Origin of the sequence: Streptomyces sp. CG 926 (assembly GCF_003148825.1) — a bacterium.
In the GTDB taxonomy this organism is placed as follows: domain Bacteria; phylum Actinomycetota; class Actinomycetes; order Streptomycetales; family Streptomycetaceae; genus Streptomyces.
This window is the reverse complement of record NZ_QGGZ01000019.1, coordinates 1-114,744: the sequence shown is the minus strand read 5'-3', so window position 1 is coordinate 114,744 and position 114,744 is coordinate 1. Positions and strand designations below refer to the sequence as shown.

Below are 114,744 nucleotides of genomic sequence, written 5' to 3'. Positions count from 1 at the left end.
CGCCACCATGCACAACCTCGCCATGACACGGTGAAACAGCAGGCCAGACGCCACTTCGACCCGCCCAGGCCCGACCTTCTGCAACACCCTTTAGGAGCGTGCGATGGACCGGTCGACGACGTCCTGGTGCGTCAGGCGATCTGCAGGCGCAGGGCGATGCGTTCGGTGTCGACGAGTACCCCGTCGAAGTCGAACGTCACGAGTTCGACGGGCTCGATCATCCCAGCAGCATAGGAAACGGGGAAGGACGGGACGCCCCTCGGCGGCCGCGGCGCCCACCGAGGTGCGACGCGATCCTGGCAGCGGCGGCGAACCCGACGGCCGCGATCCCGACGGTGGTGAGTCCGACGGTGGTGAGTCCGGCGAGGGCGGTCGTGGTGGCGGCGGTCGAGGTGGTCGCGGGGGCGTCGTCACCGCCGGCCGTCATGAAACCGTCGCGTGAGCGCCAGGACAGCACCGAGCGGTGCGACCGCGCGGACAGCAGCGAGCCCGTGCTGAGCCAGGAGGCGGCGCTGAACACGGACAGGGAGGATCCGACGGAGGCGGCGCAGAGCGCGCAACCCACGGAGCCGATCGACAGGACCGATCCCACCGAACCGATCGACAGGACCGAGCCCACCGAGCCGATGGAGAGCACCGAGTCCTTCGACCACAGGGACAGGCGGGACCCGTCACCGGGGCCCCACGGGTTGCGCCACGCACGAGATCCGGTCATGGGCTCATCCTGACAGGGCGGACGCCCCGGGGGAGCGGCCCACGCGCCGGGAGGGCGGGGCCGACCGGAATCGAACCGGCGTCCTCACGATTTTGGAGACCGTGCGCGACGACCTCTGCGCTACGGCCCCGCCCCTGCCCGGATCGTATCGGTGCCGCCCCGCGGACGGGCCACCCGGGCCGCCCACCGCCCGCCCGCCGCCGCCCACGCCCGCCCGCGGCGGCCGACCCCGCCCGGCCACGGCGGCCCATGCCCGCCGCCGCTCACCGCCCACGCCCGCCCCGCCCGCCGCGGCCGACCCCCGCTCGGCCGGCCGGCCGCGTACCAGAACGTCCGATTATCGATCCCTTCGGGGGGAACGCGGCGTGCACGTCCGTCGGTTGACCGGAGAGAAGGGGAGGGCGGGGGCCGGCCCGCACCACCGGCCGGCCGGCTGCCCGTCCTCCCCGACCGGCAGATCGACGGCTAGGAGACACCCGTGCGCATACTCTTCACCGGACCGGCAGCGGCCGGCCACCTCTTCCCGATGATCCCGACCGCCCAGGCCTTACGTGCCGCCGGTCACGAGGTGCTGTTCGCGGGCTCGCAGCCGCTCGGCCCGCTGCGCGAGGCCGGCTTCCCGATCGTGGAGATCGGCGACGGCCGCAGCGTCATGGAGGTCTTCGAGCAGTCCTCGGACCAGGAAATGCGTTATGTCGCACCCGACATGACCACGGACCAGATCCTCGACCGGGCGGCCCACGGCTTCGCGCTCGTCTCGCGTTCCACCGTGGACGGTCTGCTGGAGACCGCCGACAGCTGGCGCCCCGACCTGCTGGTCCACGACTCCTTCCAGGCCTCGGCCCCGCTGGTCGCGGCCAAACTGGGGATCCCCTCGGTGGTCCACAACTTCGGCGTCACCTCCGGCCTCGACATGGTCGCCCGGCTCGCCGCCAACTTCACCGAGGCGTACGAGACGTACGCGGTGGCCGGCCCCGCCGAGCCCACCGCCCTGAACATCGTGCCCGCCTCCCTCGGCGGCGACGCCGACGGCCTGCGCGTGCGCTACCTCCCCTACAACGGGGGCGGCACCGTCCCCGCCGAACTGCTACGGCCCGCCGACCGCCCGCGCGTCGCGGTCACCCTGGGCACCGTACTCACCGCACTGGACGGCGTCCGCGCCATCGTCCGCCTGATCGAGGCCGCCGCGTCGGTGGACGCCGAGTTCCTGCTCGCCGTCGGCGACGCCGACCTCGGCCCGCTCGGCACCCTCCCCGACAACGTCCGCCCGCTGCCCTGGGTCCCGCTCGCCGAGCTGCTGACCACCTGCGACGCGCTGATCCACCACGGCGGCTCCGGCACCCTGCTCACCGCCCTGCAGGCAGGCCTGCCCCAACTCCTGCTTCCCCAGGGCGCCGACCACTTCACCAACGCCGACGCGCTCACCGCCACCGGCGCCGCCCTGCGCTCCGCCTCCGACGACGTCGACACCCCGCTCCTGACCCGCCTCACCACCGAGCCGGCCCTCGCGCAGGCCGCCGCCCGCCTGCGCGCGGAGAACGCGGCCCTGCCGACCCCGGCCGAGACGGTCCCCGCGCTGGAGGCCCTGGCCGCCCCCTGAGCACCCCCCCGCACCCACCCCCGCACCCACCCCTGCGCCCACCGCACGGTGGGCGCGCCGGGGTTCGCCCCCGGCCGGCCGGCGGGCGGGCGGCGGGCGGGCGGGGACGGCCTCGGGCGAGGCCTGCTTCGTCCGCCGGTCTCGTCCGATCGGGTCCCGTCTCCGCCGGCCGGTCCCGGTCGCTGTTCAGGCGTCGGCGGGGCCGCCCGCGGTGGGCATCGCCCCCGGTCGTGACAGGCACAGGCAGGCCCTCCCGTCGTGGTCGACGACGCGGCGAACGTGCGTGATCGACACGACCGCGGCGGCCCCCGCGCGGCGCAGACGCCCACGACCCCTGGTACGGACCGGTGGCGCGCACCGGCCCGTACGGCGCTCGGCGGAGCCGGGTCGCCGTCGCGCGCGTGTGGGGCGCGATGCCGTCCCGGGAGTCATGAGGCCCCGTCCCGGGCGGTGTCCGCCCCGACCGGCACGCCCGCTCCCCGTCCGACGGCCGGTCCGAACCCGGGACGGCCGGGGTGGCCGGAACTCGTCCGAGGTGGACGAACACAAGGCTACGTGCTGGTAACTTACGGGAGTTGATCACGGTCGGGGTGTGGCCGCCGTGTGGCCGACCACGCTCCCGGCCGGAGCCACCCCCCAGTTCAAGGAACCACATTGGCACGCACCGTCGCTGCGGCGGCCCTCGTCCCCGCCACGGCCCTCGCCCTCGGCCTCTCCCTCGGTCTCTCCCTCCTCGGCGCCGCCCCCGCGTCCGCCGCCGACACCCCCACCCCGCACCTGGACGCGATCGAGCGGACCCTGCGCCAGGTCTCGCCGGGCCTGGAGGGCTCGGTGTGGGAGCGCACCGCCGGCAACCGGCTCGGCTCCTCGACCCCCGGCGGCGCCGACTGGCTGCTCCAGACCCCCGGCTGCTGGGGCGACGCCACCTGCGCCGACCGCCCCGGATCCCGCCGCCTCCTGGACAAGATGCGCCAGGACATCGCCGCCGCCCGGGACACGGTCGACATATCCACGCTGGCCCCGTTCCCCGACGGCGGCTACCAGGACGCGATCGTCGCGGGCCTGAAGGAATCCGCGGAGAAGGGCAACCGGCTCAAGGTCCGCGTCATGGTCGGCGCCGCGCCGATCTACCACTCCACGGTGATCCCCTCCTCCTACCGCGACGAGCTGCTCGCCCGGCTGGGCCCGGCCGCCGCCGCGAACATCACCCTCAACGTGGCCTCGATGACCACCTCCAAGACCGCGTTCTCCTGGAACCACTCCAAGCTGGTCGTCGTGGACGGCACCTCGGTGATCACCGGCGGAATCAACAGCTGGAAGGGCGACTACCTGGACACCACGCACCCGGTCAGCGACGTCGACCTCGCCCTGACCGGACCGGCCGCGGGCTCCGCCGGCCGCTACCTGGACACCCTGTGGGACTGGACCTGCCGCAACAGGAGCAACTGGGCCTCGGTCTGGTTCGCCGCCTCCTCCGGCGCCGACTGCATGCCCTCCCTGCCCCGACCGGCCGCCCCGGCGGGCGGCGGGGACGTGCCCGCCCTCGCCGTCGGCGGCCTCGGCGTGGGCATCCGTACGAGCGACCCCACCTCCCCCTTCCGCCCGGTCCTGCCCACCGCCGCCGACACCAAATGCGGCATCGGGGTGGCGGACCGCACCAACGCCGACCGGGACTACGACACCGTCAACCCGGAGGAGAGCGCCCTGCGCGCCCTGATCTCCGGCGCGACCTCGCACATCGAGATCTCCCAGCAGGACGTCCACGCCACCTGCCCGCCGCTGCCCCGCTACGACGTGCGCCTCTACGACGCCCTCGCCGCCAAGCTCGTCTCCGGCGTGAAGGTCCGCATCGTGGTGAGCGACCCGGCCAACCGCGGCACGATCGGCAGCGGCGGCTACTCGCAGATCAAGTCCCTCTCCGAGGTGAGCGACGCCCTGCGCGGCCGCCTGACCGCCCTGACCGGTGACACCGGCCGGGCACGCACCGCCCTGTGCGAGAACCTCCAACTGGCCACGTTCCGCGCCTCGGACCGCCCCACCTGGGCGGACGGCAAGCCCTACGCCCAGCACCACAAGCTGGTCTCCGTCGACGGGTCCGCCTTCTACATCGGCTCCAAGAACCTCTACCCGTCCTGGCTCCAGGACTTCGGATACGTCCTCGAGAGCCCGGCCGCCGCCGGACAGCTGAAGAACGACCTGCTCGACCCGCAGTGGCGCTACTCCCAGGCCACCGCGACGTACGACTACGCCCGCGGCGTCTGCCAGGGCTGACCCCCCCCCCCCCCCCCCCCCCCCCCCCCCCCCCCCCCCCCCCGCCGGCGCACCCCCGCCGGTGCCCGCCCACCCCCGGCGCGCCCCGGCCCTCCGGCACCTCCCGCCCCCGTCCCCGTCCCGGCCGTGCGCCGGGCGGGCCGGGGGCGGTCCGCGTCCCCGGCGTCCGGGCGGGAACACCCCCGGGGCGCGACCCCCGTTCCCCGACCGGGGCGATCACCTCGACGGATCCACGAACGGCCCCGGGGCGACGCCCCCTTCGCACGACGGCCGGCCGCCCCGCGGCCGGACGGCCCCCACCACGCGCCGCCGCCTACGCTGGGCCGTATGCCCCGCTCCGAGAAGAAGCCCCGCAGGCTCGTCGCCGACGGACACACCTACCTGTGGACGGTCCGCCACGGCCACCGCGTCCTGGAGGACGGCGGCTGCCGCAAGACCCTCACCCTGCACACCCGACCGTCGGGCAACGACCGCCTGCTGCGCCTCGTCTTCGACGAGGGCCCCGGCCGGTACGTCGCGGGATTCACCACAGGATCCGGCGAGGTGGGGGAGAACGGCATCGGCGCGCTGAACCTCCACGAACCGGGCACCGTACGGGTGCTGCTCGACGCGGCGCTCGCCCGCGGGTGGCGACCGGCCGAGCAACAGGAGAAGCGGGAGAGGCGGGTCGACGGCTGGACCTACCTCGAAGCGGCGGTCGCCGCACGCGCCCGGCCCGCGACCACGGTCACCGACCGGCCCTCCACACCCTCCACACCGGCCACACCGTCCGCTGCGGATCCGGCCCCGACCCGCGCGCCGTCCGGCACCGCAGACCCGGGCCGGGCGACCCGACCGGTTGCGGACGGGACGGCCTAGGCTCCGGCCATGACTACCGACCAGTGGTACGTCCTCGTCGAGGAGGACACCCGGACGACCCGACACGCCGACGGCGCCGAACTCAGGCTCCATCGCTGGACACTGGCCGCCCACCACCCCGTCGACGGCCCGCGGGAACACGCCCTGGCCACGGCCGAGGACGCGGCCCTGCACTACGTGCCGGCCCTCCTGGCCCGCCACGCGAGACCGGGGGAGTCCCCCGCCCGCCAGGCCTTCCTCACCCCGGACGGCACCTGGCTGGTCCGGCTGCGCCAACGGCACCGCGAATGCCACATACGCGTCACCGCCGCCCGGCTCGTCCACACCCGCGAGGAGACCCAGGCCCCGCCCAAGACCCTCAAGGAAAAGCTCCGCCAGGCTCTGGACGGCCCCGAGCCCACCGCCACCCCCTGGACACCCAAGGCCTAGAAGGACGGCCCGGCCCGCCGGCGCGCCGACACCACGAAGGCCCCGACATCGACACCGGGGCCTTCGTGCACTTCGCCGACCTACCGTTCCAACGACCCCGACGGCCCGACGTCACGCCCCTCCCGTCGCACGGGGGAGGGGAAACCGCCACCGGCCACCGGCCACCGGCCACCGGCCACCGGGCACCGGGCCCTACCCGAACAGGCGGTCACCGGGAGCGGCCATGCGATGGGTGCCGGCGTGACGGTCCACCCGGTCCCGGATCAGGTTCACGTTCACGGAGTCGGCGCACTGCCGACCGCCGTCGTACTCACGCATCCCGGTGAACGCCCCGTAGCCCGCGATGATGCCGTCCACCCGCTCGTCGCCCAGCACCTTGTCGACGTACCAGGGATCGTTGTAGGTGGTCGTCCACGACAGCGTCCCCGCGAGCCGTCCGCCGTCACGGTCCGCGGCGCCCTTCTTCAGCTCCGCGCACGTGGAGTACGTGGCCTCCGTGCAGTTGCCGAACCCCTGGGTGATGTCGCTGTCGCCGTGGTCCATCACCCGGCGACCGGCCGGGAGCCCTGAACCGGACCGGTCGAACGCACCCTGGGCCCGGTCACGGGTTCCCGTCGTCGTGATCCCCTCCGACACACCGAGCCGGCCCTCCGAACTCTTCCGACCCCGACCGCCGACGTCCGGGGTGTCACCACCGTGGTACTCGTAGAACCCGTACAACACCTGGATCCCCGCGGCCGTCAGCCGCTGCGCCTTGTCACGGAGCCCGGCGACGCTGCACCCGCGGTTCTCCCGCTCCCCGCAGTGGTTCGGGTCCTCGACGTCCAGCCGGACCGACGACAGTCGCCGTCCCGCGCCGGCGTGGGCGAGAATACGGTCGATCATGCTGTCGAAGCCGGGACCCGGCCGGTTGTCACCGGCCGAGGAACAGTCGTGCCAGGCCCGCCACTCGTCGGGGTTCCACCAGGCACGGACGTCCATCTCGATGCCGTCGGCACCGTGCGCGAGCGCGGCGTCCACACCGTCCAGGGTGTCGACGCGGTGCGCGACGGCGTGGATCGGGTGACGTCGGTCGGCGGCCGCCGCCGGGTCCGTACCGGGCGCGGTGGTGCCGATGACCGCGCACAGGGCCGCGATCGGCGCCAGGAGCATCCGCGGGCCGGCGCCGTGTCCGATGCAAGAGGTTGCGAGGTCAAGAAACACTCCGTCATGTCGGTGTCCGAATCGGACGGTTCATCTCACCCGACACATGCCGGCACACGATAAATGTATGAAGAATGAATTCGGTCGGGGGTGTTCCCGGGAATGGCGAGAATCATCCGCCGCCCCCGGTGTCGTGTGACGGGAAAACATCCGCGGTCGAAAGAGGTGGTGCGGATTCCGGTGCCGTACGAACCGTCTTCGCGCGGCGAGCCGTCCACCGGGACGGTCCGGACCGCGGGCCACCGCTTCCCGCCCCGCCGGAAGTTCCCGGGCCACGACCGTGCACGGCACCCTGCGCGGACGGCCCGCACGCCGTGCGGTCCGCACCCCCGCCGACCAATGCGGAACCCTGCGCTCCCGCAGAACCCGGCCGGCCCCGCGAAATACCGGGGGAGCGGACGCGATGCCGGGGAATCGGCCGGAAACGCCCTGCGGCCGGTTTCGGCCGGCGACGGCATCACCGATCAGAACCGGACTCGGACGGGCGGGGCACATAACCCCCGGGCACTTGCTGCCCTCCGGACGGCACCGCAATATTCTCCCGACGGTCCGGCCGACCGGCATCCGGTGCACCTTCGGCTTTCCGCTTCCACATCCCGGGAGACAGCTATGTCCGACACCGCGCACACCCCCGCAACAGAACTCCACGACCTGGAGCTCGACCTCGGCGACCTCACCGTCACCTCGATGCGGGACACCGCCGCGCTGCCCGAAGGCGGGGCCTCCTGGGGCTCCTGCTCCTGCCAGGGGTCGTCGTCCTGCGCCCAGCCGCAGGACCTCACCGCCCTCGAGGTCTGACCCCCTACACGAGAGGCAACCCATGAACGACGCCACGCAGTCCGCCGGTTTCGACCTCGACGACCTCGACCTCGGTGAACTCACCGTGACCTCCATGCGGGACACCGTCGCGCTGCCCGAGGGGGGCGCGTCCAACGGCGGCAGCTCCTGTTCCTGCGGCTCGTCCTCCTGCGCCCACCCGCAGCTGCCCGAACTCCCCCTGTAACCGGGGAAACACCACCGCACACCGCACACCGCACACCGCGCACCGCGCACCGCGCACCGCGCACCGCGTCACAGCGCCGCCGCACACCGCGCCGCAGCACCACCGTTCGCCAGACGCTTCCCGCAGGGCCCCCGCGCCCCGCGGGAAGCCGCGCGCCGCCCCCACCCACAGGACGGGAACCCATGCCGCAGCCGCGCCCGCACTCCGCCCCCGGCACCGACGGCTACCGGGTACGGTCCGCGCCCTACGCGCTGGCCCGCGCCACCGTGCTCGCCCACCCGGCCCAGCCTCCCGCCGCGGCCGCCTTCCGGGACCTGCTGGCCCGCCTCCACCGGCTCGACACCGAACTGGCCCTGACCGCCGCACCGCTGTGCGACGACCTCTACGCCGCCCGCGATTCCCACCCCGCCGACTTCCACCGCGACACCGTCCTGCCCCTGCGCCGGGCCCTGCACAACCGCCGCGAACCCCGCCCCGCCCTCCTCGCCCGCCTCGGCGACCTGCCGGCCCGCCTGCCCCGGCTCGCGGCCTGGCTCGCCCTGCGTGCCGACCGCACCACCCTCCTCACCGCCCTCGACACCGCCTGCGGCCCCGCCCTCGACGCCGAACGCGCCGCGCTCGCCGCCCTCTGCCGCGAACCCGCCCTCGCCAAGGCCACCGCCCTGACCAGCGCCGACCTGCTGCGCGCCATGAACCGTGCCGCCACCGGCACGGCCGACCGCCGCGCCCGCAAGGAGGAACCCACCGTGCTGCGCTACGCCCTGCGGGCCAGCACCAAGACCAGCCCGCTGTCATGGTTCACGGCGGTCGGATGGGGCCCACTGGCCGGCGACCGGGCCGACGGACCCGCCCGCCCGGTGACCTCCTGGGGCGCCGCACCCGTTCTCGACGGCCCCCTGCACCCCGTCGTACGGGCCAACCGCACCCTGACCACCGCGCTGACCCTCGCCCTCCTCGACGCGCCGCACCGGCGCACCACCCTTCCCCACCGCATCACCAGCACCGCACGGACCGCCGGCCCACGCACCACCTACATCCGCGACCGGCCCTCCTTCGCCGGCGGCCGCTACCTCGTACCCGGCGAGGACCAGGCCGAGGTGGCCTCCGGCGGGCCGCTGCGCCTGCTCACCCGCCTCGCCGAGAACCCCGTCCCCCTCCCGGACCTGACACGGCACCTGGCCGCGGCGCTCTGCCCGGACAGCCCGGACAACCAGGACGGCCAGGACGACGGGGACGGCGAGGGCGCGGACGGCGGGGACGGCAGCGGCCGGGCCGCGGTCGCAGCCTTCCTCGACCGGCTCACCCGCGCGGACCTGCTGGTCCCGCAGCACCCCGTCGCCCCGCAGGACCCCGCCCCCCTGCAACGCCTCGGCGCCTGGGTACGCTCCTTCGCACCCGGCCACCCCGAAGACGCCCGCCGCGCCGACCGGATCGCCGAACTCGCCACGCTGACCGCCCGGTTCGCCGCCGCCCCGGCCGCCGACCGCCCCGGCCTGCTCACCGCCCTCACCCAGCGCTGGACCACCGAGCTGGCCGCCGCCGGCCGGCCCGTCCCCACCGGCTCCGCCCCGCTGACCGTCCTGTCCGAGGACGTGATCGCCCCGCGCCCGCTGGCACTCGACGGCTTCCTCGGCGCAGCCGACCACGAGGCCCTCGCCGAGGTCACCGCCCTCGCCGAACTCTTCGACCTCGGCCACCTCGTCCGCCGCGCCCTGCGGGACCGCTTCGTCGAACGCTACGGCCGAGGCGGACGCTGCGCACACCCCTGGGAGTTCGCCGCCGACGTCACCGCCGCCTGGGAGTCCGCCGGACGCATCGCCCTGCTCGACCCCGCCGACCGCGACGCGTTCCCCACCGCGACCGAACCCCTGGCCCGGCTGCGCGCCGAGATCACCGCCGCCCTGCGCGAGCCCGACAGCCACCGAGGCCGCACCACCCCCGCTGCCCCCGACGAGGCGGTCCTGCCCGCGGACACCCTCAAGACCCTCGGGGAACGGCTCCCCGCCACGGCCCTCGAACGCCCCCTCAGCTACACCTACTTCCTCCAGCGCGACCCCACCGCCGGACTGCTGGCCGTCAACCACGTCTACGGCGGCTGGGGCCGCTTCACCAGCCGCTTCCTGGACTTCCTCGACCCCCGCGCCACCGCCGAGGTGTCCCGGCAGATCCGGCGCGGCCTGGGACCCGGCGCCCGCCCCGCCCAGATCCGCCCCGTCGGCGGATTCAACGCCAACCTCCACCCCCTCCTGGTCCCCGACGAGATCGGCACCGACCGCGACCGCACCCCCATCGCCGAGGCCGACCTCGAACTCGTCCACGACGAAGCCACCGACCAGGTCCGCATCCACCTACGGACCACCGGCGAACCGCTCGACGTGCTCTACCCCGGCTTCCTCGCCCCCGTACTCCTGCCCGCCCGCATCGCACCCCACCTCGCCGACCACCCCGCCGGCGCCGTCGACCTGCGGCCCCTCGCCCCCCGCCGGACCCTCGACACACCCGGCGGCCCGGTCACCGTCAGCTCCCGCCTCCGCCACCGCCACGTGGTCCTCCAGCGCCGCCGCTGGCTCCTGCCGCCCGCCGTCCTGGTCGCCCTGCGCGCCGACCTCGCCGCCGACACCCACCCCCACCGGGTCCCGGCCGCCGCCACCGCCGACTGGCGCGCCCACCTCGGCCTGCCCGAACAGGTCTTCCTCCACCCGGTCGCCGCCGCCCCCACCGGCCGCGCCACCGAAGACTTCCTCAGCCGCCTGACCCGCCCCAAACCGCACCTCGCGGACCTCGGCAACGCCCTGCACCTGCGCTGCCTGGCCAAATGGCTGTCCCGGCACCCCGACGGCGTCGTCCTCGAAGAGGCACTGCCCGCCCCCGGCGGCCTGCCCGCACCCACCCGGGCCGTCGAACTCGCCCTGGAGGTCTACCGGGACGGACACCCACGATGACCCGCCCGACCGGCCCGCAGCACCACGACAGGAGCGCACCGGACATGCCGTCCCCCGACCCCGAAGCCACCCCGGGACCCGACCCCCGCGACCAGGACGCGCTGGACGTCGCCGCCTACTACCACCACCCGGTCAAAGCCCCACTGCTGCGCGAGGTCATGCTGCCCCTGGCCACCGCCGCCACCGCCGACGGCACCACCGCCCACGTCGAGCGGCACTGGCTCCACGGCCCGCACCTGCGGCTGCGCCTGCAGGGCACCGACCCCGCCGCCCTCGCCGACACCGCCCGCGCCGCCGCCGCCCGCATCCGCACCTGGATGCGCGCACACCCCTCCCACAGCGACCTCGACCGGGCCCAACTCCTGGAACAGGCCGCCGAGGCCGGGCGCGCCGAACTCCTCCCCCCGCCCCACGGGCCCGTCCACCCCGACAACACCACCCGCATCGAACCCGTCGACCGGACCCCGGTACGGGGCCTGCTCGGAGCGGACGGGACCCGCCTGCGCGAGGACCTCCTGCACTCGGGCCTGGGCGCCCTGCGAGCCGGCGCGGACCACCTCGGCCGGCACGGGGACACCCCCCGGGCCCGGCTCCGCCTCGCGGTCACCGCCCTGGCCGCCCACGCCTGCGCCCACCCCGGCGGCCTGACCGGCGGACACTGGTCCTACGTCTCCCACCTGGAGGACTTCCTCCTCCACGACGACCCCGACGGAAGACTCCGCGCCACCTTCGAACAACACGCGCACACCGCCGGGGACACCGTCACCGCCCTCGTCGCACGCATCGCCGACGGACACACGCACGACTGGGAACAGGCCTGGGCCGACTTCTCCCGCGACGCCTGGCACCTCACGGCCCGCCGCCACGCCGCAGGCGCCGACCTCCACGGAAACCCCCTCGCCTACCGGACCCGGGCGGCCGCCACCGGCGACGCCGCCGCCCACGAACGCTGGAACCAGGACATCCGCACCCGCTACAGCGAGTTCCACCGGCTGCTGCGCCGCGCCGACCCGCAGGGCACGATGTGGAGCCGCCCCGACTACCTCATCCACCGGGCCTGCACCAACGCCCTGTACCGGCTGCTGACCGTCTGCGACGTCCGTCCCCTGGAGCGCTACCTCGCCGCACACCTCGTCGTCCGCGCCGTGCCCGCCCTGACCGGCTGCGACTGGCGCACCGAGATCGACGCCGTCATCGACGCGGTCCAGGCCCGGACATGACCGGCGAACCCACCGCCCACGACACCCACGACACCCACGACGCCGAGAACACCCGCGGCACCGGCAGGGACCCGGCGAGCGGCGGCAGCCCGCCGCAACCCGGTGACCGGCTGCGTCCCGGCACCGCCGTCACACCGCTGCGCGCCGGCCTGCACCTACGGGGACGGCGCGGCAGCCTCACGCTGGAAGGCAGCACCGCCGTTCCCGTGGTGTGGGGCCTGCTGGAGGAACCCCTGCGCACCGGGGGCCTCGCCGGGTTCCGGGAGGGCCTGGAACCCGGATCGGCCGTCCGCGCCGCCGCCGACACCCTCCTCGGCCGGCTCGCCGACCACGACCTCCTCCTCCCCGCACCACCCGCCGCCCCTCACCCCGACCCCGCCGTCGCCCGGTGGATCGACGCCACGGCCGCGCACCCCGACGCCGCGGCCGCCCTCCTGGCCACCGCCCGGGCCGAGGTCCTGGCCCACGACCCGAACTCCCCGACCGCCACCGCCGCCCTACGGGCGCTGACGGCCGGCGGTGTGCCCGTCACCCTCACCCCCGACCCGGACCTGCCCCCGGACCGCATCCTGCTGACCGTCCACGGCGCGGGCCCGGACCGGACGGTCGCGGCCGGACGGGGCGGCGCCACCGGATACGTGACCGCCCCCGGCAGCACCGCCCAGGCACGCGCCGACGCAGCAGCCCTCGAAGCCCGCCTCACCCACGCCACCACCACCGTCCTCGACTCCGCCGCCGAGCCGCAACCCCGAAGGATCCCGGGCACGTTCGCCGCACTGCTGGCCGGCGCCGCCGCGCACCGGCTGCTGTGCGCGGCCGCCCGCCTGCCCGACCCGGCCACCGAGGCCGACGACCCGCGGCTGCTCCCCGGCATCCCCACCGTCCTCCTCGCCGACCCCCACCCCCCACGCGCCGACCACCACAGCTGGCTCGGCCCCGAACGCATCGACGCGGACCGCCACGTCCACCTCGCGCCCCCGACCGAGCTCGCCGAGGCACTACGGCGGATCGCCGCCCTCGGCGAGCACCGCTCGGGACCCCTGCCCGCACCCCTGCCCGGGGACCTGCCCCAACTCCCGGTCCCCCTCGCCGCCTGCACACCGCCCGCCGCCGGGCACGCCACCACCCCCCGCACCCTGACCGGCGGCGGGCCCCGCCTCGACCTGGCCCGCCTCGAACTGTTCTGCCGCGCCGCCGAACTCCTCCTCGGGGAAACCACGTTCACCGTCGGCGCCGACCCCGGGCACGCCCGCGGCCGCACCCTGCGCCACACCGCCGCACGCCGCCTCGCCGCCGCCCCGCACGACCGCCCCCCGCTGGACCCGGCCCACTGGTCCGGCCACCCGCAGCTGCGCCACTGGTGGACGACCCTGACCGGCCGGCTCGCCGTCCCCGCACGACTGGAGGTGCACCGGGCGGCCCCCCACGCACACGCCTACCGGGCCGTGGTCCGCCGCACCCCGCAAGAGCCGGAGCACGGGCCGGGGCCGGGGCACGGGCCGGGCCCATTGCTCGGCGAGGCCGTCGAGGCCACCCCCGGCGACGCCGCCGCCTTCGCCGCGCTGGCCGCCGTCACCGCCGTCACCGCCGCCGCGGCCGCGGCCGCGGCGCCCGGCGCCCCGCCACCGCCCTCCGGGGGCGCGGCCGCCCCGCTGGCGGCGGCCGGCGTGCCCACCGCCACCTGGGAGGACCCCGGCTGGACCGGCGGCTGGCTCGCCGACCTGGCCGGACGCGAGGAAGCCCTCCAGGACACCCTGCACCGGCTGTACGGAGCCCGACCCACGACCACACCACCCGCACCCGCACCCGCACCCGCACCGGATCCGGGCCTCGCCGGCCTGCTGCGCTCCTTCGGCTTCACCGTGCTGCACACCCCCGAGGAGCACCGATGACCCGCCCCGCCACGGCCCCCACCCCTGCGGCCGAGCCCGGTCCGGGCCCCGTCCCCGTACTGGACGCCACCGCAGCACTGGCGGCCACCACCGGCCGGGCCGCCGTCGTGCTGACCCGCTGGACGCTCGGCCTCGCCGAGGAACTGAGCCGCCACGCCCTGCACCGACCCGTGACCCTGGTCCCGGTGCGCTACGACGGCCCGCTGGCGGTGATCGGACCGGTGCTCCGGCCGGGCGCCGCCGCCTGCCTCGTCTGCACCGAGCACCAGCGCCTGGCGACCGCGGGCGGCCGGGTCCCGTGGCAGACCCCGAAGCTGACCCTGGCCGGAGTCCCCTCACCGGCCCTGACCCCGGCCGTGGAGGCCCTCGTACAGGACCTCCTCGACCCCGACCCCGACCCCGACCCCGGCCCGGGCGCGGACCCGGCCGCGGCCGTCGTCCACGTCGTCCACCAGGGCCGCGGCACCTGGTCCACCCACCACGTCCGCCCCGTCGGCGGCTGCGACGTGTGCCACCCGCTGCCCTCCGACACACGCACACCGCTCCACCCCCTGCCCCGCGGACCCCGCCCGCTGCCCGACCCGACCGTCCTACGCGGCCCCAACCCCCGCACGAGCGGCACCGCACTGCGAACCGCCCTCCACGACGAACGCTTCGGCCCCGTGCGGCAGCTACGCCGCTTCGAGGACTCGGCGTTCAGCCTCACCAGCGCGGTCGTCACCGACGGCAGGTCCCTCGACGACGGCGGCCACGGCCGGGCCCGCACCTTCCCCGACAGCGAACGCATCGCCCTCTTCGAGGCCGTCGAACGGTACGCGGGCATGCGCCCCACCGGCCGCCGCACCGACCTGCTGGCCTCCTACGCCGAACTGGGCCCGGGCCGCGCCCTGGACCCCGCACGGCTCGGCCTGCCCGACCCCGCACACCACGGCCACCCCGCCTCACCCACCGTCCCCTACACCCCGCACCTGCCGCTCCACTGGGTACACGGCTGGTCCCTCACCCACCACAGGCCGACCGCCGTCCCCGAACACGTCGCCTACTGGGACGTGCCGCAACCGGACCGGCCACGCGTCGTGTACGAGTCCTCCAACGGCTGCGGCCTCGGCAACAGCCCCGAAGAGGCCGCCCTGTACGGGCTGTTCGAGGTCGCGGAACGCGACGCCTTCCTCATGGCCTGGTACGCCGCCACCCCGCTGCGCCGCATCCACCCGCCGGCCGACGACACCGACACCCTGATGCTCGCGGACCGGGCGGCGGCCGCCGGCTACCGGCTCCTGCTCCTGGACGCGACCAACGACTTCGCCGTCCCGGCCGTCCTGGCGGTCTGCCGCTACGAGGGCGACCACCCCGACGCACCACGGATGTTCCTCGCGGCCGGCGCCCACCACGATCCCCGTAGCGCCATCCGCTCCGCCGTCGCCGAGGTCGTCACCAACGTGCTTCAGGCACCGCACCGCTCCTTCGCCGAAGGAGGGCCACGCGACCGCGAACGCCTGCGGCCCATGCTGGAGCACCCCGAACTCGTCCTCACCCTGGACGACCACGTCGGGCTGAACACCCTGCCCGAGGCCGCCGGGCGCCTGGAGTTCCTCTTCGCCGACACCCGGGCCGCGACGGTCGAGGCGGCCTGGCCCGGCGCCCCCGCCCCGGTGCCCGACCTCTCCGGCCTCCTGACACGGACCGTCGCCCGGCTGGCCCGGGCCGGACTGGAGGTCGTCACCGTCGACCAGAGCGAGCCGGGGCTGCGCGAGCGGTTCGGCCTGCACTGCGTGAAGGTCGTCGTCCCCGGCGCGCTCCCCATGACCTTCGGACACGTCAACCGGCGCACCCTCGGCCTGCCCCGACTGCTGGAAGTGCCCCACCGCCTGGGCCGCACCGGCCGGCCCGTCCACCACGGCGAACTGCCCCTGCACCCGCACCCCTTCCCCTGACCCGACACGCGAGGCGAGGACCGGACGACGTGACGACGACCGACAACCACACCGCCGCCGGCACGACCGCCGCCGGCATCTGGCAGAGCCACCACCTCTTCCTGCACTCCACCACCGAGGACACCGACCGCTTCCTGACCCGTGACGCGGCCCCCCTCCTCGACCGGCTCGTGACCGCCGGCGAAGCCGCCGACTGGTTCTTCATCCGCTACGGACAGGACGGCCCCCACCTACGCATCCGCGTCCGCACCACCGCGACCGCCGCGGACCTCACCCGGCTCCCGGACCTCCCGGACCTGCTGGCCCGGCGGGCCCGCCAGGTGCCCGCCGTCCCCGGCCCCTGGCCCTCCCGGCACGCCGAGATCCGCGCCGTGCCCTACGTACCCGAGACCCGGCGCTACGGCGGACCGCGAGCCCTGCCCGTCGCCGAGGCGCTCTTCGCCGACTCCACCCGCACCGCCCTCGACGTACTGCGGGCCCTGCCCGCCACGAACACGGCCGCATCCCGCCTCACAGCGGCCGCGGACCTGGCGCACACCACGGCGTACGCGCTCGGCATGGACCCGCTCGCCGCCGCACGCTGGCTCCGCGCACACGCGGCCGGCTGGCGCTGGGTCACCGAGGTGCCGCTGCTGCCCGCCGCCGCCGTCCACACCCGGGTCAACACCGTCCACGCCGCGCAACGCACGACCCTCGCCGGGCGCGCCGCGGACCTGCGCGAGCGCCTGCAGGCCGGCACCGCGGCGCCCTGGCTCGCGTACTGGGCCGAACGGGTCCGCGAGGCCGACGCGGCGCCGGACGGCCCCGGCGAGCGGACCCGGGCCGGGATCTGGGGCTCCCAACTGCACATGCTGTTCAACCGGCTGGGAGTGAGCCCCGACGAGGAACGGGCCGTGTGCCGGCTGGCCGCACGCACCCTGCTGGAGACGGACGGACCGGCGGGCTTCTTCCCGCCCGGCCCCGCCGCCCCCGACCTGCAGTACCTGGAGCGCAGCAAGTTCCAGATCGGCCGCGGCGAGGACTCGGCACCACACCCCCTGCCGAACCCGCACCCGCACCCGGCCCTGGCCCCGGCCCCGGCGTCCGACCCGGCCCTGGCCCCGGCCCCGGCGTCCGACCCGGCCCTGGCCCCGGCCCCGGCGTCCGACCCGGCCCTGGCCCCGGCCCCGGCGTCCGACCCGGCCCTGGCCCCGGCCCCGGCGTCCGACCCGGCCCTGGCCCCGGCCCCGGCGTCCGACCCGGCCCTGGCCCCGGCCCCGGCGTCCGACCCGGACCCGGCGCCCGACCCGGCCGGCCCCGCCGAAATCCCGCTCCCCGCCGACCCGTTGCCCGACGTGCCCCTGGCCGCCGTCCTCGCCGCACGCTCCTCGCTGCGCGGCGCCCTCACCGGCCCCCTCGACACCGGCACGCTCGGCGCCCTGCTGTGGCACTCCCTCGCCGAAAGCGGCCGCAGCGAACAACACCTCGCCGACGGCACGACCCGTACCCTGGCCCACCGCCCCTACCCCAGCGCGGGCGCCCTCCACACGGCACGCGTGCGCCTCCTCGTCCTCGACGTGGCCGGGCTCCCCGCCGGCACCTACGACTGCGTCCCCGAACGCCGCACCCTGCGCCGCATCGGCCCGGTGGCGCCCCCGGCGGACATCACCGCCCTGTCGACCTACCTCTCGCGCCCCTCCACCGACCCCGACTGGATCGGCATCGCACAGGCACCGGTACTCCTGGCCCTCTACGCCGACCTCGGCCTGCTGCGCCGCCGCTACGGACTGCGCGCCCTGCGCCTGGCCCTGCTGGAGACCGGCCACCTGGCCCAGACCCTGCTGCTCACGGCGTCGGCCCTGGGCCTGGGCGGGACCACGCTGGGCGGCTTCCACGACGACCTGGCCCACGAACTGCTCGGACTCCACGACCCGGACCAGTCGCTCCAGTACCTCCTTCCCCTCGGCCGCAGCCCGCACCGCCACGGCAGCTGACCACGGCACGCGACGGGACCGCACCGCGGCCGCACCCGGCGCCAGGGCGGGGGAGGGTACCGTCCGCGGCGCGCTGTCCGCCGTACGGCCATCAGGACCGCCTCGCCGTACGCGGCCGCCTCGGCGAGGGCGGCCCGATGCGCCGGCCGGAGCACAACGACCCGGTGACGCACCGCCGTCACGCCCGGGCGCCACCGGGCGCCACCACGCGACGCCCCCGCCGGGGCCCGTCGGCAGAGCCCGGTGGCCGGTTCGCAGGCGAGCGGCACCGACATCACGGGCATGCCGGCGACGTCGAAGGCGGCGGTGAACGGCGAGCGGTGGGGTGCTCCAGCCGGCCCGGCCCGTCCGCCTGCTCCGCGCCCCGGCCGTAGGTGCCCAGGGACACCGGCAGCTCGGCGACGGTGGGCGTCGGCACCAGCTCCGGGCTGCGCGGGGGAGCGACTCGTGGCCGCGGTCCCGGCCGTCCCGGACGGCACCGTCCTGGCCACCGGCGGCGACGACTTCACGATCCGGCTGCGGGACACCGACCCGCACCGGGTCGCCACCCGCGTCTGCGCCGGCGCGTACCCCCGGATCACCGGAGCCCGGTGGACCCGACACTTCACGGCGGTCGACCTCCACCCACCCTGCCCCGCCGGATGACGGCCGCTCCCGGTCCCCGCCCTCCTGGACGATCCCTCGCCCGGACCGGACGACCCCACCCTTGTGGGCGCGACGCCCGCCCCACCTGCGTGGGTCGGCGTCGCCGCCGACCCCGGACCCCGGACCTCGGCGGACGGTCCGCGCGGAATCCGTACCCGGGTCGAGGGTCGAGGGTCGAGGGCCGGGCGCCGGGGCCGAGGGCCTGCGCCGGACCGCTCGCGGCGTCGAGGAACCCGGGCCGACGACGACCGGCAGACGGACACCCCCGGTCCGAGCAGGGGGTTTGTCAAGTCCCGAAAGGTCGCGGCATGACGTGGGGCGGGGGAGCGGGGCCTACTCGGGAGACGGACGCACGCGTCGTGGACGCATCCCGCCGGGTGTTCCCCGGACGTCCGGGTCCCACCCGCGGGACGCGAAGGCGTCGACGGTTCGGAAGGAGTGAGCGCATGCGAGTCACCACGGTCCACACACCGCCCCGCGCCGGGGGGCGAGCGTCGTGAATTCCCTGCCTCCCTCCTCCGAGCATCCCAGCGGCCCCCCGCCCGGCCCCCTGTCCGGGCGGGGCGCCCATCCGGAGCCACCGCCCCCACCCCCGCCGCCCCCACCAGGCCCCCCGCCCCCCTCAGGACCCCCCTCGGGGCCCCTTCCGGCCTCTTCCGGCGGGTCCCCGACGCCCCCGGAAGGCGGCTCCGGCCGGCCCCGCGGACGGCGCTCGCGCAAGGTCCTGCTGAGCGTGAGCACGGCGGTGGCCGTGGTCTCGGCGGTGGTACTCAGCTTCACCGCGCTGGGCGGGAACACCGCGGCGGGCGGCGAGGTCTTCCTCCAGTCCGCCCCGGAGGCCGGACCCGACCCGTTCACCCCCTCGACGGCCACCCAGGCCGCGAGCGTCGCCAACGCCATGCCCATGGACGCGGACGGGAACACGAAGGACGGAACACGCACACTCGAGGTCGACGGCGGCTATCCGGGGCTGTACGGCGGAACACGGAACGTCGCGAGCTGTGACGTCGAGAAGCAGATCCGGTTCCTCACGCAGCACCCGGACAAGGGCAGCGCGTTCGCCGCCTCGCTGGATGTCCGGCAGTCCGAGATCGCCTCGTACCTGCGGTCGCTGACACCCGTCCGGCTGGGTTGGGACACCAGGGTCACCAACCACGGATACCGCGACGGCGCACCCACCAGCTATCAGGCGGTCCTGCAGGCCGGCACCTCCGTGCTGGTCGACGCCCAGGGCGTGCCCCGGGTCCGCTGCGCCTGCGGCAACCCGTTGGACCCGCCCGTCGCGGTGCGGGGCAGGCAGGCGTACAGCGGCGCGAAGTGGTCCTCGTTCCGGTCCTCCGGCCTCGTCGCGGTCAAGCCCGCCATGAAGCCGGTGAAGACCGTCACGGTCTTCGACCAGGACGGCAAGGGCTGGTACGAGCGGCCCGGCGGAGCGGCGCAGGGCAGGCCCGACCGTGCGGTCCCGGCCCCGAAGGGCCAGACCCCCGGCTCCGCCTACCCGGTCCTGCCGGCGGCCCACCAGGGCTCGGTCCGGCCCCCGGACGACGCCCCGGAACCGGCCCCGCCCTCGGGCCGGAAGCCGGGCCAGGACCCGGACGAGGGCTCGAAGCGGACACCGGGCCGGGACGCCGACACGGACCCGGGCCGGAAGCCCGACAAGCAGCACGCCCAGGACCCGGACAAGCCCCCCGAGGAAACCCCGGCCAAGGACCCGGCCAAGGACCCGGCCAAGGACCCGGGGAAGGACCCGGGGAAGGACCCGGGGAAGGAGCCCGGTAAGCAGCCGGGCAAGGACCCGGAGAAGGAGTCCGGCAAGGAGCCCGGTAAGCAGCCGGAGAAGGAGCCCGGCCAAGACGCGGGCAAGGAACCGGGCCAGGAGCCCGGCAAGGACCCGGGCAAGGAACCGGGCCAGGACCCCGGCCAGGAGCCCGGCAAGGACCCGGGGAAGGACCCCGGCAAGGACCCGGGGAAGGACCCCGGCAAGGAGCCGGGTAAGCAGCCGGAGAAGGAGCCCGGCCAAGACGCGGGCCAGGACCCCGGCAAGGAGCCGGGCAAGGACCCGGCCAAGGAGCCCGGTAAGCAGCCGGAGAAGGAGCCCGGCCAAGACGCGGGCAAGGAACCGGGCCAGGACCCAGGCAAGGAGCCGGGCCAGGAGCCGGGCCAGGACCCAGGCAAGGAGCCCGGCAAGGACTCGGGGAAGGAGTCCGGCAAGGACTCGGGGAAGGAGTCCGGCAAGGACCCGGGGAAGGAGCCGGGTAAGCAGCCGGAGAAGGAGCCCGGCCAAGACCCGGCCAAGGACCCGGGTAAGGAGTCCGGCAAGGACCCCGGCAAGGACCCGGGGAAGGAGTCCGGGAAGGAGCCGGGCCAGGACACCGGCCAGGAGCCGGGCCAGGACCCCGGCAAGGAGCCGGGGAAGGAGTCGGGTGAGAAGTCAGGGCATGTTCCCGGCAAGGAGCCCGGCAAGGAGCCCGGCAAGGAGTCGGGTCAGGAGTCGGGTCAGGAGCCCGGTCAGGAGTCGGGCAAGGCGCCCGGGACGGGTACGGGCAAGGAGCGTGGCCAGGCCCCGGACACGGCTCCCGGGAGGGTGCCGGAGTCCGGCCAGGACCCCGGGAAGGCTCCCGGTCACGACACGGGCAAGGACACCGGCCGGGCTCCGGACACGGCTCCCGGGAGGGTGCCGGAGTCCGGCCAGGAGTCGGGCAAGGCCCCGGACAAGGGCGCCGGCAACATCCCCGGAACGACATCCGGGAACGGGTCGGACACGGGCCGGGGCCAGGGTCAGGGTCAGGGGCAAGGCCAGGGCCAGGGTCCCGGGAAGGCGCCGGATCAGGACTCGGGATCCGGCCCCGGCGACCGCCCTGGGAAGGCGCCGGGCCAGGAGCAGGGCGGGGGCACGGGACCGAACCCCGGTGACGGTTCGGGAGGCCGGCAGGGTGGGGATTCCGGCGGCGAGCCGGGGGAGCAGTCCCGATGATCCGGGGTCCGGGGCCGTGTGCCCGGGCGACGGCGCTCCGACCGAGACGGCCACCGCCGGCCGATGCCCGCGGTGGCCGCGGCGTGCACGGCGTGCGCGGCGTGCGCGGGCGACGACAGCCGTACCGTCCTCGACGGCCTGATCCCGTGCGGGGACCGGCACACCGCGCACCGCGCACCGGAGCACCGCGAGGGCACCCTCCGTCGGCGCGGCCGCCCGGCCGTCCTCACCCGCCGGCTACGGCCCCGGCCACGCTCACCCGCAGGCCCCCGGCCCTAGCCCCAGCCCCAGCCCCGGCCGCAGCCACGGCCCCCGGCCCTAGCCCCGACCCGGCTACGGCCCCAGCCACGGCCCCGCCCCCAGCCCCGGCCCCGCTCACCCGCCCGGACGCCCCGCCGTCGCGGACCCGGCGTCCAGCCATCCCGCCTCCCGGGCCGCGTCCAGCGCGGCGTTCGTGAAGTGCGTGACGATCGGCGACGGCGAGGTCCGCGGGAGCACCAGGTGGGTGGTGAGCGGCCGGGTCCCGGGAGCGAGCGGGACCCAACGCAGCCACCCCGGCAGCTGGTCGCCGGACGAGGCGGCGACCAGACCCACCGTGCGGGCGTCCCGCAACACGCTCTGCGTGGGATCGAAGGCCATCGGACGCTCCGTCAGCCGCGGTACCAGACCCGCCCCCCGGAAGACCGCCAGCACCTCGTCGTAGTGGCCGGGGTTGGCCTGCCGCTCGTGCAGCACCAGCGGGAACGCCGCGACCTCCGCCAGGGCGAGCTCGCGCCGCCCGGCCAGCGGATGGGCGGCCGCCAACAGCACCCCGCGCGGTTCGGTCCGCACCAGCAGCAGCCGGACCCCCGCCACCACCTCCGGCGAACGCGCGATCCCGGCGTCCGCCCGCCCGTCGAGCACCGCGTGCGCGATGTCGGGGGTCCGCAGCACCTCGGCGGCGACCTGGACGTCCGGCAGCCGCACCCGCAACGCCTCCACCAGGCTCGGGACGGTCCCGTACCCCGTACTGGTGCTGTACACCAGGCGCAGTCGGCCCAGTTCGCCCCGCCCCGCCCGACGGGCCGCCTCCCACACGTCCTCCAGCGCGGCGAGCGCACCCGCCCCGCGCTGGTACACCGCCTGCCCGGCCTCGGTGAGGCGCACGACACGCGTGGTGCGGTGCAGCAGCAGCACGCCCAGCCGGCTCTCCAGCCGGCGGATCTGTGTGCTCAACGCCGGTTGCGCGATGTGCAGTCGGGCCGCCGCCCGGGTGAAGCTGCCCTCCTCGGCCACGGCCAGGAAGTAGCGCAGCAGTCTCGCCTCGGGCATCGTCACCCCGTCATCGTAGGGGCGCCACCCCATTCATACCCGGGAGTTATGAACCGAGACAGAGCTGGTCTTTCCCTCCCGACCGACGCCCTGCCTACGGTCGACGCATGACCTCTTCCCGTACCTCTCCCGCCTCCGCGCACCCCGGCGCGCCGATCCTCCCGCAGCGGATGCGCGCCTGGATCGGCACCCCCGACGGACCCGACCTGCGCAGCGTCGCCCTGCCCGAACCGGCCCCGCACGAGGCGCTGGTGAGCGTCGCGGCGTTCTCCGTCAACCGCGGCGAACTGAACCTGTTCCGGCGCCGCGCCGAGGGCTGGCGGCCCGGGCAGGACCTGGCCGGGACCGTCGTACGGGCCGCGGCCGACGGCAGCGGACCCGCCGCCGGTACCCGGATCGCGGCGATGAACGACTTCGGCGGCTGGGCCCGGTACGCGGCCGTCCCCGTCGACCGGCTCGCCGTCCTCCCCGACGCGGTGGCCTTCACCGAGGCGGCCACCCTCGGCGTCGCCGGACTGACCGCCCTGCGCGCCCTGCGCCGCGGCGGCCCGCTGCTGGGCCGCCGCGTCCTGATCACCGGCGCGAGCGGCGGCGTCGGCTCCTTCGCCGTGCAACTGGCCGCCATCGAGGGCGCCGAGGTGACCGCGTTGACCGGCACCCACCGCGACCTCGACCTGAAGGCACTGGGCGCGCACCACGTCGTCACCTCCCTCGCCGATGCCGAGGGCGATTTCGACGTGATCCTGGAATCCGTGGGCGGGGAGGTACTGGTCTCGGCCCTCGGGCGGCTGTCGACCTTCGGTCACATCGTGGTGCTCGGTACCTCCTCGGGCCGCACCGCCAGCCTCAGCATCTCCTCCTTCGTCCCCCACGCACGCCAGACCCTGCACCCCTTCTGGGTGTTCGGGTCCGGCGAGCCCGTCGGCGAGGACCTGGAACTGCTCGTCCGCCTGATCGACCTCGGCCGGCTGCGACCGGTCCTGGGCCACCAGGACGCCTGGGAGCGGCTCCCCGAGGTGATGACGGCGCTGCGCGAACGCCGGATCGCCGGCAAGGCCACCCTCCTCGTCCACGACGGGGCGTGAGGGCATGGCACAAATCGTCGTCGTCGGCTCCCCCTACCGGGCCGGCAGCGGAAGGATCATCGCCCGGACGGCCACCGACCGCGGCCACACGGTCCGCTACGTCGGCGACCTCGGCGACCCGACCCGACCCGGCGACCTCGGCGAACTGACCGACGCCGCAACCGTGTTGCAGGGCGCCGACGCCGTCGTCCTCGTGCCCCGGCGGGGCGAGCCCCGGGTCCACACCGAACGGGCCACCCGGGTGGTGCTGGAACAGGTCCGACGCCACCGACCCGGCGCGCACTTCGTCCTGTTCAGCTCCTTCGCCGTGGGCCACGGACCGGCCCACCCCCTCAACCGGATCGACGACACGCTGCTGCCCGCACGGGTCGCCGCCGAACGGATGGTGCGCACCAGCGGCCTGCCGTACACCGTCGTGCGCCCCACCTGGATGACCGACGACCCGCCCGGCAGCCACGCCCTGACTCTCAGTCAACACCCGTACGGCGACGGCATGGTGGCACGTTCCGACATGGCCACCGCGATCGTCGCGGCCATCGAGGAACCCGCCGGCCGGTGCACGACCTTCAGCCTGTTCAACGAACCCGGCGCACCCGTGGCCGACTGGGCCGCGGCGTTCGCGGCCCTGCGCCGCGACGACCCGCAGGAGGAGCTGTGATGCCCTTACGCCCCGCCGCCCAGCACGCCTGGGAGGACACCTTCCGGTCCGACGAGGCCGGCCGTGCCCTGCCGCCCCGCCACCACCGGCTGCTGATGCTCGACGTGGTGGGCTCCCCGGTACGGGAGGACGCCGAACACCTGGAGGCCGCGCTCGCCGCCCTGGAGGCACGGTACGGGCACGGGCCCGACGGCATCCTGATGTGCGTGGGCTGGGGCCCGGGCTGGTTCGAGCGGCACACGCCGCTGCGTTCCCCGGTGGGGCGGCCCGTCCCGATGGCCCGCTGGGAGAACCCGGTGCTGGAGGAGTACGACGCCTGCCTGCACCTGGCCTCCGACCGGCAGGAGACGGTGACGGGCGCGGCCGCCTCGCTCTTCGGGCCCGGACCGCTGGACCAGCGTCGGCGCCTGGCGCTGCGCGAGACGCGCAGCGGCTTCGTGGGGGAGGGCCTGCCGGCCGAGCGGCGGCCGCAGGCCGGCGTCCCCGCGGACGCCCCGCTGCTGCTGGGCTTCCACTCGGGACTGCGCCGCAACCAGGCCACCGAGGAGGAGGTGTCGATCACCGAGGGGCCGCTGGCCGGCGGCACGACCATGCACGTCAGCTACATCGTCCTGGACACCGACAGCTGGTACGAGCAGCACGAGGACGAGCGGGCCGCCCTGATGTACTCGCCCCGCACGACCGCGAAGGAGGCGCACGCGCTGGTCGAGGACGCGGAGAGCGACCGTACGGAGCTGGCGGCGGTGGCCGCCGCCCACGGGCGGGTCGGCCACGCCCAGGCGACCGGGCGGGCCCGCCTCGCCGGCCGGCCGCGGATCAACCGCCGGGACTTCGCGACGATGGACCACGGGGTGCCAGGGACCCACTTCGTGTCCCTGCAGCGCACCATGGAGGACTTCCACGCCACCCGGGCCATGATGAACGCGGCCGACGCCTCCACCCACCACGGTGGGATCGGTGTGCGACGCAACAACGGCATCAACGCGTTCATGGACGTCCGCAGCCGGGCCACCTTCGCCGTGCCCCCGCGCGCGGACCGCGCCTACCCGGGACTGCCGGGGCCGCCCACCTGAGCGGGCCGGACCCCCGCGCCCGCCCGCCCGCGCCCGCCCGCGCCCGCCCGCGCGCGTGCGCGACGAGGGCCGCCGAGCGACAACCCCCGGCGGCAGTCCCGAGCGACGGCCGTCGGGTACCGGTGGCGGCGCGGCGCAGGCCCTTCCGCCACCGCTACCCGGCGGTCGTCGCGGCGGGTCAGCCGGACCTGCCGGAGACACGGGCCAGGAGGCCGTCCAGCGCGGCGGCGGACGCGGAACCGGGTTCCGGGCTGAACACCACGGCCCACTCCCCGTTCTGCGCCCCCTCCTCCAGCACCACCCGGGACAGCTCCATGGGGCCCACCGCGGGATGCTCGAAGCGGACCAGGACGCCGCAGTCCTCCTCGTCCCTGCGCTCCTCGGCCGGCCGGAACCAGAGCTGCGCGAACTCCCGGCTGGTTGCGGCCAGTTCGACCACCATGGCGGTCAGCTCCTCGTCCGGATGCTGCTCGGTGGCCCGCCGCAGCGCCCCCACGAGCCCGGCGACCTGGCGCTGCCCGTGCCCGTACAGGGCCCGTGTCGCCCGGTCGAGGAAGAGCATCCGGGCGAGGTTGGGCCGTACGTGGTCCACGGGCCAGTCCAGCTCCCAGGCGAGCAGTGCCTGCCCCGGCAGGTTCCATCCGGTGATGTCGTAGCGGTGGTTGAAGGCGATGACCGGCAGCATGGGGACCGCGCGGGTGAGGTGGCCGAGCCCCCGCAGCCGGGAGGTTCCGGGGGAGGCCCCGAGCCGGAACAGTTCGGCCCGGTCGTCGGTGTCCAATCGCAGCGCCGATGCCAGCGCGTCGAGGACGGACAGGGGCACACGGCCGGACCGGCCGTCCTCGATGTCGGTGTAACGGTCGGCGTCGAGCCCCGCCGCCCGGGCCAGTTCGGCGGGCAGCAGGCAGGGCGCGGTCCGCGCCCCCGCGCCCGTGGAGACCCCCCTCTGCTCAGGGGTCGTGCGGAGGCGGTGGGAGCGCAGGAACTGGCTGAGGTCGGCGAAGGAGTCCATGGGTCCAGTCTCGGCGAGGCGTTGATCCCCTCGCCTGCCCCTGCTGGTCATCCTCAGCGGGTATTGACGGATTCTCGACTGTCTCCGCACCGGCGCCGGCGCCTGCGCGGCGCGGACGGTCAGCCGCCGCCGCGGCCTTCCAACAGGACGCGCAGCGCCTCTTCCTCAAGGGAGGCGGGCTCCGCGTGGTACAGCACGATGCACTGGTCGGGGGAATCGGGCAGGCGCAGACTCTCGAAGGAGAGGGTCAGCTCCCCGACGGCCGGATGGTGGAGATGGCGCGTACCGAACGTCTTGTCCCACACCACGTGCCCCGACCAGATCTCGGTGAACTCCGGGCTCGCCAGCAGGAGACGCTCGATCAGCTCGACCAGTTCCGGGTCGCCCGGGAATCGGCCGGCCATCATCCTCAGGTAGCCCGCCATCTCGACCGCCTCGTCGTTCCAGCGCGGGTAGAGGGCGCGGGCGCCGGGGTGGAGGAAGACCAACTCGGCCAGGTTCGGCGGCGCGTCCCGGGCCAGGAGCTCCTCGATGTCGATGTGACCGGAGAACATGGTCCGGGCGAGGGCGTTCCAGGCGAGGATGTCCATCTGCCGGCCCAGCACGACCGCCGGCCCCTGCAGGTAGGCGGAGATCATCCGGGCCACCGCGGGCCGTACCTCCTCGGCGGCCTTGGCCGGGCGCGCGAGCTCGGCGGCGCGGGACAGGTTGTGCAGGTGCGCCCGCTCGCCCGCGTTCAGGCGTAACGCGTTGGCGATGGCGTCCAGGACCTCGGGAGAGGCGCTGCGGTTCTGCCCCTGCTCCAGGCGCGTGTAGTAGTTGACGCTGACCTGGGCGATATGGGCGACCTCCTCCCTGCGCAGCCCCCGCACCCGGCGTCTCTTGCCGTCGCCGGACAGGCCGATGTCGTCCGGCGTCAGCAGGCTGCGCCGTACCTGAAGGAACTTTCCAAGATCAGAATCTCGAACTCCCGCCGCCCGCTGCATTCTCTTTTCGCCTTTCGCTGCCCGCGCACTGCGCTGAAACATCCGCCGAATACTAGCCGATGGGAACGTGGGGAAGTGCCCGTCCGCGGCCGGTCGGATTCACGCCACGGGCCTCCTTACAAAGGAAACCCGGAACAGCGAATTCCGGACCGTGACATCCGTCACTCCGCGAGACCGGGGGCCAAGATCCCATGCCACAAGGCGATTTGGCGAGCAGGGCAGGACCGGCGAGTCCCCCTGGGGGAGAACACCGACGACAATTCAGCCAAGTGCCGCCGTATTCCCCGACGGGCCGCCGACGTCGTCGTTACTGGTCGCTTACCGTGTAAATCCACCTCGATTGTTGAGGTGTGTACGATTTTTGGTTCGGGTGTGTACCACCTGCCTTCCGTCGTGTTCTCCGGCGGGATCGGTAAATAAAATAAGTCCTGAGTGTTTACTCAAGGGTCTTCGGAACGGGTCGGCCGACGCCGGTCCAGCGCCCGTACCGGCGTCACCTTGACCAGAGCCGCGATCCGACCGAGCTCCTCCAGAACCGGAACCGGCAGCGTCAACCGCGGCCGCACCGCCCCCTCACCGACCCGCGCAACCGATGGCGCACGCCGTGCGGCGTTCACGCCGGTCCGGTCCACACACATCAAGAACTGGCTTGTTACCGCCCCCTCCCACCACGCCCCCGCACCCCCCGCGGACCCCGCCGCACGCGTGGTGATGACACCGAAGGCACCCCCGCGCGCCGCCCGACCCGCGTACCAGGCCGTGATGCCGACATGGCGTGAATGCTGCACCGACACCGCGCACGCACCCCGTACCCGAGCCTGCTCCACCGCCCGGTCCACGGCGAACGCCAACGCGGGCTGCCCCAACCCGTGATGCGCGTCGATCACCGTCACGTCCCCGTACCGGCGCACGATCTCGGGCCGGGCGGCGCCGTTGATCGTCCCGCCCAACAGCCCCTGCACGTAAGGGAGCAGCCGCACCACACCGTGCCGGGCCACCCCCGCCAGATCGGCGGCCACCAACACCTCGGCCGTCAGGTCCGCGTCGACCGGGCGGGCACCCGCCGACTCCAGGGCCGCACCGACGAACGCGGTCAGCTCGTGCCCCGCCACCACCGCCACCAGCCCCGACCCGGACCCGCGCACGGGCACCGGCGCCGCCGTCACCTTCGGCATCCGTCCTCCCACCTCCAGCCACCTCCGGCCGGTCACCGGCCGGCACGCGCCGGCCGGCGACCGGCCCCGGACAAAGACGGAAGGCGGACGCCCGGGCAACCGACAGGAGAGTCACCGGACATCCGCCTTCGCCTCCTCGGCGCCCCACCCGCGGGGGACGGGGCCGGGGCAGCCAGGACTATTGGGAGAGGAACTCCTCCAGCAGGGTGGCCAGCGCCACCGGCGTCTCCACCATCGGGTAGTGACCGGCGTTGCCCACCACCGCCAACCGCCCGTTCGGGTAGTGCTTCATCCACGTCTCCTGCATCGACTCCGCCGTCACCGCCGGGTCGTTCTCACCGACCACCACCAACGCCGGCACCTGCGCACCGCTGATCCGGTCGGCGAAGTCGGTGGTACGGAAGGAATCCAGGTAGCTGCGGAAGGCGACCGGCCCGACCTCCTTCATCGAGGACTCCGCGAACGAGGTCACCCAGTGCGGGGACAACCGGTTCCCGGTCGTCATGTCGATGACGATGCGACGGTTCTCCACCTTGTGCGCGGCCTCCGCGAACAACGGGAAGTCGGAGTCCGGAATCGGCATGCCGCCCGCCGGCACCGGGCTCAGCCCCACGATCCGCCTCACCCGCTGCGGGGCCTTGAGCAACACCTGCTGGATCGGCTGCCCACCGAGCGAATGCCCGATCAGCGAGAACTCCTGCCACCCCATGCTGTCGGCCAACGTCAGCACGTCCGAGGCGATCTCGTCGGTCGTGTACGTACCGGCCACGTCCAGGCTGCGCCCGAACCCCCGGGCGTCCATGAACGCGTAAGTGAAGCGCGACCCGTCCAGGTACGGCCACAACGGCGAGAACGACTGGTGCCCGCCGAACAGGGAGTGCAGCACGATCACCTTGTGCGGGCCGGAGCCGACGGTGTGGGCGAAGGGAACGGAACCGGAGCTCTGGTACATGTCTTCTTCCTCCAGCGGGAGTTCGTCGATCGGTGAAAGGACGGCCCCGGGAGCGGTGCCCGCCCCGGGGACCAGAAGGCGGTCGAGGGTGTCGTACAGCTCGCGCAACTCCTCGCGGTGCCCGTGCAGGACGATGTGTCCGTCCGGCCGCACCAGATGGAAACCGGCGTGCCGGCAGTGCAGCGCGCGGGCGGCCGACACCGCCGGCCCACGCCCGGGCAGAGCGGCGGTGTCCACCACCCGCACCTGCCCGGCCCACGGCCCGGCCAGCCGGCGGACCGCGTCCGCCAGACCACGGTCCGGGTCCTTCTCGCCCGGCAGCACCACCAGGTGCAGCCGGACCGGATCGGCGGCCGGCCCGGCCACCCCCAGCGCCACCGCCAACTGCCGCGGCAGCGCCGCACCCTCCCGGGCATGCCGGCGCAGACCCGCCCGCGCCGAGCACCAGTGCACCGGCCTGGAACGCCTCGACCCGTCCGCCACCGGGCCGTAGACCCAGCGCCGGCCCGCGGCCACCGGAACGTAGAAACGGTCCAGGACCCCCGTACGGTCCAGGGCCCGCATCGCCGTGTCCCGCAGGGTGACCTGACTGCCCCGGGTCCACATCGCGGCCCGGGTCTGCAGATCGGTGTCCCGCACGACGGCGTCCGCCACCGCCGCCCGCTCGGGCGTGTAACTCTCCAACAACGCGGTCCGCGCCTCGCCGCGCACCACCGACGCCAGCTTCCACGCGATGTTCTGCGCGTCCTGGATCCCGGTGTTCAGACCCTGCCCACCCATCGGACTGTGCGCGTGGGCGGCGTCACCGGCCAGGAAGACCCGGCCCAGCTGGAAGGAGGCGGCCCGACGCCGATGCACCCGGAAGGTGGTCACCCAGTCCGGGTCGGTCAACCGCAACCCGCCCGGCCCGCGCAGGTCGACCAGCCGCTGCATGTCCGCCAGCGTCCCGTCCGCCATGTCCGCGGGAGCGTTGGTGAAGAACCGGAACAGCCCGAACGGCTGCGGCACGATGGCCAGGACACCCATCCGCGACTGGTAGTAGTGGATCTCGTCGCTCTCCAGCGGATCGCCGGCCACCTTCGCGTCCGTGATCAGGAAGCGGTTCTCGTACGTGGCGCCCTCGTAGGCGATACCGAGCTGGCGGCGCACCGCGCTCGTCGCACCGTCCGCGCCGATCACCCACGGCACGGTGAACCGCTCGACGCTCCCACCGGCGTGCTCCAACACCGCGGTGACCGGCCGGCCCTCACGTATCGCCCCGCCGAAGTCCACGTCCTGCAACGACATCAGCCGCACACCGCGCTCGACACCGCCGCCGAGCCGGCGCAGACCCTCGGTCAACACCTCCTCGGTCAGCCGCTGCGGCAGACAGTAGGGAGCCATGTCGTCGGCCATCCGCATCCGGGTGACCGGCTTCTTCTCCGAGTAGTAGGTCATCTGCCGCAACTTGACCGCGACCTGGTCCACACCCCCGGAGAGCCCGAGGTCCTCCAGGACGTCCAGGGTGCGCGGCCACACCAACATCGCCTTGGAGTGGACACTGGGGCCGGGGGCCGCGTCCACGATTCTGACGCGGACCCCCCGACGCAGCAGCTCACAGGCCGCGGTCAGGCCGGTCGGGCCGGCACCTACGACGAGGACGTCGTAGGCGTCCCGACGCGCGGCATCCGCGCCGGCATCCGCGCCGGCGTCTTCTTCAGTGGGGTACCGGATGGTCATCGAAGCCTCTTTCGCGCTCGCCGTCCGAAGCCGGATCGAAGTGGGCCGGACGGCTCAGAGGAAGGCCAAGGAGATGGCGTAGCTGTCCTCGTGCATGTGGTAGCGGGTGATCAACCCGTCGCTGACGTGCAGTTCGACCGCGAACCGCGAGGCGAACGACCGACCGGTGGCGTTCACCCGGTAACGGAAGCGCCCCAGCGCCACCGCGGTCCCGTCCTCCGCCAGGATCCGCTCGATCGCGAACTCCTCCGGCGTGAGGTTCGCACCCGCCTGCTCGAAGAAGTCTGCGACCTCGCCGCGGGTGGTACGCCGCCCCATCCACGGGATCAGCGCGGTGTCACCGGGAGTGAACCAGTCGAGGGGCTCCGCGAGCAGTTCGAGCGCCCGGTCGGCCTCGCCTGCACCGAGCCGACCGAAGAAGTCTTCGACTACGGAGAGTGTGGATTTCGTCATGCCCCGAAACGTATTCACGGCCGGGCCACATGAGACAGACCCAGCCAGTGGTACCCACCGCAGCCCTATGAAACAGCGGGTACTGGCTAGCCCCCCACACCGCGCGGATGCTCGAAGCACCCCAACCGGCAGGAAGTTGAAAGGTCTCTCATGTCAACGGTCAACAGCCCCGAGGAGACTCGGGCAGATCAGTCGCCCGGCCCGGCGGCCCCCGCGTCGGAGAAGATGACGAAGCGCCAGACGCTCATCCTGCTCCTGCTCCTCGGCGCGCAGTTCACCCTGGCGGTGGACTTCTCCATCATGAACGTGGCGGTCCCGGTCATCGGCCGCGAGCTCGACTTCGCCACCGAGAACCTGCAGTGGATCGCCACCGCCTTCGCGCTCAGCGCCGCCGGGTTCAGCCTGCTCTTCGGCCGGATCGCCGACCTGATCGGAGCCCGCAAGGTCTTCCTCGCCGGCCTCGTCCTGCTCACCCTCTCCTCCCTGGCCGGCGGCCTCGTCGACGACGCCGGCCCCCTGCTCGCCGCCCGAGTGGCACAAGGCCTCGCGACCGCCATGGTCACCCCCGCCGGCCTCGCCCTGCTCATCACCTCCTTCCCCGAAGGACCCCTGCGCGACCGCGCACTGGGCCTCAACGGCGCCATGCTCTCCGCCGGCTTCACCTGCGGCGCCATCCTGGGCGGCCTGCTCACCGACACCCTGAGCTGGCGCTGGGGCTTCTTCATCAACATCCCCATCGGCATCCTGCTGATCGTCGTCACCCCCATGCTGATCAAGGCCGGCTCCCGCTCCTCGGGCGGCAAGCTCGACATCCCCGGCGCCGTGTCCGTCAGCGCCGGCCTCATCGCCCTGGTGTACGGCATCTCCGCCGCGGGCCAGTACGGCTGGGGCGACCCCACCACCTTGATCTCCCTCGCCGTCGGCGTCGCCCTCCTGGTCGTCTTCGGCTTCGTGGAGCTCAACGCGAGCGAGCCGCTGGCACCCCTGCGCATCCTCGGCCGCCGCAGCGTCACCTGGGGCAACATCGGCGGCGCCGCCACCTTCGTCGGCTTCACCGCCATGATCTTCCTGCTCACCCTCTACCTGCAGGAAGTCCTCGGCTACTCCGCCATCGCGACCGGCCTGACCTTCGGCGTCCTCGGCGTCGGCGCCTTCCTCGGCGGCGTCACCGCCCCCCGCTGGATCGGCGCCCTCGGCAGCAGCCGGGCCGTCCTCGTCGCCGGCCTCCTCGTCCAGGGCATCACCGTCGGCACCCTGTTCTTCGCCGGTGACGCCCGCGGCTGGCTCTACGGAGTCCTGGGCCTGGCCTTCCTCAGCAGCTACGCCCACGTCGCCGCCATCGTCGGCTTCATGGTCACCGCCACCTCGGGCCTGCCCAACGAACAGCAGGGCCTGGCCACCGGCATCACCACCCTCACCCAGCAGGTCAGCATCACCATCGGCATCCCGATCATGAGCGCCATCGCCACCGCCCAGATCCGCAGCCTCTCGAGCGAACCCGTCAAGGCCGCCACCCTGTCCGGCATCAACCTCGCCATCCTCGTCAACGGCCTGATCCTCATCGGCGTCGCCCTGCTGGTCGCCGTCTTCCTCCGCAACCGCCGCACCGCCGCCCGGCACTGACCCACCCCGGCCGGCACCGAACGACCGTCGCCGGGGGCCACACCACCCCCGGGGCCCCCGGCGACGGCCACGCCCGAACGCACAGAAAGGCGACGCACCGATGAACCGGAACACCCCGAGCGCCCGGGCGAACGACCGGCCCACCACCGACGTCCTGGTCGTCGGCGCCGGCCCGACCGGACTGATGCTGGGCTGCCTCCTGCGCCACCACGGCGTCGACTGCACCGTCATCGACCGACGCGACGACATCGACCCCCGCACCCGCGCGGTCATGGTGCACGCCGCCGCACTGGAGATCCTCGACACCCTGGGCCTGCGCACCGCCGTCGAGGACAGAGGCGTACGCCGGACCCGCATCGACTTCCACACCCACCACGAAGCCCTGTTCACCGTGGACTTCACCGGACTCGACACCGCCTTCCCCTACTACGTCAACGTCCCGCAGCCCGAGGTCGAAGCGGTCCTCGCCGACCACTTCACCGCCACCGGCGGCCGGCTCCTGCGCGGCCTGCGCTACACCGGCCACCAGGAGGACGAACACGGCGTCACCGCCCGGACCGTCACCGACACCGACACCGACACCGGCACCGGCACCCCGCACACCATCACCGCCCACCACCTCGTGGGAGCCGACGGCGCGAGCAGCGCGGTCCGCACCGCCCTGGGCATCGACTTCCCCGGCATCACCTACCCCATGGCCTACCTCCTCGCCGAAGGCGCCCCGCTCCTGCCCACCGACCCGGACGCCTCCGCCATGTACATCGGCCCCGCGGGCGCCGTCTCCCTGCTGCCGCTGCCGCACGGCACCGTACGCATCGCCGGACCCGTCTCGCCCGAATCGCTCGACCGGGACAGCGAACTGAGCGCCCGGCACTTCCAGGAGAGCGTCGACACCCTGGGCCACGGACCCACCCTGCGCTTCGAACGCGTCGACCGCATCGCCCACTACCAGGTCCACGAACGCCTCGCCGAGCGCTTCACCTACGGCCGGACCGTCCTGGCCGGAGACGCCGCCCACCTCAACTCACCCGCCGGCGGCCAGGCCATGAACACCGGCTTCGGCGACGCCTGGGCCCTGGCCTGGCGCCTCGCCACCCCCTGCGGCGACGCCCGGACCGCCCTCCTCGCCGACTACGACCGCGAACGCCGCGCCGCCGCCGCCGAGGTCGCCCGCACCACCGGCGTCCTCCCACTCCTCGACGCGATGCGCCACGCCACCACCGCGCCGGCGCGAAGCTCCGTACAGGAGGCACTGACCGGATACGCGGAAGCCTGGAGCCAGCTCTACCTCCGCTACACCACACCCACCGCCGCCGCCGTCGAGGGCGCCGCGCCCGCCGCCGTCCCGGTCGAGGACGCCGCCGAGGGCATCGTGCCCGGGGACGCCACCACCGGGCAGCCCGCGCTGCCGCCCCGCACCCGCCACCGACTGCACCCCGGCGCCCGCGTCCCCGGCCACCGCCCCGAACCCGGCCACCACACCTGGCTGCACCTGCCCGGAGCCGAGCCCGACCGCACCCACCTGCCCCCGCTCACCCGCACCGCCGAACTCACCCCGACCCAGCGCGCCTGGCTCCCCACCGGCACCACCGCCGTCCTCGTACGCCCAGACGGCCACGTCGCCCGCACCGCCGGCGCCCACCCGGACACCACCACCGGCGCCACCGGCGCCACCGCCGAAACCGAGAAGGAGGCGGCATGACCACGGCCCCACCCCGCCCCCCGGCCGGCATCAGCATCACCGGCACCGGCAGCTACCTCCCCGAGCGGCGCCTCGACCTGACCGCCGAAGCCGCCCGCCACCCCGACGCCGACGCCGAACGCATCCGCGCCACCGGCTACCGCACCATCGCCGCCGAGGAGAGCCTCTACCCCGGCGACATGGCCCTGGTCGCCGCCGAACGGGCCCTGGCCGCCGCCGGAACCGAACCGAAGGACATCGACCTCATCGCGGTCACCGCCATCCACCGGCACGGCCACCAACGCCTGTGGTCCCCGGCCTCCTGGCTCCAGTCCCGACTCGGCGCCACCCGCGCCCTGCCCTTCACCGTCGCCCAGGGCTGCAACGCCCAACTCCTCGTCCTGGACCTCGCCGCCGACCTCCTGTCCGCCGAAGGCCGACGCACCGCCCTCATCGTGGCCACCGACCGCTTCGCCGCCTCCGGCTTCGACCGGTTCACCGCCGACTACGGCATCGTCTACGGCGACGGAGCGGCCGCCGCCGTCCTGACCGCCGACACCCCCACCACCGGGCAGGCCCCCGGCTGGCGCGTCCTGACCACCCACAGCGTCAGCGACCCGGAACTCGAAGGACTGCACCGCCTCGACGAACCGGCCCCCGAGACCCGCGCCCTGTTCGGCGCCGAACACGACGTGCGCGCCGCCAAGAAGCGCTACCTCGCCGCCCACGGCACCGACAGCCTGCGCGAAGCCACCCGCCGAGCGGTCCGCGAGATCCGCGAGGTCCTCCTGCCCCACGGCACCGACCCCGCACCACGCCACGTCGTCTACCCCAACCTGGGCCTGCCCCTGCTCCAGGAGAACTACTTCCCCGAATTCCCCGGCGGCGCCGACAGGTCCCTGTGGGACTTCGGCGCCACCGTCGGCCACCTCGGCAGCGGCGACCAGATCGCCGGCCTCGACCACCTCGAACACCACCACACCTTCGACACCGGCGACCGGGTCCTCCTGCTGGGCGCGGGAGCCGGATTCACCTGGACAGGAGTGCTCCTGGAACGCCGCTGACCACCCGGACGGACGACCACGCACAGGACGAGACGCACAAGCAGCACGAACAGCACACCACCCGAGAAAGCAGGTTCCGCACGTGACCACCGCACCCTCGCCGCTGGAACAGGACCTCGCCGCACTTGAGCTGAGCTACAGCCGTACCGTCGACCGCACACTGGTCCACCGGGACTCGCTCGGCGAAGTCTTCCTCACCGACCTACGACCCCTCGGCGGACCCTCGTACGTCGCCGCCGCCCAACTGCCGCGCTCCCACGCCTACTACGGCGACCACCTGCTGAACCCCAACGTCTACGACCCGGTCCTGCTGCTGGAGGCCTGCCGACAGGCCGCCCTCGCCGGCGCCCACGCCTACTTCTCGGTGCCCCGGACGGACAAGTTCATCCTCACCCACCTGCGCGTCCACCTCACCCGCCCCGACCGGATAGCCGTCGGCCCCACCCCCTGCCAACTGACCCTCCACGTCACCACCAGCAACCACTACGTCCGCGAGGGCCGCACCAACGGCCTCGACTACGACGTGGACCTGCGCGTCGGTGACCTCAGCATCGGCCGCGCCGGCATCGGCCTGCGCTTCAAGTCCCCCGAGTCCTACACGGCGCTGCGCCTGCGCAACCGCGACCAGAGACCACTGCCCTCCTCCGCCGACCACCCGCGGCCCGGCAGCGCCGTCGGCGCACCCGTCGAGCCCTACCGCGTGGGCCGGGCCAACGCCGACAACGTCGTCCTCACCGGCATCGAGGTCGCCGGAGACACCCTGACCGCCGGGATCCGCACCCCCGGCGGCCACCCCAGCATGTTCGACCACCCGCAGGACCACCTGCCCGGCATGGTCATCGCCGAGGCCGCCCGCCAGATCGCCCTCTACGGAGCCCTCGACGTCCGCGGCATGTCACCCTCCCGCACCTACCCGACCGACCTGGCCGTCACCTTCAGCCGGTTCGGTGAACTCGACAGCCCCGCCACCCTCACCGCCGTCGTCGGCGACCACCGCGACGCCGGCCGCCCGGGCGAGAGCGCCTCCTACTACACCCAGGGCGGGATCGTCGAACTCGGCGACGAGAGCACACCCGACACCGACCGCATACCGGTACGCGTGGAGGCCCACCAGGACGGCGAGAGCCTGTGCCTGCTCACACTCGACCTCGCCCGCGTCCGGACCCCGCGATGACCGCCGCCGCCTTCTTCGACGTCGACGAGACACTGATCGGCTTCAAGACCATGTTCCGCTTCCTGGCGTTCCACCTGGAACGCCGGGGAGCGGCCCCCGGCACCTACGAGCGCCTCACCGCCACCCTCCACCGCGCCGCCGCCGACGGCGCCCCACGCGCCGAGGTCAACCGCCGCTACTACCGCCTCTACACGGGGGAGAGCGCGGCATCCCTGGCAGCCTCCGGCCGAGCCTGGTTCACCCACGAACTGGCCGGCGCCCCCTTCGTCCCGGCCCCCACCGCCCGCTTCGGCGCCCACCGACGCAACGGCGACCTGACCGTCCTGGTCTCCGGATCCTTCTTCGCCTGCCTGGACCCGATCGCCGAACACCTCGGCGCCGACCGGGCCTTCGGCACCCGACCCGTGATCCGCGACGGCCTCCTCACCGGCGAGGTCGTCACCCCGCTGATCGGCGCGACCAAAGGCCGCACCGCCCACGCCGTCGCCGCGATCCACGGCCTCGACCTCGCGCACTGCTCGGCCTACGGGGACCACAGCAGCGACCTCGACCTCCTGCGCTCCGTCGGCCACCCCGTGGTCGTCGGCTCGGACCCCGTCCTGACCGCACACGCGCAGCTGGCCGGATGGGAGCGGCTGCCCGACACCCGAGCGGCCGACCGACCCCGACAACAGGAGACGAGAACGTGACGAACGGACCCCACGCGGCGGCCCACCCGATAGCGGTCCTGGCCACCGGCTCCTACCTGCCCGAGCAGATCGTCGGCAACGACGAGGTGGCACACACCACCGGAGTGAGCGACGAGTGGATCGTGCGCAAGACCGGCATCCACGAACGCCGCCACGCCGCCCCGCACGAGGCCACCTCCGACCTCGCCGCCCACGCGGGCCGCCGCGCCCTGGAGCAGGCGGGCATCCGCCCGCACGACCTCTCCTACATCGTGGTCGCCACCTCCACCCCCGACCAGCCTCAACCCGCCACCGCCGCGGTGGTCCAACACCTGCTCGGCGCCGCGGGCGCCGCCGCCTTCGACGTCAACTCCGTCTGCAGCGGCTTCGTCTGCGCCCTGACGGTCACCGAACGCCTCCTGCGCGCCGAGCCCGGCGCCCACGGCCTGGTGATCGGCGCCGACATCTACTCCCGGATCCTGGACCACACCGACCGCAGGACGGCCATCCTCTTCGGCGACGGAGCGGGCGCCGCCGTCCTGGGCCCCTCGCCCTCCGGCCACGGCATGCTCGGCACCAGCCTGCTGACCCGCGGCGACCAGCACGAACTGATCGGCGTCCCGGCCGGCGGCAGCCGCCGCCCCGCCTCCGCCCGCACCCTGGAGGAAGGCGCGCACCACTTCCGCATGGACGGCCGCGGAGTCCGCGCCTTCGTCCAGGAGAACCTCCCCGCAGCCGTCGCCGAGCTCCTCGCCCGTACCGGGCTGCCGGCCGGCTCCGTCGACCACTTCGTCCCGCACCAGGCCAACGCCGTCATGATCGGCGAGGTGTGGCCGGCGCTCGGCCTGGACAACGCCGCCCTCCACCTGGAGCTGGCCCGCTACGGCAACACCGGCGCCGCGTCCATCGCCATCACCCTCGACGAGATCCACCGCCGGGGCCTGCTCGCCGAGGACGACGTGGTACTCCTGTCCGGGTTCGGCGGCGGCATGTCGGTGGGCTCCACCCTCCTCAGCTGGGCCCCCACCGCCCACGCGGCCGCCCCCCGGGTCCTGGCCGCCGCCGCGAGCTGACCCCCCCCTTCCCCCCGCCGGGGCGCCGACGAGCCCGTCGACGCCCCGGCGGCCGGCACGAGTCGCGTGCCCCGGGGGCGGGTCGGTACTCGAAGGTGATCGTCAAGCGCCTCGTGCCCGGGGCGATCGTGTGCCGAACACCGTCCCCTGCCCGGAGAGCCGGCCGCCCGGCAGGGCGTGGGCCACGACGCGCACTCCTGCGCCCTGCCGTTCTCGACCCCGGTGGTGGCGCAGATGCGCGAGCCGACCGGTGCGTGTGACGACCCGGTCCCGGTCCCGGTCCCGGAGCTCGAGCCGGCCGGAACGGGCGCACCGGCCGTGGACGGAAAACAAGGGGACCGAGGCGACGGCGTACCCCTGAAATCCTGGGGCGGACCGGGACGGAAGCGGCACACGGTGGCCACCCGCAGGCCGGTCGGAGTACGACGCCGACACCTTCGGCACCTGAGCGGAGCCACCGCCCCCGCATGAGAAGTCGCTGTGAGTTGAAACAGCAGGACCTCGGACCCTTGCATGAAACGTAAACGAAAGGAAACGTATCGCTGAACAAACATCCACCACGCTCCGAGGCACCACTCCCGCCGAGGAGCACTCAGAACACCGGCAGCCGCTCATCAGCGCCGCGTACCGAGGACGTACATGCAGGGACTACGCCGGCTTCCCCTTCCGGCCGGGCTGCGCAGACTCGCCCGGACAGTACGTCGCCGCGGCGGCATCCCGCCCCAACCGGGCCCCGCGGGCCCCGAACGCGACGGCGACCGGCCCACCCGACACGGCCCGGCCGCCGCCCGCGAGGAAGAACTGCTGGCGACCGTGGCGAACCTGGTCCGCCACCGCGGCCGGCTCGCCCTCGTCCGGGACGACCTGCTCCCCGCCGACGCCCGCGACGCCAACCTCCGCTCGCTCGCCCAGGCCCTGGAAGCCGCCGCCGTCCCCTACGGGCTCGTCCCCGACGGCCGGCTCACCCACCGGGTGGCCATCGCCCCGGGCGACCGGGCGGCCGCGCTGAAGGCCTGCGCCGCCGCCTTCGCCGGGCTCCCCGTCTACGCCCGCCTCGTCACCGCCGACGGCGAGGCCGGGGAGGTACTGGCGGAGGACCTTCCGGCAGCCGTCGACGCCGCCGAGGCCGTCCCCCTCCCGGGCGACGGCGACCGGCCGGCCGGCCCCGTCCCGCGCCCCGCCCACGTCCGGTCCGTCCGCCTCCACCAGCCGGTCGTCACCTCCGGTCGGACCCTGACCTACGGCCCCGAGACCGGCTGCGACCTGGAGTTCTGGGAGGCCCCCGACTCCGGCGAGGGCGCCATCGCCACGCTGCGCGAGACCCCGTACGGCTGGTGGGTCCCCTCCCTGACGGCCTCGGCCACCCACCGGGTCGGCGACCGGGACTACCCCGTCGTCGACTGCTTCTCGGGCCGCTTCCCGGACGACATCGATTTCCCCGTCGACGCCGTGATCACCTGGGTCGACGCCGCCGACCCCGCCTGGCGCCGACGCAGGGACCGGGCCGCGCGGGCCGCCGCCCACGGCACCGGCCGCGACAGCGGGGTGGACCTCGCGGACAACCGGTACCGCGACCGCGGCGAGCTCCGGTACTGCCTGCGCTCCATCGCCGCCTACGCACCCTGGATCCGGCACATCCACCTCGTCACCGACGACCAGACCCCCGCCTGGCTCGACACCGACCATCCCCGGGTCACCGTCGTCGACCACCGCGAGCTCCTGACGGACCCCGACGCCCCCGAGGTGTTCAACTCCCACGCCATCGAGAGCCGGCTGCACCGCATCCCCGGCCTGGCCGAACACTTCGTCTACTTCAACGACGACATCCTCCTCGGCCGCCCGCAGCGCCCGCAGGACTACTTCCTGCCCTCCGGACTCCCCAAGGTGTTCCACGACCGGCGTGCCGTCGACCCCGGCGGTCGGGCCGGCGACGACGTCTTCACCTCGTCGCAGAAGGTCACCCGCCAGGCCGTCGAGGAGGTCGTCGGCCGTACCTATCCGCACATCCTCGCCCACACCCCCTACCCCCTCACCCGCTCCCTCTTCACCCGCGTCGAGGAGCTGTTGCCCGGCCGGCTCGAAGCGACCGCCCGCTCGGTCTTCCGCAGCACCGACGACCTCGCCCCCGTCACCCTCGCCTCCCACCTCGCTCTCGCGCAGGGCCACGCGGTCGAGGGCCACCTCGTGCACACCTACGTCAGCACCGCGCGCCACGACGTGATCGAGAAGCTGCCGCCGCTGGCCGCCGAGCGCGGCCACGACGCGTTCTGTCTCGCCGACGACGAGGAGGCACCCACCGAGGCCGGGGACCAGGACGGGGACCCGGCCGCACTGACCGCGACCCAGCAGCACAACATCGTCGCCGCCTTCCTGGAGGCCTACTTCCCGGTGCCCTCCCCGTTCGAGCACCCGCACCCGTAGCCGCCGGCCGTGACCGTCGGGCACGACGCCCCACCGGTGTCCGACGGCCGACCTCGTCCTGGGCCGACCCGCCCGCCCCACGCCTCCTCTTCTCGTCCCCTTGACGATATGAACACCTCCCCTTATCGTCGCATTGACGAAATGAAGGGGGTTCGCCATGGCCGACATCACCCGGCGCTTCGGTTGGCGCCATCTGCGCTCCGCGCCCACCGCCCACATCCGCCACCACAAGCGCGGCGCCCTCGCCCACGACGGGCGAGGGCTCAGCTTCTGGTACCGGTCGCTCTCGGCGGCGCTCTCCGAAGTCCCGGTCGACGACCGGGAGCTGGCCATGGCCTTCCACGCCCGCACCGCCGACTTCCAGGACGTCGCCGTACAGGCCACCGTCACCTACCGGATCAGCGACCCGGCCGAAGCCGCCGAACGACTCGACTTCTCCGTCGACCCGGACACCGGGAGCTGGCGCGGCGCCCCCCTGGAGCAGATCGCCACACTCCTCACCGAGACCGCACAGCAGCACGCCCTGGACGTGCTGGCCCGAACCCCGCTGGCCGTCGCCCTGGTCGACGGCGTCACCTCCGTACGGACCAGCGTCACCGCGGGCCTCGCCGCCGAACCCAGACTCCCGGCCACCGGCATCGACGTGGTGGCCGTGCGCGTCGTGGCGATCCGCCCCGAGGCCGAGGTGGAGCGCGCCCTGCGCACCCCGGCCCGCGAGCAGATCCAGCAGGAGGCCGACCGGGCCACCTACGAACGCCGGGCCGTCGCCGTCGAACGCGAACGGGCCATCGCCGAGAACGAACTGGCCAGCCAGATCGAACTGGCCCGCCGCGAGGAGCAACTGATCGACCAGCGCGGCACCAACGCCCGCCGCGAGGCCGAGGAGAAAGCCACCGCCGACGGCATCCGCACCGAGACCGAGGCCGCCCGCAAGGTCCGCCTCGCCCGCGCCGACGCCGAGGCCGCCCGCGAGATGGGCACGGCACGCGCCGAGGTCCAGGCCGCCTGGCTCCGCGTCCACGACGAAACCACCCCGGGCACCCTGCACGCCCTGGCGGCGACCCGACTCGCGGAGAACCTGCCACGGATCGAGAGCATCACCCTCTCGCCCGACGTCCTCACCGGGCTCCTCACCCGACTCGGACGCCCCGAAACCGGCCCCGACGCGTGAGCCTGGCCCCACGGGCGGTCCTCGTGCACCGCAGGACCGAGTACGAGGAACTCCTCGCCCGGCACGGCACGCACGGGCAGGCCGCCTTCTTCCTCTCCAGCCGCGGCCGCTCCATCGACGAGGTGCACCGCCGCCACGACCGCACCCAGCAGGCCCTGCGCCAGGTCTCGGCGGCGGTGCCGCTCACCTGGCGCAGCTCCAGGGTGGAGCGGGCGGACCTGGACCGCTTCCTGTTCGCCCCGCAGGACGTGGTGGTCGTCATCGGCCAGGACGGCCTGGTCGCCAACACCGCGAAATACCTGCGCGGACAACCGGTGGTGGGCATCGACACCGACCCCGGCCACAACCCGGGCGTCCTGGTCCGTCACCGCCACGCCGACGCGGCCGCCCTGCTGCGCGCCGCGACCGCCCCCGGGAGCCGGACGGAAGAGCTGACCATGGTCGAGGCCGTCGCCGACGACACCCAGCGCCTTCTCGCCCTCAACGAGATCTACCTCGGCTCACCCGGCCACCAGACCGCCCGCTACCGCCTGGGCTCCGACGGCGAGACCGGCCCGGACGAGGCCCAGGCCTCCTCCGGGGTACTGGTGGGCACCGGCACCGGCGCCACCGGCTGGCTGCGCTCCCTGTGGCAGGAGCGCGACAGCCCCGCGCAGCTCCCCGCACCCTGCGAGCGCCGGCTCCTGTGGTTCGTACGGGAGGCCTGGCCCTCTCCCGCGACCGGAACGACGAAGGTCGCCGGCCAACTCCAGCGGGGGCAGACGCTGCAGCTCACCGTGGAGTCGGACCGGATCGTGGTGTTCGGCGACGGGATGGAGAGCGACGCCCTGGAACTGACCTGGGGCCAGAGCGTACGGCTGGGCATCGCCGAGACGTCACTGCACCTGGTGACGTGAGCCCCCGCACCGATGAGTTCCGTGGTCGGTCGAGGTCCACCTTCCGTAGGACCGGGAGTCCCCGGAGTCCTCGTAGCCGCCCCGGAAGGGTGAAGACCATGAAGTACATGATCCAGATGAACGTGCCGGCCGACCAGTGGGACGCCGTCATGTCCTCCTACTCCGAGGACGACATGCAGGCCATGTTCGCCCACATGAACGCCCTGAACGCGGACCTCACGGCCGCCGGGGAATGGGTGGACGGGCAGGGCCTCGGAGGACCGTCACAGGTCAAAACGGTGCGGGCCGCGAGCGACGGACGGCCGCAGGTGAGCGACGGACCGGCGCAGCCGGGACACATCCTGGCCGGCTACTGGCTGGTCGACGTCGCGAGCGAGGACCGGGCCCTGGAGATCGCCGCACGGGCGTCGGCGTGCCCCGGCCCGGGCGGGAAGCCCGGCAACGACCCCGTCGAGGTGCACGCGATCCTCGCGGACCCGACGGGAGCCTGAGCCCCCTCGCGCCGACCCGAGGACGGTCGGACCAGGGACCGGACCGGCGGCGTTCAGCCCGGAAGACGCACCGTCATCGTCACCGTCACCCCGTCTCCCGCCACCAGCCCCAGCGGCGTCCGGACGGCGTTCTTGACGGGCAGCAGGTACCCGCCGTCCCTGGGGAAGAGCGACGTCTCGAAGGTGACTTCGCCGATGACGGCCTCGACGGGGACGACCCCCCACCCGTAGGAGGCCGCCGAAGCCACCTGCCGTACGTCGGCGCACTCCTCCCGCGGCACCGGGACGAAGTAGAACGGCGCAGGTCCACGCCATTCGATCACCTGACCGGCGAAAACCATGCGCATCGGAGTTCTCTCCCGGGAAGGACGGCGGCGGACGGCGTGGCGGTTGCGCTCACCCTACGCGGCGGCCACCGCCCGTCCCGGGCCGGCGGACGTACGGGTACGGTCCGCCGGTCGCCCGGCCGGGTCGGGACGGCGCCGCCGCACACCTCGACGGCGCGTCCGGGCGTCAGCCCAGCGTGAACCAGGCCGCCCGCGCCTTCTTCCACTCCGCGTGCGTCAGATCCTTGGCCTCGGTGCCGTCCCCGTACAGGTCCGCGGACCCGCTGTCCGTGATCAGCTGCACCCGGGCGCCCGCGACCGTCAGGTCCGGCACCTCCACGATGGCCTCCCAGCCGCCGGGGTCGGTGGTCGGCAGGTCCGCCCGCTTGACCGGCGCGTGGCCGGGGACGCCGTCCCACTGGTAGAGCGCGTACGGGTCCGAGTTGTCGTCCGCGGCCCAGGAACCGGCCAGGATCAGGTACTGCCCGGCCGCGTTCTTGCGGATGTCCCGGACGGAGAGGCCGCCGAGGTCCAGCTCGACACCCGCGCCGAAGGTGGCCTTCGCCCCGCTCGCCAGGACCTGGTCGAAGTTGGTGACCGGCACGACCAGGGCCTTGCCGCCCGGCACGACCGGCGCCAGCGGGGCCCGGAAGCCCAGGTAGGCGGTGCTGGTCGAGCCCGGGGCGAACTCCAGACCCTCGACGTTGAACCCGTCGATCTGCTTCGGCGCCTCCCCCTGCGCGGTACCCGCCGCGAAGCCGTACCGGTTCCCGTTGGCCTTGTCCCAGGCCACCAGGTCCTCACGGAGCTTCTTGTACGAGCGGCCGTAGGCCAGCTGCGCGCTCGCGCCGGAGCCGCTCACCGTGGTGGTGAAGACCGTGTTGCGGGGCGCCTTGTACTCGCCGTCCTTGTTGTTGCCGAGCGAGCCGGTCCAGTAGATGGTGTTCCCGATCCGGGTCGCGCCCTCGATGTCCACCTCCTTGCTGACGCCCAGCTGCGAGCTGAAGTCCCAGGTCCTCACCGGCGCGCCCGAGCGGGAGCGGTCGTACAGGCGCAGCACGTTGGACTCGTCGTCGGCCACCACCGCGTACCCGCCGCCCACGTCCACGGCGGCCGAGGCGTCCGCGGACCCGGTGAGGTACCGCGCGTCGGCCGGGTTCTGCACGGCGGCCGAGGCCGCGTAGGACAGCGTCCTGGTGGCGGTCTTGCCACCCAGCCCGGTGACCTTGACGGTGAGGTCGGTGTAGCCGCGGCCGCGCGCGGCGACGGCCAGCTGCCGCACCGCCCCGGCGCCCGTGAAGGTCACGTCCCCGGTACCGGCGACCGAGGTCCTGCTCGACGCGGACACGCTGATGGTGAGCGCGGACGCGTCCGCGCCGCTCTGGCCGACGGTGACGTCCACGACCGGGTCACCGGTCGCGCCGACGGCCCCGGACAGGTAGGAGGCGGACAGGGCGATCGTCGGCGTCCCGTACGTCACGGCCTGCGCGGGCACGGTCAGCGCGGCGACCAGCAGGGCGGCGGCGCCGGCGGTCCCGGCGGCGAAGCGAACGGTCACGGAAGGTCCTCTCGTCTACGGCCGTCACGTCGTGACGGCCGTCGAGAAGATTCGGCCACGGTGGACAATTCCCGGTGCACACCATCCGTCCACCCGGAGAACAGCGTTCCGGAAATCCGCCGCGCCCGCCATCCGAGCGCCCGTCCGAGCCGTCACGGGACCGAGGGGGCCGGCGGACTCCAGCGGCGGGTGCGGTGCACCGCGCCGGAGACCCCGTACTCCTTCTTCAGCTCCTCGGGGATGGCGTAGTGCATGACACGACCCCGCGTGAGGGAGGACAGCTCCAACACGGTGGTGAGCTGCCCGAGGCGGTCCAAGGCCCACGCGCCGAGCGGGGAGCGGTCCTCGATGGTCTCCAGGACACCCAGGAGGTGCGGCGCGGCCTTCACGACGGTGTCCCACGGCGTGCGCGGCACCCGCAACCAGTCGGCGCAGGTGTCGCCCACCAGGTGGCGGACGAGCGCGGAGACCACCGGGTCGAAGAAGGTGCCGGGCACGATCTCCTCGTAGAGGTCGATGAGCTGACGGGTCAGGTGCGCGCCCTCCTCGGACGGTCCCATGTGCCGGATCATGTACCGGTCGAGGAAGCTCCGGGCCTCCTCGAGGGTCGCGGGAACGGCTTCCTGGTCGACGCCGAGCATGGCCCCGACCACCCGCCACGCGTAGTAGTAGGCCTCCGCGCCCTCCGTCGACATGTGGATGTTCAGCCGGTGCAGGCTGTCGAGGACGAGCAGCGAGAAGAACATCTGCCCGCCGATCATGTCCTCCTGGCAGATCGGCGTCCCGAGCGCCGCGACGTCCCACCGGTCCTCGCGCACGAGGTGGTGGCGGATCGCCGCGTGCAGCAGCCGGACCTTCTGCGCGGCCGGGATGAAGCGGCCGCCGGCCTCGAAGGCGTCGGGCCGCATCAGGTGGACGGTGAACTGTCCCGTCTCCGCCATCCGTTTCGACGGGTACGCCAACCCGTGGGTGGTGGACAGCAGCTTCGCCACGTGCGGCACGAGGTAGCAGGCGGGCATGGAGGCGAAGGACAGGGCGGTGGAGATGTGCACGTTGTTGTCGATGAAGAACAGCCGGGCCTTCTCCATCTCGCCCCAGTCCACCCAGGAGGGCGGGACGCTCGTCGCCTCGAGGTACTCGCGGGCGACATCGGGCAGCCCCTCGGGCAGGGGTGCGCCGGCGGTGGAGACGTAGCGCATCAGGGTGTTGAACCTGCCCACTTCCCCGCGTTCGAAGAGCGTGGCGACCGTGGCATCGGCGAGCCGGTCACCGGTCTGCCGCAGGGCGTCCATCGACGCCTCGGTGTACATCATGGCGGGCTCCTTGTCGGGAAGAACGGGCAGGGGGAGGGCGGGCAGGGGGAGGGCGGCGGCGGGGCGACGGGGTGGTGCGAGCGTCAGGAGCGGCGGGCCGACGCCGCGTGCGCCAGGGCGGTCAGGGCGGTCGCCGCGTCCTGGGGTACGGGCAACTCGTGCAGGGCGGCGAGGGCTTCCCCGACCCGCGCGCAGATCATGTCCTCCACCCGGTCGGGGGCCTCGAGGCGACGCATCGTGTCGCGCACCGCGTCCAGGCCCTCCGCGTCCAGGTCACGCCGCCCCAACAGGGTCCGTAGCAGTGCGCGTTCCCCGTCGCCGGCCAGGCGCCAGGTCTCCGCCAGCAGGGCCGTGGGCCGCCGGCCGTGCACGTCGTCGGCGTTGGCCTTGCCGGTCTGCCCGGGATCGCCGAACAGGCCGATCAGGTCGTCCCGCAGCTGGAACGCCTCGCCCAACGGCAGCCCGTACGCCGAGTAGCCCTCACACGTCCGCGCCCCGGCACCGGCCAAGGCGCCGCCGATCAGCAGGGGGTGCTCGACGGTGTACTTGGCGGTCTTGTAGCGGACCACCTTCAGTGCCGCCGCGGTGTCCGGCCCGGCTCCGGTACGCAGGATCTCCAGACACTCGCCCGCGATCAGTTCGCGGGCCATCACCGCCCACAGCGGGCGGGCCCGGGCCAGGTAGGCGGCGGGCAGCCCGCACGTGGCGAACAACTGGCCGGCCAGCGCCATCAGCAGGTCCCCGACGAGCATCGCCAACGACCGCGCCGCACCGTCGACGTCCGCACGGTCGACGTCCGCGCCGTCCGCGCCGTTCGCGCCGGCCGTGGTGTCCGACCGTCCGCCGACCGCGGCGCGCAGGGCGACGTGCGCGGTGGGCCGGCCGTGCCTGAGCGGGCTGTCGTCGATCAGGTCGTCGTGGACGACGGCGGCGGCGTGCACCAACTCCAAGGACGTCGCCGCCCGCAGCAGGGCGTCACTGTCGGGCTGCCCCACCGCCCGCCAACCCCAGTAACAGAACGCCGCCCGCAGCCGTTTGCCGTCCGCGACGGCGGCCTCCAACTGCCCGGCCACCGGCTCCAGAGCGGGATCGACCGCCGCGAACGCGTCGGCCTCCCGCGCCACGAACCGGTGCAACACCTCGTCGACCCGGCTCTTGAAGGCGGCCTGCGCCCACCCCTCAGACACCGTCCGTCCCACGGGCCGTCACATGTCGCGCGAGCAGCTCCAGATGGGCCGGAGGCACGGCCGCGTACCGGTCGAGGGCCAGGCGCCCGCGCGCCATCAGGTCCTGCTCGGCCTCCGCCGCCAGCTCCGCCGCGTCCGAACGACGCAGCAGACCGCCCACCACGCCCAGGGCCGAACCCAACGTGGTCACCGCCAGATTGGCCAGCCCGGCCACCAGCAGCACCGCCCGCCCCTCCAGCCCCTCCGGCCCCTCCGGCACTTCGGAACGTCCCGCGTCCTCGGTCATCGCATCCCCCGCTCAGCGCGTGCCCCGGCGACACGGGTCACGCGCCGCCCCTACGAGGATCCCGGTCACGGGGGGTCCGGGAACGGCGGAACCCGCGATCGGGTGACCGGCCCGTTCGGCCGTACGGATCCGATTCCGGCCACCGGGGGAGACGAGGGCGACCGGCCGCCCACCACCGGGATCCGGGGCCGTGTCCGGTGCGGCGGGCCGGGGTTGACCTGGAGCGCGCTCCAACGCATAGCGTCCTGAGCAGTGATCGCGACCTCAGGAGGCAGCAGCATGAACGACGTTCCCACCCGGCACCTGGGCAGTCTGGCGGTCTCCGCGCAGGGCCTGGGCTGCATGGGCATGAGCCACGGCTACGGTGCCTCGGACGACACCCAGTCCATCGCCACCGTGCGGCACGCCCTCGACCTGGGGGTGACCCTGCTGGACACCGCCGACTTCTACGGCGCCGGGCACAACGAGGAACTGCTCGGACGGGCCGTCGCCGGGCGCCGCGACGAGGTGGTGCTGGCCACGAAATTCGGCTTCGCCAACCGCCTGGGCGAGCCCACCCGTGTCCGCGGCGACGCCGCCTACGTGCGGCAGGCGTGCGAGGCGTCGCTGCGCCGGCTCGGGGTCGATCACATCGACCTCTACTACCAGCACCGGGTGGACCCGCAGGTGCCGATCGAGGAGACCGTCGGCGCGATGGCCGAACTCGTGCGGGCCGGCAAGGTCCGCCACCTCGGGCTGTCCGAGGCCGGCGAACAGACCCTGCGACGGGCGCACGCGGTGCACCCGATCGCCGCGCTGCAGAGCGAGTGGTCGCTGTGGACCCGCGACCTCGAAGCGGAGATCGCCCCGGTCTGCCGCGAACTCGGCATCGGGCTGGTCCCGTTCTCCCCCCTCGGGCGCGGCTTCCTGACCGGCCGGTACAGCTCGGTCGAGGGGCTGGCCGAGACCGACGTGCGGCGCAGCCAGCCGAGGTTCGCCGACGGCAACCTCGAACGGAACCTGTCGATCGTCGAGAAGCTGAACGAGCTCGCCGAGGCGAAGAAGGTCACCGCCGGCCAGCTCGCCCTGGCCTGGGTGCAGCACCGGGGCCAGGACGTGGTGCCGATCCCCGGCACCCGCCGGCAGCGCTACCTGGAGGAGAACCTCGCGGCCCTGACCGTCGAGCTGTCCGCCGACGACCTCGCCGCCATCGAGGCCGCCGCCCCGGCCGAGCAGGTCGCGGGCACCCGCTACGACGCGACCAGCCTCACCTTCGTCGACAACTGAGTCCTGGAACCGGTTCCGGGAACCCGACTGCGGGACCGACCGCGGGAACCGAGTCCGGGCGGCGGACCGGCAACCGCGGACGGGGACGCGGTACGCGCCGTCGGGACCGGCCGGATCTTCCCCGCCCCTGGACGCATCCGTCCGTGCGCCTGGACCGAAGAGAGGACAGGACACGAAAGCACGGGTCGGCGAGGGTGAGAGTGCGGGTGTGGGTGAGGAGTGGTGGCGATGGCAGGTGGCCCCGGTTGGCGGGTCGGGCCCGACGGCGGTCGACCGCAGGGGCGGTCCTGTGCCCATCTCGGGCTCCTGCAGGCGTCCGAGATGGCGCCGCCGGCCCCGCCGGTCGGCTGCGCGGACTGTCTGGCGCGCGGCTGGAGCTGGGTGCGGCTGCGCCGGTGCGTGACGTGCGGCCACGTCGGATGCTGTGACAGCTCGCGGGGCCTGCACGCCCATGACCACCATGTGCGCAGCGGACACCCGGTCGTCCTCTCCCTGGCGCCCGACGAGGACTGGGCCTGGTGCTTCACCGACGAGGTCTTCCTGCTCCGGTCCCGCCCCGGCGGACCGGAGCGGCGGGCGGGGCGGCAACCGGGCTGACGGCGCTATCCGCGGTGGCCGGTGGCCGCGTAGGGCAGTCGGTCGGCCACGGCGTCGGCCAGCCTGTCGAATTCGGGGCGCAGGAAGGGCGTGGCCAGGCGCGCCCATCCCTTGAACCGCAAGGACGCCGTGTAGGAGAGGCGCGTGGTGGTGGCCGAGCGGGCCCGGAACCTCAGGTCGTCGGTGGCCGTGACGGTCCCGTTCTCACCGACGAACAGCAGCCGATCCGGCTCTCGGGAGACGAGCCGGTACAGCAGGTCGCTGGTCCGGCCACGGAAACGCGAGGTGTTCCGCCACACGGTCCCCTGCCGTACCGGTCCTTCACCGACCCGCACGCACCGCACCGTGCCCGGGTCCCATTCCTCGGTTCGGGAGAAGTCCTCCAGGTAGGCGACCAGATCTTCGAGAGGAAGCCCGACGAGGATGTCCCTCCGGACGGTGATCGCCACAACCGACCCCTTCACCGGCCCCGCGAGGCCGCATCGATGTACCGCAGACGTAACCGCTTCCCCGCGCGGGCCCCATACGGATGCACCCCCCGACGGGCGGATCCGTGGACGTCCCGGGGATCCCGGGGGAGGGGGGCCGAGGACGTCAGGGCGCCCTCGCGAGGACGGACGGATCCGCGGTCCGGCCGCACGAGCACCCGACGCGAGACGGCCACCTCGGCAGCCACCTCGGCAGCCATCGCGGCGGCCGCACAGGCGGCTACCCCGGCGGCTGCGTCGACGTCCGGTCGGCGCGCATCCAGTGCCCGTCGGTGCTCCAGCCGAGCAGCCGACGGGCACGGCCGTGCTCGGCGGTGCCGTCCGCTGCGAAGGAGCCGCCCGCCGCCACCAGACGCAACCCCGCGAGGGCCGGGGCCAGCCTGGCCCGGACGAGCTGCGGCTGGCGCACGATGTCCGCCTCGATCCACTCCAGCACCGCCGCCCGCTCCGCGTCCTCGCACAGGGAGAGGTGGAACAGCATCTGCCGCCACGCGTACGCGGTGTCCTTGACGGTGGACAGCGTGGGCCTGCCCGCCGTCCGGTTCACCAGGCGGCACACCACGTCGAAGCAGTCCCGGGCCGGCGCCGCCCAGCCCCCCGCCGGGGCGATCCCCACCCGGGCGGCCAGGGTGGCCAGGTTGTGGGTCGTCAGGATCTGGGCCTGCTCGATCACCTTGCCGTTCACGGCCGGGCGCCGGTCCCTCCCGTCGGTCCCGGCACGTTCGGTGCACAGCGTCGCGAACTCCTCGGCCGTGCGGGCCGGCCGGCCGCGCCCCGCGCTGTCGACGGCCTGGGCGACCGCCATCCGACGCAGGCGCGCGAAGTCGATGTCGTAGTACCGCTCGTACAGGCTCCCTTCGAGGAGGTCGGCGGCGATCCGGGCGGCCACGAGGAACTTCGGGGTGAAGGTCCCCATGAAGATGTCGGCGGCGAGCTCCTCCACGAACGGCGTACCCAGCTCGGCCTGCCGGCCCAGGTGGGACAGTTCCCGCACGAGCGGGTTGGGCAGCACGGTGGCGGGGAAGGCGGACACCGCCAGCTCGCCCAGCCGGCGCAGCGCCTCCTCGGCCTGTTCCTGGGCGCCCGCGGCGGCGTCGCGGTGCGCGGAGACCGCCCGCAGCCAGGGCAGTTCCTCGATCCGCACCTGGTGTGCGAGGTCCAGCAGGAGCAGGGAGCGGCGGTTGCGGAAGGCGCGGTAGGTGCCCGCCATCAGGTCGCGCAGCGGCTCGTCGGCGTACTGCTCGGCGGTGACGGCGGCGACGAGCTGCGGTACGAGCTCCGCGAGGACCTCGGCGGACGGCACCACGCCGCGCGCCACCAGCTCCTCCAGCGGGGCGCTGAGCGCGACGCGGACGCAGTTCCCGATCGACGGCGGCACGGCCGTGCCCACGGGCAGGCCGCTCTCCACGGACTCGCCCCCGCCCACCGGGGCCAGCGGTGTGTCCACGTCGGTCGTTCCACCGGCCGGGTCGAGCCGCGAGATACGACGCAGGACCAGCGCGGCCAGCGCGTGGTGCGAGGGCAGCGCCGCCTGCTCGGCCTGGACCCGGCGCAGGTGGGTGTGCCGGCCGGAGCCGGGGGTGCCGCGCTTGGTGACCATCGAGGCGACGGCCACGCGCAGCAGTCCGGCGAGCCGGGGTGCCAGGGCGCGCCCCGCGAGCTCCTCCTCCAGGGCCCGGCGCAGGACGGCGGCGTTCGACTTCGGGTTCCGGTGCTTGGTGCAGCGGGTGTGCTGCGCGGCGAGGGATCCGTAGCGGGCCAGCAGAGCGGCGCCGTCGGCGTGCCAGTGCGGGCCGGGCGTGCCCGAGGCGGCCTCCAGCCGGTGGGTGAGCAGCGCGTCCTCGAAGGGCGCCCAGACGGTCAGCGCCTCCCGCTGGGTCTCGACGGCCGCGTTCGGCCGGCGCCGGGCGAGCGAGGCCGCGGCGTCCCCGACGGTTCGGCGGTGCACGGCGCCCGCCGCGGGCCGCGGCCGGCCGGTGGGGCGCGGCAGGAACCGCAGCCGGTCGGCGAACGGCCGCAGTACGGTGACGAGTTCGGCGGCCGCCTCGAAGTCCCCGGCGCGGACCAGCCAGGCCACGGTGGCCAGCGCGGCCTCCTCCGGCACCCGGACCTCGTAACTCCCGCTGTCCAGCAGGGACCACAGGCGGCCCAGGCCGTCCTCGGTGAGGAAGTGGGCGAAGAGCTCCGCCCGGGTCGCCGGTACGCCGGCCGACCGGGCGGCGTCCTCCTCGTACGGCAGCAGCGGTCCGCCGGCCGCGGCGGAGCCGGTGGCGAAGCCGCCGGTGACCACCTCCGGGGTCACCCAGGCGGGCAGGCCGGCCACCGGGGTGCGCGATCCGACGGTCAGGGAACCCGAGTCGATGCCGGACAGGACCTGACGCCACTTCCGGGCCCGGGAGCGGGCGCGCTCGCGCGTGGCGGCGTCCTCGTGGAGGACGGAGGTCCCAAGGGCCCGGGCCAGCCGGCTTTCGGCGTAGGCGGGGGACACGGACACCGCTGCGGCCAGGGGGGTGCCCGGGGTGTCCGGGGCGTCCGGGGCGTCCTTCGAGGCGGACCGGTTCGGGAGCTGCTTGTCAGCGTGTGCGTTCATGGCCGACGTGGCAGGTTCCGCCCCTGCGCCCTCCGGGAAGCAAGCCCGGCGCTCTGCTGCTGAGCTACACGTCGTGGTCGTGGTCGTGGTGTGAAACCTAGCCGGCGGGCCGACGCCCGCACAACGCATTTGCGATCCGCCCCGCCCCGCCCGGGCCCCGCGACCGGCCGCGGGAGCGTGCACCGGACACCCCGACGGAGCGTCATCTTCCGCCCTCGGACGCGGACAAGCAGGGGAGTCGGATGACCGACGGATGACCGAGAGGCGACCGGAACGGAAAAAGTTTTCCGCGAAACGTCTATCGAATGACAGTACGCCGGGAATGCTGCGTGTGTTCTCCCGCCCTGTCCGACGCACCCTCACCCGGCGTCACCCGGGCGGGCCTTCCGTTCTGAGCCCTCGGGAGGTACTACGCCATGCAGTCGTCCCCCACACCTTCGCCGGCCCACAGCCGCCGCTCCGTCCTCACCGGCCTCGGCCTGGCCGCCGCCACCCCGCTCGCCCTCGGCATCACCACCCGCCCCGAACGCCCCTCCGCCCCGGCCGCCCCGGCTGGCCCGGACGTGCCGGCCGGTCCGACCGTCCTGCTGCGGGGCGCCTCCCTCGTCCTCACCATGGACCCGACCCTCGGCAGCGGCACCCTCGGCGCCCTGGAGAGCGCCGACGTCCTGATGCGGGGCGGCACCATCGCCGCCGTCGGCACGGGCCTGCGGCCCCCGCCCGGCGCCCGCGTCGTGGACGTTTCGGGCAAGCTGGTCATGCCGGGGTTCGTCGACACCCACACCCACCTCTGGCAGGCCGTCATCCGCGGGGGCTGCACCGACGGGGACCTGTTCGGCTGGTTCACCCGATGTACCGACCCCCAGCGCGGCCGGCTCACCCCCCAGGCCCTGCACAGCTTCGTACGCCTCGCCGCCCTCGACGCCGTCCAGTCGGGGGTGACCAGCCTCGTGGACTGGGTGGACATCTTCTCCTACGACCTCATCGAGAGCTACGTACGGGCCCTCGCCGCGACCGGAGTGCGGTTCACCTACGCGATGTTCCCCTCCGAAAGCGACCCGACGTTGGTCGCCAAGGTGAAGAAGGAACTCCTCGACCCCGTCCCGCTCGCCGACTTCCAGGTCGCCACGCACGCGGCGCGAGCCGTCCAACACCTCAACCACGCGCACTGGGAAGCCGCCCAGGACCTCGGGGTCATGCTCAACTCCCACGTCCTGGAACGCCCCGAGCAGCGCGCCGACGACCCCATCGGAGTCCTCACCGACATCGGCGCCCTCGGTCCGAGGCTCTTGATCAACCACGCGATCCACCTCACCGACGACGAGATCGCCGCCGTCGCCGCGCACGACGTCCGCGCGGCGCACTGCCCGCTCAGCAACATGCGGCTGGCCTCCGGCATCATGCGGCTGACCGAATTCGGGCGCCGAGGCGTCAAGGTCGGCCTCGGCCTGGACGGCGGCACCAACGACAGCTCGGACTTCCACGCGCTGATGAAGACGGCCATCGGCCTGCAACGCGCCCGCGCCACGCAGGCCCAGGTCTTCCCGCAGGTCCACGACGTCCTACGGATGGCCACCCTCGGCGGCGCCGAAGCCCTGGGCATCGCCGACCGGACGGGCTCCCTGACCCCCGGAAAACGGGCCGACGTCGTGGTCGTCGACCCGGCCGCCCTGAACTTCGCGCCGCGTTTCGACTGGGTCGGCCAGACCGTCTTCAACGCACGGCCCGAGAACGTCGAGGCCGTGTTCGTGGACGGGCGGCCCCTGAAGTTCGACGGCCGCCTCGTCGGCGTCGACACGCAGCGCGTCGTACGGGAGGCGGAGACGGCCGCGACCCGACTGCGCGCGGCCGGCTAGAGCACGCCGCCCCCGCCCCCGCCTCCCTCACCGCCACCGCCGTCCCGGGGGCGGCCCACCGCCTCCCAGGCCCGCATCGGACCGTCCAGCCAGGCGGGCGGCAGCTCGGCGGCCTCCCACTCCTCCCGCAACGCGGCCGGCCGCGTGGCGAGCCGCTCCAGCACGGCGACACCGGTGGCCGAGTGCAGAAGGGAGTAACGGCTGTGGACGGCGGTGGCACTGCCGGGCCCGTACTCCACGTACAACCGCTCCAGACGGGCCCGGTGCGACGCGGCGAAATCCGCCAGCCGGCCGGCGTACCGGGCCCTCTGCCACGGCGTCATCGTGCCGAGGACGGCCCGCAGCACCTCCTCGGTGACCTCCGGGTCGAGGTCGGAGGCCGCGGTGAAGGCGAGGTGGAGCGGGGTGACGGCCGCCTTCGCCTGCTCCACCTCGATCCGCCCGACCGGCGACCGGGAGGCCGAAGCGGCGCCCGGTCCGTCGGGGTCGACGGCCTGCCGCAGCGCCCGTTCCGCGATCGCGCCGAGCTCGTCGGTGACGGCACGGGCACCGTCCCGCCGGCCCGACTCGTACGGCTCGTACGGCTCGCCCTCGCCCCCCGGCACGGACCCGCCCGACGCGCCGAGCTCCTCGCACGCGCCGGCCAGGGCACCCGCCTCGACCAGGGCGATCAGACCCTCCGCGTCATCGGCGAAGACCCCCGCCCGACCGAGCAACTGGAGCAGCGTCCTCTTCGCGTTCAGGACGCTGACCGAGTCCAGCTCCTGCCGGTTCTCCTCGGCGGCGTGCATCGAATCCTCCTCATCACACGGGCCGGCGACGCGGTGCGCCGGCCTGCAGCGCATCCTCGTACGGTTCAACGCACGATGGGGCCGCCGTGATCCCTACGCACGGCCTGCTGCTCGACGACTGCATCCTTTCAGCGCAACGAGCATCCCGACCGACCGGAGGGCACCCGGCACCCGCCGACCGGCACCGACGCGACTCCCGCCCACGGCGGGGCGGGCCGACCCGGAACGAGCCGAACCCTCACCGCGGTGCCGCGCCCGGTGCCGACCGCCGCGCCCGGTGCCGACCGGTTGCGCACCCCGGTCGGTGGACGACGGACCTCGAACGGGGGACCGTGGACGCCTCCGGCGACATCAGCCCCACCATCCGGCGGGACGGCCGTATCGTCGGCGGCCGGCCCCCACATCCGGACGACGACACCTCACACCGAGCGACAAGGAAGACAGACCCCATGCACAGCGTCACTCTCAACAACGGCACCCGGATGCCGATCCTCGGCTTCGGCGTCTACCAGATCCCGCCGGAGCAGACCGAGCGTGCCGTCACCGACGCCCTCGCCGCCGGCTACCGGCAGCTCGACACCGCGGCCGCGTACGGCAACGAGGAAGCCGTCGGCCGCGCCGTCAAGGCCTCCGGCATCCCGCGCGAGGAACTGTTCGTCACCACCAAGCTGTGGGTCCAGGACGCCCCCGCCCAGGACAACACCCGCCGCGCCTTCGAGAGGTCCCTGGCCGAGCTGGGCCTGGACCACGTCGACCTGTACCTGATGCACCAGCCGTTCGGCGACGTCCACGGCCAGTGGCGCGCCATGGAGGACCTGGGCCGGGAGGGCCTGGCCAGGGCGATCGGCGTCTCCAACTTCTACCCCGACCGCCTCCTGGACCTCATCCTCCACAACGAGATCGTCCCGGCGGTCAACCAGATCGAGACCCACCCGTTCTTCCAGCGCACCGCCGACCACGACCTCATGCGCGAGCACGGTGTCCAGCACCAGTCCTGGGGCGGCTTCGCCGAAGGCAGGAACAACCTGTTCACCCACCCCGTCCTCGGCGAGATCGGCACGGCGCACGACAAGTCCGCCGCCCAGGTCGTGCTCCGCTGGCTGATCCAGCGCGACATCGTCACGATCCCGAAGTCCGTCGACCCCGGCCGTATGGCGCAGAACCTCGATGTCTTCGACTTCGAACTCGGCGACGACGAGATGGCCCGGATCGGCGCGCTCGACACCGGCGCGTCGGTGTTCTTCTACCACCGCGACCCCGAGATGGTCGCCCGGCTCGGCAAGCACCGCGTGGACAACTGACCCGGGGCGAGGGCGCACCCCACCGACCCCGCCCCGGCCGAGGCGGCGCCACCGAACGGTGGGCCGTCCTGCGACCGGCGGGGCCGGTGGTGTCACCGACCGTGGGCGACGGGGTGCAGCGGTTCGTACAGGGGGAGTTCGGCGCCGCTGGGCAGGCGGATCGCCGTCAGTCTGCCCCAGCGCTGTTCGCCGATCGGGCGGGTGATCTCGACGCCGCGGGCGCGGAACTCGTCGAGCTGGGAATCGAGGTCGTCGCACATCAGGAACAGCTCGTGCCGAGGTGGTCCGTCGGCCGGGTGCACGGCCACCTCGGCCGGGGGCAGCTGGAAGATCAGCCAACCGCCACCCGCGTCGACGCCGGGAAAGCCCAGGACGTCACGGATGAAGGCACGGTCCGCCTCGGCGTCCTGACTGTGGAGAACGACGTGTGCACCGCTGATCATGGCTGGGTCCTGCCTGTCGACGTGCCGGCGGTCGTGTCCCGGGCATCCTGGCACGCGAGGTCCCGAAAACCGCCGACCGCACGCGACGGCACGACGACCGAGTCGCACGACGGCACGACGGCACGACGGTGTGACAGCGGGCCTCGGCCGAAGGCGTCCAGTCCCGTGTCCCGTGCCGTGTCCCGTGCCGTGTTCGTGTCGCCTCCGCCGGTGAAGGACCGGGCCCACGGTCACAGCCCGGTGGCCAACAGGACGGTCACGGCCGCCATGGCGGTGAGTACGACGTTGAGTGTGACCCGGCGGTCCTCGCCGGTCAGATGAACGGCGATCGCACCGGCCTGCAGAAGGACGAAGCCTATGGCCGCGGCCGCCGCCGACCAGAGGGCGATGCCGGTCAGCGGTGGCAGGACCAGACCGGCCGCGCCGAGTATTTCGACCGCCCCCAGCGCCCTGACGGCGGGCAACGGCATGCGGTCGACCCACGCCATCATCGGTCGGAGCTGATCACGGCTGCGGATCACCTTCAGCGTGCCCGCGTAGAAGTAGAAGAGCGCGAGCAGTCCCGCGACGATCCCATAGGCGATGTTCATGGTTCCCGTTCATGGGGCCCCCGGTCCGCCGGGGGCCTGTCGATTGCGTCGAGTGCCCAGAAGGAGGGCCGGCCGGGGCCGCTCCGCCCCGTTCCGCCCCGTCGGCTTCAGGCGAGGTCGGTGGCGGGCCGTGTCGCGTAACGGCTCATCGCGTCGATGTTGTCCTGCGGCGTCGGCGGCCGGCCGGCGGCGAGCACCTCCTGAAGGTCGCGGAAGTACTGCACGTACAGATCGGGCGTGAACGTGCTGAGCATGACGGCGGGTCGGTCGGTCGGGTTCGCGAAGGTGTGCGGGGTGCCGGGCGGAACCATGACGAGCGTTCCCGTGGTGGCGTCGTGCTCCTCGTCCCCGACCGTGAACCGCACGGTGCCGGAGAGGACGTAGAAGCCCTCGTCGTGCCGGCCGTGGCGGTGCTGCGGCGGACCCTGCGAGTGCGGTGCGAGGACGGACTCGGCGATCGCGAGGCGGTGCCCGGTGTGGCTGCCGTCCTCCAACACACGCATGCGGGTGTCGCCCAGAACGATCGTCTCGCCCTCGCCGGGACCCACCACCGACACGGCGGGATCGGCCTGCGGCGCGCTGCTCTTCATTTCTTCGGTCATGTGCACGAGTGCACCGCCCGAACTCCACCGGTGTCCAAGACCTGTTCCGCAGCGCCGATACCTCATGGGTATCGTTGCAGCGTGGAGCTACGAACCTTGCGCTACTTCGTGGCGGTCGCCGAGGAACTCCACTTCGGCCGGGCCGCCACCCGACTGCACATGAGTCAGCCGCCGCTGAGCCGGGCGATCAAGCAGTTGGAAGCCGAGGTCGGGGTGCCGCTCTTCACCCGCTCGACCACCGGCGCGACGCTCACCGCGGTCGGCACGGTGCTGCTCGACGAGGCGCGAGCCCTGCTCGACCACGCCGACCGCGTCCGGGAACGCGTGAGCGCGGCAGCCGGCGTCACCACCGTCACCGTCGGCATCCTGGGCGACGGTACCGACCCGGGACTGGCCAGACTGGCCGCCGCCTACCGCCGACACCATCCCCGGGTCGACATCCGCATCCGCGACACCGATCTGACCGACCCGACGTGCGGACTGCGCGCCGGCCTGGTCGACGTCGCCCTCACCCGTGCGCCGTTCGACGAGAGGGCCCTGACGGTGCGTACGCTGCGGAGCGATCCGGTCGGCGTGGTCCTGCGCGCCGACGATCCGCTGGCCCGCCGCGATCAGCTGCGGCTCGCCGAGCTGGACGACCGCCGCTGGTTCCAGTTCCCGCAGGGCACGGACCCCGTCTGGCAGTCGTACTGGAACGGTGGCAGGCCGCGCGAGGGACCGGTGGTGCGTGCCGTCCAGGAATGCCTGCAGGCCGTGCTGTGGAACGGCACGGTCGGCGTGGCCCCGCTCGGACACGACCTGCCCGCGGAGTTCACCGTGGTACCGCTGATCGACATGACGCCGAGCCGAGTGGTGGCGGTGTCCAACCAGGGAGACACCAACCCGTTGATCCGGTCGTTCGTCGAGATCGCGACAGCCGCATACCGCCGCTGAGCACCGGCACCGTCACCGGCACCGGCGCTGCCGCGGCGCGCGGCTCTCACGCCCGGGACCGGGCGAGGCGTCGAGCCCGACCCGAGAGATGGAGCAGGGCTCGGACACGGCTGAGGCCCCGGTCTCCTTGCGGAGGCCGGGGCCTTGATCGAGCGCTGGGCAGGCCTTGCACCTGCATCCCCCCACGGGAAGTGGGGTGTCTTTCCTTGGACCACCAACGCGAGCCCGCCGACCAATATCCCGGCCGCGAGTACAAGATCAACCATACCCCACGGCTCGGCCGCGGCGTCGGTGCGACCCGATGCCTGCCGGAGGAGGGCGCCGTGCTCGGCCCGTCCGTGCCCCCATCCTCCACGGCGCGCGGAGCGGTCCCACCACCTTGCGGGCCGGGGACGAGCGACGGGTGGCACCCGCGGGCGGCAACGGGGCAGCCGGTTCCCGGAGTTCATCGGGATCCGTGAGGTGACCTCAGGCCTTGACGGGTGCGGCCGTTCCGGCGGCCGACCTGGCGGCCTGCTCGATCTTCGCGCGGTGGGCCGCGCGGGCTTCCTCGTCGATCCGCCCCTCGTGTTCGGCGCGCAACCCGGTCCGTCCGTCGAGGCCCTCGCGCAGGATGTCGGCCTGTCCGGCATGTCGGACGGACTCGCCGAGGACATGGACCATGACGGCGAACAGGTTGGTGTCGGCGTGAGGCCCGGGCCACCACGGCACGTGGCCCGGGGCGTCGAGGGGGAGCTCGTCGATCGTCGCGTCCGAGTGTTCCCACGTGCGCCGGTAGAAGCCGATGATCCGGTCGCGGGTCTCGTCCTCGGTCGCCCACAGATCGCTGCCGTCGGAGTCCTGCCACCGGGGCAGCGGTTCGGGGGAGGGGCGGTCGAAGACCTCGCCGAAGTACCTGGCTTCGACGGTGGCCACGTGTTTGACCAGGCCGAGGAGGTTGGTCCCGGTCGCCGTCAAAGGTCGGCGGGCGTCGTACTCGGACAAGCCGTCGAGTTTCCAGAGCAGCGACTCACGGTCCCGCCGCAGTCTCCCGTGCAGGTTGTCCTTCGCGAATTCATCGATCATGCGGCACGAGCCTGCCACGGACCGTTCGTGGTCTCAAGATCGCGTACGGGGTCCGCGACGACCGGCGGAGCCACGCTCAGGGTCGGGGGAGGGGTCGGGGGAAGGGCCGGGGCGGAGGAGGCGCAGGCCGCTCCTCCGTGCCCGCCGAGCAGCGCACCCTCCCCCCTTAGGTACGAGTTGCATCATACCTATCCCTGTGTCAGCTTAAGGTTCGATCAAAACCGAACCTGGCCGTCAGCGGGCCGGGCCGAACCTGGAGTTGTGCACCATGAGTACGCAGACCACGACATCGCCCGCGCCGCCCGCAGGAGGCGAAGGGCGGCCGGGTCGCACGGTGACCCTGGCCGCCGTGCTCCTCGCGGTGTTCGTCGTCCCGATGTCGATCTCCGGCACCGCCGTGGCACTCCCCGAGATCGGCGCCGACACCCACGCCGGCCTCGCACCCCTGCAGTGGGTGGTGAACGCCTTCAACGTCGCCTTCGCCTGCTTCACCCTCGTCTGGGGTTCCGTCGCCGACATCGTCGGCCGCGTCAAGGCCTTCGCCGCCGGCGCTGCCGTCTACGCCGTGGCCTCGCTGGGCGGCGCGCTCGCCACCGACGTGCTGTGGTTGGACGCCACCCGCGCGCTCGCCGGAACCGGCGGCGCGGCCATCTTCTCCTGCGGAGCGGCGATCATCGCGACCGCGTTCGACGGCCCGGCGCGCGCCAAGGCCTTCGCCCTGTTCGGCACCGTCGCCGGCGCCGGGGTGGCGATCGGCCCCTCGCTGGCCGGGGCGCTCGTCCAAGGCCTCGGCTGGCGCTGGGTGTTCGTCGCACACGCCCTCGCCGTGCTCCTCGTACTGCTCGCGGTACCCGCCATCGCCAGGGCCGTACCGGCCGACGGCGGCAGCGGCGCCCGCGTCGACGTGCCGGGCAGCACGCTGTTCGTCGTCGCCATGGTGCTGCTGACCACCGCCGTCGTGCAGGGCTCGCAGTGGGGCTGGGGCAGCCCCGGCGTCCTCGGGCTGTTCGCCGGCGCGGCCCTGGTCCTCGCCGTCTTCGCCGCCGTCGAGAACCGCCGCGAACACCCGATGCTGGACCTGGGCCTGCTGCGCAACCGGCGCTTCGTCGGCCTGTGCCTGGTGCCGGTCGCCGCGTCGTTCGGGTTCGTCACCATGCTCACGTACCTGCCGAGCTACCTGACCGCGGCCACCGGCCGCGACAGCGGTACGGCCGGCCTGACCATGCTGCTGCTCACCGCGCCCGTGCTGGTCTGCCCGATGCTCGCCGCGAAGCTGGTCACCCGCGGGGTCCCCGCGCTCACCCTCGTCCACGTCAGCCTCGCCTGCCTGGTCGTCGGCGACCTGGCGCTCACGCTGTTCTCGCCCGACGTGACGATCCTCGTCGTCGCCCTGCCCATGCTCGTCACCGGCGCCGGCATGGGCCTGTCGGCAGGCCTCGTCGACGGCCGGGCGCTGGAACTGGTCGACCCGGCCAAGGCGGGCATGGCGGCGGGCTTCCTCAACACCCTGCGGCTCGGCAGCGAGGCCATCGCCGTCGCGGTGTACGGATCGGCCCTCGCGACCGTGCTCCGCTCCCGCGTCGAGGACGGCATCGGCGGATACGCAGGCGCCGCCCAGGCGCGGCAGGTGGCCGACCGGGCCGCGGGCGGCGACCTCGCCCGGGCCACCGAACTGTCCGGCGCGATGGACACCGACGGCTTCGCCCAATTCCTCGCCAGGTCCTACGACTCCGCCTTCCACACCGTCCTGTGGGGCCTGGCCGCGGTCTGCGCCGTACTGTGCGCCGTGATCGCCACCCTGCTACGCGGCGGCCCCACCAGGAACGCCGCGTAACGCCCACTCGGGTTCGGGGCCGAACCGAACCGAACCGCCGTGCCGAAGGGCGTCCGCCCGCTGCCCCCTCGGGCCGACGTCGCACGGTGGGGCGGAGATGCCGGAGTGGCGCCAAGGCCTACGGGGCCGATGGCCGGAGCGCCAAGGCGCCAGGCAGGCGCGGGCGCTGCCGGCCGCCCAGGGCGCTGTGACGGACACGCGGATCCGGCCCCGGCTCCGACCGCGCCGCGGCCTCGGGGCCGGTGGCGGCCCCGGTCGCCCCGCGCACGGACCGGACCCCGGACCGCGATGAAGGACCGCACGGCCCGTCCCCGGCCCGACGGTCGGAGGCGGCGGCCCTGCGCGTCCACCACCCCTTCCGTCCGGTTCCGGACGTTCCCGGACACCCGCCGGCGGGCCCGCCCTCCCTGCGGGGCCCGGGAACGCGCGCTCGGGTGAACCCGGGCAGACTGGCCGAAACTGGCATGGATGAGATAGGTGCCTCAGGCATGTAATGGAGTCCGGCGTGAACGGAACCATCGCTTGTGAGGTGTTGCTTTCCATGACCGAGGCCATGTCCCATGCCCTGCCGGATGTCGTCGCCTTCCCCCAGGACCGCACCTGCCCCTACCACCCGCCCGCCGCCTACGAGCCACTGCGCGAGAACCGCCCCCTCTCCCGGGTCACCCTCTTCGACGGCCGCTCCGTATGGGTGGTCACCGGCCACGCCGAGGCGCGCGCCCTGCTCTCCGACGCCCGGCTGTCCAGCGACCGCACCAACGCGGCCTCCCCCGCCCCCACCCGCCGCTTCAAAGGCATCCAGAGCCGGCGCGCCGCGCTGCTCGGGGTCGACGACCCCGAGCACAACCGACAGCGCCGGATGCTCATCCCCACCTTCTCGGTCAGGCGGATGGCGGCCATGCGGCCACAGATCCAGGAGACCGTGGACCGGCTGATCGACGCGATGGTGGCACAGGGCACGCGGGCCGAACTCGTCGGCTCCTTCGCCCTGCCCGTCCCGTCCATGGTGATCTGCTCCCTGCTGGGGGTCCCGTACGCGGACCACGAGTTCTTCGAGGGGCAGTCGCGGCGGCTGCTGCGCGGCCCCGAGCCCGCCGACGTCGAGGACGCCCGCCGCCGGCTGGACACCTACCTGGAGACCCTGATCCGGAAGAAGCGCACCGATCCCGGCGACGGGCTGCTGGACGAACTGATCGCCACCCGGCTGGAGACCGGCGAGACCACCGTGGAGGAACTGGTCGACCTGGCCGTGATCCTGCTGATCGCGGGCCACGAGACCACGGCGAACATGATCTCCCTCGGCACCTTCACCCTGCTGCGCCACCCTGAGCAACTCTCCGAACTGCGCGAGGAACCCTCGCTGATGTCGGAGGCGGTGGAGGAGCTGATGAGGTTCCTCTCGATCGCCGACGGCATGCTGCGCGTGGCCACCGAGGAGATCGAGGTCGGCGGCGTGACGATCCGTCCGGACGAGGGAGTGGTCTTCTCCACCTCCGTCATCAACCGCGACGAGACGGTCTTCGAGGAGCCGGACTCGCTCGACTGGAACCGGCCCACCCGCCACCACCTGGCCTTCGGCTTCGGCATCCACCAGTGCCTGGGCCAGAACCTGGCCCGCGCCGAGATGGAGATCGCCCTGGGCACCCTCTTCCGACGACTGCCCGGCCTACGCCTGGCGGCCGACCCGGACGAGATCCCCTTCAAGCCCGGCGACACCATCCAGGGCATGCTCGAACTCCCCGTGGCCTGGTGAGCGGCATGCGGATCTCGGTCGACCAGGACGTCTGCATCGGCGCCGGCCAGTGCGCGCTGACCGCGCCCCAGGTGTTCACCCAGGACGACGACGGGCTCAGCGAGGTATTCCCGGGCCGCGAGGACGGCCACGGCAGCCCACTCGTACGGGAGGCCGCCCGGGCCTGCCCGGTCTCGGCGATCACCGTCGCGGAAAGCTGAACCCGGAGACGGACCGCGACATGGGCGCGGGAGCGACCGGCGGCCCCGGATCCACCCGGACCAGACCGTCGCGGTGATCGACACCGTCGGCGTCGGCGTCGGCGTAGCCGTCGACGCCGACAACCAGCCACACCCGAACGACGGAGGGGCCCGCAGCCGGACGACCGGCTGCGGGCCCCACCCGCCTTCCCCTAACCGGGCCGGCGGACCGTGTTCGGGTCGATGTCCTCGGCCTTCGGGGCGTCTACCACCCTCTGATGCAGGTACCGGCCCCGGATCTCAGCCGTCGTCAGCCCCTCCCAGCCGTCCGGCAGTTCCTTGCCCGCCCTCTCCAACTCGGCCGTCCACGCCACCACCAGCGCCTCCCGGGACTGCGGCACGGCCACCCCGGACGCCGCCTGCGGGCCGACCGTCACCTCGGGAGCCCGATCCCACAGCACCCCGGACAGGAACCCGCCCACCGCCCCGACGAGCAGCAACCCGGCCCCCACACCCCACAACCGCCCACGTCTCATCCCACGCCTCCATCCGCGGCCGCGCCCCTCGCCACCGTGCCACAGCAACCGTCCGACCGATACGGCGACGCCGGCCGACGGGTCACGAAGCCGCTCCCCAGCCCCGCCCCCCGGGCGCCGAGGCCCCGTACCGCCCCCGGCGGCCGTGTCCGCGACGACGGTCCCGGCCGGACCCGGTTGTTCAGGACCTCCGACGGCGCACGGACACCGGCCCGGACGCGAGGGTGTCGGCGAGTCGGGGGCGGCGGCAGTGGGGGAGGCCCCGCTGCCGGGAAACCGAGTGGTCGGTCGGCTCGATGTGCCGGACCGCCGGCGCCGCTGTCGGTGGCGGCGGTTAAGATCCGCTGTTTGTTCGAACAAGGAAAGCTGTGGGGGCGTAGGGGATGAGCGGGCAACTGAAGGACACCGCGTCGGAGTTGGCGGGTCTCCTGTGGCGGGAGCACACCGTCTACCGGGACCGTGCCGGCGGGGTCGTGATCCGGGGGGAGCACGTCCAGCGCTGGATCAGCCTGGCCGTCGGCGGCGGGCGGGACGAGGTGCTCGTGCGGGCCGGCCGGATCCTGGACGGCGGTACCACGGCCCCCGCCCGCTCGGAGGCGGTCGTGGACCTGTCCGACGGGACCGCCGCACTGGCCACGGTCTGCCGCCGCCTGCTGTCCGAGACCGCCGCCACCCCGACCGCCCCGCCGCACCGAGGCAGGAGCGCGGGCGGGCGACGCACGCCGCGCGGGCGGGCCGCCACCCGGGGCAGACACACCAGCCTGGCGTCCTGGGCGGTCGTCGCCGCGGTGGTCGCGGTCATCGGTCTCTACGTCGCCACCACGACCGGGCGGATCTGAACCCGCCCGACAACCGCAGCGCCCGGCACGCCGTCCGTCCTGCCCATGGCGAGGGTCCGCAACAGCGCCTGGGTGGCCTCGCACACGGGGCACGCGCTCGCGTCGGGGCGAGCCAGCGCGTCGAGCGCCTGCATCGGGCCCAGTGGATGCGCGCGCGGTGGTGTTCGGCACGGGGCACCCGACGGCGAGGCATCGGGCCCGGTCAGGAACAGGCCGGGCAGCTCTTGCCGGGACTGCTTGCACGGAACGGCAGCCCCGGTGACGCCGGAGCGCCTCCTCCTCGTCCACCGGTAGGCAGGCGTGCGTGCGGGCGGCGCGCCGCAGCTCGACACCGCCCGCCCGGGACGGGCCCGATGACACGAACCGCTCTCGTTTCAACCGGCGTCGAGCGCGGCGACGATGCCCTCGAGGATCCCGACGAACTCCTCGACCGGCATCTCCACCACGAAGACCGCACCGGCGTCTTCGGGGTGGCCGGACAGGTGTTCCTCACGCCAGAACTCCAGCGTGATCACCAGGCGGTCCTCCTCGCGGAACAGGTAGGCCGTCACGTTGTCGGTGGTGGGCCCCCAGAGCAGGCCCCGGAATTGGCCGTGCACCCGGTCGTAGGCCTCGGACTCGTCGTCGTCCCCCTCGTGCCCCGCGTACCGCGCGAGACGTCGGTGTGTGGCCTCGGCGGACAAGCCGACGGCGTACGGAAGCGAGGAGTCCGCGTCCGAGCGCAGCCGGGCGACGGCGTCCAGCACGTCGCGGCGGAACTGGGGGACGTACGCCATGTTGTCGTCGCAGGTCAGCCATTTGCCGGCCGCCCAGAGGTCGACCCGGCGCAGTGGGCCCGTCCCGCCGACCTCCGCGGCGAACCTGGACCTGTCTCCCAGAACCACGTTCATGCCGGTGACCGTCGCAGGTCCGCCCCGTCACGAACAACCGAATACTGCGCCGCGGCAGCGGTCGGCCGCCGGTTCTCGGTGCCGACACACACTCCGTGGGAGCGATCGGCAACAACACCGGAGTTCAACGCCAGGTGTGGGCCCCGGTGTTCAATCCGCCCAGCCCTCCGTGTTCGAGCACGACTCGTAGGAGTAGCGGGTGTCGCGGTCCCATGCCTCTCCGGTGATGCGCTCGTACGCACGGTCCGGTGTGTAGAGCAGGCTCTCGGCCCAGATCAGGTCGGTGGCGTACGGCTCGAAGACCGCCGGGTCCTGAAGGACGCTCTCGAAGACCACGCGGCCGGCGGCGACGACGGCCGCGCGGGTGTAGAGGAAGGCGTCATCGGACAGGTCGTATCCGTATTCCTTGCGGTCCAGCTGGTAGAGCGCCCACGACAATTGTTCGGCGAAGCCTGTGACCAGCGACAACGGGGACCGGGCAAGACGCTCGAGTCAAGGGGCGAGGGCGAGGGCGAGGGTGGTGGGTGCGGGTGGTGGGTGCGGGCGACGTGGGCCCGGAAAGATCCGGAAGCGGCGGCTCAGGGGCCGTGGCCTCAGCTTTGTGCTTGCTGGAGGAGAGAGATCTGCTGGGCGATCATGGCGGGCGGGAAGGCGGGTATGTCGCGGCCGCCGACCGACAGTTTGGTGAACGTGGCGATGACGCTTCCGGTGCGGACCACCGTGTACCGGGTGACGTGCGTGCCCCCCTCGGTCGGGGCGGTGATCTCGAACTGGACCGCTTCGTCCCCGAGCCTCGGGGCGGGGCCGACCGTGACCGTTCCCTTGTAGGTCGTGGTGGGGGCCGGGCTCTCGTAGTACCGGCAGGTGCTCAGCCCCTCGCGCACCTCCGCGAACACCGCCACCGCGCCGGAGTTCCCGTACGAGGCGAGGGTGGACGCACCGCCGTTGTCGTCCTTCCAGTCGAACCTCTGGTCCACCACGGCCGGAGACGGCTGGGAGGGCCGCCGGGCGTGGGCGGCCGCCAGCAGCTGTCCGCAGGCAGGATCGGAGACCTGGTACTCCTGGTCGCCGCCCCGAGACGTGCGGACGGCGACGGGATGCCGGTCCTCGTCCGGGCCCTCCTGCGGGAGCGCGGCCGCCACCAGCTGTTCGGAGGTCAGCGAGCGGCTCGCGGAGGCCACGACGGAAGGGGAGGCGGAGACGGGCTCGGGGGACGCGGGCGCAAATGCGGGCGTTCCGGGACCCGCCCCGCAGCCGGCGACGGCCAGTGTGGCGACGGCTACGAGGACCGGCACGCCGCAAGCCCGTAGTGCAAAGCGCATCGGCATGGTCCGCCCCCGGGCCCGGTGTGGATGATCAGGCGGAGGCTACCTCACCGGAATCCCGGTGACACACGGAGCCCGCCCTGGTCACGCATGTCCTTCCGACCTCCTCCGTCGGCGGGGCGCGCCGAACCCCTCTCCAGCCCTACCGCGTGGCGCGAACGGGGACCACAAGCCGGGACGCTCCTGCTCCTGCTCGCCATCTGCTCCGCAGTGCACGGCCGGTGGCCGGCGGCGTACGGGCCCCTGGAGTGGGTTCTCCTGGCCGTCGCCCGCTCAGACCGGGTGCCTCACCGGCTGCTCACGGCGTTCGTGGGGGAGCCGCGCGAGGGTGACCGCGCGGAGCAGCCATTCGACCGGGGCGTACCGGTAGCGCGCCGTCAGCCATCTGCTGAGGGCGAGTTGACCGGCATAGAGCACGAGTGCGCCGAAGACGACGACGGCCGGGCCGAGTCGGTCGTAGAGGGCCAGCCCGTAGCCGGTGAAGACGAGGGCCATGACCAGGGACTGGCTCAGGTAGTTCGTCAGCGCCATCCGACCGGCCGGGGCGAAGACCGCCACGATCCGCGCGCCGCGGGCGGTCTCCATGAGCAGGAGCATCCCGCAGATGTATGCGGCGGTGAGCGCGGGGGCCGTGACCGTGCCCACCATCGCGCCGAAGGTGGACCATCGCGGACCGAGCGGGCCGCAGACGGCCATGGCCATGAAGAGACTGCCGGGCAGGCCGACGGCCGCACCGAGGAGGAGACCGCGGCGCATCTGTGCGCGGTGCTTCCCCGTGTCGGCGAGCAGGCGCCGCTTGCCGCAGTGCAGCCCGACCAGGAAGGCCGTCATCACGAATCCGCTCATCAACACCGTCGCCAGGAGCTGGTCGGGCAACTGGCCGACGTTGGCCCCCACGACGGACGATGCGTCACCGCGGTAGTCGGCGATGAGTTCGGTCACGCCCTCGGCGAGTCGGGCGTCCGCTTCGGCATCCGGCACGAGCACGGTCCCCAGGCCGAGAAGGAGAAGGAAGACGCCGAAGCAGCCGTACAGGATTCGGGCGGCGCGGAGCGCCGCGCCGGGCGTGCAGTTGCGTGCCGCGACGAGGACCAGGCCGAGCACCGCGTACGTCGTGAGGATGTCGCCGGTGTACAGGAGTACGGCGTGCGCGACCCCCAGGACGAGCAGGCCGAGCGAGCGACGTAGCAGCCGGGGAACGGCGTTCGCGCCGACGCGTTCGGCGGAAGCCAGCTGGAGGGTGAAGCTGTAGCCGAAGAGGAACGAGAACATCAGGTAGAACTTGCCGACCGCGAAGGTCTGGACGACACCCTCGACGGTCCGGTCAAGTGCGGAGGCCCCCGGATCGGGGATGGATCCGAGGCCGTACGGACCGGACATCGTCAGGGCGTTGACCAGGAGAATGCCCATGAGCGCGAAGCCGCGCAGCGCGTCGACCTCCCGTATTCGTTCCGGCCGGTCTTCTCGTGCGTACGTGGCCGCTGAAGGCACTACTTCCCCTGGGTGGTCATGTACGGGGGCTCCTACCCCTGCCGTACGGGCGGGCAGCGTGGTCGAGCGGTGCTCGCGCGGAACACGGCAGGGCTGACGGTAGGAGCGCCGCACCCCGGCCCCGTGACGGTAGCCCACGTGAAACGCCGAGACCGAGACGCCGAGACGCCGAGGCGCACGTGGCCCGGCCACCGACGGAACAGCCCCTGCGCGCCCGCGACCGGCCGGCTCCGCTCATGAAGCTTCGAAGCCACAGACACCGACCGGAGCAGGGTGGGACGGAGGCGGCGGCGGAGGCGGAGGCCGTTCACGCTCCCGTACGAGGCGGCTCACCGCTCACGGAATGTCGAGGCGGACGGAGCCGGGCGGCACGAATCGGGGGTTTCGGGGGCCTCATAGCGGCCACACGCGCAGCAGGAGGAACGGACACACGAGGGAAGGAGCGCCCCCATGACGACGATGGTCCTGCTGATCGCACCGATGGCGTTGGCTCTGCTGCTCGTCCACAGCAGGCGCGGGCACCGTGCCCGGCACCGGGCGAGTCGGTTCTGACGAGCGTTCCGGCCCGTCCTGTCCGGCGTCACACGAGAGCGTAAGCGAGGCGAACGCGGTGTCCATGCGTGCCAAGGGCTGGGCCACTTCCTTTCCCGTGCACCGAGGGGTGCGCGAGGCCCGTCGGTGGACGGCGGAACGCCTGGACTCCCTGCAGTGGACGACGGACGCCCCCGACACGGCGCACTCCGTCCTGCTGGCGGTTTCGGAACTCGTCACCAACGCACACGTCCACGCCCACAGCGACGCCGGGCTGGTGCTCACCTGGGACGGCCGATGCCTGCACGTCAGCGTCGCCGACGGCGATCCGTACCTGCCGGCCCCGCGCGACCTCTCACGTGAGGCGACCTCCGGACGGGGACTCGCCATCATCGACGCCCTCGCCGATGACTGGGACGCCCATTCCTTCCACGGCGGCAAGACGATCACCGCCTGCTTCCATCCCGGGGCGACACCCCTTTCGCACACCGCGCGGAGCCGCTCGAGCCACCACCCCGGCGAACCCCCCGCCCCGTGAGGCCCGTTCCCGACCGACTGCCCGCCCCGCAGGGGAGATTCCGTCAGCGCCCCGGGGTCCGGCGTCGCCACTCGGCACGGCGAAACGGCAACGTCGTCCACCGAACAGCCCCCCACCTCGGGCGCGTTGCCGGGCCGGCACGACAACTAGGGTGACCTCATGGATCTTCAGGGCGACCTCATACATCACCCGCACGAGACGTACCTGCGCCTGCGGGACACCGCTCCGGTGCAGCGCGTCGCAGGCGCCACCGGCGAACCGGCATGGCTGGTCACCCGGTACGACGACGTACGCTCGGCCCTCGCAGATCCACGGCTCTCCCTCGACAAGGTCAACGCCGCACAGGGCGCGCATCGCGGCCTGTCCCTGCCGCCGGCCCTGGACACGAACCTTCTGAACATGGATCCCCCCGACCACACCCGCATTCGCAGGCTCGTCGGCCGCGCCTTCACGCCCCGCCGGGTGGAAGCGATGCGCCCCGGGATCCGCCGGACCGCGGACGAACTCCTGGACGCACTCGGCACCGAAGGCCGAACCGACCTCATCGCCTCCTACGCGGCTCCCTTGCCCATCGCCGTCATCTGCGACCTCCTCGGGATCCCGGACGACCACCGCAGGGACTTCCGCGTCTGGACCGACACGCTGATCGCACCCGACCCCGGCCGCCCCCAGGCCGCCGGGCAGGCGATCGGCGCCATGCTCGCCTTCTTCACCGAACTCATCGCACACAAACGCCGCCACCCTGCCGACGACCTGCTCTCCGACCTGATCGCGGTCCGCGACGGCGACGGCGACCGTGACCGGCTCGGCGAAGACGAACTGACCTCGCTCGCCTTCCTCATCCTCGCGGCCGGCTACGAGAACGCGGTCCAGCTCATCGGCAACGCCGTCCACGCGCTCCTGACCCGTCCCGATCACCTGGCACGCCTGCGCCTGGACCCTTCGAAACTTCCCGAGGCCGTCGAGGAACTGGCACGCCACGAAGGACCGGCGCTCCTGGCGATCCGCCGCTTCGCCACCGAGGACATGACCATCGCAGACGTGACGATCCCGGCAGGGGAGACCGTCCTGCTCTCGCTCGCCGCGGCCAACCGCGATCCCGCCCGCTTCCTGCACCCCGACCGGCTCGACTTCGATCGGGACACGTCCGGGCACCTGGCACTGGGACACGGCATCCACTACTGCCTGGGCGCACCACTGGCCCGTGCCGAGGTGGAGATCGCGCTGGCCGCACTCCTCGACCGGTTCGGCAGCCTGGCTCCGGCGGAGACCGAACCCCGGTGGCGACGGTCCCTGCGAGCCCGAGGCCTGCTCGAGCTCCTGGTGGACTACAAGACCGCGCAGCCGCTCACCTAGGAACGGCACGGGCTCGTGCCGGGCGGGGTGTCAGGACACCATGGAGGCGTCGTCGACCTCGGTCAGACGGACCGTGCACAGACCGCTGCGCTCGCTCTTGACGTCCGTCACCTTCAGCTGCGTGCCCGGGGTGAGGATGTACTCCTCCTCGCCCGTGAACGCGGAGAACCTCTTGATCCCGACCGCCTTCGCGGGGGTCACCTCGAAGAGCGTGCGCCTGCCGCGGCTGCCCAGGAACGACCGGGCGACGTGCAGCTGTGAGGTGCACGAGGAGACGCCCCACCAGGTGACCGTCCGGCCCACCGGGTACTGCGCCCGCAGGTCCAAGGACACACCGCGCCACAGCGGCTTCGTGTGCGCGGGCAGCCCCGAGACCGCCGAGAACAGCAGTCGCAGGTACGGGAGGTAGGGCGTGACCTCGGTGCGGTCCGGGGAGCGCAGGACGGCGTTGATCTCGCGGTAGAAGGCGGACTCGCAGGTGTAGAGGTGGAGCGCGGCGATCGCGTCGGCGGACAGGCCGGCGGACGTCTCGTCCGCCCGCCGCTTGCCGAAGTCGCGTGAGCGGTCGATGTGTCCGGTGAGCCCGGCCAGCGTCCGGGCGACGGGTGCGACGGCTTCCTGGAAATCCATCAGCGGGGTGTCGAACACGCCGGTGATCGCGGGAAGGACCAGGCCCTCGTCCTTGACGCCGGTGAGCCGATCCAGGTACAGCTGGTGCAGGTTCATCGTCGACTCGATGAAGGCGCCCATGCGTGCCGCGACCCCTCCGTCCGCGCCGGCCGCCCCCTGATCCCACCCCTTGCTCGGCAGCCAGTCGATCGGGTCGGCGCCCAGCGACGCGAGGGCCTCGTTCACCAGGGCGAAGTGGTCGCCCTCGCAGAAGATGTCGCCCTGCGCCGCCGGGTTCGCGTGGTCGATGTGCCGGACCTCGACGTCCGGATACTTCTCCTGCAGTCGCAGGACGACCCGCTTGAGATTGCGGGCGTGCGCCCCCCACCAGGCGAAGACGATCCCGCGGTCCTCCTCGTCCGCGTCCTGCTTGGCCTTGAGGATCTCCTCGACGATGCGTTCGGCGACGGGCCGCCAGAACGCCGTGTGCCGGTCGGCACCCATCGCCCCGTCACCGCTGGCGGTGAGGGAGGCGTTCAGCAGCAGCACGCCCTGCGTGAGCATCGCCTGGAACCACTGCGGCGGCCGGACGGTCTCCCGCTCCTTCAGCAACGCCCGCACCTCGGCGATCGGCGTCTTCTTGGCGATGCCGTACTTCCACATCGCCGCCGCCTTGATGAGGCAGCGGATACTGACGACCCGGCCGAACTGGCTGTCCTCCCAGTCCCCGAAGGTGTTGTCGAACATGGCTATGCCGGTCGCGCTCTCCGGCCGCGGGTAGGGGTTCTGGCCGAAGGCGACGACCTTCCACTTGTGCGGCGGGTTGGGCTTGAGCGCCTGAAAGGTCAGCTCACGCACCGGGACGACCTCGGGGCTGCGACCCTTTCCGATGAACCGCGGGGCGTCCGGCAGCGCCTCGATGACCGGCTTCAGCAGCGGAAGCCAGGGTTCGCCGCCGCCGTCGAAGAGTTCGGTCAGAGCCAGCGGGTCGTGCGCGTCGGTCATGGGAGAGGAGCTCTCGTTCGTCGTGGTCGAGGAAGGGAGATGGCCGGCGGGGACCGGCTCGACAGGCTTCGGCGGCACGATGCGTACCCGCTCCTCGACGGGGGCGTTCTCGATGCCGTTCAGCTGCGTGACGATCGTGGCGCGCAACTCGTCGTCGTCCTGGAACCAGTGGTCGTGGAAGAGGGTGTAGCCGGTCCACATGAGGTTGGCGCACACCCGGGCCGGCACCCGACCGGTCTGCGCACCCATCCCGACCAGGGCCACGGAGCGGATGCTGCCGGGCGCCCGCCGGTTCTGCCGGTGAACGGCCTGGAACGCGGCGGCGCAGGCCAGTGCCACGTTCACGGTGGCGCTGACGTTCTGCGAGGACTGCACCATGGTCGGCGTCGAGATCAGGTACCGGGGGACGGCCGCGCCCGACGGGACGCAGACCGCGCTGCCCACCGGGAGGACTCCGGCGAACCGGTCCCGGATCGCGCGCTGTACCCGTACCTGGATACCGGATCCGAGGTGGCGCTTGACGGCGGCGTCGACGCCGCCGTCCATCCGTCCCCGGGAGTTCGTGGGGGTGACCCAGGCGTCGACGTCCTCGTCGAGGATCGAGCCGCTGCGGATCTCGATGCCGGGGGTGTCCGCGAACGCCGCCCGCCACGCCTGCACCACGTGCTCGTTCACATCGGTCAGCACCACCCTCAGCGGGGGCTGAACACTGCTCTCGGTCATCGTCCGCTCCTGTCGGGAAACCGCCCCTTGCAACACGACGAACGTAGCCGTCACCACTGACAACGACGCTCGGCCGCAGGGCTGGTGAGCGGCCGTCACAGCCGCGCGAACGGCACGGCGGCCCGGCCGCGGCGGTCCGCGCGGGCGGTGCCAGGTGTGTCGCGGCGGGTGTGTCCGGGGTCCGCGCGCAAGCTGGGAGGTGTGCGCCGCCGGGCAGGACGCGGGGGAGGCGCCGGCATCGTGCCGCGGGGTGGCGCGGCCGGGCGGGCAGCCCTACGCGGCCGCGGCCGCATGTCCGGCCGGTTCGAGGGAACCCGGCAGGGCAGAAGGGGGCGTTCGAGAAGGAGGAACAGGGAACCATGGCATCCGACTCGTCGCCGGTGCCCGTGCCGGCCACCACGGGCACCGTCACCACGGCCGTGCCGGCCCGCCTGGACCGACTGCCGTGGTCCCGCTGGCACTGGATGATCGTGATCGGCCTCGGCACCGTCTGGATCCTCGACGGCCTCGAAGTCACCATCGTCGGCAACGTCGCCGGCCGCCTCGCCGAGGAAGGCAGCGGCCTCGACATCACCGCCGCCCAGGTCACCGGCGTCGCCGCCGCTCTCTACGTGGCAGGTGCCTGCTCCGGGGCGCTCTTCTTCGGCTGGCTGACCGACCGCTACGGCCGCAAGAGGCTCTTCATGGTCACCCTGGTCGTCTACCTGGGCGCCACCGCGATGACCGCGCTGTCCTTCGAATCCTGGTGGTTCTTCCTCTTCCGCTTCCTCACCGGCTTCGGCATCGGCGGCGAGTACGCGGCCATCAACTCGGCGATCGACGAGCTGATCCCCTCCCTCTACCGGGGCCGCGTCGACCTCATCATCAACGGCAGCTACTGGCTGGGCGCGATCGGCGGCGCCCTGCTGTCCGTCGTGATGCTGGACACCGACATCTTCCCCGAGAACCTCGGCTGGCGGCTCAGTTTCGCGCTCGGTGTCGTCCTCGGCCTGGTCGTCCTGCTGGTCCGCCGGCACGTCCCGGAAAGTCCGCGCTGGCAGTTCATCCACGGCAGGTCCAAGGACGCCGAGGAACTGGTGACATCGGTGGAGCAGCAGATCGAGCGGGAGAAGGGCCAACGCCTCCCGCCGCCGGCCGGTGAGATCACCGTCCACCAGCGCAGGAGCATCGGCTTCGGCCTGATCGCCAGGACGGTCTTCGGCCGCTACCCGCGCCGCGCCTTCCTCGGCCTCTCCCTCTTCATCGGCCAGGCGTTCCTCTACAACGCCATCACCTTCGGCTTCGGCACCATCCTCACGACGTTCTTCGACGTACCGACGGGCAACACCGGCTACTACTTCGCCGTCATCGCCGCGGGCAACTTCCTCGGACCCCTGCTGCTCGGCAAGCTGTTCGACACGCTCGGGCGCCGGATCATGATCTCCTCCACCTACCTGCTCTCGGGCGTGCTCCTGTTCGGCACGGCATGGCTGTTCGACCGGGGTTCACTGACGGCGACGACCATGACGGCCTGCTGGTGCGTGGTGTTGTTCTTCGCGTCGGCAGGAGCCTCCAGCGCGTACCTGACCGTCTCGGAGGTCTTTCCCATGGAGACCCGCGCGATGGCCATCGCCTTCTTCTACGCCCTCGGCACCGCGGCCGGCGGCATCAGCGGCCCGCTGATCTTCGCCGACCTCACCGCCTCGGGCGTGGTCGGCGACACGGCGCTCGCCTTCCGGATCGGCGCCGCGCTGATGTGCGCCGCCGGCATCGTGGCGGTGTTCCTGGCGGTCAAGGCCGAACGCCGCTCGCTGGAGGACATCGCCGAGCCGTTGTCGGTGGCGAAGGCGGCCCCGGCCGACTCGCGGTGACCCTCTCCTCGCCGCAGGACATGGCACGGGTCCGGGGAGGCGACGGCGCTCGCCCCGCCCGTCGCAACGAGCATCCTCGCGGGGCGCCGCGCCCCGACACGCGGGCACCGCGATGATCACGGCAACGGGTCCGGAGCCCCCTGGGTGTCGCCGCCGACTACCGGTTCCACCGCTCCTGCCAGGGGCTCGCCGCCTCCCAGGTCGAGCCGGAACGGGGGGTACTCGTCGGTCATGAGGGACGCGTAGACGAGGACCCGCAGCATCCAGCGCATCAGCCCCACGAGGAGGTCGAACAAACCCCTCGGATAGCTCCCGGTACAGGTCAGGATCACCATCGCGACCAGGGAGAGCAGGCCGACGAGACCGGAGGAGAGGGGACTGTAGTCGTCGAGGTACTGGTACGCCCGCCGGCCGCTGGTGAGCAGCAGTGTGATCACGAGGAGCTGCGGGACGACCAGCAGCCATTTGACCAGGACCAGCCCGCGGGACAGCTGCTGCGGATAGACCATGTCGACGCGGATCGGGTAGCCGGGTGTCTCTCGGAGCGTGAACGGCGGGTACTCGTCGGTGGCCATCACCGCCGAGCAGTAGTAGGTGACGCGCGTGCTCCAGCGGATGACGCCGACATTGAAATCGAAGAGTCGCCGTGGGTAACTGCCGGTGATGAGGATGCTGAAGAACGCGATGACGCTCAGCAACACGAAGGCGATGTGCAGGGGGAACAGCACGATGTAGTGCGGGATGGCGAGGATCCATTTCACCAGCCACATCCATCGGGTGAGCCGGGGATCCGGCGTCGCTTCGACGCTCAGGGGATGTGCGGTAGCGGTCACCATGACGGGCACGTCCTTTCGCTGCAGGGGCCGTACGACCATTGGGGCCCGGCGCCCGATGCGCGTCATGACCCGGAATCCCGTGGCAGGACGACACGTGACTTGACGACCACGGGGAACCAATGCCTCCCGGTGTGGAACCCGTTCAGGGCGGGAGGCGGGCAGGCGTCTCGGGCGGTACGCGGGATACGAGGGGTACGAGGGGTACGAGGGGTACGACGATCGGGCGGCCGACGGCAGTGGCCCATCACGGGAGTCGACGGGCCAGGAAAATGTGTCGAACGCGGAGCCGACCTCTGAGAAGGTCCTGAGTGCCCCCGGAACTGCTGCGGAAGGACGCCCGTGCCGCGTGCTGTCACATTGATTCGCTCTGCCTCCCTGTCCGATGTCGCGGAGTACGCCTACGCGGCCACGGCCCCGGCCGAGTCGCGGCTGATCTTCCTGGCCGGAGCATGTCCTCTGAACGAGGACGGCTCCACTGCGGCGATCGGGAACGTCGCGGGACAGGCGGCCAAGGCGGTGCAGAACATGCGGACCGCTCTGACGGACGCGGGCGCGTCACTGCACGATGTCATCAGCACCCGTGTTCTCGTCGCCTCTCACCGGCGGGAGGACCTGGTGACGGCGTGGGAGGTCGTCCGCGACGCGTTCGGTGACCACGACGTGCCCAGCACATTGATGGGTGTCACCGTGCTCGGCTACGACGGCCAGCTCGTGGAGATCGAAGCCGTCGCCGCCGTCCTCGATTCCTGAGCCGATCGCCACGCCGGCCCCGGCGAGGACGAGGAGCGGGATGAACACCCCCCTGGACATCGGGCGTCGCCGACTGCGCCTGTCCTGCCGACAGTTGCCCCGATCGCTGTTCGTTGTCGCTGTCTCCCTTGTTCTCCCCTGCCCTGTCCGGGGCCGGTGGGATCCGGGGCGCCGAGGTCTGGGAGCATCGTCGACGCGTTCTCCCGCCCCTGCGAGGAGATGGGCGGCGCAACGCTGCGTCGGCGCGGTGGTCACCCTGGCAGAGTGGGCGGTATGAGTTCCGAGTCCGTACCCGCCGAACCGCTCCGTCACCACGACGAGGGCGTATGGCTGGTCCAATTCACCGGGCGGGTACTCGTGGTGTGTCCCGGGTGCGGCGGTCGCGCGTCCGTCGTGCCGCGGCCCGGTCTCGCACCCCCGAAGTACTTCAGCGCCCTGTTCTTCCAGCCCCGCCGCCTCAGCTGCGCCGGCTGTGGAGCGGTCGCCGAGTGGGCGCCCGGACAGAAGGGTGCCGGACTGGTCGGCGCCGTGGTCGGCGGCACCGAGGACCCGTTCTTCCGCCGGCCGCTCTGGCTCCAGGCGCGCTGCGCGGGGCGGATCCTGTGGGCCTACGACGTGGAACACGTCGACGCCCTTGCCGCGTACGTGGGCGCCCGGCTCCGCGAGCACCACTCCTCGCCGACCATGGCCATGTTCGCCCGGTTGCCGGCATGGATGAAGTCCGCGTCGCACCGCGACGAGGTGCTGGCCGGCCTCGCCCGACTGCGCGCCCTCGCCGAACTGCACAGGCCGACCGACCGCTCGGACGCGGCGCACGACCGCGGGGACCGCCCGCGCCACCACGGCAGCCTGCTCTTCCGCGGAGGTCCGTACTAGACGTCCCCGTCCCGAGGGCCTGCCGGGCCGAGGGGACGGAGGACGCCGACCCGGCAGCGCCTTCGCGGCGGGGCCACCGAGCCGCTCGCCACAGCAGCCCACGCAACGGGCAGACCCTCAACCGCACCGATTACCGATCCAACAGGCCACCTCAAAACGGTGATGGTCGATGGGGCGAGACAGGCCTGCTGCCGCCACCCGAGGACCAGTCCCTCTCCGAATCCCAGGCCCACAGTGTCGGTACCGCCGCGGGCAGCGGCGGGCACGAAGCCACCTTCGGCCACGACGGCACGTCGGCACGCAGCTCAATCTCCTCTCTGCCGGCCGCTGGTTCGGCGCCTGGCGACGACCTGGCCCCATCAAGCGACGATGTTGCTCCATCGATCGAATGAGGGGCCAAGATCCCGAAGCTTGATGTCGCCGGCGGCATCCATTCGTCCGGACGCAGCTTTCACGAAGGCCCCGCCATCACTGCCGGCGCTGCTGTAGAGAAAGAGCTGGCTGCCGTCGTCGATAGGGGTGGCGCCCCAGAATCGCCCTAGCGCGACGTTCTTTTTATGGTTGAACGTGCCTGCGGAAGTGAATTGTCCAGTTGCTTGCGGGAAGGACACCCCGTCGGTGTACTGGAAGAGGGCCCAACGGCCCGAGAGGGCACTGATCGTCGACCACTTTCCGAATTGACCGACCGGGAAGCTCGCGGTCTGGGAAAAGGCGCCGGAGGAGTCGAACTTTCCGATCGCGGCCTGCGTCCCGGTCTCATCGGAAAAGTCGCCATTATAGAAGAATATGTCACCCGTCTCGAAAGGAACGATGCTCGTCCATTGCCCGAACGTCCCGGCCGGGTAGTCCTTCAGGTTGGTGTAGTTGCCGCTCGTGTCAAATTTGCCGACTTTGGCGGCACCTGTGGTGTTGTAGAAGAATACGCGACCCCCGCCAAGTGGCACGATGCTGAAGGACTTCCCGAATTGATTGGCTGGATAGTCCTTGAGATGGGTGTAGCCGCCGGCACCATCCACCCTGCCCGATGCTGACAGTACGCTTGCCCCCTCGTCGTTGTAGAAGAAGAGCACACCGCAGCCCAGGGATGCGATTTGCGACCACTTCCCAAATTGATTGACAGGGAATGTCTGCAAGTGGATGAAGGCGCCGGAAGCATCAATTTTCCCGGTTGCAGCCGTCCTGGTGTTGTAGTTGTAGAAGAACATGATTGCCTCTTCGGAATGTGCATCGCGAGGAAGGTGTTTTCTCGTACCCGCCCCCCTTCCCTTGACCCGGCGAGCCGTCGGCCGTCACAATGTTGGCCGGCTCGGGGTGAGGAATCTGGCGCTACCCTTCGAACGTACGCCTACGGACAAGTGCCTGCAACAGGTTCCCAATTCAGTTACATCCGCAATAGATGAAAGAGGTTCAGTTTCATCTGTAATAGATGAAAGAGAAACGCCTTCGGAGGTCGCGATCGGGGGCGAGAAGGCCCGAAGCGAGGTGTGGGGCGCGAGGGAGCACGCCCGGCGATCTTCCCGTGAACCCCGGCCGAGCCGTCAAGCTGATCGCGCTGGGCACCGAGGCCGCGATGGCAGGCTTCCGGGTGAAGTACGTCCTGGCGACGAAGCTGGTCAACGAGCTCTTTGAAACCGCCGACGAGAAACGGCCGACCGAGGCCATCGCCCGCTGCCTCCGCGTCGATCTCCCCGGCATCGACGGACGCAATGCACCCCGTCCCACAGCCGGGGCCCGCAGCACCGGGCGCCGCAGGTTCTGCGAGCACCCACGCCGACGGACACCTTCCAGCAGCAGCCGTACGGACCCGCCTCACCAAAAGGTTGAGTACCGGTCCGGCGCGTTCTTGAAGTCCTCGATCCCGCCGCCCCGTCGGGGTGGCGCCGGGGACCCAGGTGGGAGGCGCCGACGAACGTTCCGCCGGCCAAGGGCGAGCCGAAACCCTGTGGAGCTCGCCTTCGGGGCGTGGAATGATCTTGGGCGGTTGTCGAAGGAAGGGAAGGTCGAAAAGGTGTACGTCCCGTCGTCCGTGCGAGCTCTCGATGATGATGAGCGTGAGCTCGTGGAGCTGGCACGCCGCACCATAGACGCGCATACCGACGCCGGTCCCGATGAAGACGGGATCCACACGATGGGCGCCGCGGTCATGGCCGCCGACTACCGGATGTTCGCCGGCGTGAACCTCTACCACTTCACCGGCGGGCCCTGCGCCGAACTCGTGGCTCTGGGAACTGCGCGGGCCCAAGGCGCCCGCCAGATGCGCTGCATCGTCGCCGTGGGAAACCACGGGCGCGGAGTCATCGGCCCGTGCGGGCGCGATCGGCAGGTCTTCGTGGACTACTACCCGACCATGCGCGTCATCGTGCCCACCCCCGAGGGACTCAGGTCCGTGCTCGCCGCCGACCTGATGCCGCTGGCTCAGCGATGGACCGCGGAGGCGGGCATGAACGGTCTCGACCCGTCGCTCTACCAGGACCCCGAGACGGCCGGTCCCCCGATCATTCGGTTCAACCCCCGCTACCTCGAGGTCGTCCGCTCCGGCGCCAAGACCAGGACCACCCGCTTCCGGGACCCGGCGCGGCTCGGCCCGGCACGGCTGGTGTTCGAGAGCGACCCGGAAGTCGTCCTGTCGGCGGAGGTGACCGGTATCAGGCACTGCCTGGTCGGTGACCTCACCGACGGGGACGCCCGAGCCGAGGGCCTGACGACAGCGGCCGAACTCCGCGAAGCACTCAAGGACCACTACCCGGATCTGGCGGCAACGGACGAAGTCGACGTCGTCACCTTCCGGACCGACGACAAGAAGGACGCCGCCTGAGCCGCGGACGCGCCGACGACGGCCGGGCTGTCGGGGTCGTGCGGACGCAGGAGCGGTGACCGGGCGGGCCGCCGCCGGTCACCCGGCGGTGCCGGCCGCGGTCCGCTCCGCGGCCCTGCGCCGCAGCACGTCCTCCACGCGGGCCCGCCACAGCCTCAGCGGCTCCGGCACGCCGACGCCCACGAGGGGCGTGCCGGCCGGGGCTCCCTCGTGTCCCCGGCCCGCCTTCTGGTTCCTCTCGTACAGGGTCACCAGGTGCGCCGACCGGGGCATGTCCCGACGCAGCCGGTCGGCCCATCCGGGGGTCAGGAAACCGTGGTTGACGACGAACCGGCCGTCGTCACGCGCCGTCGTCACGTACATGAGGTGGCCGTCCGGCGACCAGAAGTACCGGATGTGAGGGTCCCGGCTCCAGCCCGGCGGCGACGGGTGCCCGGACAGTGCCTCGTGACGGGCCGTCGCCTGCTCGTGGTCCATCCATGACCGCACCCGTCCCGCGTCCTGGTACTCCTCCTCGGTGAGCGGAACCCCGAACTCCCAGAGCCTGGGCAGCATGTCCAGCTGGGTGACCTCCTGGAGGTACCGGGCCCGGGCCGGGTCGTCCCCCCGGCGGCCGGCGGCCTCCGCGTCGTGCCGACAGCTCTCCAGCCGCCGCTCCTGGTCGAACCGCAACAGGGCTGCCCAGTTGAGCTGTTCCCCAGCGGTCATGCGTGCCTCCCTCCTCCCCGGTCCGCTCGAACCGGGCCCTCGGCCCGGCAGCGCCGATCGGCGGCCCGTACCCACCGGATGATCCTCCGCCCTGAGAGCCGGCGCCAGATGGCCTGGTTGCCGGTGCTCGGCGAAGCTGTGGCTGGGTTGATGAGAACCAGGAACGGATGTCGGTGGGTTCCAGGATCATCCGCTGCCGGCCCGGCTCCGGAATGTTGCCGAGGCGGATCCTGCAGGCCTACGGCGTGGAACCGGCCCACGCCCCCGCCGCGTACATCGGCGCCCGGCTTCGCGAGCGCCACCCCCCGTCGCCCCATGGTTCCGTCCGCCCCCGGCTGCCGGCATGGATGAGGTCCGGCGTCTCACGGCGACGAGGTGCCGGCAGGCCTCGCCCGACCGCGCGCCCTCCCCGAACCGCACAGGCCGGCCGACCGCTCGGACGCGGCGCACGACCCACGCGGACCCGAACATCGCGGATGCCGAGTGCGGGGGAGAGGTCACCACCCAGGGGCGGCGGCCCGCCCCACCGTCGACACCGTCACGGAAAGTGTGCCTCTGTTACGGAGAGTTTCCGAAGGGGTAGGGCTGAGGTTCCCGACCCTGGAGGAACGATGTCCGATTCTGCCCGGCAGCCGGTGCGGCCCGAGGTCACCCTGTTCAGCGGTAGCGGTCACACGGGTGACAGCTGTGTCCTGCCGATGGACGGCTCCACCTACTCCCTGAAGGCGACCGGTCTGAACAAGATCGCCTCGGTCAGGGTCGACTGGCCCGACCACGGCATGGCGAAGCCGGTCGTCCGCCTGTACTCCGAGGTCCCCACCCAGCAGTTGGACTTCGCAGCCGGCCAGGGGTCCGCCTTCCGGGACTTCATCGCCGACACCGTCGACACCGGCAAGTGGGCCGGCGCGAAGTGCGTCAAGGGCTACGCCGACGACGGGAGGGAGAAGGAGCGCGCCGGCTTCTGCGGTCACCGGGGCGAGCGGATCGTCCTGGACACCCTCGCCGCCCCCGACGCCACGCCCGAGTTCAGCCGGTCGAGTGCGGGCCGCGGCCTGTACGGCTGACTCCTGACAGCAGGGCGACGCCCCGGGCCGCGAGGAGCCGCGCACCGCACCCTCGACGCGTTCCCGACCATGTCCGATTCCGCCGGCATCGGTTCCGACCGGCTCGCACGGTCGCTCGTCGGCGCGCTGCGTGGGGTGAGTGCTCCCGGCACCTGTACGGGGGCGGGGGCCCGGAGGTGGTGGGCCAGGCGGCGTCGGGCGACGGCTCGGTGCCGGTGGTGGCCGGGTCGCGGGTTCGTCGACATGGTCCCGGTGCAGCATCAGAACATGCGATCGATAGCATCGCGTCGCGACGTCGCCGTCACCGTCGCCTGACGAGGTGGGGAAGCCATGAGCGACGACGTCCTGTCGATCATTCCGAACGATCCGCAGTGGCAGCCGGATCGCGATGCGGTCGATCACGTCATCGCGCTCGTCGAGGAGCTGACTCCCGGCGTTGCCGACGGCGTGGACGTGGAGATCGACGTGACGTGGCACGACGTGGTGACCGCCGTCGACTGCGGGGAGAACCTGGAGAGGATCGGTTGCCCCTTGTGTCAGGCGGCCATCGACACGGAGTGGTGGGGCGACCTCATGGAGGCTCACTGCGACGACGGTTTCACCACGCTCGCGGTCGAGGTCCCCTGCTGTGGAGGATCAACCACTCTGGACATGCTGGACTACGACCGGCCCTGTGGCTTCGCCCGTTTCGAGATCGCCATCTGGAACCCCGAACGTCTCTGGTTCAGCGAGGACGAGCTGACGGCACTGGCGGACCGACTGGGCCATCCGGTGAAGCAGATACGGGCCCACATCTGAACTTCCGCAGCTCGGCCGAGTACCTGTTGCTCGGCTCGGGCGCGGGTAGCGGCGACTCGGCAGGAGTCGGTTCCGGTCCCGATGACGTCGCCGGCCGCCGAAGGCGAGGCGGCCGTGTCGGGGGCGGTCGTGCGACGGGTGGGAGGGGTCCCCGCGCTTGCTCATGGCAGAGGTCGAACAGGCCTGAGTGCCCGACCGAGAAGCGCGGTGCGGACGGAGGAGAGCACCGGTTCGCTTCCGGCCGTGGTGACCGGGGCTGCCGTCCGTCGCCTTCCGGTGAAGGCCGGTCGTCGTTCGTGCAGGCCTGACCGATACCCGGCTGAAACCCAACCGCGGGGCCCCCGAATGGCTCTCCTGACGCCCTGGAAGGGCGCGTCTTCGAGGCTGTGCCGGTACCGGATCACCGGCGTACGCGACATCGGAAGGCCATTGCCGTGCTGAGCACCCCGTACCGTTCTGAGGCCACAGGGGAAGAGGAGCAGCCGTCCGGCCCGCTTCCGCCTCGTCCCGCCGGCCGCCCCCGCGCACTCCTGGCCACCGGCCGTGGCCTGCCGATCGCCGCCGGCGCGGTGTGCGCGGCCCTGACGATGGCCCTGTACCCCTGGATCCCGAACGGGCCCTTCAACCTCGGCAGCCTGTTCCAGACCTTCCTCCCCTGGGCCGGGCTGAGCATCCCCGTCCTCCTCCTGGCAGCGGCGATACGCCGCTCCCGGCTCGCGGCCGTCGCCGTCCTGGCCCCCCTGACCGTCTGGGCCTGCCTGTTCGGCGGGACCCTCACCGACAAACGATCCGAGCGATCCGAGCGGTCCGGCGGCACGAACCTCACCGTGGTCAGCCACAACGTGGACGAGGAGAACCCCGACCCGGCGCGGACCGCGCGAGCGCTCGCCGCATCCGGCGCGGACGTACTGGCCCTGGAGGAGATGTCCTCGAAGGCCACGCCCGCCTACGAGCGCGAGCTCGCCGCCGGCTACCCGTACCGCTCCGACACCCTCGGCGTCAGACTCTGGAGCAAGCACCCCCTCAACGACGTGGAAGCGGTGCCGATCATGCCGTGGACGCGCGCCGTACGGGCCACCGTCGAGACCCCCGGCGGCCCCGTCGCGGTCTACGCCGCCCACCTCGCCTCGGTACGCCTGACCCCGGACGCCGGATTCACCACCGCCCGCCGCAACGACGCCGCCCAAAAGCTGGCCGCGGCCGTGCGGGCGGAGCCGCTGCCCCGGGTCGTCGTGATGGGCGACTTCAACGGAACGGCGCAGGACTCCGCCCTGCGACCGGTGACCTCCCAGCTGACCTCCGCGCAGCACGAGGCGGGCGCCGGCTTCGGCTTCACCTGGCCCGCCGCGTTCCCCATGGTCCGCATCGACCAGATCCTGGTGAAGGGGATGAGCGCGACCTCCGCGTGGACCCTTCCCGCCACCGGCAGCGACCACCTCCCCGTCGCGGCCTCCCTCCGGCTGTGACCGCAGCACGGATACCACTGACTAGGATGAACTCCCCACATGTCCGTTTCTGAGCAGGTAGGTGGCGTGTCGGCACCCCGGGTCCCGGACCCCGTCAGCATCCTCGTCGTCGAGGACGACGCCACCATCCGCCGCGCCGTACAACTGTCCCTGGAGCGGTACGGCTACCAGGTCGCGGTGGCCGAGAACGGACTCGACGGCCTCGAGGCGTTCCGAGCCGGCAGCCACGACCTGCTGATCCTGGACGTGATGCTGCCCGAACTCGACGGCATCGGGCTGTGCCGCCGGATCCGCGAGCAGAGCCTGGTCCCGGTCCTGATGATGTCCGCACGCGGCGACGCCCTCGACGTCGTGTCCGGACTGGAGGCCGGCGCCGACGACTACGTCGTCAAACCCGTCGACACCCCCGTCCTCGTCGCCCGCATCCGGACGCTGCTGCGCCGCGCCACCTTCCGGCCCGCCCAACCGCAGACGACGCCGACGCGGGGGGCCGGACCGGCCCATCCCGCAGCCGTCCCCGCGGACGCAGGGACGACCCCCGGGGAACTGGTCTTCGGGGACCTGTCCGTGAACACCCTCGGCCTGGAGGTACACCGGGCCGGACGGCCCGTTCCGCTGACCCCCACCGAGCTGCGGCTGCTGCTGGAGTTCGCCGCGGCTCCCGGCGCCGTGCTCGACCGCCGGCGTCTCCTGAGGGACGTGTGGGACTACGGCTGGGAGGGCGACACCCGGGTCGTGGACCTGTGCGTGCTGCGGCTGCGCAAGAAGATCGGAGCCGAACGGATCGAGACCGTCCGGGGCTTCGGCTACAAACTCGTCCGCGGCTGAGGGGTCGGCCGCACCCATGCCACTCCTCAACCCGCGTGCCCTGCGCTGGAAAATCGCCGCCCTGACCGCGGCCGCCTGCTGCGCGGTGGCCGCCGTGATCGGCGTCCTCGTCCACCAGGCCATGGCCGAACGAAGCGAGCAGACCTGGAACGAACGCCTCTCCGCCCGCCTGGCAGCCGCGGAGCGCGAGTACACCCGCACGGGCACCGCGCCGCTCGATGTCGAAGTCCTCACCCCGGAGCGGCTCGACGCACCCCTCGCGCGGGCGCTGGCCACCAAGGACCCGGCCGCTCTGTACGCGACCTGGAACGACCGCAAACCCCCCAACTGGTACTGGATGTGGGCGGCCATGCCCGTCGACGGCGGCCGAGTACTCGTCGCCCGGACGGACATGAGCTCCGAGGTGCGCGGCCTCCAACTCCTGGACCGCAGCATCCTCAAGGCCGTGCTCGCCGCCCTCCTGGTCGTCGTACCGCTCGCCGCCCTGGCCACCGAACCGATGAACCGCAGGCTGCGCCGGGGATCCCGCACGGCCCGGGCCATCGCCGACGGCGACCTCGACGCCCGGATCGGACCGGGCGGCCGGGCCCGCGACGAGATCACCGAGATGTCGGCGGCCGTGGACGAGATGGCCGCCGCCCTGCAGCAGAAACTGGAGGGCGAACGCCGCTTCACCGCGGATGTCGCACACGAACTACGCACCCCACTGATGGGGTTGTCCACCGCCGCCGGGCTCCTCCCGGAGGACGACGAGGTGGCCGAACTCGTCCGGGACCGTGCCCGAGCCCTGAACGGGCTGGTCGAGGACCTCCTGGAGATCTCCCGGCTCGACGCCGGAGCCGAACGGGCGCGGACCGACGCGGTGCCGCTGGGCGAACTGGTCACCGACATCGTCCGCCGCACGGGGACACCGACCGCCGTGGCGGTCCGCGCCACCACGATCCTGGAGACCGACCCACGCCGGGTGGAACGGATCGTGGTCAACCTCGTCACCAACGCCCACCGGCACGGAGCCGACCCCGTCGAAGTCGCCGTGGAGCCCACCGCCACCGGCGCGCGGATCCTCGTACGGGACCAAGGCCCCGGCTATCCCGCCGCGCTGCTCACACAAGGACCGCAGCGCTTCCGTACGGGAAGCCCCGAACGCGGGCGCGGGCACGGACTCGGGCTGACCATCGCACTCGGACAGGCGGGCGTCCTCGGCGCCAGGCTGGCCTTCGTGAACGCTCCCGAGGGAGGCGCGATCGCCACCCTCGACCTGGACGGCGTACGCGCTCCCTCCAGCAGCTGAAACGGAACCCCGACACGCCTCCCCGACAGCGCGAACAGACGCGCGCGGATCCGGAAGCACGACTCCTCGAAGGCGATCCCGGCGAGGTCCCGCACCCGCCTCACCGGACGATCCCCGATCTCCGCCCACCACCATCGCACCCCTTCCGACCAGCGCCGGTCCGGCCCGCGCGGGCACATCCGGTTTCGGGTCGAGCCAGGACGCCCCGGACAGATCTCCCACCGCCCGCCGTGCCGTGGTACCCGCGCACCACGGGCAACCCGGGGCCGGTCGCGACGGGCTACGAGGAGGCGGCCGGCAGAGGACGACCGAACGGGAACGCGAGCCGGAGACCGAGCCCCTTGCCCGGTTCCCCCGAGCGCGGCGCCCACGAACGGCACACCGACCCCACCACCGTCACCCGGACATGACGCACATGATCGACACGCCCCGTACGCGAGAGGCGTCGATTCAGGGGCGGCCCGCGACGAACCAGCGGGCCGGGAGTTCGACTGGGGAGCCGTCGGGGCGGGTCTCGCTCATGGCCAGCGCGGTGGTGCCTTCGTCGAGGATGCTGAGGCCGGCCGCCCGCAGCAGGGCGGCGACTTCACCCTCGGCGACCTCGCCAGGCCGTAGGTCGTGCTCCTTGACGCGACGCAGCTTGGGCGAGGGCCCGCCGGGCTGCGCCGCGATCGACGCGATGACCTCCTTGGCCTCGCCGGTCGGTTCCAGGACGAGAGCCCGGCCGTACTCGCCGACCAGCCGGGCGGTCGCCGCGGCCACCGCCGGGCGGTCCTCGGGGTCACTCTGGTGCAGGACGGCCCGCATGTAGACGTTCGTATCGCCGAGACGCTCGTGCAGGGCGCCGACCTGGGCCGGGTCGGCCAGGTTGAGCTGCTCGTACGCGGCGACGCCGTCCGGGTCGGCACGGCGGGCATGCGCGACGGCGGCAGCCGAGAGGTCGACGCCGACGGCACGGGCGAAACGGGTGGCGAGGAAGCGGGTCTGGGTGCCGTTGCCGCAGCCGAGATCGGCGACCGGCAGGGCGGGATCGGCATACGGGGCGAGGTGGTCGAGGTCGCGCCGCGCGGTGAGCGCCGGGTCGGCGTCCCAGAACGCCTCGCCCGGTTCCCCGGAGCTCTGCTCCCAGAAGCCGTCCCAGGCGGTGCGGTAGCGGTCGGACAAGGTCATGGGATCTCCTCGCGGGTGGACGGCGGCCGACGCCTCGGGCTGCGCCGCGCCCGGTGGCTACCCGCCTGCCGGCCGACGTAGTGCTGTGACCGGAAAGGTTCACCGAGACGTGGCGCCGGGCACGGGACCTCGCCCCACTCCTCCCTGCCCTCCGGGACACGACGATCCCGAGGCCGATCCACGCCGACTCGAACTCGGACGGTTCCTGCGGGGAGATCCGCCACCGGTCCGCGTACGACGCTGTCACGACGGATTGCCGCGTCCGCCGTCGCCGGCATCGGCGGGATGACCGCGTACGCCGCGGTGTTCCTCGTGCTGCCGGCCGTCCGCTGCTTCGCAGGCAAGCTCTTCGCACCCCGACCGGTCGTGGCCAAGGCCCTGCTCGCCCGCCGGGGTCACATCCTGCTGCCCCTCGTCCTGGGGGCGGGCGCCGCGACTTCGACCGCGCCGGGTCGAACGAGCAGACCTCCCACTACGCCGTTCCCCTCCGGCGGACCGACGGGGGGTGGCGAGAGTGGCCGGACTCGGCGGCCAGGGCGCGCCGGTGCAGGACCGGGGGCCGGCGCCGCACAGAGCAGGGCCTCCTGGCAGCTCGAAGGTCGTCTACGCCGACAAGCTGTCCGGAAGGCCCTGCCGCCCCGCTCCTACGCTCCCGCCGCCGACCGCGACGCGTGCTGCGACGAGTCGTGCAACCCGACGCGACTCAGGACGCTGCGCACGTCGCTCGGAGCGCCAAGGAGCTTCGAGTGCTTCGCAGCATCGACGGAACCGAGATCGTGGACGGTGAGCTCGAAGTCACGATGCGCCTTGGCGTCCAAGGCCAGCGGCAGGTGGATACGCCCGTCCTCGACCATGCGCCGTACCCCACTGCGGCTGAGACCGAGCCCGCGCATGAGCAGTCGTTCGACCCGGACCGGCGCGGGCCATTCGAAGCTGACCAGGACACTGAACGGTGCCGGGTCGTCGAGTGCGTAGAGGGGCGTACGGGTCTCCACCTCCCACGTACCGGTCCAGTCGAGGCGGTATCCGTTCTTGGCGGCCAGTGACTGACTGATCGCCAGCTCCCTTACTACGGCCGGGTCGTTGTTCTCGTACGCCACCAGGCGAGCGGGCTCCAGCGACGAGACGTGAACGCGCTCGTGGACGGGCACCTTCGAGGTCCGGTCGCACCCTGCACAGCTCAGGAGAAGCCAGACGTCGAGGAGTTTGCCGCTCGCGTTGACACGGATCTTGCCCGAGGGACGGTGCCGGCTGCTGGAGCAGTCCGGGCAGGGGCGTACGACGGCGGGCAGCGCGGACTCACGCACGGCCCACAGGGCCTTGCGGTCAGTATTCATGAATGTGGTTGCTTTCAGGACCGACCAGGAGCCCTCGCAGGCGAGGCTGCGGCTCCCGGGACATGACGGGTGCACACGAGGGCGCGAGTCATCGCCTCGGGGCCGAGTCGTCAGGCTCCGGGGTCAACCGCGCGACAGGTCGGCTTTGCTACGTGGCAGCCGTTACAGGTCCATGCAGGCGATCATGATCGAGGCCACGACCCGCGAGCAACTCGTTTTCCGCGGGCCGCCCACCGACAGGCCGTGGCGCCGCAACGAGGCCGTGGCACCGCACCGGCCTCGTCGCAGGCAAGGCCTGGATCGCTTCCCCTGCCGCGAACTGGCCTCTGCGGAACTGGGGTTGCCTCAGAGACCAGTGACTCTTGCCGTTGTTCCGACGTCGAGGGGTGTTGGCCGAACCGGAATCCCCGATCGTGCGACTTCGACCGATGCCGTGCATCAGAGCAGGGCACCGCGCCCGAGGGTGCTCTGGACGGGCGCCGGGTACATGGTGGAGGCCGGGAAATGACCTGGCGCTTGCCGTTGCGGCCCGTCGGCATCGACGGGCCGTCCGAGGGCAGCCTGGACCGGGCCGACTGGAATCGCCTGGTCGACATCCTCGCCGAGCACAGCCCACAGGGTGCCGAGACGCGCTGCCTGGCCTACTACAACCCGCTGCTGCAGAGGGCCGAGGACTTCGACAACCTGCACGTCCGGTCCGGCACGCTCGCGGATGCCAAGGCGTTGTACGACCACCCGGAGGAGGACGGTTGGACCCCGTCCAACCTCTGGTCCCAGGACCGGTCCTGGGTCCTCTGCACGGACTACGACCTCTGGGCCACCAAAGTGGCGGGCCCTGCCCCGCTCGTCGAGGCCCTCCTGAACGACACGGAAATCGAGGCCCTCCGACTGCCCTGGGCCCTCTGACCCCGACCGCCCAACCCGGGAACGACCAGGTGCGGCCAAGAGTCCACATGAAGCGGCGCACGGTCGCAAGAGCGCTACGCCGAGGTGAGATCGGGTCGCGGCGGCTCGGTGGTGAAGGTGCGGTGGGCGCGGACGAGAGCCATAGGACGTCGAGACGGCGGCGGGCCAGAGCGAGGATCGCCTGCTCGTGGCTCTCGCCCTCGCTTCTTTTCCGGTCGTGGAACGTCTTCCACGTGGGACGGAAACGGGCGGCGATCCGTAGAACACGCGAAGGAGCCGGCGAGGCGTCCCGCGGTGCCGAAGGCCTCCATGTCCCCGCCGGTGCAGGCGATGAACTCCGCCCCCGGCAACGGGCCCGTACCCGGCATGCTTCAGGACGTCAGGGAAGGCGCGGAACGAGATCCAGCCAGGCCGACACGTCTCGGAAGGCAGGGTCGTCACCTTCCCACGAGTGCGCGGAGGGGAAGCAGCGCAGTCAGCATGTTCTTGACCCGGCCCCACGTCGGTCCTGTGCGGCCCGCGGCTCTGATTCCTGCGTGGCGTCGGAGCCGTGCCATTTCCCCGGTGCCGAAGGTCCCTGATCTCCCCGAGCGGTTGGGGCCTTCGTGCTGTACCTCGACGGCCTCGCGTATGCCGCGGAACACGGTCGCGACTCCGATGCCGAACCCTGCCGTCGGCCGGCAGCTCGCTGGTGGGCGAGTGCGTGCCGCCGTAGGGTGGCGCAGGAGTGGGTACGGTAAATAACGTGATCCTGCCTTCGGGCGTGGTCGGTGGTGTTTCGGACGGTGTCTGGCTTTGTGGGGGTTGGGTTGTCCGGTGTGACGTGTCGGGCGGTGCGGGGGCTTGCGGGGGCGGTGGAGCGGGTGGCTCCTCGGAGTGGGGTGTGGGAGGAGCGGTTGCCCGCGGTGGGGGTGAAGGTGTCGCGGGTGCGGGCGCGGCAGTTGTGGATGGTGGTGGGGATGTGGGAGCGGGCGTTGAGTTCGGAACGCCTGCGGGGGATCGGGGCCGGTCCGGTGCAGGGGCTGTTCGAGCGGCCCGTGTTGCGGGTGTTCTGGGACCTGGCGCGCGCGGGGGAGCTGCGTGCGCTGGAGCCCGGGCAGGGGCGTGAACGCACCTTGCCGGTGGCGACGTTGCGGATCGTGCGGGACTGCCTGGGGATCATGGCGGGGCTGGTGGTGCCCGAGGGGACCACGGTGTCGTTGCCTGTGGTGGAGCAGCCGGAACCCAAGGCGGTGGTACGGGTGGAGATGCTGGGGGAGGTGTACCGGGGACTGGTGGAGCTGGCCGCGGGGGGCCCTCTGGAGCGGGACGGCAAGACGTTGTCCTTCGAGGACCGTACGCGGCTGCTGGCCATGGTGTGTCTCGTACTGGACACCGGCGCGCGATCGGGGGAGCTCGCGGCGCTGCGCCTGGACGATCTGCCGCCCGGCCGTCGGACCGTCGGGCTGCGGCGCCGGCAGCAGAAAGCGTCGCCGAACCGTGCCGAGGAGATCGCCGAACTTGCCGGAGTCGCACCGTCGTCGGCGCGTGCGGTGCTGTGGGGCCAGGGCCACCGGCTCTCCGAGTCGCTGCGCCGTCGTGTCGAAGCCGCCCGGGACCAGCTCGAGCCGCTGCCCGACACCGAGTGGTACGCGCTACGGCCCGGCACCCAAGTGGCCCTGCGGCGCTGGTTCGAGGTGCGGGAACGGCTCGTGGAGCCCCTCCAAGGGGGACGTAACGCGCTGTGGGTCACGCTGGTCCCCACCAAGGCGGGGCCTCCCGGCATCACCCTGCGGCCCCAGGGGCTGACCCAGGCCTTCGCCCGCGGCATGACCGCGCTGAACTGGGTCATGGCCGGCCGGCCCGGCTGGGAGCCCATGCCGATCCGCATGGAGCAGCTGCGCCGCGCCCTCACTCCCGAACCCCTCCCCGTGCCCTGCACCGGTACCAGTAAATAACGTGATCCTTGCGCGCGGTCTGCTCCGCAGACTCATCGCGCCGTCGCTACGCGACGGTCGGCGGGTGCTTTCCCCGCCGCTCCGCGGCGAGCCCGCACACACGTCTTCGCCGCTCCGCGGCGAAACAGGGGGAGGGGAGTGGAAGGGGGACGGAAATCGCTTCTGTCCCGATCGGTTCGGTTCCGTACCGGAGCGCTCCGCGCTCCCGGGGGCACGGAGCGGGTGCCGGACTTCGATGCCGGGTGCGCCATGTCGGTGGGTTCCCCCCGTTGGTGGGTTCCCCTCTCTCCCCTGTGGGGGTGAGTTGAGGTACTGGCTGAGGTACCGACGGGTGAGTGGCCGGCCCAGGTACGGTCTCGGACCGTTTCGGTATCGGTAGGCGGACGGGCGGTGCACGGGCAGTGCCGCGAGCCCCTCGTCGGCACGCTCGCCGATCAGGGCGGTGACGCGACCGGCGGCAGCCAGGTCGTCGGCGGGGCCCTGCCGCAGCTGCGGGGGAGACGGGCCTCCCGCGCACAGTCCGCCGCCCGCGCCGTCCGTGACGCATACCTGCCGGGCCCGGACATGCTCCAGGGCGCCGCGGGTGGGCGTACCGCGCCGCCGGGCCGGTGTGATCGGCGAGGCGGTTCCGGAAGCGGCTGGCGGTGTGTCAGGGGTGTCGTGAGGGGCCCGCCAGGCCGTTCTCGTACGCCAGGACCACCAGGTGAACCCTGTCGCGGGCGTCGAGTTTCGCCAGGAGCCGGGTCACGTAGGTCTTGGCCGTCGCGATGCTGATGGTCAGCTCGCGGGCGATCTCGGTGTTGGTCAGGCCCGCGCCGATGAGGACGAGGACCTCCTTCTCCCGGTCCGTGATGCCCTGCAGCCGGCCCGTGGGCGCGGCGGTGGTCGACGGCGGCCGGGCGGTGAAGTTCTTGATGAGGCGCCGGGTGACTCCCGGCGCGATCAGCGCGTCCCCGGCGGCGACCACCCTGATGGCCCCGAGGATCTCCTCCAAGGCCATGTCCTTGACCAGGAAACCGGCCGCCCCGGCGCGTAGTGCCCCGTACACGTACTCGTCCTCGTCGAACGTCGTCAGGACGATGACCTGTGCCGCCGAGGGGCCCGCCGCGATCCGCCGGGTCGCCTCGATGCCGTCCATGCCAGGCATCCGGATGTCCATCACGATGACGTCCGGCGCCGCGTCCTCCGCGAGCCTGACCGCCTGCGCCCCGTCACCGGCCTCGCCGACGACCTCCATGTCATCGGCCTGGGCGATGACCATCTGCAGCGCGGTCCGCACCAGCGGCTGGTCGTCCACCAGCCCGACCCTGATCACCGCACACCCCGCTCGGCACCCGCGCCCACGCGTCCAACGCCCACGCGTCCCACGCCCACGCATCCCACGCCCACGCGTCCCACGGCGGCGCGGGTGCCGGCGGCGCGGGTGCCGGCGGCGCGGGTGCCGGAGGAAGGCAGGACAGGGTGGTGGTTCCCGGGGGCGCGGCGGGCGGGCGGTGGCTCGGGTGTGGCGGCGGGCATCCGTCCATCGTAGTGCGACCCGCCCCCGACCACCCTCCACCCGCGGCCACCCCTTGCGCCCACTCCCGCAGGCCCAACGTCACCGGTCCGGAAGCATGTTGACGGCGGAGCAGTTCCAGCAGTCCGCCTCCACCGGCAACAGGTACTGCTCCGCCCACAGCCCGGACGGCCTGTCCCACACGCTGTTCGTCTCGCCGCAGGTCTCGCACCGGTACTCGTCGTCCATGCCCCGCTCCCTTCTGCTCTGCGCAGGGCCGCGAGCCTGACAGCCACTCCGCCGGACGGACAGCGCCCCCGGGCGCAGTTGGACAGCCACACGAAGCATCCGCATCTCCCGCACCAAAAAGCCACTCCTGCCCCGCGGGGGCGGGGCAGCGACTCAAGAACCCCGCACCCACGGGGACTTCGGTCGCTGCACCGGAAGTGCATCCTCACAGGTCACGGGCCTGTCGGGGCGCGGCGAGCGACCGAAGCGACTCTCGTCTTCCATATATGGAAGCCATGAAGGAGTGTGCTGACGTCCTCATAGACCGGAACTTCGGTCGCTTCAGTCGCTGTCGAGGGGGCGCCGAACCGCTCCCAGCTGGGGTTTCGCCGCCTGAGCCGCGCAGCGACCGAGCGAAGTCCGGTCGCTGCGCGCGGCGGTGGCCGCAGCGATTTTGGCTGTGTTCTCGATCGACAAGCTGTTTTAGTCTGTGTTCACCGAAGGGTCGCTTCGGTCGCTCTGGGGGGATGCGGATGCTTGATGACCTGCGACGTCATCACACTGACGCATGGCGCGGCGCCATGCCCGGCAACACACGACTGGCCACCGCGCTGTGGTGCGCCGAGCAGGGCTGGCCGGTTCACCCCCTGCTCCCCGGGCGCAAGATCCCCCTGGCCAACTGCACCGCCTGCCGCACCCCGGGACACACACCCGTCGGCTGCCCCTGCCCCGCGGCCCACCGCTGGTGCCACGGCTTCCACGCCGCGACCCTCGACACCGACCGCATCACCCGCTGGTGGACGGACAACCCCCACCACGGAGTAGGCGTCGCCTGCGGCCCCGCCCGCCTGGTCGTCATCGACATCGACACCCACCCCGCACCCCCGCCCGCCCGCGACCGGATCTGGCCCGGAATCGAGATCGGCGACACCGTCGACCTCACCGGCCTCACCGACGGCTTCGACACCCTCGCCGTCCTCGCCGCCCTGCGCGGCCAGGACAACCCCGCCCACGACACCTCCACCCTGCGCGTACGGACACCCTCCGGCGGACTGCACCTCTGGTACCGCGCCGACGCCACACACCACTGGCGCTGCTCCTCGGGCAACAGCCCCCGGCGCGCCCTCGCCTGGCAGGTCGACATCCGCGCCCACGGCGGCTACATCGTCGCCCCCACGACCACCACCCCCACCGGCACCTACCAGCCCCTCGACGGCTCCCCGACCCCCGCCCCCCTGCCCGGCTGGCTCGCCGCCGAACTCGAACGCACCGGCCACCACCGCCCCCACATCCCCCACGTCCCGCACCCCCGCAGCCCCCGCCGGGCCCCCGCACGCGCCCAACAGGCCGTACGGGCCGCAGGCGCGGGACACCAGCGGATCAGAGGGATCATGACCACCGTCCTGCAGGAGATCGACGACTGCGGACGCGTCCACGACGGTGCCGGCTTCACCGCCGTCCTCAACCGGGCGGCCTACACCTTAGGAGGACTGGTGGCCTCCGGCCACATCACCCAGGACGCCGCCACCCAGGCCCTGCAGGACGCGGCCCACGCCGCCCGCCCCGGACAGGACCGGCGCTCCATGCAGATCATCGCCGGCGGCATGAGCGCCGGCCTGGCCCACCCCCTCACACCCGGCAGGCGCCGGTGAGCACCCCCACCACCCCGCCCCCCACCACCGGACCCGCAACAGACGTCTTCGACACCGGCGTCTTCGACGCACACACCGTCGCCGCCCAGATCCTCGCCCAGTCCGCCACCACCCCCCACCAGGACCCCGGCCCCCTCGCCGCCCACGGCACCGCCGGAGTCACCGACCAAGGCCTCCTCCCCGACACCCTCACCGACCGCGGCAACGCCAAACTCTTCGCCCGCCTCTACGCCCGCGACTACCGCTACGTCCCCGGACTCGGCTGGTACCGCTGGGACGGCTCCCGCTGGCAGGCCGACGAAGAGGAAACGGTCCTGTGGGCCGCGGGCGACCTCGCCGAAACCCTCGCCACCACCGACATCACCGGCCGCCACACCCCCCACACCCTCCTCCAGCACCGCCGCCGCGCCCTGTCCACCACCGGCATCAACGCCATGCTCGTCCAGGCCCGCAGCGCCCCCGGCATGACCCTCAACGCCGCCCTCCTCGACACCGACAGCTACGCCCTGTGCACCCCCGGCGGCATCGTCGACCTGCGCACCGGCCGCACCCGCCTGCCCGACCCCGACAAAGACTTCCACTCCCGCTCCACCACCACAGCCGCCGGCCACATGCCCACACCCCGCTGGCACCGCTTCCTCGCCGACACCTTCGGCGAGGACACCGACGGCCGACGGATGACGGACTTCCTCCAACTGTTACTCGGCTACTCCATCACCGGAGACGTCGGCGGCCAGGTCATGCCCTTCCTCTTCGGAGCCGGAAAGAACGGCAAATCCGTCCTCCTCGACGTCCTGATGAAACTCCTCGGCGACTACGCCGACGCCGCACCACCCGGCTTCCTCATGGCCCGCCCCTACGAAGGACACCCCACCGACCTCGCCGAACTCCACGGCCGCCGCGTCGTCGTCTGCAACGAGGTCCGCCCCGGCGACAAATTCGACGAAGCCCGCGTCAAACTCCTCACCGGAGGCGACCGCATCAAAGCCCGCCGGATGCGCCAGGACTTCTTCTCCTTCCAACCCACCCACAAACTCTGGCTCCTCGGCAACCACCGCCCCGAAGTCGGCACCGGCGGCTTCGCCTTCTGGCGCCGCATGCGACTCATCCCCTTCGAACGCGTCGTCAGCGACGAACGCAAGGTCGACAACCTCGCCGACATCCTCGTCACCGAAGAAGGCCCCGGCATCCTCGGCTGGCTCATCGACGGCGCACGCCGCTACCTCTCCGGCGACCGCGACCTCACCGGCCCCGAACAGATCCGCGTCGCCACCACCTCCTACGCCGAGACCGAGGACCACACAGGCCGCTTCTTCGAAGAACGGTGCACCCTCGGACATCACCACCGCGCCGAACAAGCACGCCTGTACGATGCCTACAAAAAGTGGTGCCAGAGCGAAGGGGCCCCGGCCATCACCTCACGCGCCTTCGCGCAACGCGCACGCGAACTGGCCGGCCTGACCTCACCCAAGGAGATGGTCCTGTCGAACTCGCGAAAGTACTATCCGGGCATCGGTCTGCTCGCCGACGCGGAGGCCCCATGAGCTCCCTGATCACCAACGACGAACTCACCCACGAGCACGACATCGTCTGGCTCGAACCCGTCGACACCCTCGACTACGTACGCCAGTCGCTCGACCGGCTCCCCACCCGCCGCGGCAAACCGCCCTACCACCGCGACGGCCGCATGATCGGCTACGCCACCCTCACCCCCCAGGCCAAGGCCTCACGCGCCTCCGGAACCTTCCTGCGCCGCGTCTTCTGGCTCACACCCAACGACCGCGACACCACCCCCGACGGCCTCTACACCAACTGCACCCCCGCCGAAGCCGTCGACCCCCGCACCGTCAGCGCCCGCGAGAAAGGCCGCAAAACCCCCCGCTCCGAAGGCGACCGGCACGACCGCCCCACACCACCACCACCACCCGCCTAGACCCTCTCTTTCGGACCTCGACGGATTCCGGTCACCAAAGGCCTTCGACCCGGACCCTAGGGTGCAGGCGGGCCTGCGTGGTGAGGGCGGCCGCAAGGGGGCGGGGTCATCGACCGACGATCGGATGATCCGGAAGGGACGCCCTAGCCCCCCGCCGGCCCGCTCCCCCCACACCCCCGCCCCACCGGCAGCGTCGCCGCCACCCGGAAGCCCCCCGACGGCACACCACCCGCCGAGAACTCACCACCCAACAAAGCCACCCGCTCACGCATCCCGATGAGCCCGTACCCCACCCCCACCCGGTCCGAAGGACCCGACCCGCCGTCCGTGACCTCGACCCCCAGCTCACCGGACCCGAAGGCGATCACCACACGGCACGCACCCGTCCCCGCATGCCGGACGACATTCGTGACCGACTCCTGCACGATCCGGAACGCCGCGAGATCCACCTCCTGCGGCAACGGCCGGCGCTCCCCCTCCCAGCACACCTCCACCCGCACCCCCGCACCCCCGGCCTCCGCCGCCAGCCGCTCGACCCCACCCAGCCCCTCCGGCGGATCCAACGGCGCCGCCGCGCCCCCGCCCTCGGCCTCCCGCAGCGCCCCCAGCATCCGGCGCAGCCCCGCCAGCGCCTCACGGCCCGCACCCTCCACCGCCACCATCGCCGCACGCGCCTCATCAGGCCGCGCCTCCACCACCCGCGCCGCCGCCCCCGCCTGCAACGCGATGATCCCGATGCTGTGCGCCACGCTGTCATGCAACTCCCGCGCGATCCGCAGCCGCTCACCGGCCACCGCACCCGCCGCGACCCGCTCGGAGAACTGCCGCCGCACCTCCTCCTCGTACCTACGCGACTGGTGCACCGACCGGCCCGCCAGCCACGCCACCACCACCGTCAGCGCGACATACGGCTCCGACGCCGTCCCCGTCTCCACACCGCTGCCCCACCTCACCCCCGCGAACACACCGAGCACCACCAACGCCGCCCCCGCGACAGGCAACGACACCCGCGGCGCGCGCACCGCCGCCACCAGGGCGACCGCCACGTCCACCGCCAGGAACTGCAGCACCGGCAGCTCGTCGAGCCCCCACGCCCCGGCATACGCAACCGTCCCCGCCAGCAGCAACGCCGATCCCACCCACGGCCGGCGCATCAGCACCGCACACCCGCCCCACGCCGCCGGCACCGCGAACACCAGCAGCAACTGCCCCCGCAACCCGCCCAACGCGTCGGCGACCGGCCGGGGATCAGCACCCCCCACCCCCCGCCCCGACCACACCAACGGAGCCAACGCCGCCAGCGACCACAGACCACCCGCCCACCAACCCGACGGCACCTGACAAAACACAGCACGGTACGAGAAGGACATGAACGGATCGTAACCACGCGGCCCCGCCCGCCGGATCGACCCACCGCCGTACAACCAGGGATGACACCACTGTTCAAACGGTGTCACCCTGGGAGTGATGACGCCCCGCGCGGCCCTCGCCATGATGAAGCACATGATCGAAGCAAGGGAACTCACCAAGCGCTACGGACAGAAGACCGCGGTCGACAGCCTCAGTTTCACCGTCGAACCGGGCCACGTCACCGGCTTCCTCGGCCCCAACGGCGCGGGCAAGAGCACCACCCTGCGCATGATGCTCGGACTGCACCGGCCCACCAGCGGCTCCGTCACCGTCAACGGCCGGCCCTACACCGACCGCGCCCGCGGCATGCGCGACGTGGGAGCCCTGCTCGACGCCCACCACGTCCACGGCGGCCGCACCGCCCGCGCCCACCTCGCCTCCCTTGCCGTCAGCAACCGGCTGCCCCGCCGCCGCATCGACGACGTCCTCGAAGAGGTCGGCCTCGCCGACGCCGGCAACCGCCGCATCGCCGTCTACTCCCTCGGCATGAAGCAACGCCTCGGCATCGCCACCGCACTGCTCGGCGACCCGCCCGTCCTCCTCTTCGACGAGCCCCTCAACGGCCTCGACCCCGAAGGCGTCAAATGGGTCCGCGGCCTCTTCCAGCGCCTCGCCGCCGAAGGACGCACCGTCTTCGTCTCCAGCCATCTCATGTCCGAGATGGAGAACACCGCCGACAGCCTCGTCGTCGTCGGCAGGGGCCGGCTCATCGCCGCCGAGAGCCTCAAGGAATTCGCCGCGCGAGGCACCCAGCGCAGCGTCACCGTCCGCACCCCCAAGGCCGCCGCGCTGCACCCCCTCCTCAGCGACGCCGGCGCCACCGTCGAGACCCACCCCGACGACGCCCTCACCGTCCGCGGCATGAGCGCACCCCACATCGGCGACATCGCCTTCCGCCACATGATCCCTGTCCACGAACTCACCAACAACAACGCATCCCTCGAGTCCGCCTTCATGGAACTGACCGCCGACAGCGTCGAGTACGTGGCAGGAGAAGCCCGATGACCCTCACCTCCACCGCCCCCGCCACCCCCACCGGCACCTCCCGCAAGCCCGACCCCGAGCCCACCCCCCGGGCCCGCTTCACCGACCTCGTCGCATCCGAGTGGATCAAGGTGTGGTCGCTGCGCTCCACCGCGTGGACCATCGCCGTCGGCACCCTCGCCATCATCGGCTTCAACGTCTTCACCACCTACGACGACTACAGCAACTGGCCCGCCTGGAGCGCCCAGGAAAAGGCCGACTTCGCCCCCAACTGGGCCATGCTCGACTCCTTCACCGACGCCGCCCTGCTGTGTCTGCTGCTCATCGCCAGCGCCATGGGCGCACTGAGCGTCGTCGGCGAGTACACCACCGGCCAGATCCGCACCACCTTCACCGCCGTCCCCAACCGCAGCGCCGTCATGGCCGCCAAGGTCGTCGTCGTCGGCGTCGTCACCACCGGACTCGGCCTCCTCGCCGCGGGCGGCTCCTTCTGGTCGACCCAGGCCATCCTGTCCGCACGCCACACCGGCCTCTCCCTGACCGACCCCGGCGTCCTGTCCGCACTCGCCGCCTGCGTCCTGGCCGCCCCCCTCGCCGCCCTCGTCGGCATGGCCGTCGGCACGATCATCCGCTCCAGCGCCGCCACCATGGGAACCAGCTTCGCCCTGCTCCTCCTCGTCCCCATGGGCGTCAGCGACGACCGCTACAGCTCCGCCGTCATCGACCACACCCTGCCCTACAGCGCCTGGACCCGACTGATGCAGCTCGCCGACAAGCCCGCGCACTACCCCTGGTCCGCCGAGGGCGCGTGGAGCGTCTACGCCGTCTGGGCCGTCGTCGCCGCCGCGATCACGATCTTCGCCGTCAAACGCCGCGACCAGTGACACCCGCACCCGCGCACGAAGAAGCCGCTGCCACGCGAAACGGCAGCGGCTTTCCCGTACGCCCACACGCCCACACGCCCGTACGCCCACACGCCCGTACGCCCGTGCACGGCGCCGCCGTCCGGACCCCGGCCTGAACACGTACCGGTCACGCCCCCGGATTTCTAGGATGACGACCACCGCGACCGCCACGGCCGCCACGAGCGGTGCACCCCCGCATGCCGGCGGACACCCCGCAGGAGCACACCCCCCTCCTCCCTTTCCCGCTCCTCTCCTCGCGGAGGCACCGTGCACCCACCCGACGCCTACGAGCGCATCACCGCCCTCCTGACCGCCCGCCCCGACGCGTACCGGATCATCCGGCACCCACCCGAAGGGTCCACCGAGGCCGCCAGCGCACTGCGCGACCACCCCCTGGAACAGGCCGCGAAATCCCTCGTCGTCCGCGTGGCCACCGGCAAACGCTCCCGCCGCTACGTCCTGGCCGTCGTCCCCGGCGACCGCCGGGTCGACCTCACCGCCCTCGCCGCCCGCTACGGCGGGCGCGCCGCCAACTTCGCCGAACGGACCGTCGCCGAACGCCTCACCCGCAGCGTCAGCGGCTCCATCGCCCCCTTCGCCTTCAGCCGCGAACTCGACCTCCTCGTCGACGACGGCCTGCTCGTCCACGACGAGATCTACTTCAACGCCGGACGCCTCGACCTGTCCGTCGCCCTCGCCGTACCCGACTACCTCGAAGTCGCCATGCCTGCCGTGGCACCCATCGCCGCACCCGTGGCGGCCTGAGAACCACCCCCCACCGGTGTTCAACCGCCACCACCACCGCGGTTGAACACCCCCACCCAGGGGGACAGGGGGACACCGGCGTACCCCGGCGCACCCCCGATTCGACCGCCTGTTCAACCCGCCACCACCCGGCGCGTATTGATCGTCACCCGCACCGCCGGTCATTCTGCTGCGGCAGGCACGTCCGAAAACACACCCGGCGTCCCCGCACTCCTTCTCCTTTTCTCACGGTCCGCTGTGCGTCACGGGCATGCGCGTGCCCCCAGGCGGTCCTCTTCCTTGGCTCTCCTGGAGGGAAAGCACCCATGGCTGACGAACAGCTGTACCTGCGGTCGAAGGCGATCATTGAGCCGCTCGTGGACCGCTTCTTCGCCTGGCCCTACACGATCGCGCCGGTCCAGGCCGCGATGAACCTGGCCTTCCTCCAGGTCCCGCTCCTCGAGTCCTACCTGCAGTCCCCGCAGGTCCACGTCGCGGCCAGCAACAACCCCGAGCTCCGCGGCGGCTACTTCATCAACATCCCCGAGGAGCGCGCCGACGAGGTGCGCGACCTGCTCGCCACCATCAAGCGCGACCGCGCCGACATGCTCCGCTTCGCCCACGCCATAGCCGCCGGCCAGGAGATCCTGCGCGCCAACGCGACCGGCTTCGACCTGACCCCGCTCTACCCGAAGCTCCCCACCGAGCTCGCCGGCCTCGTCGAGCTCGCCTACGACACCGACAACCAGGCGCAGATGCGCTTCCTCGAGCCGGTCGTCTACAAGAGCGACGTCTACCAGGAGCAGCGCCAGTCGGTGCAGCTCTCCCTGGAGACGGGCATCGAGCGCCCGTTCATCCTCAGCACCCCGCGCCTGCCCTCGCCCGACGTCCTCGAGCTGCAGATCCCCTTCCGCCACGAAGGCCTCGCCGAGCTCTTCAAGAGCCGCGTCCACCCCACGACCCTCGCGCACCTGCGCGACGCGCTCGGCCTGGACGACGCGCAGACCGCGCAGCTGCGGACCCTGCTCACCGACAAGCCGAGCCTGTCCGAGGACCGCCACATCGAAAGCGGCGGCCGCATCCGCTACTTCGGGCACGCCTGCCTCGTCCTGCAGACACCCGAGGCCGCCATCGTCACCGACCCGTTCATCAGCGCGGACAGCGACAAGACGGACCGGTACACGCTGGACGACCTGCCCGACTACATCGACCTCGTCCTCATCACCCACGGCCACCAGGACCACATCGTCCTGGAGACGCTGCTGCAGCTGCGCGGCCGGCTCGGCGCCATCGTCGTCCCGCGCTCCTCGCGGGGCAACCTCGCCGACCCCTCCATGGCGCTGATGCTCCGCAACCAGGGCTTCACCGTCATCGAGGTCGACGACTTCGACGAGGTGCCCTTCCCCGGCGGCAAGATCACCGCCACCCCGTTCCTCGGCGAGCACTGCGACCTCGACATCCGCGCCAAGTCCACCTACTGGGCGGAACTGGCCGGCAAGAAGGTCTTCATCGGCGCCGACTCCTCCGGCATCGAGCCGGCCCTCTACCGCTACATGACGGACCACCTCGGCCGGGCCGACATCGCCTTCCTCGGCATGGAGTGCGACGGCGCGCCGCTGACCTGGCTCTACCAGGCGCTGCTGACCATCCCGGTCACCAAGAAGATGAGCAACTCCCGCAAGCTCTCCGGCTCCAACGCCGAGCAGGCCGCCGCGATCATGACCGAGCTCGGCGCCAAGGAGGCCTACGTCTACGCGATGGGCGAGGAGGACTGGCTCGGACACGTCATGGCGACCACGTACACGGAGGACACCTACCAGATCAAGCAGATCGAGGAGTTCCTGACCTGGTGCAAGGAGCGCGACATCCCCGCCGGCCACCTCTTCAAGCAGCAGGAGTGGCGCTGGTGACCCGCCCGCCCGGCCCCCACCCGGCCGGAACCGGTCCCCGACGCCCGTCCGACCCGGACCGCATCCCCACCTGAGCGCATCCGACCCCGACCGCAACCGAACCCGATCGAGCACGGCCCGGCGCGGGGCACCCAGGCACAGCCCAGGGTGTCCCGCCCGGCCGTCGACACACACGTCACACCGCATCCGCCTTGAGGAGGCCGCTCCATGGTCGTGCAGGACATCGCGTACGTAGAGCTGTTCACCAAGGACAAACGCTCGACCACCGACTACTTCGTCTCCGCCCTCGGCTTCACCCGGGTCGCCGACTCCGTCGAGGTCGACCGCAGTTCCATCCTGCTGCGACAGGGCGACGTCCAGGTCGTCGTCACCACCGGCCGAGCCACCTGGAAGTTCTGTGACGAACACGGCGACGGCATCGCCGACATCGCCATGACCTGCGACGACGTCACCGCCACCCGCGACGCGGCCCTGCGCGCCGGCGCCAGGACCGAGACCTCCCCCCGCGGCGACACCGTCGTCAGCGGCTTCGGCGACGTCGTCCACACCCTCGTCCCCGCACCCGCTTCCGCCGCCGACCGGCTGCCACCGCGCCGCACCTGGGTCCCCCTCGACGGACCGCACCACCCGCCCGGCCGCGTGCAGTCCCTCGACCACATAGCCGTCTGCCTCTCCGGCGGCACCCTCGACCCGTACGCGCGCTTCTACCAGGACGGCTTCGGCCTCGACCGCTTCTACTCGGAGTACGTCAGCGTCGGCGACCAGGCGATGGACTCCATCGTCGTCCGCAACCCCCGCGGCGGCGTCACCTTCACCCTCGTCGCACCGGACCCCGGCAAGCACACCGGCCAGCTCGACGCGTTCCTCGAACGCAACGGCGGCCCCGGCGTCCAACACCTCGCCTTCCTCGTCGACGACATCATCCCGGCCGTACGGGAGTGCAAGCAGCGCGGCGTCGACTTCCTCACCACCCCCGACGCCTACTACGACGTCCTCGCCGACCGCTTCCCCGACCTGCGGGCCATCGTCGGCGAACTCCGCGACACCCAGGTCCTCGCCGACCGCGACGAATGGGGACACCTGCTGCAGCTGTTCAGCCGCTCCCCGCACGAACGCAACACCCTCTTCTACGAACTGATCCAGCGCCAGGGATCGCGCGGCTTCGGCAGCTCCAACATCCGCGCCCTGTACGAAGCGGTGGAACGCGAGCGGCTGACCGCCGGATGAGCCCCGCAGACCGCCCACCCACCGCCGCCGACCGTCCGCTGACCCTGGCCGACTACGCGACGGCGGCGCGGCCGCGCTTCACGCCGGCCGTCAAGGACTTCCTGGAAGGCGGCGCGGGCGACGAACGCACCCTCGCCGCCAACACCGCCGCCTTCGACGCCGTCCACCTGCACCCACGCGTCCTGGCCGGACACCAGGCACCGGACACCACGACCCGGATCCTGGGCCGCGACTGGGCGGCCCCCCTCGCGATCGCCCCGATGGCCTACCACGCCCTGGCCCACCCCGAGGGCGAGGTCGCCACCGCCCGCGGCGCGGGGGCCGCGGGCGTCCCGCTGACCGTCAGCACCTTCGCCGGCCGCACCTTCGAGGACATCGCCGCCGCCGCCACCTCCCCGCTGTGGCTGCAGGTGTACTGCTTCCGCGACCGGGGCGTCACCCGGACGCTGATCGAACGCGCCGAACGGGCCGGCTTCGAAGCCCTCGTACTGACCGTCGACGCGCCACGCCTCGGCCGCCGGCTGCGCGACCTGCGCAACGGCTTCGAACTCCCCGAAGGCATCGCACCCGCCAACCTCACCGGCGACGGATTCCACTCGCCCGGCGCACACGCGCTCGCCGAGTTCGACCCCGCCCTGGACTGGTCCGTCCTCGCCTGGCTGCGCACCGTCAGCTCCCTGCCGATCCTCCTCAAAGGCGTCCTCACCGCGCAGGACGCCCGGCGGGCCACCGCCGAGGGCGCGCAGGGCATCGTCGTCTCCAACCACGGCGGACGCCAGCTCGACGGGGCCCCGGCCACCCTCACCGCGCTGCCCGCCGTCGCCGAGGCCGTCGACCGTGCCTGCCCCGTCCTCCTCGACGGCGGCGTACGCCGGGGCACCGACGTCCTGACCGCGCTCGCGCTCGGCGCCGATGCCGTCCTCCTGGGCCGGCCCGCCCTGCACGGACTGGCCGTCGCCGGAGCCGACGGCGTTGCCGACGTGCTCGGCATCGTCCGCGACGAACTGACCGACGCCATGGCCCTGACCGGCACCGGGACGGTGACGGACGCGGGCCCCGCCCTCGTGACCCCCGCCCTCCTGACGGCCGGGCCCGCTCACGTCAGGCCCCCCGTCGCCGCTCCCGCCGGCACCGGGCTGCGGACGCGGGACCTCCACGCCAGCGTCTCGGACCCCGTCCTGGACACGATGAACTTCCTCAACGAGATCACCACCCGCTACCCCGACGCCGTCTCCTTCGCACCCGGACGCCCCTACGAGGGCTTCTTCGACACCGAGCAGATCTTCACCTACCTGCGCCACTACGTGGACCACCTGCACCAGCAGGGCAGCACACCCGAGCAGATACGCACGACGCTCTTCCAGTACGGGCCCACGAGCGGACACATCCGCGAGCTGATCGCCGACTCGCTGCGCAAGGACGAGGGCATCGACGTCCCGCCGGAGGCCGTCGTGGTCACCGTCGGCGCCCAGGAGGCGATGCTGCTCGCCGTCCGCGCGCTGATCACCGGCCCCGACGACGTCCTGCTGGCCTCCAGCCCCTGCTACGTCGGTATCACGGGCGCCGCCCGGCTCCTCGACATCACCCCCGTCGCCGTCGAGGAGGACGAGGACGGCGTACGGGTCGACCGCCTCGCCGCCGCGATCGACGCCGAACGCGCCCGGGGCCGCAGGCCCCGCGCCTTCTACGTCATCCCCGACCACTCCAACCCCTCCGGCGCCACCCTGTCCCTCAAGGCACGCCAGGAACTGCTCGACCTCGCCGAACGCGAGGACATCCTCCTCCTGGAGGACAGCCCCTACCGGCTGGTCAGCCCGGGGGAGCGGCTCCCGACGCTGAAGGCACTGGACCGCAACCACCGCGTGGTGCACATCGGTTCGCTCTCCAAGACGCTGTTCCCCGGTGCCCGCGTCGGGTTCGCCGTCGCCGACCAGCCCGTCACCGACGAAACGGGCCGCACCACGGTCCTCGCCGACGCGCTCAGCAAGATCAAGTCGATGGTGACGGTCAACACCTCGCCGATCAGCCAGGCCCTGGTGGCCGGCATGCTGCTCACGGCGGACGGCCGGGCCGGCGCACTCAACACGGCCACCGCCGCCTACTACGGGGACGCGATGCGCGTCACTCTCGACGCCCTCGAGGACGCCTTCCCGCCGCAGGAGCGCACCGCGCTCGGCGTGCGCTGGAACGAACCGGGCGGAGGCTTCTTCCTCTCCCTCACCGTTCCCTTCCGCACCGACGAGGCCGCACTCACCCAGGCGGCCGAGGAGTTCGGCGTCATCTGGACCCCCATGGCGTACTTCCACCCCCAAGGAGGCGGCGAACACGCCCTGCGGCTCTCCGTCAGCTACCTGACGCACGAGCAGATCAAGGACGGCATCGGCCGCCTGGCCCGCTTCACCAGAGCCAGGGCCGCGACGGACCGACGATGAGGGACGGCGGTGGCCCCCTCCCCTGTGGGGAGGGGGCCACCGCCGTCCCTCATCGGGTCCGACGCAGTCCGACGCTGTCCGAGGGACTGCGCACGGGCTCAGTGGTCGCCCACCGGCACCTGCCGCGGATCCCGGGCCAGCGGCCACGGAGCCATCCGCGGATCGGGGATCGGCTTGGCATCGGTCCGCGCCTCCGCCGTCTCGAAACCCCGCGCGAGATAGTTCCGCACGGCATGACGGTGATCCAGCGTGCTCGTCCGCAGATACACGTACCGCGCGGGAAGCGCCTCGGGCCCGCCCCACTCCACACCACCGCGCCAAGCCCGTTCCACGCAGGCCGTCAGCAGGACGCCGCCCAGGCCACGCCCGTAGAACTGGGGCAGCAGCCCGAACAGCACCACCTCCACCCCGCCGTCCGGCTGCGCCTCCAGCTCGAAGAAGCCCGCCACCGTGCCCTGCACCGTGGCGATCCACGTCGCCACCGACGGCCGGTGCACCCAAGCGCGCCACGTCTCGTGGCTCCACGAGAAACGGTCCGTCCAACACACGTGGGACCCGACGGCCGCGTACAGGGCCCGGCTCAGATCGACCGACGGCACCTGCGAACGCTCCACCCGCATCTCGGTCTGCGACCGGGCCGGCCTCAGCTGCTCGGGCGAGGACATCCGCAGCGTCCACGTCGTGACGTCCTGCCGGACGATCTTCGCCCCGGGACCCGGATCGACGTGCTCAGGCTGGTTCATGGCGCGGCCTTACGTGAAAGGGGCGGAAGAAGAAGGACGGGCGGGGCGGGTGGCGGCGCGCGCCCGAGGTCAGTGCTTGTCGAGGAACTCGATGATCGCGTCGTTCACGGCCCGCGGACGCTCCAGGTTCCCCAGATGCCCGCAGTCCGCGATCTCCACGTGGTCGCACCCGGGAATGGCGTCAGCCACCTCGGCCACCAGATGCGGAGGGCAGATGAGGTCGTCCGAGAAGGCGATCGTGCGGCACGGGACCCCGATGGAACGCAGCACCCCGCGCCGGTCGCCGGCCCGGTCGACGCCGGCCTGCCCGCCACCGCCGACGCCACCGCCGGTCAGCTCGAAGATCTCCAGCCAACTCCGCGCCGACGTGTCGTCGTTGAGCGTGGCGGGGGAGAGCATCTCCAGGACGGTCCGCATCGCCTCGTACTTCGGTGGCAGCCGCACCCCGCTCTCCCGCAGCGCGAGATCCGCCTCGGTCAGCGCCCGCCGGGTCGCGTCCGAGCGCGCACGGGTGGCGATGAGCACGGCAGAGCGCACCAGGTGCGGATACTGCGCCGCCAGCTCCTGCGCGATCATCGCGCCCATCGACGTACCGACGATCCGGCAGGGACCGATCCCCAGAGCCTCGATCAGGCCCTTGGTGTCGGCCACCATGTCGGCCAGCGTGTACATGCCCTCGGGCGCGTCGGAGGCGCCGATGCCCCGATTGTCGAAGATCACCGTCTCGTAGCCGGCCGCGTTGATCGCCGGTGTCTGGTGCGTCGTCCACACGTGCCCGGCGGCGCCCGAGCCCATGACGAGCAGCACCGGCTCGCCGCTGCCCTGACGCCGGTAGGAGAGCCGGATCCCGTTGGAGGTCACATACGGCATGACATGCCTCCGGTCACAGTCTCGGTGCGCAAGGGGAACTCCAGGTCGTCCGGGACGAAGTCGTCGCAGTCAGCGGGCACAAGAGGCAGCGCGGGACGTCACCGGCCGCGGCGGCACGGCCATGCCGCACACCGCGCGTACGGCGCCGGCCACAGCGGGGCGGCCACCCGGGGCCACGGCCCCCGGCCGTGCCGGACGGTCCACCATGACACCGCCACGACCCGCCGATCAACGCCGTTCAACGAAGACGACCGCGCGGTTGAACAGCGCGTTGACCCGCACCGGTGGGCCGCGCTCATAGTGGGCGTCCGGCCGCGCCCGTCGGGCGGCCCGCAGCGGCCGGAGCCGGGGCCCTGGCCCCGCGCGGCTCCCGGCCCCGCCTTCGACAGACCCCCGCCCGGCGGGGCCCGGGAGCACGGCCCGCCCCACCGCCCCGACGACGCCCGGTCACGCGTATCGAGTCAGGAGCCGAGGAGCCCAGCCATGAGCGACACCACAACGAGCACCAGCACACCCGTCACCGGCACCGCCTGGAGCCCGCTCGTCGTACGCCCCGAGGGCGGTCCGACCGGCGCCGAAGGAGTACGCGACCGGCTGGCGGCCCTCGGGGACCCCGGGGACCTCCTCGCACGCGAGAAAGCACTGGTCTTCCGGGACTTCGACGTGCCCGAAGAGGACGTCGAGACGGTGATGGACCTGCTGCTGCCCAACCGGCTCGGCTACCTGCACGGCACCTCGCCCCGCACGCAGCTCGGCGGCAACCTCTACACGTCGACCGAGTACCCCCAGCACATGACGATCGCGATGCACAGCGAACTGTCGTACAGCCACCGGTGGCCCGAGCGGCTCTTCTTCTACTGCGCCACCACCCCCGGAGGCGGCGGCGCCACACCCGTCGCCGACGGCGCGCGCTGGCTCGCCGCCCTGGACGCCGAGGTCCGCGAGGCCTTCGCCGGCGGCATCCGCTACACCCAGAACCTGCACGACGGCATGGGCCTCGGCCGCAGCTGGCGCCAGACGTTCGAGACCGACGACCGCGCCGAGGTCGAAGCCTTCCTCAAGGCGGGGGAGTTCACCTGGCACTGGGACACCGACGGCGGCCTGCGCATGACCAGCCCCGTCCGCCCCGCCACCGTCCGGCACCCCGTCACCGGCACCGAGGTCTGGTTCAACCAGGCCGACCACTTCCACCCCGCCGCCCTCGGCGACGAGACCGCCCGCGAACTGGCACAGATCCTGCCCCCCGAGGAACTGCCCCAGTCCGTCACCTTCGCCGACGGCAGCCCCATCCCCGACGCGTACATCCTCCACATCCACGACCGCGGCCTGAAGACGGCCGTCGACGTGGACTGGCGCAAGGGCGACCTCATGGTCATCGACAACGTCGCCACCGCCCACGGCCGACGCCCCTACACCGGCGACCGCAGGGTCCTGGTCGCCATGTCCGGCTGACCCCCACGCACACACACGCGCACACGCGAGCGGGGCGCCCACCTCCACGGTGGGCGCCCCGCTCGTATACGCGGTTCAGGAGGCCTTCAGGCGCACCGGAAGCAGCTCGGGACCGTTCACGACGATCGAATCCAGCAGCTTCGGCTCACCGTCCAGCTCGATGCGCACCCCCCGCTTCACCAACTCACCGTACAGAAGCCGCAGTTCCACCCGCGCCAGCATGCTGCCCAGACAGAAGTGCTCACCGAACCCCAGCGACAGATGACGGTTGGGGGAGCGCCGCACGTCGAACACGTCCGGTGCGTCGAACACCGTCTCGTCCCGGTTCGCCGACGGCAGCCAGAACACCACCTTGTCGCCGGCCTCGATCCGCCGGTCATGGATCCGCACCGGCCTCACGGCCGTACGCATGATGTGCGTGGCCGTCGACGTCCAGCGCAGCACCTCCTCGACCGCGGACGGCAGCAGCGCCGGATCCCCACGCACCGCACTCCACTGCTCCGGATGCTCCAGGAGCGCGAGCATCCCCCCGGCCGCGGCGATCCGGGTGTTCTCCGTACCGCCGACCAGCAGGTTGTCGCAGTTCAGGATCACGTCGTCGGGACTCAGCCGCTCACCGTCCACCACCGCCGTCGCCAGGACGCTCACCAGGTCGTCCCCCGGGTTGCGCGCCTTGTCGGCCTGCAGGGTCTCGAAGTACCCCAGGATGTCCAGGTGCGCGAAGCGCCGCGCGAGCGGATCGCCCGCCGCGAACGCCTGGCTCGTCAGGTCGTACAGACGCTCCCAGTCCGACTCGGGCACCCCCATCATCCGGCAGATCACATAGAGCGGGATCCGGGCCGCGACATCGGCGACGAAGTCACAACTGCCCCGCTCCAGCGCCGCCTCGACCACCCCTTCGGCGATCGACGCCATCTCCGCCTCCAGCGAGCGGACCGAGCGGACGGCGAACCAGCCGTCGACCAGGCCCCGCAGCTGCTTGTGACGGGGCGCGTCGGTGAGGGCCAGCGTCCGCCCACCGCCCGGGTCCGCCCCGTGCTCGGCCGGCCGCAGCAGGATCCCCTGCGCCGAACTGAACGTCTCCGCGTCCCGGTAAGCCGTACGGATGTCCTCGTAACGCGTCAGGGACCAGAAACCCGGAAGCTCCCCCGGCCGGTGCCAGTGCACCGGATCGTTGGCACGCAGCCAGGCCCATTGCGAAAAAGGATCGCCACGGGAATAGAGTTCCGGATCCACCAGATCGATGTGCGGCGCTGAATCGGGCATACGGGTGCCTCGCAGTGAAAGCGGGAAGGGGAGAGAAGCCATAGGCGCCATTCACCGTCCCAAAAGTCGCCGCACCCCGTCAAGCTCCGCCCCTGACCTGTGAAGCAGCCGTTCAACTGCCCTTCCCACACAGTTGAACGCACCCCCGACGTACGTTGATCCGCCACCGGGGCTCGGTCATAGTGGGTCGCCGCGCCAATGCTCGATGAAGACGAATTCTCAGGTCGCAGCTTTGTTCAACAGGAGCTGGGCGGTCATGCGCGTGCCCCGGTTGAGGCAGCCCGTGCTGTTCCAGTCGACGATTCAAACGATTGGAGTGCGTGGGCATGACCAAGAACGAGGGCGAGTTCATCGAATTGATGGGCGGACAGCTCGGCATCTGGTATGCACAGCAGCTCGCCCCCGAAAACCGGTCATTCTTTCTCGCCGAGTACATCGAGATCCACGGACCCGTCGACCACGCCCTGCTCCTGCGCGCGGCCGAACTGCGGATCCGCGAGACCGAGACGGTACGCCTGCGCCTGAAGACCGTCGACGGCACCCCCGTCCAATACCTCCACGACGCAGCCGACTACCCCGTGCAGGCCGTCGACCTCAGCGGCGAGAGGGACCCCCGCGCCGCCGCCCGCGCCTGGATGGACGCCGACCTGCGCACTCCCGCCGAACTCGACGGCGGAGCGCTCCACAACGCCGCGATCATCACGCTGGACGAGGAACTCCACTACTGGTACATCCGCGTCCACCACCTCGTCTTCGACGGCCAGAGCGGCGTCGTCGCCGCCGCCCGCGGCGCCGAGATCTACGCCGCCCTCCTCGAAGGCCGCGACCCCGCCGAAGGCGCGCTCGCCCCCTTCTCCGTCCTGCACGAGGACGACCGCGCCTACCGCACCTCCGCGCAGTACGAACAGGACCGGCTCTACTGGCTCGACCGCCTCGCCGGCCACCCCGCCCTGGACGGAGGCGACGCCTACAAGTCCCGCCGCGCCCAGCACGCCCCGCTGCGGCACACCGACGGCATCGACACCGACGCGGCCGACAGCCTCAAGCACGGCGCACGCCGCCTCAGAACCAGCTTCCCCGGCCTCATGATCGCCGCCGCCGCGCTCTACCAGCACCGGGTCAGCGGCGAACAGGAGATCACCGTCGGCCTGCCCGTACGCGCCCGAGGCGACCGCCACACACTCACCGTCCCCGGCATGACCTCCAACATCCTGCCCCTGCGCCTGAGCATCGGCCCCCGGACCACGGTCGAGGACCTCGTACGCCAGACCTCCCACGCCGTCCGCGAGGGAATGAAGCACCAGCGCTACCGCTACCGCGACATGCTCGGCGACCTCAAGATCACCGACGGCGACCTGTGCGGCCTCCACATCAACGTGATGGCTTTCGACTACGACCTGCGGTTCGGCACCTGCCCCACCGTGACCCACAACCTGTCCACCGGCCCCGTCGACAACCTCCGCATCGACATCTACGACCGCGGCGGCATGCAGATCAACATCGACGCCAACCCCGACGCCCACGACCTCGACGCGGCCGCCGCCCTCTCACGCCACTACCTCAACGTCGCCACCTGGCTGGCCCACGCCGAACCCACCGCCCTCGCCGCCCACGCCGACCTCCTCGACGAGGGGGAGCGGGGTCGGGTGTTGGTGGAGTGGAACGACACGGCCGCGGAGCGGGTTCCGGGTTCGTTGGTGGATCTGTTCGAGGCG

The 114,744-nt window shown here is 72.6% G+C and carries 94 protein-coding genes, 2 tRNA genes and 3 pseudogenes; 60 read left to right on the top strand and 39 right to left on the bottom strand.

The annotated features are described in order from the left end of the window. Window positions 1–397: 397 nt before the first annotated feature. Window positions 398–715: pseudogene (locus BCL76_RS35815) on the bottom strand (hypothetical protein); the annotation flags it as partial. A gap of 55 nt (window positions 716–770) precedes the next feature. After that, window positions 771–845: transfer RNA gene (locus BCL76_RS35810), tRNA-Trp, on the bottom strand. 348 nt (window positions 846–1,193) lie between these two features. On the opposite strand from BCL76_RS35810, the gene BCL76_RS35805 reads away from it, so the two are divergent. The 4 genes from BCL76_RS35805 to BCL76_RS35790 all read left to right on the top strand — a co-directional run bounded on the left by BCL76_RS35805 (window position 1,194) and on the right by BCL76_RS35790 (window position 5,873). Continuing rightward, entirely contained in the window at window positions 1,194–2,315 is a 1,122-nt protein-coding gene (locus BCL76_RS35805; protein ID WP_109783543.1) for a glycosyltransferase, read from the top strand. Between the two features lie 654 nt (window positions 2,316–2,969). Then, on the top strand, window positions 2,970–4,586 hold the full coding sequence (locus tag BCL76_RS35800; protein WP_109783542.1) for a phospholipase: 1,617 nt from the start codon (window positions 2,970–2,972) through the stop codon (window positions 4,584–4,586). A 327-nt stretch (window positions 4,587–4,913) separates the two neighbouring features. Next, window positions 4,914–5,444 (top strand): hypothetical protein, encoded by a 531-nt coding sequence (locus BCL76_RS35795; RefSeq protein WP_309136882.1) that lies wholly within the window; start codon window positions 4,914–4,916, stop codon window positions 5,442–5,444. 9 nt (window positions 5,445–5,453) lie between these two features. Further along, window positions 5,454–5,873 (top strand): hypothetical protein, encoded by a 420-nt coding sequence (locus tag BCL76_RS35790; protein WP_109783541.1) that lies wholly within the window; start codon window positions 5,454–5,456, stop codon window positions 5,871–5,873. Between the two features lie 192 nt (window positions 5,874–6,065). Here BCL76_RS35790 and BCL76_RS35785 read toward each other — a convergent pair whose 3' ends face one another. Then, on the bottom strand, window positions 6,066–7,025 hold the full coding sequence (locus BCL76_RS35785) for a phospholipase (RefSeq protein ID WP_109783540.1): 960 nt from the start codon (window positions 7,023–7,025) through the stop codon (window positions 6,066–6,068). A gap of 660 nt (window positions 7,026–7,685) precedes the next feature. On the opposite strand from BCL76_RS35785, the gene BCL76_RS35780 reads away from it, so the two are divergent. From BCL76_RS35780 to BCL76_RS35735, 9 genes are all read left to right on the top strand, one after another. Beyond that, window positions 7,686–7,874, top strand: a complete 189-nt coding sequence (locus BCL76_RS35780) for a thiazolylpeptide-type bacteriocin (RefSeq protein WP_109783539.1) — start codon at window positions 7,686–7,688, stop codon at window positions 7,872–7,874. A gap of 22 nt (window positions 7,875–7,896) precedes the next feature. Continuing rightward, complete coding sequence (locus tag BCL76_RS35775) at window positions 7,897–8,079, top strand: thiazolylpeptide-type bacteriocin (protein ID WP_030774781.1); 183 nt, start codon at window positions 7,897–7,899, stop codon at window positions 8,077–8,079. A 182-nt stretch (window positions 8,080–8,261) separates the two neighbouring features. Next, a complete protein-coding gene (locus BCL76_RS35770) occupies window positions 8,262–11,021 on the top strand; it encodes a lantibiotic dehydratase (protein WP_109783538.1) in 2,760 nt (919 codons plus the stop codon). Further along, complete coding sequence (locus BCL76_RS35765; RefSeq protein ID WP_181382874.1) at window positions 11,018–12,241, top strand: lantibiotic dehydratase C-terminal domain-containing protein; 1,224 nt, start codon at window positions 11,018–11,020, stop codon at window positions 12,239–12,241. Before BCL76_RS35770 ends, BCL76_RS35765 begins: the two co-directional genes overlap by 4 nt. Beyond that, on the top strand, window positions 12,238–14,133 hold the full coding sequence (locus BCL76_RS35760; RefSeq protein ID WP_109783536.1) for a hypothetical protein: 1,896 nt from the start codon (window positions 12,238–12,240) through the stop codon (window positions 14,131–14,133). Before BCL76_RS35765 ends, BCL76_RS35760 begins: the two co-directional genes overlap by 4 nt. Then, on the top strand, window positions 14,130–16,067 hold the full coding sequence (locus tag BCL76_RS35755) for a TOMM precursor leader peptide-binding protein (protein WP_109783535.1): 1,938 nt from the start codon (window positions 14,130–14,132) through the stop codon (window positions 16,065–16,067). The genes BCL76_RS35760 and BCL76_RS35755 overlap by 4 nt, the downstream gene beginning before the upstream one ends. A gap of 29 nt (window positions 16,068–16,096) precedes the next feature. Continuing rightward, window positions 16,097–18,040 (top strand): thiopeptide-type bacteriocin biosynthesis protein, encoded by a 1,944-nt coding sequence (locus tag BCL76_RS35750; protein ID WP_258310116.1) that lies wholly within the window; start codon window positions 16,097–16,099, stop codon window positions 18,038–18,040. 447 nt (window positions 18,041–18,487) lie between these two features. Beyond that, window positions 18,488–18,685 (top strand): hypothetical protein, encoded by a 198-nt coding sequence (locus BCL76_RS35745; protein WP_109783534.1) that lies wholly within the window; start codon window positions 18,488–18,490, stop codon window positions 18,683–18,685. A gap of 733 nt (window positions 18,686–19,418) precedes the next feature. Beyond that, complete coding sequence (locus BCL76_RS35735) at window positions 19,419–21,659, top strand: DUF6777 domain-containing protein (protein ID WP_146228499.1); 2,241 nt, start codon at window positions 19,419–19,421, stop codon at window positions 21,657–21,659. Window positions 21,660–22,034: 375 nt separating this feature from the next. Here the strand turns inward: BCL76_RS35735 and BCL76_RS35725 are convergent, their stop codons facing one another. Further along, window positions 22,035–22,970: a LysR family transcriptional regulator gene (locus BCL76_RS35725; protein ID WP_258310117.1), complete on the bottom strand. Its 936-nt coding sequence runs from the start codon at window positions 22,968–22,970 to the stop codon at window positions 22,035–22,037. Window positions 22,971–23,077: 107 nt separating this feature from the next. On the opposite strand from BCL76_RS35725, the gene BCL76_RS35720 reads away from it, so the two are divergent. Genes BCL76_RS35720 through BCL76_RS39305 form a run of 3 tightly spaced genes read left to right on the top strand, consistent with a single transcriptional unit; the run spans window position 23,078 to window position 25,786 of the window. Next, on the top strand, window positions 23,078–24,055 hold the full coding sequence (locus BCL76_RS35720; protein WP_258310115.1) for a zinc-binding dehydrogenase: 978 nt from the start codon (window positions 23,078–23,080) through the stop codon (window positions 24,053–24,055). A gap of 4 nt (window positions 24,056–24,059) precedes the next feature. Beyond that, window positions 24,060–24,713, top strand: coding sequence for an NAD(P)-binding oxidoreductase (locus BCL76_RS35715; RefSeq protein ID WP_109783531.1), 654 nt, complete (start codon window positions 24,060–24,062; stop codon window positions 24,711–24,713). Then, on the top strand, window positions 24,713–25,786 hold the full coding sequence (locus BCL76_RS39305) for a DUF7405 family protein (protein ID WP_109783530.1): 1,074 nt from the start codon (window positions 24,713–24,715) through the stop codon (window positions 25,784–25,786). The genes BCL76_RS35715 and BCL76_RS39305 overlap by 1 nt, the downstream gene beginning before the upstream one ends. Window positions 25,787–25,964: 178 nt before the next feature. Here BCL76_RS39305 and BCL76_RS35705 read toward each other — a convergent pair whose 3' ends face one another. The 5 genes from BCL76_RS35705 to BCL76_RS35680 all read right to left on the bottom strand — a co-directional run bounded on the left by BCL76_RS35705 (window position 25,965) and on the right by BCL76_RS35680 (window position 32,083). Continuing rightward, window positions 25,965–26,798: a helix-turn-helix transcriptional regulator gene (locus tag BCL76_RS35705; protein ID WP_181382872.1), complete on the bottom strand. Its 834-nt coding sequence runs from the start codon at window positions 26,796–26,798 to the stop codon at window positions 25,965–25,967. A gap of 119 nt (window positions 26,799–26,917) precedes the next feature. Further along, window positions 26,918–27,784: a helix-turn-helix domain-containing protein gene (locus BCL76_RS35700; RefSeq protein WP_109783528.1), complete on the bottom strand. Its 867-nt coding sequence runs from the start codon at window positions 27,782–27,784 to the stop codon at window positions 26,918–26,920. Between the two features lie 440 nt (window positions 27,785–28,224). Beyond that, the gene (locus BCL76_RS35695) at window positions 28,225–28,959 is read right to left on the bottom strand and encodes an Ldh family oxidoreductase (protein WP_109783527.1); all 735 of its coding nucleotides are present in this window, start codon (window positions 28,957–28,959) and stop codon (window positions 28,225–28,227) included. Window positions 28,960–29,137: 178 nt separating this feature from the next. Further along, complete coding sequence (locus BCL76_RS39445) at window positions 29,138–31,630, bottom strand: alpha/beta fold hydrolase (RefSeq protein WP_219934014.1); 2,493 nt, start codon at window positions 31,628–31,630, stop codon at window positions 29,138–29,140. Window positions 31,631–31,684: 54 nt separating this feature from the next. Further along, on the bottom strand, window positions 31,685–32,083 hold the full coding sequence (locus BCL76_RS35680) for a nuclear transport factor 2 family protein (protein ID WP_109783526.1): 399 nt from the start codon (window positions 32,081–32,083) through the stop codon (window positions 31,685–31,687). 225 nt (window positions 32,084–32,308) lie between these two features. Between BCL76_RS35680 and BCL76_RS35675 the strand changes: the two genes are divergently transcribed. The 10 genes from BCL76_RS35675 (at window position 32,309) to BCL76_RS35620 (ending at window position 44,345) form a co-directional block, all read left to right on the top strand. Further along, window positions 32,309–33,706, top strand: a complete 1,398-nt coding sequence (locus BCL76_RS35675) for an MFS transporter (RefSeq protein ID WP_109783525.1) — start codon at window positions 32,309–32,311, stop codon at window positions 33,704–33,706. A gap of 100 nt (window positions 33,707–33,806) precedes the next feature. Then, window positions 33,807–35,408, top strand: a complete 1,602-nt coding sequence (locus tag BCL76_RS35670; RefSeq protein WP_109783524.1) for an FAD-dependent oxidoreductase — start codon at window positions 33,807–33,809, stop codon at window positions 35,406–35,408. Further along, window positions 35,405–36,451 carry a ketoacyl-ACP synthase III family protein gene (locus BCL76_RS35665; RefSeq protein ID WP_109783523.1) on the top strand — a complete coding sequence of 349 codons (1,047 nt, stop codon included), beginning with the start codon at window positions 35,405–35,407 and terminating at the stop codon, window positions 36,449–36,451. The genes BCL76_RS35670 and BCL76_RS35665 overlap by 4 nt, the downstream gene beginning before the upstream one ends. Window positions 36,452–36,533: 82 nt before the next feature. Next, window positions 36,534–37,625: a ScbA/BarX family gamma-butyrolactone biosynthesis protein gene (locus tag BCL76_RS35660; RefSeq protein ID WP_109783522.1), complete on the top strand. Its 1,092-nt coding sequence runs from the start codon at window positions 36,534–36,536 to the stop codon at window positions 37,623–37,625. Continuing rightward, window positions 37,622–38,314, top strand: coding sequence for an HAD family hydrolase (locus tag BCL76_RS35655; RefSeq protein ID WP_109783521.1), 693 nt, complete (start codon window positions 37,622–37,624; stop codon window positions 38,312–38,314). The genes BCL76_RS35660 and BCL76_RS35655 overlap by 4 nt, the downstream gene beginning before the upstream one ends. Beyond that, window positions 38,311–39,366, top strand: coding sequence for a 3-oxoacyl-ACP synthase III family protein (locus BCL76_RS35650; RefSeq protein WP_258310114.1), 1,056 nt, complete (start codon window positions 38,311–38,313; stop codon window positions 39,364–39,366). Before BCL76_RS35655 ends, BCL76_RS35650 begins: the two co-directional genes overlap by 4 nt. A 639-nt stretch (window positions 39,367–40,005) precedes the next feature. Next, complete coding sequence (locus tag BCL76_RS35635) at window positions 40,006–41,787, top strand: Stealth CR1 domain-containing protein (RefSeq protein WP_146228498.1); 1,782 nt, start codon at window positions 40,006–40,008, stop codon at window positions 41,785–41,787. Window positions 41,788–41,944: 157 nt separating this feature from the next. Then, entirely contained in the window at window positions 41,945–42,958 is a 1,014-nt protein-coding gene (locus BCL76_RS35630) for an SPFH domain-containing protein (protein WP_109783517.1), read from the top strand. Next, the gene (locus BCL76_RS35625) at window positions 42,955–43,854 is read left to right on the top strand and encodes an NAD(+)/NADH kinase (protein WP_109783516.1); all 900 of its coding nucleotides are present in this window, start codon (window positions 42,955–42,957) and stop codon (window positions 43,852–43,854) included. Before BCL76_RS35630 ends, BCL76_RS35625 begins: the two co-directional genes overlap by 4 nt. Before the next feature lie 98 nt (window positions 43,855–43,952). Then, the gene (locus BCL76_RS35620; RefSeq protein ID WP_258310113.1) at window positions 43,953–44,345 is read left to right on the top strand and encodes a YciI family protein; all 393 of its coding nucleotides are present in this window, start codon (window positions 43,953–43,955) and stop codon (window positions 44,343–44,345) included. Window positions 44,346–44,398: 53 nt separating this feature from the next. Here the strand turns inward: BCL76_RS35620 and BCL76_RS35615 are convergent, their stop codons facing one another. The 5 genes from BCL76_RS35615 to BCL76_RS35595 all read right to left on the bottom strand — a co-directional run bounded on the left by BCL76_RS35615 (window position 44,399) and on the right by BCL76_RS35595 (window position 49,015). Continuing rightward, window positions 44,399–44,692, bottom strand: coding sequence for a DUF1905 domain-containing protein (locus tag BCL76_RS35615; protein ID WP_109783515.1), 294 nt, complete (start codon window positions 44,690–44,692; stop codon window positions 44,399–44,401). A 166-nt stretch (window positions 44,693–44,858) separates the two neighbouring features. After that, window positions 44,859–46,229, bottom strand: a complete 1,371-nt coding sequence (locus tag BCL76_RS35610) for a hypothetical protein (RefSeq protein WP_375138005.1) — start codon at window positions 46,227–46,229, stop codon at window positions 44,859–44,861. Between the two features lie 152 nt (window positions 46,230–46,381). Next, complete coding sequence (locus BCL76_RS35605) at window positions 46,382–47,542, bottom strand: oxygenase MpaB family protein (RefSeq protein ID WP_109783514.1); 1,161 nt, start codon at window positions 47,540–47,542, stop codon at window positions 46,382–46,384. A gap of 83 nt (window positions 47,543–47,625) precedes the next feature. Continuing rightward, on the bottom strand, window positions 47,626–48,729 hold the full coding sequence (locus BCL76_RS35600) for a polyprenyl synthetase family protein (RefSeq protein WP_109783555.1): 1,104 nt from the start codon (window positions 48,727–48,729) through the stop codon (window positions 47,626–47,628). Continuing rightward, window positions 48,722–49,015: a polyprenyl synthetase gene (locus tag BCL76_RS35595; RefSeq protein ID WP_109783513.1), complete on the bottom strand. Its 294-nt coding sequence runs from the start codon at window positions 49,013–49,015 to the stop codon at window positions 48,722–48,724. The genes BCL76_RS35600 and BCL76_RS35595 overlap by 8 nt, the downstream gene beginning before the upstream one ends. 279 nt (window positions 49,016–49,294) lie before the next feature. Between BCL76_RS35595 and BCL76_RS35590 the strand changes: the two genes are divergently transcribed. Further along, a complete protein-coding gene (locus BCL76_RS35590) occupies window positions 49,295–50,281 on the top strand; it encodes an aldo/keto reductase (protein ID WP_109783512.1) in 987 nt (328 codons plus the stop codon). Between the two features lie 228 nt (window positions 50,282–50,509). Further along, a complete protein-coding gene (locus BCL76_RS35585) occupies window positions 50,510–50,878 on the top strand; it encodes a UBP-type zinc finger domain-containing protein (protein WP_181382871.1) in 369 nt (122 codons plus the stop codon). Between the two features lie 5 nt (window positions 50,879–50,883). On the opposite strand, the gene BCL76_RS35580 is transcribed toward BCL76_RS35585, so the two are convergent. From BCL76_RS35580 to BCL76_RS35570, 3 genes are all read right to left on the bottom strand, one after another. After that, entirely contained in the window at window positions 50,884–51,327 is a 444-nt protein-coding gene (locus BCL76_RS35580) for an SRPBCC family protein (RefSeq protein WP_258310112.1), read from the bottom strand. Window positions 51,328–51,586: 259 nt separating this feature from the next. After that, window positions 51,587–53,956 carry a hypothetical protein gene (locus BCL76_RS35575; protein ID WP_258310111.1) on the bottom strand — a complete coding sequence of 790 codons (2,370 nt, stop codon included), beginning with the start codon at window positions 53,954–53,956 and terminating at the stop codon, window positions 51,587–51,589. Next, window positions 53,956–54,030, bottom strand: a tRNA-Ala gene (locus BCL76_RS35570). The genes BCL76_RS35575 and BCL76_RS35570 overlap by 1 nt, the downstream gene beginning before the upstream one ends. Window positions 54,031–54,372: 342 nt before the next feature. Between BCL76_RS35570 and BCL76_RS35565 the strand changes: the two genes are divergently transcribed. After that, window positions 54,373–55,812, top strand: coding sequence for an amidohydrolase family protein (locus tag BCL76_RS35565; protein WP_258310110.1), 1,440 nt, complete (start codon window positions 54,373–54,375; stop codon window positions 55,810–55,812). Here the strand turns inward: BCL76_RS35565 and BCL76_RS35560 are convergent. After that, window positions 55,809–56,603, bottom strand: coding sequence for a hypothetical protein (locus BCL76_RS35560; protein ID WP_258310109.1), 795 nt, complete (start codon window positions 56,601–56,603; stop codon window positions 55,809–55,811). The two genes, BCL76_RS35565 and BCL76_RS35560, sit on opposite strands and share 4 nt — an antisense overlap. A gap of 449 nt (window positions 56,604–57,052) precedes the next feature. On the opposite strand from BCL76_RS35560, the gene BCL76_RS35555 reads away from it, so the two are divergent. Continuing rightward, a complete protein-coding gene (locus BCL76_RS35555) occupies window positions 57,053–57,904 on the top strand; it encodes an aldo/keto reductase (protein ID WP_109783511.1) in 852 nt (283 codons plus the stop codon). 92 nt (window positions 57,905–57,996) lie between these two features. On the opposite strand, the gene BCL76_RS35550 is transcribed toward BCL76_RS35555, so the two are convergent. The 3 genes from BCL76_RS35550 to BCL76_RS35540 all read right to left on the bottom strand — a co-directional run bounded on the left by BCL76_RS35550 (window position 57,997) and on the right by BCL76_RS35540 (window position 59,539). After that, window positions 57,997–58,347, bottom strand: a complete 351-nt coding sequence (locus BCL76_RS35550) for a VOC family protein (protein WP_109783510.1) — start codon at window positions 58,345–58,347, stop codon at window positions 57,997–57,999. 230 nt (window positions 58,348–58,577) lie between these two features. Beyond that, the gene (locus BCL76_RS35545; protein ID WP_109783509.1) at window positions 58,578–58,937 is read right to left on the bottom strand and encodes a DoxX family protein; all 360 of its coding nucleotides are present in this window, start codon (window positions 58,935–58,937) and stop codon (window positions 58,578–58,580) included. A gap of 107 nt (window positions 58,938–59,044) precedes the next feature. Next, window positions 59,045–59,539, bottom strand: coding sequence for a cupin domain-containing protein (locus BCL76_RS35540; RefSeq protein WP_181382870.1), 495 nt, complete (start codon window positions 59,537–59,539; stop codon window positions 59,045–59,047). 81 nt (window positions 59,540–59,620) lie between these two features. Between BCL76_RS35540 and BCL76_RS35535 the strand changes: the two genes are divergently transcribed. Next, the gene (locus BCL76_RS35535; RefSeq protein WP_258310108.1) at window positions 59,621–60,472 is read left to right on the top strand and encodes a LysR substrate-binding domain-containing protein; all 852 of its coding nucleotides are present in this window, start codon (window positions 59,621–59,623) and stop codon (window positions 60,470–60,472) included. Window positions 60,473–60,940: 468 nt separating this feature from the next. Here the strand turns inward: BCL76_RS35535 and BCL76_RS35530 are convergent, their stop codons facing one another. Next, a complete protein-coding gene (locus tag BCL76_RS35530) occupies window positions 60,941–61,537 on the bottom strand; it encodes a DinB family protein (RefSeq protein WP_109783506.1) in 597 nt (198 codons plus the stop codon). A 268-nt stretch (window positions 61,538–61,805) separates the two neighbouring features. Here BCL76_RS35530 and BCL76_RS35525 point away from each other — a divergent pair, with 268 nt between their 5' ends. The 3 genes from BCL76_RS35525 (at window position 61,806) to BCL76_RS35515 (ending at window position 65,324) form a co-directional block, all read left to right on the top strand. Next, a complete protein-coding gene (locus tag BCL76_RS35525) occupies window positions 61,806–63,371 on the top strand; it encodes an MFS transporter (protein ID WP_109783505.1) in 1,566 nt (521 codons plus the stop codon). 541 nt (window positions 63,372–63,912) lie between these two features. Then, complete coding sequence (locus tag BCL76_RS35520; RefSeq protein WP_258310107.1) at window positions 63,913–65,124, top strand: cytochrome P450; 1,212 nt, start codon at window positions 63,913–63,915, stop codon at window positions 65,122–65,124. Between the two features lie 5 nt (window positions 65,125–65,129). Then, window positions 65,130–65,324 (top strand): ferredoxin, encoded by a 195-nt coding sequence (locus tag BCL76_RS35515; protein ID WP_109783504.1) that lies wholly within the window; start codon window positions 65,130–65,132, stop codon window positions 65,322–65,324. Window positions 65,325–65,515: 191 nt separating this feature from the next. On the opposite strand, the gene BCL76_RS35510 is transcribed toward BCL76_RS35515, so the two are convergent. Then, window positions 65,516–65,839 (bottom strand): hypothetical protein, encoded by a 324-nt coding sequence (locus tag BCL76_RS35510; protein WP_146228497.1) that lies wholly within the window; start codon window positions 65,837–65,839, stop codon window positions 65,516–65,518. A gap of 383 nt (window positions 65,840–66,222) precedes the next feature. Here BCL76_RS35510 and BCL76_RS35505 point away from each other — a divergent pair, with 383 nt between their 5' ends. After that, window positions 66,223–66,678 (top strand): hypothetical protein, encoded by a 456-nt coding sequence (locus BCL76_RS35505; protein WP_109783502.1) that lies wholly within the window; start codon window positions 66,223–66,225, stop codon window positions 66,676–66,678. A gap of 374 nt (window positions 66,679–67,052) precedes the next feature. On the opposite strand, the gene BCL76_RS35500 is transcribed toward BCL76_RS35505, so the two are convergent. The 4 genes and pseudogenes from BCL76_RS35500 to BCL76_RS35485 form a co-directional block, all read right to left on the bottom strand. Continuing rightward, entirely contained in the window at window positions 67,053–67,568 is a 516-nt protein-coding gene (locus BCL76_RS35500) for a hypothetical protein (RefSeq protein WP_109783501.1), read from the bottom strand. Between the two features lie 150 nt (window positions 67,569–67,718). Then, window positions 67,719–68,039, bottom strand: a pseudogene (locus BCL76_RS35495) (DUF4240 domain-containing protein); the annotation flags it as partial. A 122-nt stretch (window positions 68,040–68,161) separates the two neighbouring features. Further along, a complete protein-coding gene (locus tag BCL76_RS35490) occupies window positions 68,162–68,749 on the bottom strand; it encodes a hypothetical protein (RefSeq protein WP_109783499.1) in 588 nt (195 codons plus the stop codon). 417 nt (window positions 68,750–69,166) lie between these two features. Beyond that, window positions 69,167–70,384, bottom strand: coding sequence for a DUF418 domain-containing protein (locus BCL76_RS35485; RefSeq protein ID WP_258310106.1), 1,218 nt, complete (start codon window positions 70,382–70,384; stop codon window positions 69,167–69,169). A 616-nt stretch (window positions 70,385–71,000) separates the two neighbouring features. Here BCL76_RS35485 and BCL76_RS35480 point away from each other — a divergent pair. Continuing rightward, window positions 71,001–71,453 carry an ATP-binding protein gene (locus BCL76_RS35480; protein WP_109783497.1) on the top strand — a complete coding sequence of 151 codons (453 nt, stop codon included), beginning with the start codon at window positions 71,001–71,003 and terminating at the stop codon, window positions 71,451–71,453. Between the two features lie 159 nt (window positions 71,454–71,612). Then, window positions 71,613–72,809, top strand: a complete 1,197-nt coding sequence (locus tag BCL76_RS35475) for a cytochrome P450 family protein (protein ID WP_109783496.1) — start codon at window positions 71,613–71,615, stop codon at window positions 72,807–72,809. Window positions 72,810–72,839: 30 nt separating this feature from the next. Here the strand turns inward: BCL76_RS35475 and BCL76_RS35470 are convergent, their stop codons facing one another. Then, window positions 72,840–75,146, bottom strand: a complete 2,307-nt coding sequence (locus BCL76_RS35470; protein WP_258310105.1) for an ADP-ribosyltransferase domain-containing protein — start codon at window positions 75,144–75,146, stop codon at window positions 72,840–72,842. A gap of 359 nt (window positions 75,147–75,505) precedes the next feature. Between BCL76_RS35470 and BCL76_RS35460 the strand changes: the two genes are divergently transcribed. After that, entirely contained in the window at window positions 75,506–76,996 is a 1,491-nt protein-coding gene (locus BCL76_RS35460) for an MFS transporter (protein ID WP_109783495.1), read from the top strand. Between the two features lie 116 nt (window positions 76,997–77,112). Here BCL76_RS35460 and BCL76_RS35455 read toward each other — a convergent pair whose 3' ends face one another. After that, on the bottom strand, window positions 77,113–77,832 hold the full coding sequence (locus BCL76_RS35455) for a DUF4389 domain-containing protein (protein ID WP_109783548.1): 720 nt from the start codon (window positions 77,830–77,832) through the stop codon (window positions 77,113–77,115). 339 nt (window positions 77,833–78,171) lie between these two features. On the opposite strand from BCL76_RS35455, the gene BCL76_RS35450 reads away from it, so the two are divergent. Both BCL76_RS35450 and BCL76_RS35445 read left to right on the top strand, forming a co-directional pair. After that, window positions 78,172–78,582: a RidA family protein gene (locus tag BCL76_RS35450; protein ID WP_109783494.1), complete on the top strand. Its 411-nt coding sequence runs from the start codon at window positions 78,172–78,174 to the stop codon at window positions 78,580–78,582. A gap of 273 nt (window positions 78,583–78,855) precedes the next feature. Beyond that, a complete protein-coding gene (locus tag BCL76_RS35445; protein ID WP_109783493.1) occupies window positions 78,856–79,458 on the top strand; it encodes a hypothetical protein in 603 nt (200 codons plus the stop codon). Window positions 79,459–79,817: 359 nt separating this feature from the next. Here the strand turns inward: BCL76_RS35445 and BCL76_RS35440 are convergent, their stop codons facing one another. After that, window positions 79,818–80,663 (bottom strand): hypothetical protein, encoded by an 846-nt coding sequence (locus BCL76_RS35440; protein WP_109783492.1) that lies wholly within the window; start codon window positions 80,661–80,663, stop codon window positions 79,818–79,820. Window positions 80,664–80,986: 323 nt separating this feature from the next. On the opposite strand from BCL76_RS35440, the pseudogene BCL76_RS40185 reads away from it, so the two are divergent. Together BCL76_RS40185 and BCL76_RS35435 are read left to right on the top strand one after the other, a co-directional pair. Beyond that, a pseudogene (locus BCL76_RS40185) lies at window positions 80,987–81,157 on the top strand (IS21-like element helper ATPase IstB); the annotation flags it as partial. A 360-nt stretch (window positions 81,158–81,517) separates the two neighbouring features. Beyond that, window positions 81,518–82,273 (top strand): ASCH domain-containing protein, encoded by a 756-nt coding sequence (locus BCL76_RS35435; RefSeq protein ID WP_219934013.1) that lies wholly within the window; start codon window positions 81,518–81,520, stop codon window positions 82,271–82,273. A 78-nt stretch (window positions 82,274–82,351) separates the two neighbouring features. On the opposite strand, the gene BCL76_RS35430 is transcribed toward BCL76_RS35435, so the two are convergent. Further along, entirely contained in the window at window positions 82,352–82,981 is a 630-nt protein-coding gene (locus tag BCL76_RS35430) for a hypothetical protein (protein ID WP_109783491.1), read from the bottom strand. 611 nt (window positions 82,982–83,592) lie between these two features. Here BCL76_RS35430 and BCL76_RS35425 point away from each other — a divergent pair. The 5 genes from BCL76_RS35425 (at window position 83,593) to BCL76_RS35405 (ending at window position 88,428) form a co-directional block, all read left to right on the top strand. Then, window positions 83,593–84,045, top strand: coding sequence for a hypothetical protein (locus tag BCL76_RS35425; RefSeq protein ID WP_146228496.1), 453 nt, complete (start codon window positions 83,593–83,595; stop codon window positions 84,043–84,045). Between the two features lie 330 nt (window positions 84,046–84,375). Beyond that, window positions 84,376–84,843: a hypothetical protein gene (locus BCL76_RS35420; protein ID WP_109783489.1), complete on the top strand. Its 468-nt coding sequence runs from the start codon at window positions 84,376–84,378 to the stop codon at window positions 84,841–84,843. 530 nt (window positions 84,844–85,373) lie between these two features. Further along, window positions 85,374–86,309, top strand: coding sequence for an endonuclease/exonuclease/phosphatase family protein (locus tag BCL76_RS35415; protein WP_375138007.1), 936 nt, complete (start codon window positions 85,374–85,376; stop codon window positions 86,307–86,309). 39 nt (window positions 86,310–86,348) lie between these two features. Then, entirely contained in the window at window positions 86,349–87,137 is a 789-nt protein-coding gene (gene cseB, locus BCL76_RS35410) for a two-component system response regulator CseB (RefSeq protein WP_109783488.1), read from the top strand. Window positions 87,138–87,153: 16 nt separating this feature from the next. Then, on the top strand, window positions 87,154–88,428 hold the full coding sequence (locus BCL76_RS35405) for a sensor histidine kinase (RefSeq protein ID WP_109783487.1): 1,275 nt from the start codon (window positions 87,154–87,156) through the stop codon (window positions 88,426–88,428). Between the two features lie 450 nt (window positions 88,429–88,878). Here the strand turns inward: BCL76_RS35405 and BCL76_RS35400 are convergent, their stop codons facing one another. Both BCL76_RS35400 and BCL76_RS35390 read right to left on the bottom strand, forming a co-directional pair. Beyond that, the gene (locus BCL76_RS35400) at window positions 88,879–89,598 is read right to left on the bottom strand and encodes a class I SAM-dependent methyltransferase (RefSeq protein ID WP_109783486.1); all 720 of its coding nucleotides are present in this window, start codon (window positions 89,596–89,598) and stop codon (window positions 88,879–88,881) included. Window positions 89,599–90,242: 644 nt separating this feature from the next. Continuing rightward, on the bottom strand, window positions 90,243–90,935 hold the full coding sequence (locus BCL76_RS35390; protein WP_109783485.1) for a DUF1062 domain-containing protein: 693 nt from the start codon (window positions 90,933–90,935) through the stop codon (window positions 90,243–90,245). Window positions 90,936–91,439: 504 nt separating this feature from the next. Here BCL76_RS35390 and BCL76_RS35385 point away from each other — a divergent pair. Both BCL76_RS35385 and BCL76_RS35380 read left to right on the top strand, forming a co-directional pair. Then, window positions 91,440–91,841: a hypothetical protein gene (locus tag BCL76_RS35385; RefSeq protein ID WP_258310103.1), complete on the top strand. Its 402-nt coding sequence runs from the start codon at window positions 91,440–91,442 to the stop codon at window positions 91,839–91,841. An 863-nt stretch (window positions 91,842–92,704) separates the two neighbouring features. After that, entirely contained in the window at window positions 92,705–93,778 is a 1,074-nt protein-coding gene (locus tag BCL76_RS35380; protein ID WP_146228495.1) for a site-specific integrase, read from the top strand. 649 nt (window positions 93,779–94,427) lie between these two features. Here BCL76_RS35380 and BCL76_RS35375 read toward each other — a convergent pair. Both BCL76_RS35375 and BCL76_RS39300 read right to left on the bottom strand, forming a co-directional pair. Next, window positions 94,428–95,075, bottom strand: a complete 648-nt coding sequence (locus BCL76_RS35375; RefSeq protein ID WP_258310102.1) for a response regulator — start codon at window positions 95,073–95,075, stop codon at window positions 94,428–94,430. A 300-nt stretch (window positions 95,076–95,375) separates the two neighbouring features. Further along, window positions 95,376–95,522, bottom strand: coding sequence for a hypothetical protein (locus BCL76_RS39300; RefSeq protein WP_181382869.1), 147 nt, complete (start codon window positions 95,520–95,522; stop codon window positions 95,376–95,378). Window positions 95,523–96,082: 560 nt separating this feature from the next. Here BCL76_RS39300 and BCL76_RS35370 point away from each other — a divergent pair. From BCL76_RS35370 to BCL76_RS35360, 3 genes are all read left to right on the top strand, one after another. Beyond that, window positions 96,083–97,153 (top strand): bifunctional DNA primase/polymerase, encoded by a 1,071-nt coding sequence (locus BCL76_RS35370; RefSeq protein WP_258310101.1) that lies wholly within the window; start codon window positions 96,083–96,085, stop codon window positions 97,151–97,153. A gap of 89 nt (window positions 97,154–97,242) precedes the next feature. Continuing rightward, window positions 97,243–98,697, top strand: coding sequence for a DNA primase family protein (locus tag BCL76_RS35365; protein WP_375138006.1), 1,455 nt, complete (start codon window positions 97,243–97,245; stop codon window positions 98,695–98,697). Then, window positions 98,694–99,086, top strand: a complete 393-nt coding sequence (locus tag BCL76_RS35360) for a DUF6009 family protein (protein WP_109783481.1) — start codon at window positions 98,694–98,696, stop codon at window positions 99,084–99,086. Before BCL76_RS35365 ends, BCL76_RS35360 begins: the two co-directional genes overlap by 4 nt. Before the next feature lie 143 nt (window positions 99,087–99,229). Here the strand turns inward: BCL76_RS35360 and BCL76_RS35355 are convergent, their stop codons facing one another. Beyond that, window positions 99,230–100,456 carry a sensor histidine kinase gene (locus BCL76_RS35355; RefSeq protein ID WP_109783480.1) on the bottom strand — a complete coding sequence of 409 codons (1,227 nt, stop codon included), beginning with the start codon at window positions 100,454–100,456 and terminating at the stop codon, window positions 99,230–99,232. A gap of 133 nt (window positions 100,457–100,589) precedes the next feature. Between BCL76_RS35355 and BCL76_RS35350 the strand changes: the two genes are divergently transcribed. From BCL76_RS35350 to BCL76_RS35325, 6 genes are all read left to right on the top strand, one after another. Then, window positions 100,590–101,501: an ABC transporter ATP-binding protein gene (locus BCL76_RS35350; RefSeq protein ID WP_181382875.1), complete on the top strand. Its 912-nt coding sequence runs from the start codon at window positions 100,590–100,592 to the stop codon at window positions 101,499–101,501. Further along, on the top strand, window positions 101,498–102,364 hold the full coding sequence (locus tag BCL76_RS35345) for an ABC transporter permease subunit (protein WP_109783479.1): 867 nt from the start codon (window positions 101,498–101,500) through the stop codon (window positions 102,362–102,364). The genes BCL76_RS35350 and BCL76_RS35345 overlap by 4 nt, the downstream gene beginning before the upstream one ends. Window positions 102,365–102,652: 288 nt before the next feature. Beyond that, complete coding sequence (locus BCL76_RS35340) at window positions 102,653–103,150, top strand: YbaK/EbsC family protein (RefSeq protein WP_109783478.1); 498 nt, start codon at window positions 102,653–102,655, stop codon at window positions 103,148–103,150. Between the two features lie 305 nt (window positions 103,151–103,455). Then, window positions 103,456–105,039 (top strand): MBL fold metallo-hydrolase, encoded by a 1,584-nt coding sequence (locus BCL76_RS35335; RefSeq protein WP_109783477.1) that lies wholly within the window; start codon window positions 103,456–103,458, stop codon window positions 105,037–105,039. A gap of 207 nt (window positions 105,040–105,246) precedes the next feature. Beyond that, on the top strand, window positions 105,247–106,266 hold the full coding sequence (hppD, locus tag BCL76_RS35330; RefSeq protein ID WP_109783476.1) for a 4-hydroxyphenylpyruvate dioxygenase: 1,020 nt from the start codon (window positions 105,247–105,249) through the stop codon (window positions 106,264–106,266). Further along, window positions 106,263–108,698, top strand: a complete 2,436-nt coding sequence (locus BCL76_RS35325) for an aminotransferase class I/II-fold pyridoxal phosphate-dependent enzyme (RefSeq protein ID WP_109783475.1) — start codon at window positions 106,263–106,265, stop codon at window positions 108,696–108,698. Before hppD ends, BCL76_RS35325 begins: the two co-directional genes overlap by 4 nt. Window positions 108,699–108,796: 98 nt before the next feature. Here the strand turns inward: BCL76_RS35325 and BCL76_RS35320 are convergent, their stop codons facing one another. Both BCL76_RS35320 and BCL76_RS35315 read right to left on the bottom strand, forming a co-directional pair. After that, window positions 108,797–109,441: a GNAT family N-acetyltransferase gene (locus BCL76_RS35320; protein ID WP_109783474.1), complete on the bottom strand. Its 645-nt coding sequence runs from the start codon at window positions 109,439–109,441 to the stop codon at window positions 108,797–108,799. Window positions 109,442–109,510: 69 nt separating this feature from the next. Next, window positions 109,511–110,311: an alpha/beta fold hydrolase gene (locus BCL76_RS35315; protein ID WP_109783473.1), complete on the bottom strand. Its 801-nt coding sequence runs from the start codon at window positions 110,309–110,311 to the stop codon at window positions 109,511–109,513. 483 nt (window positions 110,312–110,794) lie between these two features. Between BCL76_RS35315 and BCL76_RS35310 the strand changes: the two genes are divergently transcribed. Beyond that, a complete protein-coding gene (locus BCL76_RS35310; RefSeq protein ID WP_109783472.1) occupies window positions 110,795–111,763 on the top strand; it encodes a TauD/TfdA family dioxygenase in 969 nt (322 codons plus the stop codon). A 75-nt stretch (window positions 111,764–111,838) separates the two neighbouring features. On the opposite strand, the gene BCL76_RS35305 is transcribed toward BCL76_RS35310, so the two are convergent. Continuing rightward, window positions 111,839–113,029, bottom strand: coding sequence for a cytochrome P450 (locus BCL76_RS35305; RefSeq protein WP_109783471.1), 1,191 nt, complete (start codon window positions 113,027–113,029; stop codon window positions 111,839–111,841). A 326-nt stretch (window positions 113,030–113,355) separates the two neighbouring features. On the opposite strand from BCL76_RS35305, the gene BCL76_RS35300 reads away from it, so the two are divergent. Next, window positions 113,356–114,744, top strand: a 1,389-nt coding sequence (locus tag BCL76_RS35300; protein WP_258310100.1) for a condensation domain-containing protein, incomplete at its 3' end; no start/stop codon positions are given.

Excerpts from the sequence above, each read along its gene's own strand:
- BCL76_RS35335 (WP_109783477.1), top strand. The coding sequence starts at position 103,456 with ATGGCTGACGAACAGCTGTACCTGCGGTCGAAGGCGATCATTGAGCCG.
- BCL76_RS35680 (WP_109783526.1), bottom strand. The coding sequence starts at position 32,083 with ATGACGAAATCCACACTCTCCGTAGTCGAAGACTTCTTCGGTCGGCTC.
- BCL76_RS35385 (WP_258310103.1), top strand. The coding sequence starts at position 91,440 with ATGACCTGGCGCTTGCCGTTGCGGCCCGTCGGCATCGACGGGCCGTCC.
- BCL76_RS35400 (WP_109783486.1), bottom strand. The coding sequence starts at position 89,598 with ATGACCTTGTCCGACCGCTACCGCACCGCCTGGGACGGCTTCTGGGAG.
- BCL76_RS35430 (WP_109783491.1), bottom strand. The coding sequence starts at position 82,981 with ATGACCGCTGGGGAACAGCTCAACTGGGCAGCCCTGTTGCGGTTCGAC.
- BCL76_RS35505 (WP_109783502.1), top strand. The coding sequence starts at position 66,223 with ATGAGCGGGCAACTGAAGGACACCGCGTCGGAGTTGGCGGGTCTCCTG.
- BCL76_RS35635 (WP_146228498.1), top strand. The coding sequence starts at position 40,006 with ATGCAGGGACTACGCCGGCTTCCCCTTCCGGCCGGGCTGCGCAGACTC.
- BCL76_RS35775 (WP_030774781.1), top strand. The coding sequence starts at position 7,897 with ATGAACGACGCCACGCAGTCCGCCGGTTTCGACCTCGACGACCTCGAC.
- BCL76_RS35695 (WP_109783527.1), bottom strand. The coding sequence starts at position 28,959 with ATGCCGAAGGTGACGGCGGCGCCGGTGCCCGTGCGCGGGTCCGGGTCG.
- BCL76_RS35425 (WP_146228496.1), top strand. The coding sequence starts at position 83,593 with ATGTCCGATTCTGCCCGGCAGCCGGTGCGGCCCGAGGTCACCCTGTTC.
- BCL76_RS35355 (WP_109783480.1), bottom strand. The coding sequence starts at position 100,456 with ATGTCCTTCTCGTACCGTGCTGTGTTTTGTCAGGTGCCGTCGGGTTGG.
- BCL76_RS35305 (WP_109783471.1), bottom strand. The coding sequence starts at position 113,029 with ATGCCCGATTCAGCGCCGCACATCGATCTGGTGGATCCGGAACTCTAT.
- BCL76_RS35530 (WP_109783506.1), bottom strand. The coding sequence starts at position 61,537 with ATGATCGATGAATTCGCGAAGGACAACCTGCACGGGAGACTGCGGCGG.
- BCL76_RS35715 (WP_109783531.1), top strand. The coding sequence starts at position 24,060 with ATGGCACAAATCGTCGTCGTCGGCTCCCCCTACCGGGCCGGCAGCGGA.
- BCL76_RS35755 (WP_109783535.1), top strand. The coding sequence starts at position 14,130 with ATGACCCGCCCCGCCACGGCCCCCACCCCTGCGGCCGAGCCCGGTCCG.
- BCL76_RS35615 (WP_109783515.1), bottom strand. The coding sequence starts at position 44,692 with ATGCGCATGGTTTTCGCCGGTCAGGTGATCGAATGGCGTGGACCTGCG.
- BCL76_RS35670 (WP_109783524.1), top strand. The coding sequence starts at position 33,807 with ATGAACCGGAACACCCCGAGCGCCCGGGCGAACGACCGGCCCACCACC.
- BCL76_RS35460 (WP_109783495.1), top strand. The coding sequence starts at position 75,506 with ATGGCATCCGACTCGTCGCCGGTGCCCGTGCCGGCCACCACGGGCACC.
- BCL76_RS35545 (WP_109783509.1), bottom strand. The coding sequence starts at position 58,937 with ATGAACATCGCCTATGGGATCGTCGCGGGACTGCTCGCGCTCTTCTAC.
- BCL76_RS35620 (WP_258310113.1), top strand. The coding sequence starts at position 43,953 with ATGAAGTACATGATCCAGATGAACGTGCCGGCCGACCAGTGGGACGCC.
- BCL76_RS35515 (WP_109783504.1), top strand. The coding sequence starts at position 65,130 with ATGCGGATCTCGGTCGACCAGGACGTCTGCATCGGCGCCGGCCAGTGC.
- BCL76_RS35510 (WP_146228497.1), bottom strand. The coding sequence starts at position 65,839 with ATGAGACGTGGGCGGTTGTGGGGTGTGGGGGCCGGGTTGCTGCTCGTC.
- cseB (WP_109783488.1), top strand. The coding sequence starts at position 86,349 with ATGTCCGTTTCTGAGCAGGTAGGTGGCGTGTCGGCACCCCGGGTCCCG.
- BCL76_RS39305 (WP_109783530.1), top strand. The coding sequence starts at position 24,713 with ATGCCCTTACGCCCCGCCGCCCAGCACGCCTGGGAGGACACCTTCCGG.
- BCL76_RS35795 (WP_309136882.1), top strand. The coding sequence starts at position 4,914 with ATGCCCCGCTCCGAGAAGAAGCCCCGCAGGCTCGTCGCCGACGGACAC.
- BCL76_RS35565 (WP_258310110.1), top strand. The coding sequence starts at position 54,373 with ATGCAGTCGTCCCCCACACCTTCGCCGGCCCACAGCCGCCGCTCCGTC.
- BCL76_RS35725 (WP_258310117.1), bottom strand. The coding sequence starts at position 22,970 with ATGCCCGAGGCGAGACTGCTGCGCTACTTCCTGGCCGTGGCCGAGGAG.
- BCL76_RS35765 (WP_181382874.1), top strand. The coding sequence starts at position 11,018 with ATGACCCGCCCGACCGGCCCGCAGCACCACGACAGGAGCGCACCGGAC.
- BCL76_RS35555 (WP_109783511.1), top strand. The coding sequence starts at position 57,053 with ATGCACAGCGTCACTCTCAACAACGGCACCCGGATGCCGATCCTCGGC.
- BCL76_RS35445 (WP_109783493.1), top strand. The coding sequence starts at position 78,856 with ATGAGTTCCGAGTCCGTACCCGCCGAACCGCTCCGTCACCACGACGAG.
- BCL76_RS35500 (WP_109783501.1), bottom strand. The coding sequence starts at position 67,568 with ATGAACGTGGTTCTGGGAGACAGGTCCAGGTTCGCCGCGGAGGTCGGC.
- BCL76_RS35720 (WP_258310115.1), top strand. The coding sequence starts at position 23,078 with ATGACCTCTTCCCGTACCTCTCCCGCCTCCGCGCACCCCGGCGCGCCG.
- BCL76_RS35390 (WP_109783485.1), bottom strand. The coding sequence starts at position 90,935 with ATGAATACTGACCGCAAGGCCCTGTGGGCCGTGCGTGAGTCCGCGCTG.
- BCL76_RS35575 (WP_258310111.1), bottom strand. The coding sequence starts at position 53,956 with ATGAACGCACACGCTGACAAGCAGCTCCCGAACCGGTCCGCCTCGAAG.
- BCL76_RS35655 (WP_109783521.1), top strand. The coding sequence starts at position 37,622 with ATGACCGCCGCCGCCTTCTTCGACGTCGACGAGACACTGATCGGCTTC.
- BCL76_RS35455 (WP_109783548.1), bottom strand. The coding sequence starts at position 77,832 with ATGGTGACCGCTACCGCACATCCCCTGAGCGTCGAAGCGACGCCGGAT.
- BCL76_RS35605 (WP_109783514.1), bottom strand. The coding sequence starts at position 47,542 with ATGATGTACACCGAGGCGTCGATGGACGCCCTGCGGCAGACCGGTGAC.
- BCL76_RS35595 (WP_109783513.1), bottom strand. The coding sequence starts at position 49,015 with ATGACCGAGGACGCGGGACGTTCCGAAGTGCCGGAGGGGCCGGAGGGG.
- BCL76_RS35475 (WP_109783496.1), top strand. The coding sequence starts at position 71,613 with ATGGATCTTCAGGGCGACCTCATACATCACCCGCACGAGACGTACCTG.
- BCL76_RS35590 (WP_109783512.1), top strand. The coding sequence starts at position 49,295 with ATGAACGACGTTCCCACCCGGCACCTGGGCAGTCTGGCGGTCTCCGCG.
- hppD (WP_109783476.1), top strand. The coding sequence starts at position 105,247 with ATGGTCGTGCAGGACATCGCGTACGTAGAGCTGTTCACCAAGGACAAA.
- BCL76_RS35470 (WP_258310105.1), bottom strand. The coding sequence starts at position 75,146 with ATGACCGAGAGCAGTGTTCAGCCCCCGCTGAGGGTGGTGCTGACCGAT.
- BCL76_RS35700 (WP_109783528.1), bottom strand. The coding sequence starts at position 27,784 with ATGCAGCGGGCGGCGGGAGTTCGAGATTCTGATCTTGGAAAGTTCCTT.
- BCL76_RS35315 (WP_109783473.1), bottom strand. The coding sequence starts at position 110,311 with ATGCCGTATGTGACCTCCAACGGGATCCGGCTCTCCTACCGGCGTCAG.
- BCL76_RS35585 (WP_181382871.1), top strand. The coding sequence starts at position 50,510 with ATGGCAGGTGGCCCCGGTTGGCGGGTCGGGCCCGACGGCGGTCGACCG.
- BCL76_RS35520 (WP_258310107.1), top strand. The coding sequence starts at position 63,913 with ATGACCGAGGCCATGTCCCATGCCCTGCCGGATGTCGTCGCCTTCCCC.
- BCL76_RS35525 (WP_109783505.1), top strand. The coding sequence starts at position 61,806 with ATGAGTACGCAGACCACGACATCGCCCGCGCCGCCCGCAGGAGGCGAA.
- BCL76_RS35760 (WP_109783536.1), top strand. The coding sequence starts at position 12,238 with ATGACCGGCGAACCCACCGCCCACGACACCCACGACACCCACGACGCC.
- BCL76_RS39445 (WP_219934014.1), bottom strand. The coding sequence starts at position 31,630 with ATGACCATCCGGTACCCCACTGAAGAAGACGCCGGCGCGGATGCCGGC.
- BCL76_RS35360 (WP_109783481.1), top strand. The coding sequence starts at position 98,694 with ATGAGCTCCCTGATCACCAACGACGAACTCACCCACGAGCACGACATC.
- BCL76_RS35310 (WP_109783472.1), top strand. The coding sequence starts at position 110,795 with ATGAGCGACACCACAACGAGCACCAGCACACCCGTCACCGGCACCGCC.
- BCL76_RS35665 (WP_109783523.1), top strand. The coding sequence starts at position 35,405 with ATGACCACGGCCCCACCCCGCCCCCCGGCCGGCATCAGCATCACCGGC.
- BCL76_RS35790 (WP_109783541.1), top strand. The coding sequence starts at position 5,454 with ATGACTACCGACCAGTGGTACGTCCTCGTCGAGGAGGACACCCGGACG.
- BCL76_RS35770 (WP_109783538.1), top strand. The coding sequence starts at position 8,262 with ATGCCGCAGCCGCGCCCGCACTCCGCCCCCGGCACCGACGGCTACCGG.
- BCL76_RS35785 (WP_109783540.1), bottom strand. The coding sequence starts at position 7,025 with ATGCTCCTGGCGCCGATCGCGGCCCTGTGCGCGGTCATCGGCACCACC.
- BCL76_RS35705 (WP_181382872.1), bottom strand. The coding sequence starts at position 26,798 with ATGGACTCCTTCGCCGACCTCAGCCAGTTCCTGCGCTCCCACCGCCTC.
- BCL76_RS35440 (WP_109783492.1), bottom strand. The coding sequence starts at position 80,663 with ATGTTCTTCTACAACTACAACACCAGGACGGCTGCAACCGGGAAAATT.
- BCL76_RS35345 (WP_109783479.1), top strand. The coding sequence starts at position 101,498 with ATGACCCTCACCTCCACCGCCCCCGCCACCCCCACCGGCACCTCCCGC.
- BCL76_RS35320 (WP_109783474.1), bottom strand. The coding sequence starts at position 109,441 with ATGAACCAGCCTGAGCACGTCGATCCGGGTCCCGGGGCGAAGATCGTC.
- BCL76_RS35420 (WP_109783489.1), top strand. The coding sequence starts at position 84,376 with ATGAGCGACGACGTCCTGTCGATCATTCCGAACGATCCGCAGTGGCAG.
- BCL76_RS35370 (WP_258310101.1), top strand. The coding sequence starts at position 96,083 with ATGCCCGGCAACACACGACTGGCCACCGCGCTGTGGTGCGCCGAGCAG.
- BCL76_RS39300 (WP_181382869.1), bottom strand. The coding sequence starts at position 95,522 with ATGGACGACGAGTACCGGTGCGAGACCTGCGGCGAGACGAACAGCGTG.
- BCL76_RS35480 (WP_109783497.1), top strand. The coding sequence starts at position 71,001 with ATGCGTGCCAAGGGCTGGGCCACTTCCTTTCCCGTGCACCGAGGGGTG.
- BCL76_RS35325 (WP_109783475.1), top strand. The coding sequence starts at position 106,263 with ATGAGCCCCGCAGACCGCCCACCCACCGCCGCCGACCGTCCGCTGACC.
- BCL76_RS35550 (WP_109783510.1), bottom strand. The coding sequence starts at position 58,347 with ATGATCAGCGGTGCACACGTCGTTCTCCACAGTCAGGACGCCGAGGCG.
- BCL76_RS35780 (WP_109783539.1), top strand. The coding sequence starts at position 7,686 with ATGTCCGACACCGCGCACACCCCCGCAACAGAACTCCACGACCTGGAG.
- BCL76_RS35560 (WP_258310109.1), bottom strand. The coding sequence starts at position 56,603 with ATGCACGCCGCCGAGGAGAACCGGCAGGAGCTGGACTCGGTCAGCGTC.
- BCL76_RS35540 (WP_181382870.1), bottom strand. The coding sequence starts at position 59,539 with ATGACCGAAGAAATGAAGAGCAGCGCGCCGCAGGCCGATCCCGCCGTG.
- BCL76_RS35350 (WP_181382875.1), top strand. The coding sequence starts at position 100,590 with ATGATCGAAGCAAGGGAACTCACCAAGCGCTACGGACAGAAGACCGCG.
- BCL76_RS35405 (WP_109783487.1), top strand. The coding sequence starts at position 87,154 with ATGCCACTCCTCAACCCGCGTGCCCTGCGCTGGAAAATCGCCGCCCTG.
- BCL76_RS35630 (WP_109783517.1), top strand. The coding sequence starts at position 41,945 with ATGGCCGACATCACCCGGCGCTTCGGTTGGCGCCATCTGCGCTCCGCG.
- BCL76_RS35675 (WP_109783525.1), top strand. The coding sequence starts at position 32,309 with ATGACGAAGCGCCAGACGCTCATCCTGCTCCTGCTCCTCGGCGCGCAG.